Origin of the sequence: Streptomyces sp. NPDC020845, from assembly GCF_044334165.1 — a bacterium.
In the GTDB taxonomy this organism is placed as follows: Bacteria; Actinomycetota; Actinomycetes; order Streptomycetales; family Streptomycetaceae; genus Streptomyces.
Map to the genome: position 1 here is coordinate 1 of NZ_JBIRSJ010000002.1, position 113784 is coordinate 113784.

The following is a 113784-nucleotide window of genomic DNA, read 5'->3' on the forward strand; positions in this document are numbered from 1 at the left end:
TGGCGTTGACTTTTGGCACGCTGTTGAGTTCTCAAGGAACGGACGCTTCCTTCGAAACCGTTTCACCGGTTTCTCCGGGCGCTTCCCTTCGGTGTGTTCACTACTTTAGCTGATTTCCCGCCCGGCTCCTAATCGAGCCTTCGGGTCGAATTTCTGCACAGCAGAAATGGACCCTGTTCGGGAATCGTCGGTAGTGGTTTGCCGCCCTTGGATCGGGGTGCTGCGGCCCGACCGTGGTCGTGTCGACAGCGCTGCCCGTCTCAAGCGGCTCGGGCTACGTTAGGCGCCGGGGTGTCCAGAGTCAAGTTGCGTCTGACGGCGCGTCGGACTTCCGGCGTCGGGGGGTGTGTGCGCGGTACGGACTCACCGTCGGGTCGCTGTCGATCCAGAAGCGGTACGGGTGCGTTGCGCCCTCGCCGCCGACGCCCGTACGCGGGCCGCTGAGCACCTGCTCGGCCGGGGCAGGGGCGCCGGTGAGTATCGCCATGGGGGACTGCGGGCCGGCGCAGACGTCGATGCCGTTCAGTCGGCGGTCGATGCCGAGGGCCGTGGCGAGGCGCGCGGGTCCCTTGGCCAGTTCATGGTCGTTGCGGGCATTGGGACGGTGCTTATGGGCCCACTCGTGGCCGCTCAGGATCTCCCCCGCCCGCAGCAGCACCCCGCTGGGCGAGCCCGCCGGGCCGCACACCAGATTCATGCAGTGCCACATGCCGTAGGTGAAGTAGACATACGCATGACCTGGGGGCCCGAACATCACCGCGTTGCGCTCCGTGCGGCCCCGGTAGGCGTGTGATCCGGGGTCGGCGAGGCCCGCGTACGCCTCCACTTCCGTCAGGCGCAGCTCGACCGGTCCGTCCGGCGTCCGGCGGACGAGGGTGCGTCCCAGGAGATCCGGGGCCACTTCCAGGACGGGTCGGTCGAAGAACCGGCGGGTCAGCGGCGTACGGTCGGGGGTTGCGATCACACGGACCGAGCGTAGTGCAAGCGATATCAACGGGTGGTTGGAGTGGAGCCGGTCCGCTGACAGGGTGGGCCAACACGGAACCGCTCCCCGCCGTTCCGCGTTCCTAGGGTTCAACAGTGGTCGTCGTGCGATCAGAACGAGACGCAGGCGCGTCCTTGAGAGGGAGAACATGGGCTTCAAGAAGCTGCTCGCGAGTTTGGGTGCCGGTGGCGCTTCGGTGGAGACGGTGCTGACGGAGGAGAACGTCGTTCCGGGCGGCATCGTCCAGGGCGAGGTCCGGATCCAGGGCGGCTCGGTGGCGCAGGCGATCGAGGGGCTGTCGGTCGGTCTGCAGGCGCGGGTCGAGGTGGAGGGCAACGACCAGGAGTACAAGCAGGACGTCGAGTTCACCCGGCAGCAGCTGGGCGGCGCCTTCGAGGTGCAGCCCGGGGCGGTGCACGCGGTGCAGTTCGGTCTTGAGATCCCCTGGGAGACGCCCATCACCATGTTCCTGGGCCAGCACCTCACCGGGATGAACGTGGGTGTGACGACCGAGCTGCAGATCGCGCGCGCCGTGGACTCCGGTGACCTGGACCCGGTGAATGTGCACCCGATCCCCGCGCAGCAGGCCATTCTCGACGCCTTCGGCCAGCTCGGCTTCCGGTTCAAGAGCGCCGACCTGGAGCGCGGCCACATCCGCGGGACGCGGCAGCGGCTGCCCTTCTACCAGGAGATCGAGTTCCACGCGCCGCAGCAGTACCGCGGGCTCAACCAGGTCGAGCTGAGCTTTGTCTCGGACGACCGCGAGATGGACGTCGTCCTGGAGATGGACAAGAAGCCGGGCCTGTTCGCCGAGGGCGGCGACTCGTACCGGGCCTTCACGGTCAACCTCGGGTCCTACCAGGACACCGACTGGGCCGCGTACTTGAACCAGTGGCTCGCCGAGGTCGGCGGCAAGCGCAACTGGTTCTGACCGCCGCTGGGCCGGTCCTGGCCTGCTTCGGCTCTTCGCGGGGCGTGCACCGTGTTTCCTCGGTGCACGCCCCGCGTGCTGTCACTCGTACCGCACGGTCAGCGGAGTGCCGCGGTCGGCCCAGTGGCCGGTGGCCTCGGCGAACACCTCGGCCGCCGTGGCCGCGGCCTCGGGGGCGGCCGTTCGGAAGGCCTCCCAGCCGTGGACGCGCAGTACGAAGCCCTCCTCCGGCCGGCCCCACCAGGACAGGTCGCGCAGGCAGTCGGCGAGCGCGTCCCAGTTGCGGCCGAACCATGCGGGAAAGGCGAGGTCCTGGGCGCAGCGGTCGAGGAAGCCCGCCTTGTCCCGCACCCCGTCCAGGCGCAGGGTGGCGGTGTGCCGGCCGGGGCCGGGCGGGGGCGTGGGCGTCGGTCCGGTCATGGGGGCATGGTGTCAGCCCGCGCGGCTGCGGTCTCGTTAGGCTGGCCGCCGATACGACCAGCGCGAGCAGCAGGAGGTTTCGACGTGTCCGAGCAGAACCGGCGCCCGCTCCCCCACGACTTCCATCCGCCGGTGCCGTCGTTCACCGTGGTGAGCGATGACGTCGAGCCCGGGGGCACTCTCAAGTCCGCCCAGGTGTACGCCGAGGGGAACATCTCGCCTCAGCTGCGCTGGGAGGGCTTTCCCGCGGAGACGAAGAGCTTCGCCGTCACCTGCTACGACCCGGACGCGCCGACGGGCAGCGGGTTCTGGCACTGGGTGTTGTTCGACATCCCGGCGGATGTGACCGAGTTGCCGGCCGGTGCGGGCAGCGGTGGCTTCAAGGGGTTGCCTGAGGGCGTGGTGCACGCCCGGAACGACTACGGCTCGCGCGACTTCGGCGGAGCCGCGCCGCCGCCCGGGGACGGTTCGCACCGTTATGTGTTCACCGTCTACGCGGTGGACGCGGAGAAGCTTGGCCCGGACGCCGACGCCTCGCCCGCGGTCGTCGGCTTCAATCTGCGCTTCCACACGCTGGCGCGCGCCCAGCTGATCGGCGAGTACGAGAACCCGGCCACCGGCTGACACCACCGTCCCGCCCGCAGCCCCGACCCACCCGGTGTGCGGTGCGTACAGGCGCGTACAGGCCTTTTACCGGGCCTAAATTGCGTTGTCCTCGGCCTCGCTCCCGGCCAAAGATGTATCCCGGCCCGCCCGTCCGCGCGGGCCGGGATTGGCCGGATGCGGAGGTGGTCGGGATGCGCGAGACATTGGTTCTGAACGCGAGCTTCGAGCCGCTGTCGGCGGTGTCGCTGCGCCGTGCGGTGGTGCTGGTCCTGCAGAACAAGGCCGTCATCGAACACGCCCACCCCGGGCTGCGGGTGCGCGCCGCGGACGTCGATCTGCCCGTGCCCCTGGTGATCCGGCTGTGCCGGTACGTACGCGTGCCGTTCCGAAGACGCGCTCCGTGGTCGCGGCGCGGAGTGCTGGTCCGGGACCGACACCGGTGCGCCTACTGCGGTCGCAGGGCGACGACCGTGGACCACGTGGTGCCGCGGTCGCACGGTGGCGGGGACACCTGGCTCAATACGGTGGCCTCCTGCGCGGAGGACAACCACCGCAAGGCGGACCGGACTCCGGAGCAGGCCGGGATGCGGCTGCTGAACGCGCCGTTCGAGCCGACGCCCTCGGATGCGCTGCTGCTGGCGCTGGGGGTTGCGGAGCGCGAGGGCCTGCCGGAGTGGCTGGCGCTGCCCGCCTGAGCCCTGGACCCTGAACCGTCTGCGGCCGGACCCGACTTGCTCAGCCCCTGATACCTACGAACCCCCCGCGCCTTTCGCCGGCGCGGGGGGTTCGTACGTATCTGCTCGCGGTGTCAGTCGATCCTGGGCTGCTCCCGGCGCGGGGCGGCCTCCTTGCCGGTGGCGGCTGCCGAGCCGCCACCGTTGCCACCCGTCATCGGGCCGAAGTTGCCCATGGCCCCGCCGAGTCCCTTGAGGGCGTCGCCGATCTCGCTGGGCACGATCCAGAGCTTGTTGGCGTCGCCCTCGGCGATCTTCGGCAGCATCTGGAGGTACTGGTACGAGAGCAGCTTCTGGTCCGGGTCTCCGGCGTGGATGGACTCGAAGACCGTGCGGATCGCCTGGGCCTCGCCCTCGGCGCGCAACGCGGCCGCCCTGGACTCACCCTCGGCCCGCAGGATCGCGGACTGCTTCTCGCCCTCGGCGCGCAGGATCTCGGACTGCCGGACACCTTCGGCCTGGAGGATCGCGGCGCGCTTGTCACGGTCGGCGCGCATCTGCTTCTCCATCGAGTCCTGGATGGAGGTCGGCGGCTCGATCGCCTTCAGCTCGACGCGGTTGACGCGGATGCCCCACTTGCCGGTGGCCTCGTCGAGCACGCCGCGCAGCGCCGCGTTGATCTCCTCGCGGGAGGTCAGGGTGCGCTCCAGGTCCATGCCGCCGATGATGTTCCGCAGGGTGGTGACGGTCAGCTGCTCGATCGCCTGGATGTAGCTGGCGACCTCGTAGGTGGCGGCGCGGGCGTCGGTCACCTGGTAGTAGATGACGGTGTCGATGTTCACCACCAGGTTGTCCTGGGTGATCACCGGCTGCGGCGGGAACGGCACGACCTGCTCACGCAGGTCGACGCGGTTGCGGATCGAGTCGATGAACGGCACGACGATGTTGAGGCCCGCGTTGAGGGTGCGGGTGTAGCGGCCGAAGCGCTCGACGATGGCGGCGCTCGCCTGCGGGATGACCTGGATCGTCTTGATGAGTGCGACGAAGACGAGCACCACCAGGATGATCAGGACGATGATGATCGGTTCCACAGCGGCTTCCCCGTGCCCTTCATGCTTCTGGTTGATCGGGATGATCAGGTCTGGTCGTCGATCTCGATGGCGATGTCGATGATCTCGTTGGTCTCGATGATCTCGATAGCGATGTCGATCTCGAGTCGAGTCTGTCAGATCTGAGGGCCAGTTGGCAGCCGTGCGGCCTGGGGCTGGTATCCGGCTCGTATCCCCGTATGACGGCTCGGTGGTTCACATGACCTCGGTGGTTCACATGACCACAGCCGTGGCGCCGTCGATGTCCACGACATCGACCTGCTGGCCCGGTTCATAGGCCTGGTCGGGGTCGAGGGCGCGGGCCGACCACACCTCGCCCGCGAGTTTGATGCGTCCGCCGCCGCTCTCGTCCACCCGCTCGAGGACGACGGCCTGGCGGCCCTTCAGTGCCTCCACCCCGCTGGCCAGCCCGGGCCGCTGGGTGCGGCTGCGCACCGCCATCGGCCGGACGACGGCGACCAGCGCGACGGAGACCGCGGAGAAGACCACGACCTGGAACACGGCGCCGCCGCCGAGCGCGTCGGTGATCGCGGCGGCGACAGCGCCGACGGCGACCATGCCGAATTCCGGCATCGCGGTCAGCACGAGCGGAATGCCCAGCCCTACGGCGGCGATCAGCCACCACACCCAAGGATCCACAAGGTCATGGTAGTTCTCGGGGCGTGTCCGGGAACAGAGCGCGGATCACCCCCCGGGTGGCACCCGGGCCTCGGGGCAAGGGTGTCCGGGATGTCAGGGATGTCAGGGGTGTCAGGGGTGTCAGGGGTATTAGCTCAGCGGCAGGCCCTGGGCGGTCCAGCGGTCGCCGTTGCGCTCCACGACCAGCGGGAGTCCGAAGCAGTGGGAGAGGTTGCGGGAGGTCAGCTCGGTCTCGACCGGGCCGGCCGCCAGCACCTTGCCCTGGCGGATCATCAGGACGTGGGTGAAGCCGGGGGCGATCTCCTCCACATGGTGGGTCACCATGATCATCGAGGGGGCGAGCGGGTCGCGGGCGAGCCGGCCCAGGCGCCGTACGAGGTCCTCGCGGCCGCCGAGGTCCAGGCCGGCCGCGGGCTCGTCGAGGAGCAGCAGCTCGGGGTCGGTCATCATGGCCCGGGCGATGAGGGTGCGCTTGCGCTCGCCCTCGGAGAGGGTGCCGAACTTCCGCTCCAGGTGGTCGGTCATGCCCAGGCGGTCCAGGAAGGCACGGGCGCGCTGCTCGTCGACGGCTTCGTAGTCCTCGTGCCAGTGGGCGGTCATGCCGTACGCGGCGGTGAGCACGGTCTCGAGCACGGTCTGGCGGCGGGGGAGCTTGTCGGCCATGGCGATACCGGCCATGCCGATGCGGGGGCGCAGTTCGAAGACGTCGACCGCGCCGAGCTTGTCGCCGAGGATCCGGACGGTCCCGGTGCTCGGGAAGAGATAGCTGGAGGCCACGTTGAGCAGGGTGGTCTTGCCGGCGCCGTTGGGCCCGAGGATCACCCAGCGCTCTCCCTCTTTGATCGACCAGGAGACCTCGTCCACCAGAGCCCGACCATCGCGGACCACGGATACGTCCACCAGCTCCAGAACATCGCTCATGAGCGCGTTGTCTCCCATTGCAGAATCGAGTATCGCGTGCGCCTGTAGGCGCCGCCCCCAGGGGAAAACCTACGCCACGTATTGTCAGCGCCAGTCCTTAGGCTGGGGCCATGCTCGATGAACCGCGCTCAGGGCGCCTTGCAGCCTGGGGAAATGCCCTTCTTGCCGGACTTGTCTCTCCGGACGACGCCGCGCATCGCATCGCGGCCGACGACGCTTCGCACCGTGTGGCCGATATGCCCGGGGAGACCGCCCCGGTCGGGCTGACGCTCGCGCTCGGGCGGCTGCGGGCGCTCGGGGCCAAGGGGCTGCGGGTGGCGCTGCCCATAGCGGGCCATCCGCTGGGGCTGAGCGGCCCGCCCGAGTTCAACGCGCGGGCGCTGGACGCGGGCGAGGCGGTGATCGTGACGGGGGTGGCCCTGGGCCTGGTGCCTGAGGTGTTCCAGGCGGGGCCCGAGGGCGATGTGCACAGCGAGGTGGTGTGGCGCTCTCTGCCGGTGCGGGAGGCGCCGCCGGCCGATGTGCCGTCGCTGGGCGAGGCCGAGCGGGAGCTGGCGGAGGCGCTGCGGGAGGCCACCGAGGTGCTGTCGCGGCTGAATGTCGCCGGGGCGGGGCCGGCCGCGCAGGCGGCCCTGGAGGCGTATCGGGCGCGGGCGGGGCGGGGGCGCGAAGTGCTCGCCCCGGGCTATCCGCCGCGGGCGCTGCGGGTGTTGGAGCTGGCGCAGCGGGTGGGCGCGCTGATCGAGATCGCACACAGGGCGGGCGCGGGCGCCGGGGAGCACGGCGCGGCGGTGAGCGCGTCGGAGATCGCGGCGCGGGCGGAGGCGCTGCGGCCGGTGGAGCGTACGGCGCGGCGGGCGCAGGTGGCGGCGTACAACGCGTATGTGGAGGAGCTGGAGCGGGGCGGGTTCTGAGACCTGCCGGCACAAGGGCTTCCCGTCTCCCGGGGCCTCTCGTCACACCACCCCGGCGGCCGGGCCGCCGGGGTGGTGGGTGATGCGAGGGGGGATGCTCAGCGGTTGCCGCAGGGGGTGCCGAAGGTCTGGTTCAGCGCCCCGATGACACGGACGGCGTTGCCGCAGGCGTTGACCGGGACGAACACGGGCACCTGGGCCTCGTTTCCGGCGACGACACCCGGGGAGTTCACGGCCTGGCCCTGAGCCTGGGGGCCGTGGGCGGAGGCAGCACCGGCACCCGCGAGGGCGAGGCCGCCCACCGCGATGGTGACGGCCGCGAACTTCTTGATGTTCTTCACTTGGTAAGACCCTTCTAGCGCAACACTGCGGCAGGCCGCCGCAGCCGCCCTGGAAAACGGCGCGGGGCGGACCGGGTTGCGCTGTCCGGGTGACATACACCCGACCGTATGAATCTCGGCTCGACCGACGGCACTTCCGTATCACCAACAGATCGCCGCTTAGTGCGACAATCCAGGCAATTCACCTCACCTAGGCCCCGATCCCATGGCGTACGGCCCACAGCGCCGCCTGTGTCCGGTCGGCGAGGTCCAGCTTCATCAGAATGTTGGACACATGGGTCTTCACGGTCTTTTCGGACAGGACCAGCGCGCGGGCGATCTCCCGGTTGGACCGGCCGTCCGCGATCAGCGCCAGCACCTCGCGCTCCCGCTCGGTGAGCGAACCGCCCCGCCCCTGGCCGCCGCCCGTCTCCTCCTGTGAGAGCAGCGCCAGGGCCACCTCGGGCTGGAGCAGCACATGCCCGGCGTGTACGGACCTGATGGCGCCCGCGAGGGCGTCGGGGTCCACGTCCTTGTAGACATATCCCGCCGCGCCCGCGCGCAGGGCGGGGACGACGGTGCGCTGCTCGGTGAAGCTGGTGACGACCAGCACCCGGGCCGGGTTGTCGAGGCCGCGCAGCCGGCGCAGCGCCTCGACGCCGTCGGTGCCGGGCATCTTCACATCCATCAGGATGACGTCGGGCCGCAGCTCCTCGGCGCGGGCCACGCCCTCCTCGCCGTCGGCCGCCTCCCCCACCACCTCGATGTCGTCCTGCACTTCCAGGAACGTCCGGAGCCCGCGCCGCACCACCTGGTGGTCGTCCACGAGCAACACCCGGATCCCACGGGCCGGCTCAGCCACCGGGCACCTCCATTTCGATCACGGTGCCCTTTCCGGGCGCCGACTCCACGGTCAGACGGCCACCCACGCCGCTGGCCCGGTCGCGCATCGAGACCAGGCCGAGGTGTCGCCCCGCCCGGCGGACGGCCGAGGGGTCGAAGCCCGCGCCGTCGTCGGTGACGCGCAGCAGCGCGCCCTGGCCGTGGCGGGCCAGGGTGACCTCCACCCGGTCGGCGTTCGCGTGGCGCAGGGCGTTGTGCAGGCCTTCCTGGGCCACCCGCAGCAGGGCCTCCTCCTGGGCCGCCGGCAGCGCGCGGACGCCGCGGGCGGCGAAGGTGACGCGGGCGGTGTGGGCACGGTCGAGGACCCGTATCTGGGTGCGCAGGGTGGCGACGAGGCCGTCCTCGTCGAGGGCGGCCGGGCGCAGCTCGACAACGGCGGAGCGCAGCTCGTCGGCCGCCTCGGCGGCGAGGGCGGCTATCTGCTGCAGCTCGCCCTTGGCCCGGGCGGGGTCGCGGTCCACGAGCGCGGTGGCGGCCTGGGCGGTGAGCCGCAGGGAGAACAGCTTCTGGGAGACGGCGTCGTGCAGCTCATGGGCGAGCCGGGCGCGCTCTCCGGCGATGGTGAGCTCGCGGCTGCGCTCGTAGAGCCGGGCGTTGGTGAGGGCGATCGCGGCGTGCTGGGCGAGGATGGCCAGCAGTTCCTCGTCCTCGGAGGTGAATCCGCAGCTTCCGCTCGGCTTGGGGCAGCGTTTGTTGGCGAGGAAGAGCGCACCGAGCACTTCGTCGCCGTCGGCAATGGGAAGCCCGATAAAGTCGGACATTTCGGGGTGTGCGTCGGGCCAGCCCTCAAAACGCGGATCGAGGCGGACATCGGCCAGCCGCTGCGGGGTGGCGTCGTGCAGCATCGCGGCCAGGATTCCGTGCTGGCGGGGCAGCGGGCCGATGGCCTTCCACTGCTCCTCACTGACCCCATCTACTACGAACTGGGCGAAGCCCCCATGGTCATCCGGAACCCCCAGCGCCGCATACTCCGCATCAAGCACCTCACGGGCGGACACAACGATCGTCTTTAGGACATCGCGGACTTCCAGGTGTCTGCTCATGGCGAGAAGCGCACCACTCACATTGGCCAGGCCCGCCCCGGCCCCGGCCCCGCGTCCCTTTGTCATGACGGACACCGTACCGGCGGGCGCGACTCGGGCATATCGGCCGGTCGGCGGCACTCCTCGGGACCTAAGTCCTAGTCCCGAGGAGGGAGGAATTCGCTTTGCAGCGGCGCGTCGCGATGATCCGGAATGGCGACCACAGTATGTATTTGCTCAGGCACATCACGCGATACGGAAGTCTCGACGTTGTGACCCCTGACACAGGACCTGAATCACGTACGACCACGGTTAGTGGACGTTTTAAAGCAGTCGTGAGCGGGGAATACGGCCGCTCGCGCAGGCGGGAGCGGACCAGGTGTCCACTAAGCAGGGTCGTATGTCACACCTTTGCCACAACATTTTGCGGGCGCTAAGAATTTCCCAGTCGCACGGCGCCGTAGATCAGAACACGGTGCTCCCAAGCGCCGATTTGGCCTGCGACTCGAGCGATTGGAAGAGGTTAAGTCCGCCATGCCCGTCCCCCGCATTCCCGGTTACAGCCGCTTGACCAAGACGCACAAGTTCTCCGCCGCAGGCATCGCCGCCGCGGGCGCCGCCGCCCTCGCCTTCGCAGTCGTCCCGGGCCAGTCCGAAGGCCACACGACCGCCACCAAGGAACTGCCCGCCAAGCCCGTCGCTTGGAGCAAACAGGTCGTCGACCACGAGGCCCAGCACGAGAGCCTTGTCCACCAGTCCGAGCTCGCCACGCAGCAGGCGAAGGAGGAGGCCGCGAAGAAGAAGGCGGCCGAGGAGGCGGCGAAGCAGAAGGCCGCCGAGGAGGCCGCCAAGAAGCGGGCCGCCGAGGAAGCCGCGAAGAAGAAGGCCGCCGAGGAGGCCGCCGCCAAGAAGGCGGCCGAGGAGAAGGCCGCCAAGGAGAAGGCGGACAAGGAGCGGGCCGCCAAGGAGGCCGCGAGCCGGGCCGCGGCGCGTAAGCCGGTCTACGCGAACAACCTGGACGGCTGGATCAAGGAATCGCTCGCCATCATGAAGGAGAAGGGCATCCCGGGCAGCTACAACGGGATCTACCGGAACCTCATGCGGGAGTCGAGCGGTAACCCGCGCGCCATCAACCTGTGGGACATCAACGCGCAGAACGGCATTCCCTCCAAGGGCCTGCTCCAGGTCATAGACCCGACCTTCAAGGCCTACCACGTCGAGGGCACTTCCTGGGACATCTACGACCCGGTCGCCAACATCACCGCCGCGTGCAACTACGCGTGGCACCGGTACGGCTCGATGGACAACGTCAACGGCCCCTACTAAGCCGTTAAGCCGTACATCGCCTGACGCCGAAGGGCGGCGGCACCCCCCGCACAGGGAGGGTGCCGCCGCCCTTCGGTGTTGCGGCGCAAAGAGTCCCGTTACTTGCGCATGACCTCCGGCTCATGGCGCCGCAGCAGCCGGGCGACCACGAAGGCGCAGATGACGCCGAGCGCGACCAGCACCAGGATGTCGATGCCCCACTGCGATGTGGCGTGCTCCCACAGCGGGTCGGTGTCATTGGGCTTCTTGCGGTCCCAGGGCGCCATCGTGTGGCCGGGGCCGGGGCCGAGGTCCAGGGTCGCTCCGGCCGCGCCGACCGCCCAGCGGGACGGCATCAGATAGGCGAACTGCTCGATGCCCGGCGATCCGTAGATCTTGAACAGGATGCCGGTGAAGACGACCTGGACGATGGCGAACATGACCAGCAGCGGCATGGTCTTCTCGGCGGTCTTCACCAGCGAGGAGATCACCAGGCCGACCATCATCGAGGTGAAGCCGATCGCGATGATCGAGATGCACAGCTCGGCGGCCGGGGGCATGATCACGCCCTCCTCCGGCAGCTCGCGGGTCGAGAAGCCGATGGCGCAGATGATCACGGCCTGGAAGGCGGTGATCACGCCGAGCACGATCACCTTCGACATCAGATAGGCCGAGCGGGACAGGCCGACCGCCCGTTCCCGTTCGTAGATCACCCGCTCCTTGATCAGTTCTCGTACGGAGTTGGCCGCGCCGGAGAAGCACATGCCGACCACGAGGATCAGTGTGATCGTGCCCGCGTCCTGGTTGAACTGGCCCTTGGGCGCCTTGGTGAGGCCGAAGTCCGACGGGATGACGATGCTCACCGCGCCGAGGACGGCGGGCAGGATCACCATCAGACCCATGAAGCCCTTGTCCGAGGCGATCACCGAGACATAGCGGCGCATCAGGGTCCACAGCTGGGAGCCCCAGCTCTGCGGCTTCTGCATCCGCGCCGGGGGCGGCTGGACGTGTACGGACTGCGGCGCGACGGCGTCGAGGTCCGCGGCGTACATCTGGTAGTGCTGCGAACCGCGCCAGCGGCCCGCCCAGTCGTAGTCGCGGTAGTTCTCGAAGGCGGAGAAGACATCCGCCCAGGTCTCGTACCCGAAGAAGTTGAGCGCCTCCTCCGGCGGGCCGAAGTAGGCGACCGAGCCACCCGGGGCCATGACCAGCAGCTTGTCGCAGATCGCCAGCTCGGCCACCGAGTGGGTGACCACCAGCACGGTGCGGCCGTCGTCGGCCAGGCCGCGCAGCAGCTGCATCACATCGCGGTCCATGCCCGGGTCGAGGCCGGAGGTCGGCTCGTCCAGGAAGATCAGCGACGGCTTGGTGAGCAGTTCCAGCGCGACGGAGACGCGCTTGCGCTGGCCGCCGGAGAGGGAGGTGACCTTCTTGTCGGCGTGTATGTCCAGCTTGAGCTCGCGCAGCACCTCGCCGATCCGGGCCTCGCGCTCGGCCTCGGCGGTGTCGCCCGGGAACCGGAGCTTGGCGGCGTAGCGCAGCGCCTTCCGGACGGACAGCTCCTTGTGGAGGATGTCGTCCTGCGGGACCAGGCCGATGCGCTGGCGCAGCTCGGCGAACTGCTTGTAGAGGTTCCGGTTGTCGTAGAGGACATCGCCCTGGTTGGCCGGGCGGTAGCCGGTCAGCGCCTTGAGCAGCGTGGACTTACCGGAGCCCGAGGGGCCGATGACCGCGACGAGGGACTTCTCGGGGACGCCGAAGGAGACGTCCTTGAGGATCTGCTTGCCGCCGTCGACCGTCACCGTCAGATGGCGGGCCGAGAAGGACACCGCACCGGTGTCGACGAACTCCTCGAGGCGGTCGCCGACGAGCCGGAAGGTGGAGTGGCCGACGCCGACGATGTCGCTCGGGCCGATGATCTGCTGGCGGACCGGCTGGCCGTTGACGTACGTGCCGTTGTGGCTGCCGAGGTCCCGGATCTCGAACCGGCCGTCGGGCAGCGCGCGGAACTCCGCGTGGTGGCGGGAGACCTGCAGGTCGGAGACGACCAGCTCGTTCTCAAGCGCACGACCGATACGCATCACCCGGCCGACGGCCAGCTGGTGGAAGGTGGTCGGGCTGCGGTCGCCGCCGTGGGCCTGCGGTGCCCCGGCGCCGGGGCCGGCACCGGGAACCTTCTGCGCCGGGTTCTGCTGCGGGGCGTGCGCCTGTGGGGCCTGCTGCTGCGGGACCTGGTGTTGCGGGACCTGGTGTTGCGGAGCCTGCTGCTGCGGAGCCGGCTGCTGTGGCACGAAGGGCTGCTGCTGGGGCATCTGCTGCGGCCCGCCCTGCGGCTGTGGCCAGCCCTGGGGGTGGGGGGGCTGCGGCTGCTGTCCGGCCTGGGGCCAGGCGGGGGCGCCGGGCTGCTGATACGGGGGCTGCTGGTGCGGGGCCTGCGGCGCACCCATCGCCGACGGTGCGCTGTAGGCGCCCGCGGCGACCCCGGGTGCTCCGGCTGCGCCCGCTCCGGCCGCTCCGCCCGCGGAGAGGATCAGCCGGGGGCCGTCCGTCGCGTTGCCAAGATGGACGGTCGAACCTGGGCCGATCTCCATCTGCTGGACGCGCTGGCCCTGCACATAAGTGCCGTTGGTGCTGCCGTGGTCCTCGATGACCCAACTGCGCCCACCCCAGCGCACGGTGGCGTGGCGCCAGGACACTCTGGCGTCGTCCAGCACCATGTCGCCCTGCGGATCGCGTCCAAGGCTGTATGACCTGGATGGATCAAGTGTCCAGGTCTGTCCGTTCAATTCCAGTACGAGTTCCGGCACTCCACGCCCCACTACTTGTCCCCCGATGGACCCCCTGTACGGGGAGTCTAGGGATGGCGAACATCGTGAGGAACTATTTCAGGCTCAGTCGCTCAACCGGAAGTCGGGCATTGACAACACCGCGCGCAGGCGGCGTTGACTCGCCCGAAAGGCCCCCGGAAAGTGGTAAGCGCCCATGGATGGGGCAGATCATGGACCATCCGGGCAACTCCTACCGATCGGGGGGACCGGCGCCATGAGCGCGAGCGGCAGCGGACGGGTGCGCCCGGGAGAGGTGTTGCTCTCGACGGTGGCGGCCGTGAGCTGGGCCTTCCTGGCCATGGCGGGCGTTGCCGCGCTCGGGCTGCATCTGGTCGGCGCGGACAGCGCGGGCGCGCTCGGCCCCATGACGGCGGCCGCGATGGTGCTCGCGGTCGGCGGCTCGGTCACCCCGTCGGGGGATGTGAAGGCGTTCGGGCTGACCGGTGCCCAGGCCCATTCGGCCGTCGATATCGCGCCACTGGGCATCAGTCTGGTGGGCGCGCTGCTGCTGGGCCGGCTGTTCGTACGGTCGCTGCGCGGGGCGGGGGCGGTGATCGACGGGGCCGAACTGGCCACCCGGGCAGGCGCGGTGGTCCTGCTCTTCCTGCTGGTGCTCGCCGGGCTCACATGGGTCGGCAACGATACCGTCACAATCGACGCCTCGACGCTCGGCGTGGCGGGCAAATCGAAGCAGGAGCAGGGCGGGCTGCTCGAAAAACTCCCCGGCGAGCTCGGCGATATCGCGGACATCGGCAGCGGGCTGCTGCCGGACCGGATCCAGCGGCTCATCGACGCCAAGGCGGCGGTCGGGTTCACCGTCGAGGCGGGGCGTTCCGTGCTGGGCGGCGCGGTCTGGGTCGTCGTGGTGCTGCTCATCGCGCTGCTCGTGGCCCGCCGCGCACCGGTGCCGCACGGCCTGGAGGCGGCGCACCGCACCGTCCGGCCGGCCGCCTCCGCGCTGTGCGGGGTGCTGGTGCTGGCGGTCGGGGCGGGGCTCGCGGCGGCGCTGTACGCGGCGATCGGCGACGACCACCCCCGTCTGGTCCTCGGGGCTGCGCTGCTCGGCGCGCCGAACGGGGTGTGGCTCGGGGTGCCGCTGGGGCTGTTCGTGCCCTGGCACGGCGGGGCGAGCGGGGCGCTGGTGCGGGTGCTGCCCGATCCGCTCGACGATCTGCTGGTCAACGAGCACAACGAGCCGATCACGGTCGCGCGCCTCGCGGAGTTGGACGGCCGGGTGTGGCTGCTGACGGTCGGCTGTGTGCTGATGATCCTGGCCGCCGGGGTGCTGACCGCGGTCCGTACGCCCATCGGCCGGTCCGGGCGGTCCGGGCAGGCGAGGCGGTCCGGGCAGGCGGGGCAGGCGGGGCGGGCGGGCTTTGTGGGGCAGTGCGCGCTGCGACTGGGCATCGTCACGGCGGTCGCGCTGCCGCTGCTGTGCCGGCTGACCGAGGTGTCGGCCGGGGCGAGCCTGTCCGTACTGGGCTTCGACGCCTTCGGCGCCGGGATCGAGCTGCACGGCGGCGGGGCGGTGGCATGGGCGCTGGGCGCCGGGTGGGGCGCGGCGGCGGGCGCCGCCGGGGCGCTGGCGGCGTGGGCGACCGGGGCCGCGGGCGGTCGGGCGTCCCGCTTCGCGTTCGACTCAACCCCGCACGGCGACTCAACGCCGCATGACGGCCCGGCTACGACGAAATGAACGTTTTGCACCGCACAGCCGTCCGTAGCGCGGACTGCCGCGCGATCGCCCCGAGTGGCCGGATACGGTGGGAAGACCATGAGCACATCGCAGATTCCCCCTGCCACCGCCGTCCCCGACGACGATGTCCCGACCCTCCTCGTCAAGATCTTCGGCAAGGACCGCCCCGGCATCACCGCCGGCCTCTGCGACACCCTCGCCGCCTACGGCGTGAACATAGTCGACATAGAGCAGGTGGTCACCCGAGGCCGCATCGTGCTGTGCGTGCTGGTGAGCTCCCCCACGGGCGGCTGGACCAAGGAAGGCGATCTGCGGGCGACCGTCCACGGCTGGGCCGAGTCGATGCGGATGCAGGCCGAGATCATCTCCGGCCGGGGCGACAACCGCCCCCGTGGCACGGGCCGGTCCCATGTCACCGTGCTGGGCCATCCGCTGTCCGCCGAGTCGACGGCGCGCATCGCGGCCAGCATCACCGGCAGCGGTGGCAACATCGACCGGATCTTCCGGCTCGCGAAGTATCCGGTGACGGCCGTGGAGTTCGAGGTGTCCGGCGCCGAGACGGGCGCGTTGCGCACCGCTCTGGTCACCGAGGCCGCCGGGATCGGCGTGGACGTGGCCGTGGTGGCGTCGGGTCTCCAGCGCCGGGCGCAGCGCCTGGTGGTCATGGACGTGGACTCCACGCTCATCCAGGACGAGGTGATCGAGCTCTTCGCGGCGCACGCGGGGTGCGAGGCGGAGGTCGCCGAGGTCACGGCCCGCGCGATGCGCGGCGAGCTGGACTTCGAGCAGTCGCTGCACGCGCGGGTCGCGCTGCTGGCGGGGATCGACGAGTCCGTGGTGGAGAAGGTGCGCGCCGAGGTGCGGCTCACGCCCGGCGCCCGGACGCTGATCCGCACCCTCAAGCGGCTCGGCTACCAGGTGGGCGTGGTCTCCGGCGGCTTTACGCAGGTGACCGACGACCTCAAGGAGCGGCTGGGGCTCGACTTCGCCTCCGCCAACACCCTGGAGGTGGTGGACGGCAAGCTCACCGGGCGCGTGGTCGGAGATGTCGTGGACCGCGCGGGCAAGGCGCGGCTGCTGCGGCGCTTCGCGGCCGAGGCCGGGGTGCCGCTGATGCAGACCGTCGCGATCGGGGACGGGGCCAACGACCTGGACATGCTCAACGCGGCCGGGCTCGGTGTCGCCTTCAACGCCAAGCCGGTGGTGCGGGAGGCCGCGCACACCGCGGTGAATGTGCCGTTCCTGGACACCGTGCTGTATCTGCTCGGGATCACCCGCGAAGAGGTGGAGGCGGCGGACACCGCGGCGGACACCGCCGAGGGCTGAGACGGCGAGACGGCTGAGACGGCTGAGACGGCTGAGCGAAGGCGTCACCGTATGAGTGCGGGCCCGGACGGCGAGGCCGTCCGGGCCCGACGGGTCATGATCACTCGTGGGGCGCCCAGAAGTCGCTGAGGCGACCGACGCCGTGCTCCACCGACTTCCACGAGCCGCTGAAGGTCACCACCGCGAGGGCGGAGGTCGGAAATCCGCTCCGGGCCATACGCTCCCGCGTGCCCTCCTCGGCCTCGCCCGCGAGCGCGTCCGCCAGGGCGTGCATCCCAGGGTTGTGGCCGACCACCAGCAGCTCGCTCACATCGTCGGGCGTCTCGTTGAGCAGGGCGAGCAGCTCACCGAGCGAGGCCTCGTACAGCCGCTCCTCGTAGACGGTCTTCGGCCGCTGCGGCAGCTCGTGCACCACGAGCTTCCAGGTCTCCCGGGTGCGGACGGCCGTCGAGCAGAGGGTGAGCTCGGGGGTGATCCCGGCCTCGACGAGCCGGCGTCCGGCGAGCGGGGCGTCTTGGCGGCCGCGCTCCGCGAGCGGCCGTTCGTGGTCGGATACCTGGGGCCAGTCGGCCTTGGCGTGTCGGAGAAGGACGATCCTGCGAGGCACATCGACGCTCATGTGTCCCAGCTTCGCATGAAAACGGGTGCCCGGCGCAGGGTGTTGGAGCGGACCTCGTCCTCAGATGAGTAAGGACGGGGGGCCTCAGGTGAGGGAAGCCGGAGCGAATGGCCACCACGGTGGCGAGGTGTCACGGCTGATGCGTGAGGGCGCCCCGTACCAGCCCGAAGACCTGCGAGAGCGTCCCGGAGTCGTTGGCGGCGTGCGCATCGGGGGAGCCCACGAGCAGCAGCAGGGCGGCGAAGGCCAGAGCCGGGAGCGCCAGAGCCCACCACGGCAGCCGACTGTCCGGACGGCGCCCGGCAGGGTCGGCGGGCCGGGGGTGGGTATGCGCGGACATGGGGATCGCCTCCGGGGCGCGAGGGGTGGGTGACGAGCGGCCGACGACGGGCGCCGCGCCTCCAGCCCCCGCCTTCGCTTTCCGACACCTCGAATCTACGGACCGCCGGGGGCCGGTCCCATCCGGTGAACCACCCAGTTACCCCTGACCCTGGCCCCCTAAGGGATGGTGGGGACAGCCCCACTCTCAGGGCGCGTACGCCTCGGGGTCTCAGGGTGAGGCGATGGTCGCGACCACGCCGATGATCACGGTGATGCCCAGCATCACACCCAGGATGATGAGCAGCTTCTTCTGGCCGTTCGGCGGGTTTTCATCGAGCACTGGCATGGCCCCAGTGTCCCACCGCCCCGCCGCCGCCCCGGCACCGCCCCGCTGGTTCGCGAAGGTCGGCCGAGCTCGCTCAGATCTCGTCTCAGATCTCGTCCTCGACGGCGCGGTCGCGCCCCGCCAGCAGACCGGCGGCGATCTGCGGCAGCATCAGCCCGGCCATCAGCGCGATGGGCAGGTCCCAGCCGCCGGTGTGCTGGTAGAGCGCGCCGACCAGCAGCGGCCCGGGTATGGACAGCAGATAGCCGGTGCTCTGGGCGAAGGCGGACAGCCGCACCACGCCGGCCGGGGTCCTGGCCCGCATGCCGATCATGGTCAGGGCGAGCGGGAAGGAGCAGTTCGAGATGCCGAGCAGCACCGCCCACACCCAGGCGCCCCCGGCCGGGGCGAGCCACAGCCCGATGTACGCGCTGAGCCCGAATGCCCCCAGGATCGCCACCAGCGGGCCCTGGGTGCGCAGCCTGGCCGCCACGGACGGCAGGACGAAGGCCAGCGGTACGCCCATCACCATGGTGACCGCGAGCAGCAGCCCGGAAGTGGAGGCGGAGACCCCGGCGTCGCGGAAGACCTGGGACATCCAGCCCATGGTGATGTAGGCGCCGGTGGCCTGGAGGCCGAAGAAGACGGCAAGGGCCCAGGCGGTGGGGCTCCTGGTGATCCTGGTACGGGCAGGAGCAGCGGCGGAGTCGGGGGCGGAGGCCGAAGCGGGAGCCGTGGCCGCGGCCTGGCCCGTACGGTCGCGGGCGAGCGCCAGCCAGGGCAGCACGGCGACGCCCGCGAGCACCGCCCACGCCCCGAGCCCGCCCCGCCAGCCGCCGCCCAGTGCGTCGGTCATGGGGACCGTGACGGCGGCCGCGACGGCCGAGCCCAGCGACAAGGCCATCGAGTACGCACCGGTCATGGGCCCCACCCGGTCGGGGAACCAGCGCTTGACGATCACCGGCATGAGGACGTTGCCCACGGCGATCCCGGCGAACGCGAGGGCGCTGGCGGCGAGGAAACCGGCGGTCCCGCCCATCAGGGGGCGTACGGCCAGGCCCACGGTGATGGCGACGAGCCCCACGCAGACGACGGCGCCCGGCCCCCAGCGGCGGGCCAGCCGGGGCGCGGCGATGCCGAAGAGGGCGAAACAGGCCGCGGGCATCGAGGTGAGCAGCCCGGCGACGGTGCCGCTCATGCCCAGGTCGGCCCGCGCCTCTTCGAGGAGCGGGCCGAGGCTGGTGACGGTGGGGCGGAGGTTGACCGCGGCGAGGACCAGGCCGAGGACGACAAGGCGGCGCCGCCACCGGGGAGCTGCGGGCTCCGGAGCGCTTCGCTGCCGTATCGGGGCGGCGGTGTCGGGAGTCGCGAGATCCTGGTCAGCCATGGACATCATCATAGAATGATGGGATGAATGGCTGTCCAGTAGTTTGCAGCCGCCCGGTGACGGCCGGACGGCATCATGGAGGCACCCGCATCCCCGCCCCAGGCACAGGAGAGTCATGCCGCTGACCTCGCCCCGGCGCTCCGCGCTCGCCGACCAGGTGATCGCCCAGCTGCGCGCCCAGATCACCTCAGGCGAGTGGCCGGTGGGATCCCGGATCCCCACCGAGCCCGAGCTGGTCGAGCAGCTGGGGGTGGCCCGTAACACCGTGCGCGAGGCGGTGCGCGCGCTCGCGCACAACGGCCTGCTGGACATCCGCCAGGGTTCGGGCACGTATGTGCTGGCGACCAGCGAGCTGGCCGGGGTGATGCACCGCCGCTTCGCGGACGCCGACCCGCTGCACGTCGCCGAGTTGCGCAGCGCTCTGGAGACGAAGGCGGCCTGGCTGGCCGCGGAGCGCCGTACCGAGCAGGACCTCAAGCAGATCGACGCGCTACTGGACCGGCGCGAGCGGGCCTGGGCCTCCGGGGACACCGAGACCTTCGTCGAGGCGGACGCGACGCTGCACATGGCCGTGGTCGCGGCCTCGCACAATGACGTACTGGAGGAGCTGTACGCCGATCTGGGCGGGGTGGTGCGGCAGTTTCTGCACGGGGACGTCAAGGGCGGACTGCGGCCCGAGACGTATGTGGACCATGCGCGGCTGGTGGAGGCGATCCGGGCGCGGAACGGGGAGCGGGCGGCGGCGGAGGCGAGCACACACCCCTTCAGCTGCCGGTACGCGAACCGTTCGGGCGGCACAGGAACGGCCAACTGACCGTAACGGCCGGCTGACCGCTCAGCGGTGGCTCACCCAGGCCTTCCGTATCTCCTTCCAGCAGCGGTCCGCGAGCCGTACGTGCTGGGCCGGGCCGACCTCGACGGAGCGCCCGTCCATATCCGGGTCCCACCAGCGCGCGCACTCGACGTGCAGCTGGACCCGGTCCACGTCCGGGTTCGGGTTGAAGCAGCTGGCCGTGGCGTGCGAGCCGCGCACCCAGGTGCTGCAGGCCGCCTCGCGCGGCCGGGGGCGCTCCTGGGCGGCCGAGTTCGAGGCGTTCGACGCGACGGCGATAAAGCCGACCACGGCCGCCACCAGTACTGCGGCCGCGACGCAACGGGACGTACGCATGGCAGGACCTCCTCGACCGTGCTGAACCGCCGCGCCTCAAGCCGCCGCACCCGATACTCACTCCACAGTGCGGGTGACACCGCGCGGTGCGCTCGGCGCACTGGTCCGAACGGGCGAACGGCCGCCGCCCCGGCCCCCGCGGAGCGCGGGAACCGGGGCGGCGGGGGCCGGGGCGGCGGGGGCCGGGGCGGCGGGCCCAAGAAGGCGACGCGTGCGTACGGACGGGCTCAGGCGCCCATCATGTGCACCCCGCCGTCGACGTGCACGATCTCACCCGTGGTGCGCGGGAACCAGTCCGACAGCAGGGCGACGACACCACGGCCGGCCGGCTCCGGGTCGCTCAGGTCCCAGCCGATGGGCGCGCGGTTGTCCCACACGGTCGCCAGCTCCTCGAAGCCCGGGATGGACTTCGCGGCCATGGACTTGATGGGGCCCGCGGAGACCAGGTTGCAGCGGATGTTCTTCGCGCCCAGGTCCCGGGCGAGGTAGCGGTTGGTGGACTCCAGCGCCGCCTTGGCCACACCCATCCAGTCGTACTTCGGCCAGGCGAACTGGGCGTCGAAGGTCAGGCCGACGATCGAGCCGCCCCGCGGCATGACCGGCAGGCAGGCCATGGTCAGCGCCTTGAGCGAGTACGCCGAGACATGCACGGCGGTGGACACGTCCTCCCAGGAGCCCTCCAGGAAGTTGAACGCGCCCTGCGGGCCGAAGGCGATGGAGTGCACCACGCCGTCCAGGTCGACACCCTCGCCAAGGTGCTCGCGCACCTTGTCGGCCAGGCCGTCCAGGTCCTCCTGGTTCTGCACATCCAGCTCGATGACCGGCGCGGGCTTGGGCAGCCGCTTGGCGATCCGCTCGACGAGGGAGACCCGGCCGAAGCCGGTGAGGATGACCTCGGCGCCCTCGTCCTGGGCGAGCTTGGCGGCGTGGAAGGCGATGGACGCCTCGGTGAGGACGCCCGTGACCAGGATGCGCTTACCGGCGAGAATTCCACTCATGACGTTCAGTGACCCATGCCCAATCCGCCGTCGACAGGGATGACGGCTCCAGTGATGTACGCGGCCTCCTCAGAGGCCAGGAAGCGAACCGAGGCGGCGATCTCCTCGGGCTGCGCGTAGCGCGCGAGCGGCACCTGCTTGACGTATGCCTCCCGCTGCTTCTCGTCGAGCGCGCGGGTCATGTCGGTGTCGACGAAGCCGGGCGCGACCACGTTGACTGTGATGTTGCGCGAGCCGAGCTCACGCGCGAGGGAGCGGGCGAAGCCCACCAGACCGGCCTTGGAAGCGGCGTAGTTCACCTGGCCCGCGGAGCCCATCAGGCCGACCACGGACGAGATCAGGACGATACGGCCCTTGCGGGCGCGCAGCATTCCGCGGTTGGCGCGCTTGACGACACGGAACGCACCGGTGAGGTTCGTGTCGAGGACGGTGGAGAAGTCCTCCTCCGTCATCCGCATCAGCAGCTGGTCGCGGGTAATGCCGGCATTCGCCACCAGCACCTCGACCGGGCCGTGCTTCTCCTCGATCTCCTTGTACGCCTGCTCGACCTGCTCGGGCTCGGTGATGTCGCACTTGACCGCGAGAAAGCCGGCCGGCGGCTCCCCGGACCGGTACGTGATGGCGACCTTGTCGCCTGCGTCGGCGAAGGCACGGGCCACGGCGAGGCCGATACCGCGGTTTCCTCCGGTGACGAGAACCGAGCGGCTCAAGGGACCACCCTCTCTGTTGGATGTCGTACCGGGCGTCACTATGTGTGGCGACCCTTGTGTACGCAAACTATCGGGCAAAGGCCCGGTGCGGGGAATCGAGCACGCACAGGGGCGCCACTCGGTCACTGTCGACTTCCTACAGAAGCCTCCGGAAGCCACACGACGGGCCGCTTCTGCGTTCGCCTGTCATTCCACGGCGTACTCGCACCACACCGTCTTGCCGATGGTGCGATCCGTCACCCCCCATTTGGACGCGAGCGCGTCCACGAGCACCAGCCCGCGTCCGTGCTCCTCCTGGTACGCCAGTGCCTCGGCGACGTAATCACGGAGCTCAGGGCGCCGCTCGCCCCGGGCGTCGGACACTTCGATACGGGCGGTGACCGGAGTCCGACGCACTCCGGGCGCGGGCGGGGGCTGGACGGTGAGGCGGAGGTGGAAGTTCCGGCCGGGCACATGTCCGTGGCTCACGGCGTTCGCCGTGAGCTCACCCGCGAGCAGGGCGATGCCGTACGAGGCGTCGCTGTCCCGCGGAATGCCCCATTCCGCCAACCGGCGGACCACGAGCCGCCGGGCGAGCCGTGCGCCGTGCCGGGAGGAAGTGAAGAACATCTCGAACGTGCCGAGCGTATTACCAGGGGGGTTTTCGCCATTCACGTCACCGAGCGTGGCGAAGCGTGCATAGCCTGACCAGACAGCCCGCAAGTACCCAGGGTCGCTGTACGGGCACGGAACGTGTGCGTACGGGAGTGGTGCCGTGACGCGGGTGGGGAGGCATGACGTTCTTGCGCATGGGAGGTGGCGGGACATGACAGATGCGGAGTGGCCGGGCCAGGGCGAATACTGGGCGGACTTCCTCAAGTGCCTCGGCAGGCAGGTGAAGCTCTTCCGCGAACGGGCGGGACTCACACAGGCGCAGCTGGGCGAGGCGATCGGGTACAGCGAGGAGCAGGTGTCCTCGGTGGAGCAGGGGCGGCGGGTCCCGCAGCCGGAGTTCCTGGACGCGGCGGACGACGTACTGAACGCGTTCGGGGTGCTGCGGGCGGCGAAAGAGGAGGTGGCCAAGGCGCGGCTTCCGGCGTTCTTTCGCGGGGCGGCGAGGCTGGAGGCGCAGGCGACGGAGTTCCATGCGTACGACAGCCAGGTCATCAACGGCTTGTTGCAGACAGAGGACTACGCCCGCGCCATCTACCGCATGCGTCGCCCGGCGCTGGACGAGGAGATCATCGAGCAACGAGTAGCAGCGCGGCTCGCCCGGCAGGAGCTCCTTTCGCATCGCCCTTCGCCCGTCATGAGCTTCGTCGTGGAGGAGACTGCGCTGCGTCGCCCGCTCGGCGGAGAGGAAGTCCTCCGAGGCGAGCTGGGGCACCTACTGTCCATCGGCCAGATGCGGAATGTCGAGCTCCAGGTGATGCCGACCAACCGGAAAGATCATGCCGGTCTTGGCGGCCCGTTCGCGCTCCTCGAACCCAAGGGGCGACAGCTTGTGGCCTACTCAGAAGTGCAAGGACGGGGCACGCTGGTAACCGATCGCAAAGCGGTCCGAGAGCTTGAGCAGCGATACGGGATCATCCGCGCCCAAGCCCTCACGCCACAGGACTCGTTGGACTTCATCGACAAGCTGCGGGGAGAAACGTGAACAACAAGCAGGCTGACAGCGACGCACCTGAACTCTCATGGTTCAAGAGCAGCTACAGCGACAATGAGGGCGGCATGTGCGTCGAGGTGGCCACGGGCCCGACCGCCATCCGCGTACGGGACTCGAAGCATGCGCAGGGACCCCAGCTCGCCTTCCACATAACCGAGTGGGGCGCGTTCATCGGCGGCCTCCGCGCCGGGGAGTTCGACGCGTAAAGACCGACAGCGCGTCAGCGCAGCTCGCCTTCCAGCAGGCCCATCGTGAACATGTCGTACCACCGGCCATCGCGCCGGAACTCCTGACGCAGCCTGCCTTCGTCAACGAAGCCGATCTTCTGGTAGACGCGATGAGCTGCAAGGTTCTCGGTGACGACGGTCAGCATGATCTTGTGCAGCCGCATCTTGTCGAAGCCGTAGCGGCATATCGTCCGCATCGCGTCGGTGCCGTAGCCGCGCCCCCAGTACTCCTTCTCACCGATGTATATGTCGAGCTCGGCCCTGCCCGTCTCCGGCTCGGCATCGCGCAGTCGGACCAAGCCGATGAGCTTTGCGTCAGTAAGGACTTCGACTCCGTAGAGCACCTCGCCGTAGGCATTGCGCGGCCGTTCCTCCAACCGCTTCCTCACCTGGGACAGCGGCTGGGCGTAGCCATCGCTCATCCAGCGCATGACGTCGGGGTCGTGGTTCCACCGCCACAGCGCCTCGGCGTCCGACGGCTCCATCGGCCGTAGCCGGACCAGGTCTCCAAGCACCATGCCCGGGCCCGCCTTTCAAAGTCTTCGTGCCCTCCGTACGCGAACCCGCCAGTGGTAACACGGGCTCGCTCCGCGCTCAATCCATTACTCGGCGTACGGAGCCACGCCATCCCCCCAACCACGAAGCCCCCGGCGACCGCCAGTTCACCGGCACGATCCTCCACCGCGCCGACCGCACCACCACCTACGAACACGACGCCCAAGCCCGCCTCGTCCGCCGCACCACCAAACAACGCCTGGCGAAGGACGGCATAGTCGCCGACCGGATCCACTTCACCTGGGACGGGAAAAGGAGTGTCATGACGCTTGCAGCCACGCCTGGCACAACCTGTGAGCCACCTGGACTCGGGGACCTTCGGCCCTGAACGTCCTATCCGCTTCCGGCAGGATGGTGGCCATGGACCTGAACCTTCAAGGCCAGTCGGTAATCCGTGTCTGCTTCGACACTGCGCTCACGGTTCTCACCAGTGAGGATTGCGAGCTACGGGTGGAGACGGCCGCAGTCGTCAAGAGACCTGACGAGGGTGCTGTACCGTTCGATCCGGAATCCCCGGGTACAGCTGCGGTCCAGCTGATGCAGCTAATTCATGATGCGATCATCCTAGCCGAGGTAGGAAGCATCGGGAATCTGGCGATCGCATTCGAGAGTGGCGCGGAATTGAGTGTTGCTCCGCATGCCGAGTATGAAGCTTGGGGTCTCGTCGAGCCGAACGGGAGGCGAGTGGTGTGCATGCCCGGGGGCGAAGTTGCACTGTGGGGTGAACAGTAACCGTGAAGCAACTCCTGGCCGAGGACGGCACAGCCGCCGAGCGGACCAATACGGGTGCTGCCCACGTTCTTCCCGGTCGGGAAGTGAGATGTCCGACGTGAGACAGTGGAAATTTCGATACGAAGACGGGGAATGGCTGGCTTCCGCGGTTCCCTCTGCGGACTATAACCTTACGGCCGCCATTGAAGCTCTGGTTGTACCGTTCGGCGAGAGTTGGCATGCCGTCGAGAGTTATCTCGAGTCCTGGGGCAGGATGGAGCGCGAGAATGGTTTCGACTATTCTCTCTCGACGCCGGGAGCCGTTGCGCGCAGAGTCTCGAAAGAAACTGTTGAGATTTGCGATCAATACGATCAGTTCGAGGACACACGCATCCCGGAAGCAGAGTTCATCAGCCTACTGAGGGAATTGTCCACGGCCATTCGGAAAGGCGCGTAGCCAAGCCTGCCACCCGCCCGGACGTCCGGACGGACGGACGAACCTGCGGGAGCGTGCGCCGCGGCTGCAGTGGCTCGATGGGAATTAATCGCACCCCGAGACACAGCGGCATGGTTCACTGCCGACGGACACACATCGACCGGACGCACCGGACGCGCACACCGAACCACTGACCGAAGGGGAGTCGCCCGTGCCGCATGAGATCGATCCGTCCTTCCTCGCGCTGCCGCTGCGCGCACTCGCGGACGCGGCCCTCGCGCGCGCCCGCGCGCTGGGGGCCGATCATGCCGACTTCCGCTTTGAGCGGGTGAGGAGCGCCGCTTGGCGGCTGCGGGACGGCAAGCCCGCGGGGTCGTCGGACACCACCGACCTGGGGTACGCGGTGCGGGTGGTGCACGGCGGGACCTGGGGGTTCGCTTCAGGGGTGGACCTGACCATGGACGCCGCGGCGCGGGTGGCCGCGCAGGCGGTGGCCATGGCGAAGTTGTCGGGGAAGGTGATCCAGGCTGCGGGGTCCGAGGAGCGGGTGGAGCTGGCGGATGAGCCGGTGCACGCGGATCGGACGTGGGTCTCGGCGTACGAGATCAACCCCTTTGATGTGCCGGACGCGGACAAGACCGGGCTGCTCACGGACTGGAGCGAGCGGCTGCTGAGGGCCGACGGGGTCGCGCATGCGGATGCGTCGTTGCTGACCGTGCAGGAGAACAAGTTCTACGCGGACACCGCGGGCACCACGACCACCCAGCAGCGCGTCCGGGTGCATCCGCAGCTGACGGCGGTGGCGGTGGACCCGGAGAGCGGGGAGTTCGACTCGATGCGGACGCTCGCCCCGCCGGTCGGGCGGGGTTGGGAGTATCTGACCGGGGCGGGCGGCTGGGACTGGGACGCGGAGTTGGCGGAGATCCCGGAGTTGCTGGCGGAGAAGATGCGGGCGCCGTCGGTCGAGGCGGGGGTGTATGACCTGGTGGTCGATCCGTCGAATCTGTGGCTGACGATTCATGAGTCGATCGGGCACGCGACGGAGTTGGACCGGGCGCTGGGCTACGAGGCGGCGTACGCGGGCACCTCGTTCGCCACCTTCGATCAGCTGGGCAAGCTCAAGTACGGCTCCGAGATCATGAATGTCACGGGCGACCGGACGGCCGAGCACGGGCTGGCCACCATCGGGTACGACGACGAGGGCGTGGCCGCGCAGTCGTGGGATCTGGTCCGCGACGGCACGCTGGTCGGGTATCAGCTGGACCGCAGGATCGCCAGGCTGACCGGTTTCGAGCGGTCCAACGGGTGCGCTTTCGCGGACTCCCCCGGTCATGTGCCGGTCCAGCGGATGGCGAACGTATCGCTCAAGCCCGCGCCGGACGGGCCCTCGACGGAGGAGCTGATCGGCGGCGTGGAGCGGGGGCTGTACCTCGTGGGTGACCGGTCGTGGTCGATCGACATGCAGCGCTACAACTTCCAGTTCACCGCGCAGCGGGCGTTCCGGATCGAGAACGGGCGGCTGGCGGGGCAGGTGCGGGACTTCGCGTACCAGGCCACGACCACCGACTTCTGGGGCTCGATGGCCGCGGTCGGCGGGGAGCGGACGTATGTCCTGGGGGGCGCCTTCAACTGCGGCAAGGCCCAGCCGGGCCAGGTCGCGGCCGTTTCGCACGGCTGCCCGTCCGCCCTGTTCCGGAACGTCAACATTTTGAACACCACGCAGGAGGCGGGTGCATGAGCGGCGTCAACAAGCCTCACGAGGTCGTCGAGCGGGCGCTGGAGCTGTCCCGGGCGGACGGCTGTGTGGTGATCGCCAATGAGAGCTCCACCGCCAATCTGCGCTGGGCGGGCAACGCCCTGACGACCAACGGCGTGACCCGGGGCCGCACGCTCACGGTCGTGGCCACGGTCGACGGCGGCCAGGGCGCCGCCTCCGGTGTGGTGTCGCGGTCGGCCGTCACCGCCGAGGACCTGGAGCCGCTGGTACGGGCCGCCGAGGCGGCGGCCCGGGAGTCGGGGCCGGCGGAGGACGCCCAGCCGCTGGTGGAGGCGGCCGGCGAGGGGGCCGTATCGGCGGGGTTCACCGATGCGCCGGACGAGACCTCCTCCGAGGTGTTCGCGGCCTTCGCGCCCGCACTCGGCGAGTCGTTCGCGCAGGCGCGGGCGGGCGGCCGGGAGTTGTACGGGTTCGCCAACCACGAGGTCGTCACCAGCTACCTGGGCACCTCCACCGGGCTGCGGCTGCGCCACGACCAGCCGAGCGGGACGCTGGAGCTCAACGCCAAGTCCCCGGACCGCACCCGCTCGGCCTGGGCCGGGCAGGCGACGCGCGACTTCAAGGACGTGGATCCGGCCGCGATCGACGCCGAGCTGGCCCGGCGGCTGGTGTGGGCGCAGCGGAAGATCGACCTTCCGGCCGGGCGGTACGAGACGCTGCTGCCCCCGACGGCGGTCGCCGACCTGCTGATCTACCAGCTCTGGTCCTCGGCGGCGCGGGACGCCGCGGAGGGCCGTACGGTCTTCTCCAAGCCGGGAGGCGGCACGCGGATCGGCGAGAAGCTGACCGACCTGCCGCTGACGCTGCGCAGCGACCCGGCGGCGCCCGGTCTGGAGGCGGCGCCGTTTGTGATCGCGCACTCGTCCGGGGACGACGCGTCGGTGTTCGACAACGGGCTGCCGCTGACCGCAACCGACTGGATCCGGGACGGTGTGCTGAACCAGCTGATCACCACGCGCCACACCGCCGGACTGACGGATCTGCCGGTGGCTCCCGGGATCGACAATCTGATCCTGGACGGGGGCGGGCCGCGCTCGCTGGAGGAGATGGTGGAGGCCACGGACCACGGCGGGCGCTGCCTGCTGCTGACCTGCCTGTGGTACATCCGCGAGGTCGACCCGGCCACGCTGCTGCTGACCGGGCTGACCCGGGACGGGGTCTATCTCGTGGAGGGCGGTGAGGTCGTCGGCGAGGTGAACAACTTCAGGTTCAACGACTCACCGGTGAGCCTGCTGTCCCGGGCGACCGAGGCGGGCCGCACCGAGCGGACGCTGCCACGCGAGTGGGGCGACTGGTTCACCCGTGCCGCGATGCCCGCGCTGCGGGTCCCGGACTTCAATATGAGCTCCGTCAGCAAGGGCGTATGACCCGTCCGAGTGAAGCCGGGTGATGCCGGTTGAAGCCGAGTGAAGCGGCCGGTTGATCCGGTCGTGTGAATCGGACGAATAGACTGGTCCACGCCCATCCATCCATCGATTCCCGACTACTACCAGGAACGCCATGACACGCCTCGGCGAATCCGTCGCCCGCGCCAGCGCACTGCTCACCGCAGACCTCTCCTCCGACCAGACCGTGGAGAAGCTGCTCGAGGAGACGGGATCCCGGCGCTATCTGGACCTGACGGACCTGTCGGCGAAGGAGCAGGCCGAGCTGATCGCGGCGCGAGCGGTCGAGGTCCTGCCGGGCGTGGACCAGCTGGCCGAGCGGATCGAGGAGCGTCGGACGGCGGGCCGCGGGCTGAGCCTCAAGCTGGGCATCGACCCGACGGCCGCCGATGTGCACCTCGGCCACGCCGTGCCGGTGATCATCCTCAGCCGCTTCCAGCGGATGGGGCACGACGTCACCCTGCTCATCGGTGACTTCACCGCCAAGATCGGCGACCCCACCGGCCGTACGGCCGAGCGGCCGCCGCTCACCGACGACGACATCGCCCGGAATCTGGCGGGCTACCGGGATCAGGTCCGGCCCTTCTTCGACTTCGAGAAGGTCAGCTTCCGGCAGAACAGCGAGTGGCTGGCGCCGTACACCTTCCCCGAGCTGCTGGGGCTGCTCGCCCAGGTGCCCGCCTCCCAGCTGCTGCAGCGCGACGACTTCCGCAACCGGCTGGCCGAGGGCTCCGGGCTGACCATGTCGGAACTGCTCTACCCGATCGCCCAGGGGCTCGACTCGGTCGCGCTGGAGTGCGATATCGAGCTCGGCGGCGCGGACCAGCTGCTCAATCTGCAGATGGGCCGCAAGCTGATGGAGCTGCGCGGGCAGCAGCCGCAGCTGGTCGTCACCATGCCGCTGATCGAGGGCACGGACGGCACCGGCGCCAAGATGTCCAAGTCCAAGGGCAACTACATCGCGCTGTCCGCCACCGCCGAGGACGTCTTCGGCAAGATCATGTCGATTCCGGACCGGTTGATGGCGCCGTACCTGCGGGCCTGGACCGAGTGGACCGACAGCGAGATCGACCTCGTCAAGGGGCGGCTGGAGGACCGGTCGCTGCACCCGATGGACCTGAAGAAGGTGCTGGCGGGCGAGATGGTGACGGCGCTGTACGGCTTGGCCGCGGCCAAGTCGGCGCGCGCCGGGTTCGTGGCGCAGTTCTCGAAGAAGTCCTTCACGGACGTCGAGGCCCTGCCGGAGGTCGACACGGCGGAGCACGGCGCCGAGTCGATCGCGACCGTGCTGAGCAAGGTGCTCCAGTTCCAGCCGAGCGCGTCGGCGGCCCGCCGGGTCGCCAAGCAGAACGGTCTGCGCCTGGTCGTCGAGACCGAGGGCGGGCAGGAGTCCACGGTGCTCACCGAGGCGCAGGCGGTGCGGCCGCTGGCCGAGGTGGCGGCGGAGGTCCTGGCGGGCGCCGGGCTCACCGCCGACTCGGGGAGCGTCTACCTCAAGGCGGGGCGGAAGATCGCCCGGCTGCGGGGGCTGTGAGCGGCCGGTAGCCGCCCATCAGCGGTAGCCGGCTGTGAGCGGGGGTCGGTGCGCGTCCACCAAGCGCGCCGGCCCCCGCCGTCCGTGCAGCCCGTGCCGCCGTCCGTACGGCCCGGGCCCAGTGCCATCCAGCGGGCCGATGCCGTAGCGCGGGCGGCTCAGGCCCGTTCCCTTCGGCGTCTGCCGCCGCCCAGCGCCGCGTACACACGCGTGCCCACCGCGACGATCAGCACCGCTCCGGCGAGCTGGAGCAGATGCCGCCCCCAGTCGACACCCGACGTATGCCGGATTCCCACCCAGCCGGCCACCGCGTTGCCCACGATGGCGCCGAGGATGCCGTAGATCGTCGTCAGCCAGAGCGGAATGCGTTGCCTGCCGGGCAGGATGGCCCTGGCGATGACACCGAGCACCAGGCCTACGACAATGGCCCACAGCCAGTTCATGAACGCCTCCTCCGGCCAGATTGCGGGGGATGGTGGTACGACGCACGCTGTAGTCGGCCGTACGCGTTACGTCGTAGCGAAGCCGCCACCCGCGAGGACCCCCACTCGTGTACCCCTTGGAGTTCGGGCGTAACGTGGGGTACGTCCGGAAGTGGGGAGTTCCGGCTTGGCGATCGGGTGGTGGAACGTGATGCGGAAGCGCAGCGAAGCCGAGGTCTTCCGGATCACCGGGGCTCGGCAGGGGCTGGCTGACGATGTGCGCGGCCGGCAGCGCCGCTACATCATCTCGATGTCGATCCGGACCGTGTCCGTCATCCTGGCCGCGGTGCTGTGGAACGTGGAGCGGCATGTGGCCATCGTGGCCCTGGTGCTGGGTGCGGTGCTGCCGTACATCGCCGTGGTGATAGCGAACGCCGGCCGGGAGAACGCTCCCTCGCTTCCCTCCACCTTCGTCCCCGCGCCGCCCCGTCCGATGCTCATCTCCGGTCAGCAGAACGGGGGTTCCGGGTCGACCGGGGCGGAATCGGACGTGGAAGACGCCGGGGCGGCTACCGAAAATGGACGCGCCGAACGCGGCTGACCTGGGCCGATCCCGTAAGCTCAGGAAAACCTCAGATCAATTGCGCGGTTCCGGTGCACTGTGCCCCACCGCTCGTGACATACTTCGTACGCGCTCCGCATCCCCCGTCGGAGCGATGGACCGACGCCGGGCGGCTCCCCCCGTGGCTGCCCGGCGTCGCCATGTCCAGCACGGTTTCCGTAGAGTCTGCGGTGTGAACACTCCCGAGACCGACGCCGTCATCTGCTCCGCGAAGGGCTGCCGTGCCCCCGCCGTATGGGTGCTGGCCTGGAACAACCCGAAGATCCACACGCCCGAGCGGCGCAAGACCTGGCTGGCGTGCGAGGAGCACCGCGGGTATCTGTCCGACTTCCTCGGGGTGCGCGGTTTTCTGAAGGACGTGGTGACCCTGGAGGAGTGGTCGTCAGCCGCCGATCACTGACGCCCTCAGCCGCCGATCGGTGACGTTGCCGGCCACCGGATCACTGACGCCGTCAGCCGCCGATCGCCGACATCGGGCGGTCTGGCTGCAGGAACGACGGGTCGTCCAGCCCGGAACCGGCCTTCTTGCCCCACATCGCCAGCCGCCACAGCCGGGCGATCTCCGCATCCGGCGCGCCGGAGCGCAGCGCCCCGCGCAGATCGGACTCCTCGCGGGCGAACAGGCAGGTGCGCACCTGGCCGTCGGCGGTGAGCCGGGTGCGGTCGCAGGCGCGGCAGAAGGGGCGGGTGACGGAGGCGATGACCCCGACGCGGGCCGGGCCGCCGTCGACGAGCCAGCGCTCGGCGGGGGCGGAGCCGCGCGCCTCGTCGCCTTCCGGGGTCAACTCGAAGCGGGTTCGCAGCGACGCCAGGATGTCCCCGGCGGTGATCATGCCGTCGCGCTTCCAGCCGTGCTGGGCGTCCAGCGGCATCTGCTCGATGAAGCGCAGCTCGTACTGGTGCGCGAGGGCCCAGGCGAGCAGGTCGGGGGCCTCGTCGTCGTTGAGCCCGGGCATCAGCACGGCGTTGACCTTCACCGGGGTGAGCCCGGCGGCGCTGGCGGCCTCCAGGCCGCGCAGCACATCGGCGTGGCGCTTGCGCCGGGTCATGGCCTGGAAGACCTCGGGGCGCAGGGTGTCCAGTGAGACATTGACCCGGTCCAGGCCCGCGGCGCGCAGGGCGGCCGCGGTGCGCTCCAGGCCGATGCCGTTGGTGGTGAGCGATATCTGGGGGCGTGGGTCGAGGGCGGCGCTGCGCTCGACGATGCCGACGAGCCCGGGGCGCAGCAGCGGCTCACCGCCGGTGAAGCGGACTTCGGTGACCCCGAGGTCGGTGACGGCTATCCGGATCAGCCGGACGATCTCGTCGTCGGTGAGCAGATCGGGCTTGGCGAGCCACTGAAGGCCCTCTTCCGGCATGCAATAGGTGCAGCGCAGATTACAGCGGTCGGTGAGGGAGACACGCAGGTCCGTAGCGATACGACCGTAGGTGTCGATCAGCATGGCGGCCCCTCCACGGACTCGTGCCCAAAGTCTCGGCGCTACAGTCAATTCTCCCGCAGCGTACGCGACGCCTGTGACATTCGAGATTTCGCGAATCTCACCGCGCCGTCGGGCAGGTCCGTGGCGGGGCCGCCACCGGGCGTCAGTGCGCGCCGTAGCCGGTGAGCGAGCGCACCTCCAGCTCGGCGTACTTGGCCTTGTCCGGCTCCTCCTTGGACAGCAGGGAGCCCACCCAGCCGAGCAGGAAGCCCAGCGGGATGGAGATCAGGCCGGGGTTCTCCAGCGGGAACCAGTGGAAGTCGACGTCCTTGAACATGGAGCTCTTCGGATTGCCGGAGACGACCGGCGAGAAGAGCACCAGGAAGACCGAGGAGACGAGCCCGCCGTAGATGGACCACAGCGCGCCCTGGGTGGTGAACCGCTTCCAGAACAGGCTGTAGAGGATCGTCGGGAGGTTGGCGGACGCGGCGACCGCGAAGGCCAGCGCGACGAGTCCGGCGACGTTGAGGTCCCGGGCGAAGACCCCGAGCACGATCGCGACGATACCGATGCCGACGGTCGCCCAGCGCGCGGCCTTGATCTCCTCCTCCTGTGTCGCCTCGCCCTTGCGGATGACGTTGGCGTACAGGTCATGGGCGAAGGAGGACGAGGAGGCGAGGGTGAGCCCGGCGACGACGGCGAGGATCGTCGCGAACGCCACCGCGGAGATCACGGCGAGCAGCACGGGGCCGCCGAGTTCGTCGGCGAGCAGGGGTGCCGCGGTGTTCCCGGCCGGGTTCGAATCGGTGATGGTCTTCTTGTCCAGCAGCGCGGCGGCGCCGAAGCCCAGCGCGATGGTCATCAGGTAGAACACGCCGATGATGCCGATCGCCCAGTTCACCGACTTACGGGCGGCCTTGGCCGTGGGGACGGTGTAGAAGCGGATGAGGATGTGCGGCAGGCCGGCGGTGCCGAGCACCAGGGCGATGCCGAGCGAGATGAAGTCGAGCTTGGTGGTGCCGGTGGCCCCGTACTTGACGCCCGGCTCCAGGAAGGCGTGGCCGTGGCCGCTGTTCTTCGCCGCCTCGCCCAGCAACTCGGATACGTTGAAGTCGAATTTGAGCAGCACCAGGAAGGTCATCAGCAGGGCGCCCGCGATCAGCATCACAGCCTTGACCATCTGCACCCAGGTGGTGCCCTTCATGCCGCCGATGGACACGTAGAGGATCATCACCACGCCGACCAGGACGACGATGAGGATCTTGCCGGCCTCGCTGGTGATGCCCAGCAGCAGGGAGACCAGCACGCCCGCGCCCGCCATCTGGGCCAGCAGGTAGAAGATCGACACGACGATGGTGGAGACGCCCGCGGCGGTGCGGACCGGGCGCTGGCGCATCCGGTAGGCGAGCACATCGCCCATCGTGTACCGGCCGGTGTTGCGCAGCGGCTCGGCGACCAGCAGCAGGGCGACCAGCCAGGCGACGAGGAAGCCGATCGAGTACAGGAATCCGTCGTAGCCGGCGAGCGCGATGGCGCCGGCGATGCCGAGGAAGGACGCGGCGGACATGTAGTCGCCGGAGATGGCCAGGCCGTTCTGGAAACCGCTGAAGGAGCGGCCGCCGGCGTAGAAGTCGGTGGCGTCCTTGGTCTGGCGGCCGGCCCATACGGTGATGCCGAGGGTCGCGGCGACGAAGACCGAGAAGAGGGTGATGATCAGCGGCCGGTGGTCCGACGCGCTCTCGACCGCGAGCTGATGGATGCTCATGCCGCGCCCCTTTCATTCGCCCCGCCGCGCCAGCAGCTGATGTCACTGCCGCCCGCGCGGCGCAGAGGTGCGGCTTTGACTGTCGTCTGCGGCCCGGCGGCCGCGCGTGCGTCGCTCATTCACTGCTCCCCATGCTGGACTTGATCGCCGCCGAGCGCGGGTCGAGTTTGGCGGCGGCATGGCGGGAGTACCACCAGGCGATGAGGAAGGTGGTCAGGAACTGGCCGAGGCCGAACACCAGGGCGACGTTGATGTTGCCGGCCACCTTGGTGTCCATGAAGCCGCCCGCGTAGTTGGACAGCAGGACGTACAGCAGGTACCAGCTGACGAACGCGATGGTGAGCGGGAAGGCGAACGAGCGGTGGGCGCGGCGCAGTTCGCCGAACTCCGCGCTCGCTTGCACCTCGGCGTACGGGGGATGTTCTTGCTGTCGCTGATCGCCAGGGCGATCGCTGGCCGGCGCGGTGTCCACGGTCTCTCCCGGTGGATGGCGTTCTTGACGGGACGTATATACAGAGTTTCCAGTGATCCAGATCACGCATGGTAGGGCGACGCCGGGCCGTCCAACAGAGGCTGGTAGTTGAAAGGAGGGAATAAGTCGACGGAGTGATTGACTCCGGGTACTGTGGCGCGTTTTCCTCCGGAATGCCTTGATGGGGGCCCTTGATCGACGATAGTTTCGCTCGTCATGTACCCGCCCATGCGCGACTCGCGCCGGGCGGTCTGTACGGATGATGTGGAGACCCCATGGCTCATCACAGACCGGCAGCACATCCGGGCACCAGACGACGGCGCGCCCTGGCGGCGGTGCCGGCCGGGTTGGCGCTCACCGCGTCCCTCGTCCTGCTCCCCCAGGCGGCCTCGGCCATCCCCCGGGGCGCGCCGACCTCTTCGGCCCTCACCTCTACGGCCGCGGCTGACGGCCCGTCGCTGTCGTACGTGGTCAACACCGCCGCCGACCACGGCACCGTCGGCGAGGTGAAGAAGGCGATCACGGCCTCACACGGCACGGTGGTGACCGCCTATGAACGAATAGGAGTCATCATCGCCCATTCGAAGGACCCCGCATTCGCCAAGACGATCCGTCAGGTGCGCGGCGTCCAGTCGGCTGGCGCGACCCGCACCGCGCCGCTGACCCCGGCCGCCACCACCGAGGTCGGCAGGCCCGAGAAGGTGCCGGCGCCCCGGACCTCGGCGACGACCGCGGCGAAGGCGCTGGCCGCCGGGCAGGAGCCGCTGGAGTCCCTGCAGTGGGACATCCCCGCCATCAAGGCCGATCAGGCCGCCAAGGTCAACCCGGGCAGCCGTAAGGTCACCGTCGGCGTCATCGACACCGGCGTGGACGACACCCACCCCGACCTGGCCCCCAACTTCTCCCGGTCCCAGTCGGCCAGTTGCGTCGGCGGCGTCGCCGACACCAGCCCGGGTGCCTGGCGCCCGTGGGACCCGGCCGCGGACTACCACGGCACGCATGTGGCCGGGGAGATCGCCGCCGCGCGCAACGGCGTGGGCGTGGCCGGTGTCGCGCCCGGGGTGAAGGTCTCCGCCATCAAGGTCAGCGAGCCGACGACGAGCCTGTTCTACGCGGAGAGCGTGGTGTGCGCCTTCGTCTTCGCGGCCGACCACGGCGTCGAGGTGACGAACAACAGCTACTTCGTCGACCCGTGGAAGTACAACTGCGCCGCCGATCCGGACCAGAAGGCGATCACCGACGCGGTCGGCCGGGCCACGGCGTACGCGCAGCGCAAGGGCGTGGTCAACGTCGCCTCGGCGGGCAACTCCAACGACGACCTCGCGGCCGGCTCGCTCACCGACGCCACGAGCCCCAACGACACCACCCCCGTGGAGCGCACGGTCGACCCGTCGGTCTGCCCGGACGTGCCCACCCAGCTGCCCGGCGTCGTCACGGTCTCCGCGACCGGCGTCACCTCCCTGAAGTCGTACTACTCCAGCTACGGCCTGGGCCAGGTCGATGTGGCGGGCCCGGGCGGCGACAAGTACCAGGTGCCCGAGCTGCCCGCCAAGGACGGCCGGATCCTGTCCACCATGCCCGGCGGCGACTACGGCTATCTCCAGGGCACCTCAATGGCCTCCCCGCATGTGGCGGGGGTCGCGGCGCTGCTCAAGAGCGCGCACCCCAAGGCGAGCCCGCAGGAGATCCAGTGGCTGCTGAAGGCCCAGGCGGACAACCCGGGCTGCCCCACCGGGCCGTACGACCCGGACGGTGACGGCGACACGGACGCCGTCTGCACCGGCACCAAGCACGTCAACAGCTTCTACGGCTACGGCATCGTCGACGCGCTGGACGCGGTCACCAAGTGAGCGACCGCCACATCGGCGTTCGCCCCGTGACGCCGCACGCCCAAGCCCGCCCAACCACCAGAACCGGAGTACCCATGACGCCGCGTACCGCCGCGATACCCGCCGCCCTGGCGCTCACCGCCGCCCTGGCCTTCCTGCCCACGACCGCCGCCACCGCCGTCGGCGGCTCCGGCGGCTCCGACAGCTCCGTCGGCGGCTCGGCCCTGGCCTCCGGCGCCGCGGCCGACGGCCCGTCGCTGAGCTACGTCGTCAACACCCGCCCCGGCCACGGGAACGCGGCCCGGGTGAAGAAGGCCATCGCCAAGGCCGGGGGCAGCGTCGTCATGGCGTACGACCGGATCGGCGTCATCGTCGTCCACTCCGCCGACCCCGACTTCGCCAAGACGATCCGTCAGGTGCGCGGCGTCGCCTCCGCGGGCGCCACCCGCACCGCCCCGCTGCCCGCCCAGTCCACGACCGACACCGGCGCGCCGCAGGTGCTGTCCGAGGCGCAGCAGAAGGCCGTCGCCGCGCGGGCCGCCGCCGGGCAGGACCCGCTGGAGCCGCTGCAGTGGGACCTGCCCGCGATCAAGGCGGACAAGGCCCATGAGAAGAGCCTGGGCAGCCGGGACGTCACCGTGGGCGTGATCGACACCGGCGTGGACGACACCCACCCGGACCTCGCCCCGAACTTCGACCGCAAGGCGTCGGTCAACTGCGTCACCGGCAAGCCGAACACCGCCGACGGCGCCTGGCGGCCCTCGGCCTCCGAGAGCCCGCACGGCACCCATGTCGCCGGGGAGATCGCCGCCGCGAAGAACGGCATCGGCGTCACCGGGGTGGCCCCCGGGGTCAAGGTCTCCGGCATCAAGGTGTCCACGACCGACGGCTTCTTCTACACCGAGGCCGTGGTGTGCGGCTTCGTCTGGGCCGCCGAACACGGCGTGGACGTCACCAACAACAGCTATTACACCGACCCCTGGTACTTCAACTGCACCACCGACCCGGACCAGAAGGCCCTGGTCGAGGCCGTCACCCGGGCCTCGCGATACGCGGAGCGCAAGGGTGTGGTCAATGTGGCCGCGGCGGGCAACGAGAGCTACGACCTGGCCGCCGACTCCATCACCGACCCCTCAAGCCCCAACGACACCACCCCCGGCGACCGGGAGATCGACCCGCGCACCTGCCTGGACATCCCGACCCAGCTGCCGGGCGTGGTCACCGTGGCCTCGACCGGGGCCAAGGGGCTCAAGTCCTCGTTCTCCAACTACGGCCTCGGCGTGATCGACATCGCGGCCCCCGGCGGCGACAGCACCGTGTACCAGAAGCCGGCGCCCCCGGCGGAGAGCGGGCTCATCTACAACACCCTCCCCGGCGGCAAGTACGGCTACATGGCGGGCACCTCCATGGCCTCCCCGCATGTGGCCGGCGTCGCGGCGCTCATCAAGAGCACCCACCCGCACGCCTCCGCCGGGCAGGTCAAGGCGCTGCTCAAGGCCCAGGCCGACGACACCGCCTGCCCCGACCCGTACGACATCAACGGGGACGGCAAGGTCGACGCCGTGTGCGAGGGCAGCCCCGCGTACAACGGCTTCTACGGGGCGGGGATCGCGGACGCCCTGGACGCGGTCACCAAGTGAGGCACTGACACAATGCACGGGCCGTCGGGCGGGCTCCGCCCGGCGGCCCGTACGTGTGCCCGTACGTATGCTCCGATGCCGCGAGAGGACCGTCCCGTGGACCGCGACGACGCCTGGGGGCCGCTGCCCAGCCGTTCCAGGGCCCTGCTGGTGCCGCTGTTCCTGCTCACCGTGGTGGTTCTGCCGGTGTGGTGGGTGCTGGTGCTGGCCGTCTTCCTGGTCTTCCTCGCGTTCGCGATCGTCGGGGAGGTGCTGTCGCTGATTCCCGGGTTCGAGAAGGGCTTCTTGAAGCTGATCGACTCGTTCGGGGACCGCGTGGAGATCTGGCCGCGCTGGTGCGTCACGCTCCCCGAGCTGCTGCACGAGGGCGACGCCGGCTTCTACCGGGCGCGCGTGGACAAGAAGCTCGCCGGGTGGACCCGTAAGGAAGAGGCGGCCCAGGCGGCCAGGAAGGCCCCGCCGCCCGGCCCGTACGACATACCGCTGCGCGACTTCCGCGGCGTCGGCGCGGGCTATGTCGTCCAGGCGGCGCGCGGGCTGGGCTGGGAGCTGAGCCACGACCGGCACTCGGACCCGGAGCGCGTGGTCAGGCTGCGGCGGCTGCCGGCGGCGGCGTAAGGCCCTGGGACAGGTTGCTACAGGGCGTCAGGGCGGCTGTGAGGGCTGTGCGTTGGGCCCTGCTGGAGCGGACTGTCGGCGGCGGCCCGTATCCTCATTGACCATGCTCGAAGACCGCATGGCCGCCGCACCGCGGCTCGCACCGCCGCCCTCGCCGTGGCCGGCCGCCTATCCCGACGGATACGCGGTCGTCGACGTGGAGACGACCGGGCTCGCCCGCGACGACCGGATCGTGTCCGCCGCGGTCTACCAACTGGACGCGCGCGGCGCCGTGCAGGACCACTGGTACACCCTGGTCAATCCGCAGCGCGATCCGGGCCCGGTGTGGATCCACGGCCTGACCAGCGACACCCTGGCCGACGCCCCGCTCTTTTCGGAGATCACCGACGAGTTGGCCCAGCGCCTGGACGGCCGGGTGCTGGTCGCGCACAACGCGGTCTTCGACTGGTCGATGCTCGCCCGGGAGTACGCGCGCGCGGGGAGCGCCGCGCCGGTGCGGCAACGGCTGTGCACGATCGCGCTCTCCAAGGAGCTGGGCCTGCCGCTGCCCAACCACAAGCTGGAGTCCCTGGCCGCGCACTACGGGGTGGTCCAGGAGCGCGCCCACCACGCCCTGGACGACGCGCGGGTGCTCGCCGAGACCTTCCGGCCGAGTCTGCACGCGGCCGCCGCGGGCGGGCTGCGGCTGCCCCTGCTCGCCTGCCAGCCGCTGACCGAATGGTCCGACGCCCCCCGGCCGATCGGCTACCAGCGGTCCTACCGCGCGACCAGTTGGCGCCCCAGCCGCAAGCGCCCGGCCTGCCCCTACCCCAACCCGGGGCGCTACGAGCCGGGCGGCCGGCTGGTCCAGGGCATGCGGGTGGCCTTCTCCGGCGACACCTCGATCGACCGCGAACTGCTGGAGGACCAGGCGATCGAGGCCGGGCTGCACGTGGCCACCAGCGTCTCCCGGCTCACCAGCCTGCTGGTCACCAACGATCCGGAGGCCGCGACCTCCAAGATCACCAAGGCGGCCTCCTTCGACACCCCGGTCATCGACGAGGCGGCCTTCACCCAACTGCTGCGGGACGTGGCCCCCGCACCCGACAAGTGAGGCCGGCGAACAAGTGAGGCCGGCGAACAAGTGAAGCCAGCAGACAGGTGAAGTCGGCAAACAGGTGAAGTCGGCCCAACACGCCCGGCCGCCGCTCCCCCACCGCGCCCCGCAGCCCGCACCCTGTGCCCCATGGCACGTTGCGAGGTCTGCGGAAACGACTACAACCTGACGTTCGAGGTGCATGCGCAGGGCGCGGTGCACGTCTTCGACTGCTTCTCCTGCGCCATCCACCGCATGGCGCCCATCTGCGAGCACTGCCGGTGCCAGATCATCGGCCAGGGCGTGGAGGTGGACGGCCACTTCTACTGCGGAGCCCACTGCTCCCGGGCGGAAGGGAAGGTGGGGATCATCGATCGCGTCTGAACCACATCTGGACGACATCTGAACCGCATCTGACCGAAAACGCCCCGGATCGTCCCCCTGCCGTCCCCTCGCCGTCTCCGACGGCCGGGGGGCGGTCCATGGCGAGAATGACCGGCGAGTACTGTCAAGGTCGTGTACCGCTTCCTGTTGTCCCGGCAGTGGGTGATCCTCACGCTCGTGGGGCTCGCCCTGATCCCGGTCATGATCCGACTGGGCTACTGGCAGCTCCACCGGCATGAGCACCGGGTCGCGCAGAACCAGCTGATCGCCGACAACCTGGACGCTCGGGCCGTCCCCGTGGACCGGCTCACCGGGCCCGGACGCACCGTCGCCTACGACGAGATGTGGCGCACCGTGACCTCCAAGGGCCGGTACGACACCGGGCACGAGGTGGTCGTACGCCAGCGGACCGCCGCCGACGACCAGACCATCGGCTACTACGTGCTCACCCCGCTCGTCATGGACGACGGCCGGGCCGTCCTGGTCAACCGCGGCTGGATCCCGGCGGGCAACGACCTCACCCGCTTCCCCAAGGTGCCGGCCGCCCCCTCCGGCGAGATCACCGTCACCGGCCGACTCAAGCGCGACGAGACGACCGGGAACAGCGGCATCAAGGACAAGCAGGGGCTGCCCGCCCGCCAGGTCATGCTGATCAACAGCGGTCAGCTGGCGAAGTCCCTGTCCGAGCCGGTCCTCGGCGGCTATATCGAGCTGACCAAGTCCTCCCCCAAGGGCAGCGACCAGCCCGAGGTGGTCCCGGAGCCGGACCACAGCGGCATCGGCCCGCATATGGCGTACGCGATCCAGTGGTGGCTGTTCTCCGCGGGCGTACCCATCGGCTGGGTGATCCTGGTCCGGCGCGAGCTGCGCGACCGGGCGGCCGCACGGGACGCCGAGCCCGCGCCCGAGCCCGAGCCCGAGCCCGCCGGGGTCTGACCGGTCACGGCCGGTCCGGCGCCGCCCTCCCTTACGCTCGCCGAGGGCCCCACGGCAGACTGACCCCATGGATCTTGGACTCAAAGACCGGGTGTACGTCCTCACCGGAGCCAGCCGCGGGCTGGGCCACGCGGCCGCCCGTGAGCTGGTCGCCGACGGTGCGAAGGTCGTGATCACCAGCCGCGACGAGAAGACGGCGGCGGAGGCCGCCGCCGAGCTGGGCCCGAACGCCGTCGGCGTCGCGGCCGACAACGCCGACCCGGCCGTGGCCGAGCGCCTGATCGCCACGGCCCGTGACCGCTTCGGCGGCTTCGACGGCGTACTCATCAGCGTCGGCGGCCCCCCGGCGGGCCTGACGGCGAACATCACCGACGAGCAGTGGCGGGCGGCCTTCGACTCCGTCTTCCTGGGCGCGGTCCGCCTGGCCCGCACCGCCGCCGCGGAGCTCTCCTCCGGCGGTGTGATCGGCTTCGTCCTCTCCGGCTCCGTGTACGAGCCGATCCCCGGTCTGACGGTGTCCAACGGGCTGCGGCCGGGTCTTGCGGGCTTCGCGAAGTCCCTCGCCTCTGAGGTGGGCCCGCAGGGCATCCGGGTCGTCGGCCTGCTGCCGGCCCGTATCGACACAGACCGGGTCCGCGAGCTGGACTCGCTGTTCGGCGACGCGGACGAGGCGCGGGCCCGCAACAGCGAGCAGATCCCGCTGCGGCGCTACGGCACACCGGAGGAGTTCGGCCGGGCGACGGCGTTCCTGCTCTCGCCCGCCGCGTCGTATCTGACCGGCGTCATGCTGCCGGTGGACGGCGGCGCGCTGCACGGCTTCTGAGCCGCACGGCCTGAGTGACGATACGTACGGAAGGGCGCCCGGCGAATGAGGACCGGGTCACCCGGCCCTCATTCGCCGGGGGTCGCCGCGCGCAGGGTGTCCACGGTCCGTTCCAGCTCGGCGACCCGCTCGGCGAGCCGGCGGTTCTTGCGGTCCAGTTCCAGGAACACATTGACCTTGGTGCGCAGCAGCCAGGGGTCGAAGGGCTTGGTCACGAAGTCGGCGGCGCCGATCGCATAGCCCCGGTAGGCGTAGTCGGAGTCCGTGTCCTCCCCGGTCAGCAGGATGATCGGGACGTCTTTGGTCTGGTCGAGGCGCTTGATGGTGGCGGCCGTCTCGAAGCCGTCCATGCCCGGCATCAGGATGTCGAGCAGGATGGCGGCGAAGTCCTGCCGCAGCATGGCCTTCAGTGCCTCCTCCCCGGAGTGGGCACGGACCAGCCGCAGATCGAGCGGGCCGAGGACGGCTTCCAGCGCGATCAGGTTCTCCTCCATGTCGTCGACGATCAGAATCGCCGACTTCTCGGGTGCGCCGCCGCTCATGTCCGCCCCCGCCCCGGCGGTCCGGTGTCCGCGCCGCCCGCGCGGGCCGCGGCGGTCCCGCCGGGCGGGCTGCCCAGCGGATCGAGCAGATCGCAGACGGCCGACAGCAGCCGGTCGACGTCCACGGGCTTGGGGACGTAGTCGTTGGCGCCGCTGTCGATCGCCTTCTCGCGGTCGCCCGGCATGGCCTTGGCGGTGAGGGCGATGATCGGCAGATCGGCGAGGCGGGGGGTGCCGCGGATGGCCCGGATCGTCTCGTAGCCGTCCATCTCCGGCATCATCACGTCCATCAGGACCAGGGAGACGTCGGGGTTGCGGTGCAGCACCTCCAGGCCCTCACGGCCGTTCTCCGCGTATTTCACGCTCATGCCGACCCGGCCCAGCACATGGGTCAGCGCGAAGACATTGCGGATGTCGTCGTCGACGACGAGGATGCGCCGCCCGTTCAGCACCCGGTGGGGGCGGCCGGACTGCCATTCGCTGAGCCGGGTGGTCTCGGGCCAGGTCTCATCGCGGCCGTCGCCGCCGGACGGGCGCGAGACGCCCGTCAGGCTGGTCTCGTCGCCGAACACCCCGCTGGGCGCGTGGTCGGCGACATCCGGCAGCTGCTCGTCCGGCGCGGGGGGCGCGGCCGGGACGGTGGAGCCGGTGGCCCGGGGGTCCGACGGGTCGGGCGCCGGGACGATGCCGGCGTAGTGCGAGGGGACGTAGAGGGTGAAGCGGGAGCCGACGTTCACCTCGCTCTCGGCGACGATCCGGCCGCCCAGCATTCCGGCGATCTCCCGGCTGATGGACAGGCCGAGCCCGGTGCCGCCGTACTTGCGGCTGGTGGTGCCGTCGGACTGCTGGAACGCCTCGAAGATCACGGACAGCTTCTCGGGCGGGATGCCGATACCGGTGTCGGTGACGGAAAAGGCCACGACGGCGTCCGCGCTCCGCAGCGTCTCCTCGCTGAACTTCTCTCCGGGCGCCCGCTCGACGTGCAGCTTCACCCCGCCCGAGGAGGTGAACTTGAGCGCGTTGGAGAGCAGGTTGCGCAGGATCTGCTGGAGCCGCTGCTCGTCGGAGAACATCTCGCGCGGAACGTCCTCGCCGACGGTGATCTCGAAGGACAGGCCCCGGTCGACGGCCAGCGGCCGGAAGGTCGCGTTGACGTAGTCCAGCAGCTTGACCACCGGCAGCTTCTTGGGGCGTACGTCCATCCGGCCCGCCTCGATCTTCGACAGGTCGAGGATGTCGTTGATCAGCTGGAGCAGGTCCGAGCCGGAGCGGTGGATGGTGGTGGCGAACTGCTCCTCCTGCTCGGACAGCCGCCCGTCGGGGTTGTCGGCGAGCAGCCGGGCCAGGATGAGCAGCGAGTTGAGCGGGGTGCGCAGCTCATGCGACATATTGGCCAGGAACTCGGACTTGTACTGCGAGGCGGTGGCCAGCAGCGCGGCCTTCTCCTCCAGCTCCGCGTTGGAGCGCTGGAGCTCGTTGGAGCGCTGGCGCAGCTCGGTGGTGAGCCGCTGGGACTCCGACAGCAGGGACTCGGTGCGGGCGTTGGCGATGATGGTGTTGATCGAGACGCCGATGGTGTTGACGAACTGGTCGACGAAGGCCAGGTGGACCTCGCTGAACCGGCTGAAGGAGGCCAGCTCGATCACTCCGAGCACCTGGTCCTCGTACTGGATCGGCAGGATGACGACGCTGGCCGGGTGGGCGGACCCGAGCCCGGAGTCGATGGTGATGAAGTCCGGTGGGACGTCGGTAACCAGGATGCGCTTCTTCTCGATGGCCGCCTGGGCGATCAGCCCGCGGCCCGCCGCCTCGCGTTTGGGCAGCCGGCCCTTGTCGGGGTTGGTGCCGTAGCCGGCGATGAACTCGAGGCCCTCGCCCGGTTTGGCGCCGGCCTCGGTGAGGAAGAAGGCGCCGAACTGGGCGTTGACCAGCGGAGTCAGCTCACGCAGGATCAGGTCGGCGACCTCGACCAGATCGCGGTGGCCCTGCATCAGGGAGGCGATGCGGGCGAGGTTGGACTCCAGCCAGTCCTTGGCCCTGGTGGTCTCGCGAAGATTGGCCACCATGACGTTGACGTTGTGCTTGAGCTCGGCGACCTCGCCCTGCGCCTCGACCGAAACAGATGCGGACATATCGCCCTGGGCGACGGCGGAGGCGACCTCGGCGATGGCCCGCACCTGGGTGGTCAGGTTCAGGGCGAGCTCGTTGACGCTGGTGGTCAGCCGCTTCCAGGTGCCGTAGACCGCTTCGACGCGGGCCTGGCCGCCCAGCCGGCCCTCGCTGCCGACCTCACGGGCGACCCGGGTGACCTCGGAGGAGAACGAGGAGAGCGTGTCGACCATCGTGTTGATGGTGGTCTTGAGCTCCAGGATCTCGCCGCGCGCGTCCACGTCGATCTTCTTGGACAGATCGCCCTGGGCGACGGCGGTGGCGACCTGGGCGATGTTGCGGACCTGCGAGGTCAGGTTGGACGCCATGAAGTTGACGTTGTCCGTGAGGTCCTTCCACACCCCGGAGACGCCCGGTACCTGGGCCCGCCCGCCGAGCTCCCCCTCGGTGCCGACGTCGCGGGCGACCCGGGTGACCTCGTCGGCGAACGCCCGAAGCTGCTCGACCATGGTGTTCACGGTGTCCTTCAGCTCCAGGATCTCGCCCCGGGCGTCCACCGTGATCTTCTTCGACAGGTCGCCGTTGGCGACCGCCGTGGTCACCTGGGCGATGTTGCGGACCTGCGAGGTCAGGTTCAGCGCCATGAAGTTGACGTTGTCGGTGAGCTCCTTCCACACCCCGGAGACCCCGCGGACCTGCGCCTGGCCGCCCAGGTTGCCCTCGGTGCCGACCTCGCGGGCCACCCGCGTGACCTCGTCGCCGAACGCGGAGAGCCGGTCGACCATCGTGTTGATCGTCGACTTGAGCTCCAGGATCTCGCCCTTGGCCTCCACCGTGATCGTCTTGCTGAGGTCTCCCTCCGCCACCGCGGTGGCGACCTGGGCGATGTTGCGGACCTGGGAGGTGAGGTTGTCCGCCATGAAGTTGACGTTCTCGGTCAGGTCCTTCCAGACCCCAGAGACCCCGCGGACCTGGGCCCGGCCGCCCAGCTCCCCCTCGGTGCCGACCTCACGGGCCACCCGCGTGACCTCGTCCGCGAACGCCGACAGCTGATCGACCATCGTGTTCACGGTCAGCTTGAGCTGAAGGATCTCGCCCCGGGCGTCGACGGTGATCTTCTGCGAGAGATCGCCGTTGGCCACCGCCGTGGTCACCTGGGCGATGTTGCGGACCTGGGAGGTCAGGTTGGACGCCATGAAGTTGACGTTGTCCGTCAGGTCCTTCCACACCCCCGACACGCCCCGGACCTGGGCCCGGCCGCCCAGCTCCCCCTCCGTACCGACCTCACGGGCCACCCGCGTGACCTCGTCCGCGAACGCCGACAGCTGATCGACCATCGTGTTCACGGTCAGCTTGAGCTCCAGCAGCTCCCCGGTGGCCTCGACGGTCACCTGCCGGGTCAGGTCGCCGCGCGCGACCGCCGTGGTCACCGCGGCGATGTCCCGGACCTGGGCCGTCAGCCGGGAGGCCATCGCGTTGACGGCCTCGGTGACCTCGCGCCAGTCGCCGGACAGCCCCTGGACCTTGGCCCGGCCGCCGAGCCGGCCCTCGGTGCCGACCTCGCGGGCGACGCGGGTGAGCTCACCGGTGAACAGCGACAGCTGGTCCACCGTGCGGTTGACGCCGCGCCCGAGCCGGCGCAGATCACCGCGCAGCTGACGATTGCCGTCGTGCAGGTCGACCCGTTTGGTCAGATCGCCCGCGGCGACGGCGTCCAGCACCTGTGTGGCGTTCGAGACGGGGCCGACGAGCGCGTCCACCAGCTGATTCGCCGCGTCCACGCTGGTCGCCCAGGCCCCTTGGCCGGGGCTGGCCGTGATCCGCTCGTCGAGTCTGCCCTGCCGTACCACTTCGCGGCGCACCCGCTGCAGCTCCGAGGCCAGATGGGCGTTCCGCACCACGAGTTGGTTGAACGCCCCGGCCATCTCGCCGAGCGTGCCCTCTTCCGCGCTGTTGGCGCGCACGGAGAAGTCCCCGTCACACAACGCCTGCATCGCACCCAGCAGGGATCGCAAGCCCGCCGCGCTCACCCGCTCCTCGCCCGGCATGATGCCCGGGGATTCGCAGCGGACGTCGGAACGTATGCCCATGGGGGTCGGGTCATTTGCCATGACATCGTCTCTTATGGATCGATTCGCACTCCTGTGCCTGTCATAATATGGCACCGAAATGACCTAATCGCCCTGAAGTGCCAGGAGCAGCTGGTGGGAGCTTTGCTTCCTCTCTCGCGGGAGTCCGTATCGCGGACCATGCTGCCCGGGACCGTGGGGGCGCCCGCCGCGGCGCGCGCGTTTGTACGCACCACGCTCACGGGACCGGGCGCACCGGCCGTCCTCGGGCCGCGCCCGCTCGGCGACCGGCTGACCGAGGACGCCGTGCTCCTGGTCAGCGAGCTGGTCACCAACGCCGTGCTGCACGCGGGCACCGAGATCGAGGTCGTCTGCCGGCTGCAGACCACGCCCCCGGGCGTCGTCGTCGAGGTGAGCGACCTCCACCCCGCCAGCGCGGTGTACGGCGGCCAGGACACCCGGCGCCGCGGCCGCGGCCTCCAGCTGATGGGCGCGCTCGCGGAGTCCTGGGGCGTGACGTACCACCGCACCCGCAAGGCGGTGTGGTTCCGGCTGGACGCCGCGCCGGAGGAGTCCGGGGCCGATGCCCTCCCGGTCGACGCGGTGGGCAGCGAAGTGCGCTTCGCCAAGGCCCTCGCCCCGGCCGCGCCACCGAGGCACCGGGAAGGCTCCGGTGGGTGGGTGGACCGCGGCGGGCCGTCGTTCCTCGCGGAGGCCAGCGACCTCCTCGCCGGACAGCTGGACGAGAACATGGTCGCCGCCCTCGCCGGACAGCTCCTGGTGCCCCGGCTCGCCGACTGGTGCGCGGTATGGCTGAGCACCGAGGGCCAAAGGCTGCGGCTGTGCCGCGTATGGCACAGCGACGAGCGCCGCAACGACGCGCTCCGGCTGGCGCTCGAAAGCCACCCGCCGCCCACCGGACTCGACCCCTCCGGCACCCCCTGGCCCTGGCCCGAGCCCGCGGACGGCCGTGGCGCGGGCGGGGCCGCACTGGCGTTCCCGCTGCTCGCCCAGGGCCGCAGCCACGGCGTACTGCTGCTGGGCCGGGCGGGCGTGACCCAGCTGACCGAGGGCGTGGCGCGGCTGTCGGGCGATGTGGCCCGGCGGGTGGCCCAGGCGGTGGCCACCGCCCGGCGCTACACCCGGCAGGCGACCATCAGCCGGGCGCTCCAGCGCCGGCAGCTGCCCACCTCCCTCGCCCATATCCCGGGCGTCGACACGGCGATCGTGTACGAGCCGCACGGCGAGGAACAGACCGTCGGCGGCGACTTCTACGACCTGTTCCCGATGGGCGGCCGCCGCTGGTGCTTCCTGCTCGGCGATGTGTGCGGCAGCGACCCGGAGGCGATGTCGGTGACCGGTCTGGCCCGCCATCTGGTCCGGCTGCTGGCCCGCGAGGGCCACGGCGTCGAGTCCGTGCTCTCCCGGCTGAACCAGGCGCTGGTGGAGGAGGGCGCCGAAGCCGTGGCCGTCGGCGGCGAACAGGCCCGGCCGCGCTTCCTGAGCCTGCTGTACGGCGAGTTGGAGCCCGACCCGGCCACGGGCAGCGCCCACTGCACACTGGCCAGCGCAGGACACCCGCTGCCGCTACGGCTGACCGCCGAGGGCTCGGTGGTCACCACGGGCAGCTCCCAGATGCTGCTGGGCATCGACGAGAGCGCCGAGTTCCACGCCGACAACTTCGACCTGGCGCTCGGCGAGACGCTGCTGTGCGTCACCGACGGGGTGACCGAGCGGCGCAGCGGCAACCGGCAGCTGGACGACGACGACGGCCTCGCCGACATCCTGCGGGGGTGCGTGGGCCTGGGCGCCAAGGCGGTGGCGGAACGGGTCCGGCGCGCCGCCCACGACTTCGGCCCCGAGCCGATCGACGACGACCTCGCGGTGCTCGTACTCGAAGCGGTGCCGGTACGGCCGGTGCCGGTGCGGATGGCGCCGCTGTAGACGGTGCGGCGAGGTGCCGGTGCGGATGGCTCAGTCGGTGTGGCGTGGCACCGTCGCGGTGGCGCCGCCGTAGACGGTGCTACTCGCCCAGCCCCGCCAGGTCGCGCAGCCGCCGGGCCTGCGCGGCGCGCTCAGCGGCGCGCTGCTCCTCGTACGTCCGCTCCCCCGCCCCACGCAGCAGCGCCTTGGTCTCGATCACGGCGTCGCGGTCCGCGGCGAGCAGCGCCGCGGTCAGGTCGCGGACCGCGGCGTCCAGCTCCGCGGCGGGTACGACCAGATTGGCCAGGCCGGTGCGCTCGGCCTCCTCGGCGTGGACAAAGCGCCCGGTCAGGCAGATCTCCAGGGCGCGGGCGTAGCCCACGAGGGAGACCAGCGGATGGGTGCCGGTGAGATCGGGGACCAGCCCGAGGCTGGTCTCGCGCATGGCGAACTGCGCATCGTCAGCGCAGACCCGCAGGTCACAGGCGAGGGCCAGTTGGAAGCCCGCGCCGATGGCATGGCCCTGGACGGCGGCGACGGAGATGAGGTCGTGCCGCCGCCACCAGGTGAACGCCTCCTGATACCCGGCGATGACGGCGTCCAGCTCCGGGTCGGAGCGGCGGGCCAGCTCGGGGAAGGACGGCTCGCCGTCGAACCCCTCGGGCGTGAACGCCTGCCGGTCGAGCCCCGCGGAAAAGGACTTGCCCTCGGCACGCAGCACCACCACCCGCACGCTGCCCGGCAGCGCCTGTCCGGCCTCGGCCAGGGCGCGCCAGGTCGCGGGCGACTGGGCGTTCCGCTTGTCGGGGTTGGTCAGGGTCACCGTGGCGATCGCATCGTCAGCGGTGAGGTGAACGCCGTCCTTGTCCAGCAGGGTCACAGAAGCCTCCGGTGGGTGCGGTCACATGACTAAGTGACTGCACAGTAACCACCCGGCCGACGGTCCGATCAACCGGGTGGCACCGCTCATACCCACCGGTACGACATGTCTGGGGTGTCAGGCCGTTGTTGCGGCCTTCTTGCCCCGTGTCGCTCCACCGCGACCACGCAGGGCCACGCCGGACTCACTGAGCATCCGGTGGACGAATCCGTAGGAGCGGCCGGTCTCCTCGGCCAGCGCCCGGATGCTCGCACCGGAGTCGTACTTCTTTTTCAGGTCTGCCGCGAGCTTTTCGCGCGCGGCGCCGGTCACCCGGCTGCCCTTCTTCAGAGTCTCGGCCACCCGTGCCTCCTCATGGGAAGTGCGCTCTGGACTCTCATGATCACCCCTAGGCGGCTTCCTGGCCACCCATTCGGCAAGGTCTCTGGAGGAAGGCTTCCCCGAATTGATGGGGTGATCGCCCCCGGAATTGAAGATTCCGCAGGCAGGCGCGCTCAGAAACGGTCCACATGATGGACGAACCGGCAGGTCAGGCCGTCGATGGTCGCGATCGCACCACCGCACGCCGGCGCGCGGCACGCTTCATGCGCCGGTCACTGACGACGCGCCGCGGTACCAGCCGTTCTCACTCAGATGAAGGATCACGCCTAGGCCGAATGATCTATGGCGCATGATCTACGAGGGAGCGGATCCGTAGCGGATCCGGAGCAGATCCGTGGCGGCTCAGGCGAGCGCGACGAGGTCCGCGTAGTCCTCGCCCCACAGGTCCTCGACGCCGTCCGGCAGCAGAATGATCCGCTCCGGCTGAAGCGCGTCGACCGCGCCCTCGTCGTGGGTCACCAGCACCACCGCGCCCGTGAAGGTGCGCAGCGCGCCAAGGATCTCCTCGCGGCTGGCCGGGTCGAGGTTGTTGGTGGGCTCGTCGAGCAGCAGGACGTTGGCCGAGGAGACCACGAGCGTGGCCAGCGCGAGCCGGGTCTTCTCACCGCCGGACAGCACGCCCGCCGGCTTGTCGACGTCGTCGCCGGAGAAGAGGAAGGACCCCAGCGTCTTGCGGATGTCCACGAGGTCGAGGTCGGGGGCGGCCGAGCGCATGTTCTCCAGGACCGTGCGGTCCGGGTCCAGCGTCTCGTGCTCCTGCGCGTAGTAGCCGAGTTTGAGACCGTGGCCGGGGGTGACCTGCCCGGTGTCCGGCTTCTCGACCCCGGCCAGCAGCCGCAGCAGGGTCGTCTTGCCCGCGCCGTTGAGCCCCAGGATGACCACCCGCGAGCCCCGGTCGACGGCCAGGCCGACATCGGTGAAGATCTCCAGCGAGCCGTACGACTTGGACAGGCCCTCGGCGGCCAGGGGCGTCTTGCCGCAGGGGGCCGGGTCCGGGAAGCGGAGCTTGGCGACCTTGTCGGACTGCCGCACCGCTTCGAGCCCCGACAGCAGCTTCTCGGCGCGGCGGGCCATGTTCTGCGCGGCCACCGTCTTGGTGGCCTTGGCGCGCATCTTGTCCGCCTGGGAGTTGAGGGCCGCGGCCTTCTTCTCCGCGTTGGCCCGCTCCCGCTTGCGGCGCTTCTCGTCGGCCTCGCGCTGGGCCTGGTAGAGCTTCCAGCCCATGTTGTAGATGTCGATGACCGAGCGGTTGGCGTCCAGGTAGAAGACCTTGTTGACGACCGTCTCGACCAGGTCCACGTCGTGGGAGATGACGATGAAGCCGCCGCGGTAGGTCTTCAGGTAGTCCCGCAGCCAGATGATGGAGTCGGCGTCGAGGTGGTTGGTCGGCTCGTCCAGGAGCAGGACGTCGGAGTCCGAGAAGAGGATCCGGGCCAGCTCGACCCGGCGGCGCTGACCGCCGGAGAGCGTATGCAGGGGCTGGCCGAGCACGCGGTCGGGCAGCCCGAGGCTGGCGGCGATGGTCGCGGCCTCCGCCTCGGCGGCGTAACCGCCCTTGGTGAGGAACTCGGTCTCCAGCCGCTCGTACTTCTTCATCGCGCGCTCGCGGGTGGCGCCCTTGCCGTTCGCCATCCGGTCCTCGTTCTCGCGCATCTTGCGGAGCACGGAGTCCAGCTCGCGGGCGGAGAGGATGCGGTCGCGGGCGAGTACGTCGAGATCGCCGGTGCGCGGGTCCTGGGGCAGATAGCCGACCTGGCCGGAGCGGGTGATGGTGCCGGCGGCCGGGATGCCCTCACCGGCGAGGCACTTGGTGAGGGTGGTCTTGCCCGCGCCGTTGCGCCCGACGAGGCCGATGCGGTCGCCCTTGGCGACGCGGAAGGAGGCGGACTCGATGAGGACACGGGCGCCGGCGCGCAACTCGATGCCGGAGGCGGTGATCACGGGAATTACTCCAGGGCAGGGTGGACGGCTGGACGGACGGGCGAAAAGAGGCCGACGCCGTCTAATGCGCGAGGAGAATTGCCATGCGATTAGTTTAGCGGGGCCCGCAAGGGCTTTTTCCCGGCCCGGGCGGCGGCCCCGTTCCGGCTGGCAGGGGGCACCTCCCAGCAGTAGCTGGGGCGAGCCGAAGGGGCGCGGCCGCCCGCGCCGGAGGCGCTGATGTCGCTGTGAAAGTGGAGAGCGCGCGAAGGCCCTGAGGCTGCAGTCGATATGCGGCTCCGCCGCGCGGAGGGCCGAGCACGGTCGACCGTCGACAGGGGCCGTAGCGCCCCCCGGGGGGCACCTCCCAGCGGTAGCCGGGGGAGAACCGAGCCCTCAAAAAGCAGCTGGTCAGGCACCGCCTGTGTGTACCTGGAAGGCCGCGCGGCGGACCGCCTTGGCGAGGGCCGGGTCGGGGTGGGCGGCGGCCAGTGCGACCAGGACCTGCACGGTGCGGGGGTGGCCCACGGCCCGTACCTCCTCCAGCAGCGCCGGGACCGTGCCCTGCACGGCGGACTCCAGATGGCGCACGAGCAGCGGGCTCTCGCCGTGGTCGGAGATGGCCGCGGCCGTGTCCACCCACAGCCAGGTGGCCTCCTCGCGGGTCAGCACGTCCAGCGCGTCCTCCGGGTCCACCCCCTCGTGCTCGGCCAGCCACAGCAGCGCGTACGGGCGCAGCGCGGACTCGTCGACCACGGCCCGTACGGTCGGCTCGGCGGGCGCCCCGACGACGCGCAGGGCCTCGAAGGCGAGCCCGCGCAGCAGCGCGTCGTCGCCGCGGGCCGCCTCGATGAGCTCGGTGACGGCGCTGCCGACGGGCCGGGCGGCGAGCCAGGCCCGGTACTCGGCGCGGGCCGGGCCGGGGGTCAGGCCCGCGCAGCCGCGCAGCATGTCCGCGGCGGGCTGCTCGATGTTCCCGGCGGGGCTCTGGGCGGCAACGCAGATCTGCTCCAGCTTGACCCACACCGCCCAGTTGCCGAGCGCGGTGAGGACGGCCTCCCGCGCAGACTCCTGCACGGCCTTCCGCGCCCCTTCCACGCCCTCAGGAGCCGCCTCCGCCGCCTCCTGAGGGCCATCTGCCAAGGACCCGTCCAGCACCACGAGCGCGCCCACGGAGGCGAGCGCGTCCAGGGCCCAGTCGAGCAGCGTCTCCAGGGAGTGGTCCAGGGAGTCGGCGGCGTCCGGCGTCCCGGCGGGCGGGGTGTCGTCGGGGCCGGGGGCGGCCACGGGGCCGTACGGCACCTCGCACCGCTCGGTGCGCAGCTCGGCGACGCGCTGCTGAAGCATGTCCAGAAGCGTCGCGACCTGCACCGGACCGGCCGACAGCTGAAGCAGGGACAGCAGCTGCGGCAGCGCCTCCACGACCTCGGCGACGGCCGTGGGCTCGGCCGTGACCGGCGCCGGGCGGTCCAGGGACCAGGCGTCGAGCAGCGCGACCCAGCCGCGCAGCACGGCGCTGTCGTCGCGGTCCCAGGCGCGCAGCCGCCAGCCCGGGCGGGCGATGCCGCCGTGCAGCTCGATCAGGCCGACCAGACGGGCCCGGTCCCAGTCGGCCCGGATCCGTTCAGGGGAGACCCCCAGGGCGGTGGCGGCCTCGGCGACGGCCTCGGCAGGGAGCACGCCCGGGACGGCGTGCCGGCTCGCGGCCCAGCGGGCGATCTGTACGGCCCCGGCAAGTCCCGACCTGGCCTGCCGGGCGAGCTCCGAGGGCGGCGGAGTGCCCTCGGGCGGGCGGGGCGTCGGTCGGGAGCCGCGGTTCGGCACAACCCGGCGGGCTGTGGCCATCGGCCGCTGGCGGACGAGTCGGAGCCGGGAGTCGCGCGGAGTACGGGACGTCACGGGAGCAGTCTCGCCCGTGACGGCCCGAAAGCCCAATCGGCACCCGTACGGCGGTTGCCCGCGCTGGTCACAAAGGTCGCCGACGGCGCTTCCGGATCCCCTCCGTGCGCCGGTGGTGAGGGTCACATCAACGGCATCAGAAAGCGGCCCAGCATGTCTTCGTACCCTTCGGGGTCGGCGTTCCACATCGCGGCGTGCGGGGCGTTGCGCACCGGGTGAAGGGTGACCAGTTCCGAGTGGCGCTCGGCGAGTTCACGCGAGGCGCCCCAGGGGGCGATGGTGTCGTCCGGGCCGTGGATGATCAGCGTCGGCACCTTCGGCCCGTCCAGATCGGCCATCGCGGCCTGCTCCATCAGTCGGTCCCCGTGCAGGCCCGCCCGCCCCTCGGCGGCCCGTACCGCCAGCGGCAGCAGCGCGGAGGGGATGCGCCGGGCCGAGGCGAGCGCCCGCAGGGTGGCCTGCCAGTCCAGCACCGGAGAGTCCAGGACGAGCCCGCTGATCCGGTCCCGCAGCGCGGAGGCCGCGGCGGCGTGCAGGGCCATGGTGGCGCCGATGGACCAGCCGTACAGGATGACGCTCTCCGCGCCGTAGTGCACCGCGTAGCGGATGGCAGCGTCCAGATCGCGCCACTCGGTCTCGCCGAGGTGTCCGATGCCGTCCTCGGGGCGGGGGGCGCCCACATCGCCGCGGTAGGCGATGTCGAGCAGCGGGAACCGCCGCTTGTGCAGGAACGGCATCAGCACCATGGGGTGCTCACGGGTGGTACCGAGGCCGTGCACGGTGATCATCCAGGCGGTGCGGTCGCCGGGTATGAACCAGGCGGGCAGCTGGCCCAGTTCGCCGGGTACGTCGACGTCGGCGTGGTCGATCCCGAGCGTGTCCCGTGGATTGCCGATGTGCACCTGCGGGGTGAAGCGGACGCGGGTGCCTGGGGCCAGGGTGCCGTACGTCACCCGTTCCAGGCGGCGGACCACGGAGTCCGGGGGGTGCGGGGCATCCTCGACCACGGGCCCGACGACGGCGTGGCAGCCGGTGCCGGCGAGGCCGTACGTGCCGGGGCGCAGCGAGGCGAGGCTGCGGGTGAGGGTGATCCGGTCGGCCTCGGTGGCGTGCACGGTGAGCCGCGGGTCGTGCGGGAACGGCCGGCCGGGGCCGGGCTTCAGGGCGGCGCCGCTGGCGTACCGCCCGGCCGCCACCGCGGCCGCGCCGACACTGAGCATCGTGGTGGCGGCCACAACCGCCTTCGTCCGCAGCTGCATCTCTCCCAGTGTGGGCGGGGAAGCCGCCGCGGGCCAGCGGGCGCTGCCCGGCCGGGTGATCGACCCGCGACCTGCCTGGCTCGGCAGGGCCGGCGGTTCAGCATGGCTGGCGGTCCAGCGGGGGCTGGCGGCTCACCAGGGCCAGCGGCTCAGCGGGGCTGGCCGTAGCCGCTGAGCTTGTCCGCGGCGCGCCGCAGCTCTTCGGGTGACAGCAGAGCCGGGGTGTACCCGGGGACGGCGGCCGCCGTGAGCCAGACCCGGCACATCCACTCCAGCTGGGCTGTCCGGTCGTACGCCTGGTCGAGCGTGGCGCCGTAGACGACGGTGCCGTGGTTGCGCAGCAGACAGCCGGTGCGGTCGCGCAGCGCGTCGAGCATGTTGTGGGCCAACTCGTCCGTGCCGTACAGGGCGTAGCCCGCGACGCGCACCGGGCCGCCGAGGGCGCAGGTCATGTAGTGGATCGCGGGGACCTCGTCGACCAGGGTGGAGACGGCCGTGGCGTGTACGGCGTGGGTGTGGACGACGGCCGCGGCGTCGGTGTCGCGGTAGATCGCGAGGTGCATCGGCAGTTCGCTGGTGGGGGCCAGCTCGCCCATGACCTGGCGCCCGTCCAGGTCGACGCCGACCGCGTCGCCCGGGCCGAGCCGGTCGTACGGGACGCCGCTCGGGGTCACCAGGACGAGATCGCCGACCCTGGCCGAGACATTGCCCGAGGTGCCGACGACCAGGCCGTCGGCGACCGTCCTGCGGGCCGTCTCCACCACCCGCTCCCAGCCTTCCCGCAGGTCCGGTCGCTCCCCAAGTCCATTCGGTCGTGCGGCATCCGGCTTCGTCACGATCTCACCTCCGGGCGCCGATCATGGCAGGCGAGCCGTCGTGTACGCATCAGTGCGGGGGCGAGTGGATCATCGGTGCCGCCTTCCCGCAGGTGCGTCACCCCCGAGCCCACCTCAGTTCACCTTCCGTTCACCCCATGTCCTTACGGTCGTGGCCGCACCCTTTGGTTGTCGCACCGATTACCCAAGGGTGTGCGAATCCTCCCCCTCCCACAGGAGGGGCTTCTCGTGTGGCCATCCCGGTGGCCACACGGTGGCCACATGGCACTACGTAACGTAGTCACGCGGCGGCGCTCCGTGTCGCCAAGTTCGGGGATCGCATTCCCCCACGAAGGAGTTCGATGGAACACATCACGCTTCTCATTGGGATCGTGATCGTTACGGCCTTGGTGTTCGACTTCACGAACGGCTTCCACGACACGGCCAATGCCATGGCGACCACCATCTCCACGGGGGCTCTCGGTCCCCGGATCGCGGTGGCGATGTCAGCGGTCCTCAATCTCGTCGGCGCGTTCCTCTCCGTGGAGGTCGCCAAGACGATCTCCGGGGGGATCATCGACGAGGACGCCGGAGTCCGCCCCGAAGTGATCTTCGCGGGTCTGGTCGGCGCGATCCTGTGGAACCTGCTGACCTGGCTGGCCGGGCTGCCCTCCAGTTCCTCGCACGCCCTCTTCGGCGGCCTCATCGGCGCCACCCTGGTCTCCGTCGGCATGGACGGGGTCAACAGCGACAAGATCGTCATGAAGGTCCTGATCCCGGCCGTCGCCGCGCCGATCGTGGCCGGTGTCGCCGCCCTGGTCGCGACCCGGCTCACCTACCGGCTGGCCCGCGGCCGCGACCCCCAGGACACCTCGAAGGGCTACCGCGCCGGGCAGATCGCCTCGGCCGCGCTGGTCTCCCTCGCCCACGGCACCAACGACGCCCAGAAGACCATGGGGGTCATCACCCTCGCGCTGATCACCGGCGGTGTGATCGCGCCCGACTCCGACCCGCCGATGTGGGTCATCGTCTCCGCGGGCCTGGCCATCGCCCTCGGTACGTACCTGGGCGGCTGGCGCATCATCCGCACCATGGGCAAGGGCATCACCGACATCCAGCCGCCGCAGGGCTTCGCCGCCCAGACCGGCGCCGCGACCGTCATCCTCGCCTCGTCGCACATCGGCTTCGCGCTCTCCACCACCCAGGTCTGCTCCGGCTCCGTGATGGGCGCGGGGGTCGGCCGCAAGGGCGCTGTGGTGCGGTGGTCCACCGCGGGCCGCATGGTCCTCGCCTGGGTGCTCACCCTGCCCGCCGCGGGCCTCGTCGCGGGCGGCGCCGCGCTGCTGGCGGACCAGGGCGACTGGGGCGTCACGGCGGTCGCCGTGCTCGCGGTCGCCGCCTGCGCCGGGATCTGGGCGGCCTCGCGCCGCAAGCCCGTCGACCACACCAACGTCAACGACATCGACGAGGCTGCGGCGCTGCCGGCCGAGCCGGTGGGTGTCGTCACGGCGGCCCTCCAGTCCGTGGCTCCGCCGCCCGTCTCTGCCGCTTCCATCTCCTCCTCCGCCACCCCGGCAGGCGCCTCCGCGGCCACCGGCAGCACCAGCTAAGGAAGTAACGCGATGAGCATCGACTGGGCGGCCCTCGGCCAGGTCTTCGGCATCAGCCTCGCGGTGACCGTCGGCTTCGTGGGCGTCTTCACCCTCGGCATCCTCGGCACCTCCCGTAAGCCGCAGCAGGCGGAGGCGGGCACCGACACGGCCGCCACCGCGTCCGCCGCTCCGGCCCCGGCCGGCGGCGCCTTCGGCCCCGCGCGCGCCGGCGCGTACCTCTGCTTCGCGCTGTGCGCGGCGGCCGTGGCGTACGGCATCAACCTGATCGTGGCCTGACTCCGTTCGACCCACTCACGGTCGCCGGGCTGGAACGCGCCGACCAGCGCGTTCCAGCCCGGCGGCCGTGGCATGTGCTCCTCGGCACACTCACACAGGGTGGGGCATTCGCGAGTTGACGGCCATTCGCGGCCCATGGTGGACTTCCGGAGCCAAACGGCGGCAGGAGAGGAAGCCGGTGAGAATCCGGCGCGGTCCCGCCACTGTCACCGGGGAGCGCTCTCCCATCGCCCGTACGAGTCACGGCCGTCCACACGGCGGCTGGAAGACCGGGAGAAGCGCGGATCCGGGAGCCAGGAGACTCTCACCGCCGGTCACGTCGAACCAGGGCGCGGACCCTGAGTGAGGACATACCGCCATGCCCGGCACCGCCATGCCGCCGACCCGCCCGCGGCCCCTCCGCCACGTCCCGGCGTCCCCGCCACTCCTGATGTTCCTGACGTTCGCCATGTTCCGAGGCAAGACGGCGGACTGACGATGCGTGCCGATCACGCCTCGTACGCGTGCGGCGCCGCCCTCGGCTTTCTCGGCGACCTCGCCATGGGCGATCCGCGCCGCGGCCATCCTGTGGCCGCGTTCGGGCGCGCCGCCCTGGCCGTCGAGCGGCTGCTGTGGCGCGACCACCGCGGATCCGGGGCTCTCTACACCGCGCTGTGCGCGGGCGGCGCGGCCGCGGGCGCCGTGCTGTCGGTGCGCGCCGTACGGGCCTTGGGACACCCCGCGTCGGGAGGCTCCGCTCTGGGCAGCGCTGTCCTGAAACCCTCGGGACGTCCCGTCTTGGGGCGCCCCGCCGCGGAAACCTCCGCTCTGGGGCGCCGCTCCCCCGCCGCGCAGACCGTACTGACCGCCGCCGTCACGTGGGCGGTGCTCGGCGGCACGACGCTGGGCCGGGAGGCACGGGCTATCGGCGGCGCACTGACCGCCGGTGACCTGGACGCCGCCCGGCGGCGGCTGCCGCACCTGTGCGGGCGCGATCCGCAGGCGCTGGACGAGTCGCAGATCGCACGCGCGGTTGTCGAGTCGGTCGCCGAGAACACCTCGGACGCCGTTGTGGGCGCGCTGGTGTGGGGGGCAGTCGGCGGGGTGCCGGGCCTGGTCGGCTTCCGGGCCGTCAACACCCTGGACGCGATGGTGGGCCACAAGTCCCCGCGCTACCGGCGGTTCGGTTGGGCCTCGGCCCGGCTGGACGACCTCGCCGGCTGGCCCGGCGCACGGCTCACCGCGGCGCTGGCCGCCCTGGCCGGGCCCGATCCGCGCGGCGCGTGGCGCGCCTGGCGGCGCGACGGCCACCGCCATCCGAGCCCCAACGCGGGCCCCGTGGAGGCCGCGTTCGCGGGCGCGCTCGGCGTACGGCTGGGCGGCACGCTCACATACGGCGGCCGCGTTGAGCACCGGCCGGTGCTCAACCCCGGCGGGCGGCCGGTCGAGGCGGCCGACATCGAGCGCGCGGTACGGCTTTCGCGGCGCGTCGGCGCCCTGGCGCTCGGCGTGTCCGCCGCGGCCCGGCTGGCCGTGGGGGCTCGGCTGGTTGTGGGGGCTCGGCTGGTTGTGGGGGCTCGGCTGGCTGCGGGAGCCCGGCCGACGGCAGGCGTGGCGCCGAGGTCGGCCGGTACGGCCGCGCGGCCCGGTGCCGCGCCCGTACCCGCCGCGCGGGCCCCACATGGCGCGCTCGCCCGCTGGGCACGGTCCATGCCCCTCCCTCCCGCTCAGTCCCGGCGCGCTCCAACGCGCGGGCTTCCTTCGTCACCGCTCGCTCCTCCGTCGCTGCGCGGCTCCTCGGTCCAGCACGCACAGCGCGCCAAGACACGCTCATACGAGGCACCCGGCGCGGGCCGGTCCGGCGATCCGGCGACGGTGCGGCCGACGGCCGCGGGGAGGGACTGAGGATGAGCGGGATACAGGGCGGGGGTGCGCCGGGCGGCGGGCTGCTCGTCGCGGGTACGACCTCGGACGCGGGCAAGAGCGTCGTCACGGCCGGAATCTGCCGCTGGCTCAGCCGTAAGGGCGTCAGCGTCGCGCCCTTCAAGGCGCAGAACATGTCGCTCAACTCCTTCGTGACCCGCGACGGGGCGGAGATCGGCCGCGCCCAGGCCATGCAGGCCGCCGCCGCGCGCGTCGAGCCGAGCGCGCTGATGAACCCCGTCCTGCTCAAGCCCGGCAGCGACCGCAGCAGCCAAGTGGTGCTGCTGGGCAAGCCGGTGGGCGAGTTGAGCGCGCGTGGCTACCATGCGGGGCGGCAGGAGGCGCTGCTGGGGACCGTCACCGAATGCCTGGCCGAGCTTCGGCGTACGCACGACGCGGTGATCTGCGAGGGCGCGGGCAGCCCCGCCGAGATCAATCTGCGCCGCACCGACATCGTCAACCTGGGGCTCGCCCGGGCCGCCCGGCTGCCGGTCGTCGTGGTCGGGGACATCGACCGCGGCGGCGTCTTCGCGTCGTTCTTCGGCACGACCGCGCTGCTCTCCGAGGCCGACCAGCGGCTGGTCGCGGGCTATCTGGTGAACAAGTTCCGCGGCGATGTGACCCTGCTGGAGCCGGGCCTTCAGATGCTGTACGGCCTGACGGGCCGCCCGACCATGGGCGTGCTGCCGTACGCGCACGGGCTCGGCATCGACGAGGAGGACGGGCTGCGGGTGTCGCTGCGCGGGGCGGTGCGCGAAAGCGTCGTCGCGCCGCCGCACGGCGCGGACATCCTGCGGGTCGCGGTCGCCGCCGTGCCGCTCATGTCGAACTTCACGGACGTGGACGCGCTGGCCGCCGAGCCGGGCGTGGTCGTGCGGTTCGTGGACCGGCCGGAGGAGCTGGCCGACGCCGATCTGGTGGTGGTGCCGGGCACCCGCGGCACCGTACGGGCGCTGGCATGGCTGCGCGAGCGCGGTCTGGCCGCGGCGATCGCGCGGCGGGCGGCGGAGGGCCGGCCGGTGCTGGGCATCTGCGGTGGCTTCCAGATGCTCGGCGAACACATCGAGGACGAAGTCGAGTCGCGGGCCGGGACCGTCGAAGGGCTCGGGCTGCTGCCGGTGCGGGTGCGGTTCGCGGTGCACAAGACCCTGGCCCGACCGGTCGGCGAAGCGCTGGGCGAGCGGGTGGAGGGCTACGAGATCCACCACGGGGTCGCCGAGCTGCTGGACGGCGCGGACGAACGCTTCCTGGACGGCTGCCGGGTCGGCTCGGTGTGGGGCACGCACTGGCACGGCTCGCTGGAGAGCGACGGCTTCCGGCGCGCCTTCCTGCGGCGGGTCGCGGACGCGGCGGGCCGGGCGTTCGTCCCGGCGCCCGACACCAGCTTCGGGGAGCTGCGCGAGGAGCAGCTGGACCGGCTGGGCGACCTGATCGAGGAGCACGCGGACACGGACGCGCTGCTGCGGCTGATCGAGAACGGCGTACCGGACGGACTGCCCTTCGTCCCACCGGGGGCGCCGCCCCAGCCTCCCGGGCCGTCGCTGCCCTCTCCTGAAGCGGCAACGGAGACGACGTCTGCGGAGGCAGCGGCTACGAAGGCGACGTTCCCTCCGCCCCGCCCAGACCACCACCACCGCGCCCAGACCGCTGGAGGTACCCAGGCATGACCGCCACCCCCTACCCGTTCACCGCGCTCGTCGGGATGGCCGACCTGCGGCTGGCGCTCCTGCTCAACGCCGTATCACCGGCCGTCGGCGGGGTGCTGGTGCGCGGCGAGAAGGGCACCGCGAAGTCGACGGCGGTGCGGGCGCTTGCCGCCCTGCTGCCCGGCATCGACGTGGTGGCCGGCTGCCGGTTCTCCTGCGACCCCGCCGCGCCCGACCCGGGCTGCCCGGACGGTCCGCACGAGCCGGGCACCGGCACCGTACGGCCCGCCCGGATGGTCGAGCTGCCGGTCGGCGCCTCCGAGGACCGGCTGGTCGGGGCGCTGGACATCGAGCGGGCGCTGTCCGACGGGGTGAAGGCGTTCGAGCCGGGCCTGCTGGCCGACGCGCACCGCGGCGTGCTGTACGTCGACGAGGTCAACCTGCTGCACGACCACTTGATCGACCTGCTGCTCGACGCGGCCGCCATGGGCGCCTCCTATGTGGAGCGCGAGGGCGTGTCCGTGCGGCACGCGGCGCGCTTTCTGCTGGTGGGCACCATGAACCCCGAAGAGGGCGAGCTGCGGCCGCAGTTGCTGGACCGCTTCGGCCTGACGGTGGAGGTCGCGGCGTCGCGGGACACCGACGAACGGGTCGAGGTGGTGCGGCGGCGGCTGGCGTACGACGAGGACCCGGCCGGGTTCGCGGCGCGCTGGGCGGACGAGGAGCGCGCGCTGCGGGAACGCGTGGCGGCGGCGCGCGCCCTGCTGTCCCAGGTGCGGTTGGGCGATGGCGCGCTGCGGCAGATCGCGGCGGTGTGCGCGGCGTTCGAGGTGGACGGGATGCGCGCGGACATCGTGACGGCCCGTACGGCGACGGCGCTGGCGGCTTGGGCGGGGCGTACGGAGGTGACCACCGAGGACGTACGGCAGGCCGCGCTGCTGTCGCTGCCGCACCGGCGGCGGCGGGCTCCGTTCGACGCGCCGGGGCTGGACGAGGACAAGCTGGACGAGGTGCTGCGCGAGTCCGGCGGCGGGGACGACGACCCGGACCCGGGGCCGGAGGGTCGGGACGAGCAGGACGGGCCGGAGGGACCTGAGGGACCGGGCGGACCGGGCGGACCTGACGGGCCTGGGGGTCCCGACGGGCCGGGGGGCGGACAGCCGCCGCAGGGCGCGCCGGAGCAGGCGCCGCCGTCGGCCGGATCGTCCGTACCGGAGCAGCGCACGGGCCCCGACGAATCCAACGGCCCCGACGGATCCAACAGCTCGGACAGCCAGGTCCCTGATGCCGCCGACGGGGGCGTGGGCGGGGCCGCGGCGGGCGGGCACGGCGGCGAACGCGCGGCCGTGGGCGCCGCCGAGCCGTTCCGGACCCGGCGGCTCGACGTGCCGGGGCTCGGCGAGGGCGCGGCGGGGCGGCGGTCGCGCGCCCGTACGGCCCACGGCCGCACCACCGGCGCGCGCCGCCCCCGCGGCACCCTGTCCAAGCTGCACCTGTCGGCGACCGTACGGGCCGCCGCACCGCACCAGCGCTCGCGCGGCCGGCAGGGCCCCGGGCTCGTGGTGCGCCGTGACGACCTGCGTGAGGCGGTGCGCGAGGGCCGCGAGGGCAACCTCGTGCTGTTCGTGGTGGACGCGTCGGGGTCGATGGCCGCGCGGAAGCGCATGGGCGCCGTCAAGGGCGCCGTGCTGTCGCTGCTGCTGGACGCCTACCAGCGGCGGGACAAGGTCGGCCTGATCACCTTCCGGGGCGCCGAGGCCGCCCTGGCGCTGCCACCCACCTCCTCGGTGGACGCGGGCGCCGCCCGGCTGGAGAAGCTGCCCACCGGCGGGCGCACCCCGCTGGCCGCCGGGCTGCTGAAGGCCCGCGAGGTGCTGCGGATCGAGCGGCTGCGGGATCCGTCGCGCCGGCCGCTGCTGGTCGTGGTGACGGACGGGCGCGCCACGGGCGGCCCGGACCCGGTCGCCCGGGCCGGGCGCGCGGCCCGGCTGCTGGCGGACGACGGGATCGCCTCGGTGGTGGTGGACTGCGAGTCGGGACCCGTCCGGCTGGGCCTGGCGGGCGCGCTGGCACACGAACTGCGCGGGACGCCGGTGACGCTCGACGAACTGCGCGCGGACAGCATGACCGCGCTGGTGCGCGACGCGCGCGGGACAAACACCGCACGGACCGTACGAGAGACACGGACCGTTTCCGTACGAGGTACCTGGAGGGCCGCCTGATGCCGCAAGGACAACCGACCGTCGTACCCGACGACGGGCTGACCACCCGGCAGCGCCGCAACCGGCCGCTGGTGCTCGTGCACACGGGCGTCGGCAAGGGCAAGTCGACGGCCGCGTTCGGGCTGGCGCTGCGGGCGTGGAACCAAAGTTGGCCGGTCGGTGTATTCCAATTTGTAAAGTCCGCGAAGTGGCGGGTCGGCGAGGAGCGTGCGCTGCGCGTCCTCGGCGAGTCGGGCGAAGGGGGGACCGTCGCATGGCACAAGATGGGCGAGGGCTGGTCATGGCTCCAGCGCTCTCAGCAGGACGCCATCTCCAGCGAGGAGGCGGCGCGCGAGGGGTGGGAGCAGGTCAAGCGGGACCTCGCGGCGGAGACATATCGGCTGTATGTGCTGGACGAGTTCGCGTACCCCATGCACTGGGGCTGGGTGGACACCGACGAGGTGGTGTCGGTGCTGCGCGACCGGCCCGGGACCCAGCATGTGGTCATCACGGGGCGTAACGCGCCTCAGAAGCTGCTGGACTTCGCGGATCTGGTCACCGATATGTCAAAGGTCAAGCACCCGATGGACACCGGTCAGAAGGGGCAGCGGGGCATCGAGTGGTGAGTGTTCGGTAAGGGAGAGTGTCCGGTGATGGTGGGTGTTCGGTGAGAGTTCAGTGATGGTGAGTGTGCAGCGGTGGTGAGAGTTCAGTGGTGAGCGTGCCGCGCCTGGTCATCGCCGCGCCCGCCTCCGGCAGCGGCAAGACCATGGTGGCCACGGGTCTGATGGCCGCCTTCGCGGAGCGCGGTCTCGATGTGTCGCCCCACAAGGTCGGCCCGGACTACATCGACCCCGGCTATCACGCACTGGCCGTCTCGTCCCCGGCCCGCTCCGGGCGGGCGGCCCGCCCGGGCCGCAATCTGGACGCCTATCTGTGCGGGCCGGAGCGGATCCGCCCGCTGTTTCTGCACGGGGCGGCCGACTGTGATCTGGCGGTCGTCGAAGGTGTGATGGGGCTGTACGACGGGGCGGCCGGGCAGGGCGAGTTGGCGTCGACGGCGCATGTGGCGAAGCTGCTGCGCGCGCCGGTGGTGCTGGTGGTGGACGCCTCGTCGCAGTCCCGCTCGGTGGCGGCGCTGGTCCACGGCTTCGCGTCCTGGGACCCCGAGGTGCGGTTGGCCGGGGTGATCCTCAACAAGGTCGGCTCGGACCGGCATGAGGAGCTGCTGCGGGAGGCACTGGACGAGTCGGGGGTGCCGGTCCTCGGGGCGCTGCGCCGGATGCGCGCGGTGCATGCCCCGAGCCGCCATCTCGGTCTGGTGCCGGTGGCCGAGCGGCGGGCGGAGGCGGTCGAATCCGTGGCCGCGCTGGCCGAACAGGTACGCGAGGGCTGTGACTTGGAGGGTCTGTTGGCCCTGGCGCGCAGCGCACCGCCGCTGGCGGACCCGCCCTGGGACCCGGAGCGGGAGACCGCCTTCGCGTGGGGTGGGGTGGGGGCGGCCGAGGGCGGAGGGCGGCCGGTTGTCGCGATGGCGGGTGGGGCGGCGTTCACCTTCTCGTACGCGGAGCACGCCGAACTGCTCACCGCCGCGGGCGCGGAGGTGGTCCCCTTCGACCCGCTGCGGGACGAGCGCCTGCCGCCGGGCACCGCGGGCCTGGTGATCGGCGGCGGCTTCCCGGAGGTGTTCGCGCCGGAGCTGTCCGCGAACGAGCCGCTGCGCGCGGAGGTGGCCCGGCTCGCGGCGGCCGGGGCGCCGATAGCCGCCGAGTGCGCGGGGCTGCTGTACTTGGCGCGCTCGCTGGACGGCGAGCCGATGTGCGGAGTGCTGCCCGCCGAGGCACGTATGTCGGAGCGGTTGACCCTGGGGTACCGCGAGGCGGTGGCGATCGGCGACAGTTCACTCGCGGCGGCGGGGACCCGGGTGCGCGGGCATGAGTTCCACCGCACCGCCGTGGAGCCGGGCGCGGGGCCGGAGCCCGCGTGGGGGCTGGTCCGTCCGGAGCGCCGCGCTGAGGGGTTCGTCCAGGGCGGTGTGCATGCGTCGTATCTGCATGTGCACTGGGCGGCGGTGCCGGACGCGGCGGTCCGGTTCGTGGCCGGTTGCGCGCGGCGTGGTGGATGAGAGGGCGAAGTGGACGGCGGAACGAAACGGAATGGGAGGGAACGGTGAGTGGAGAGCGTGACACGGCCGGGGCCGCTCCCCGAACCGCCGGTGGGGTCCGCGTCGGCGCCGATGGCGCCGAACGCATCGATGCCCTCCTTGCCGTGCCCGGGGCTGGTCGTCGGGGTCGGTGCCGGGCGCGGTGTGTCCGTCGGGGAGGTGACCGGGCTCATCCGGCGGACGCTGGACGAGGCGGGACTCTCGGTGTGCGAGGTCGTGGAGTTGGCCACGGTCGAGGGGAAGGCCGACGAGCCGGGGCTGGTCGCGGCGGCGGCCCGGTTCGGCGTGCCACTGCGGGGTTATGGGGCCGCGGCGCTGGCCTCAGTCGCGGTACCGAGCCCGTCCGGGGCCGCGCTGAGTGCCGTGGGGACGCCCAGTGTCGCCGAGGCGGCGGCCCTGTTCGCCGCCACGCCCGGGGGCGAACTGCTGGTGGCCAAGCGGAAATCGGAGCCGCGCGGCCGTCCCGCGCGGGCCACATGCGCCATCGCGCGCCGTCTCGTGCGCCGGGGCAAACACGGGCAGGACGGGTAGAGATGACCTGCCTGCACATCGGCCCGCAGAAATCAGTAACGTCTCGGGGCGGGATCCCAGCTCCCGCATCGCACTGTGCCACCCGCACCATCAGCACCAAGGAGACCTCGTGACGACCCCGCCCGCGCTGCTCATCGCAGGCATCGGCACCCGAGACGAGAGGCGCGCCGACGCCTTCCGCGACTTCGTACGGGAGTTGGGCACCCGCAATCCCGGCCTACCCGTCGCGGGAGGCTTCACCGGCCAAAGCCCTTTGCCGCTCGGTGACGCGGTGGCCGGACTCGCCGACGAGGGAGTGACCCGCTTCGCCGTCGTACCGCTGACGCTGATCCCCTCCGAGCGCGCGGAGCAGGACCTCACCGCCGCGCTGGCCGACGAGTGCGAGCTGCGCCCCGACACGTCCTTCGTCCGCGCCCGCCCGCTGGGTCCGCACCCCCGGCTGCTGGCCATACTGGAGCGCCGCCTGAACGAGGCGCTGGGTGACGGCCCGCGCCGCTCCCCCTCCGACCGGGCGGAGACCACCGTCCTGCTGGTGGGCCCCGGGTCGGTGACCCCCGAGTCCAACGCCGAGGTGCACCGGGCCGCCAGGCTGCTGTGGGAGGGCCGCGGCTTCGGCGGTGTGGAGACCGCCTTTGTCTCGATGGCCGCGCCGGACGTGGCCTCGGGCCTCGACCGCTGTGCGCGGCTGGGGGCGCGGCGCATCGTGGTGCTGCCGTACTTCCTGTTCGCGGGGACGGCGGCGGACCGGGCGCAGCAGCAGGCGGAGGGCTGGGCGCTGGCGTACCCGGAGATCGAGGTGGTGACCGCCGATGTGCCCGGCCCCTCGGAGGAACTGATGGAGCTCGTCATGGAGCGCTACCGGGAGGCGGCTGGGGACGAAGCCGACCACAAGGCCGACGCGGCCAGTGACGCGGCCGAGGAAGCGGCGGGGGATGAGACGGGCGGCTCGGTGGCCGTGCCCGCGCAGAAGGGTCGGCAGTCCGACTCCCCTACGCATGTCCGCTGATCAGCTAGCTGACGTGTCCGTCGGTCCGTCCGCCGGGTTCGACCCGCACCATCTGCGTCACCACGGTGACGCGGAGGTGCGGGGCACCGGCGCCGAGCTGACGGACCTCGCGGTCAACGTCCGGGCCGATACGCCTCCCGGCTGGCTCAAGGCCCGTCTGGCCGCCGCGCTCGACGGCCTCGCCGCCTATCCGGACGGCCGCGCGGCGCGGTGTGCGGTCGCCGCGCGGCATGGTGTGCCGCCGACGCGGGTGCTGTTGACGGCGGGTGCCGCGGAGGCGTTCGTCCTGCTCGCCCGTGCTCTCCCGGTGCGCCTCCCGGTCGTGGTGCACCCGCAGTTCACGGAGCCGGAGGCCGCGCTGCGGGACGCCGGGCACCGGGTGGAGCGGGTGGTGCTGGACGAGCGCGACGGCTTCCGGCTCGACCCGGGCGCGGTGCCGGAGGAAGCGGACCTGGTGGTGGTGGGCAACCCCACCAACCCGACGTCCGTGCTGCACCCCGCCGATGCGGTGGCCGCCCTGGCCCGCCCGGGGCGGACGCTGGTGGTGGACGAGGCGTTCATGGACGCGGTGCCCGGCGAGCGGGAATCGCTCGCGGGCCGCACCGATGTGCCGGGGCTGGTAGTGCTGCGCAGCCTCACCAAGACCTGGGGGCTCGCGGGGCTGCGGATCGGCTATGCGCTGGCGGAGCCGGACACGCTCGCGGCCCTGGAGCGGGCGCAGCCGCTGTGGCCGGTGTCCTCCCCGGCCCTGGCGGCGGCGGAGGCGTGCTGTGCGGCTCCGGCGCTCGCCGAGGCGGCGCGGGCGGCGGAGACGATCGCCGTCGACCGGGCTCATCTGGCCGCGCGGCTGGCCGAGTTCGAGGAGATCCGGGTGTGCGCCCCGGCGGCCGGACCCTTCCTGCTGATCCGGCTGCCGAGCGCCACCGCGATCCGCGCCCGGCTGCGCGAGCTCGGTTTCGCGGTGCGGCGCGGCGACACCTTCCCGGGCCTCGGCCCGGACTGGCTACGCCTCGCGGTCCGCGACCCGGCCACGACCGACCGCTTCATCACCGCCCTGGCGAAGGCACTCGCCGAAGGCTGACCCAGGGCGCCGGGCGGGAGCCCGCCCGGCGCCCTGGCCGGCCCCGGACCGGGTCCGTCAGACTCCGTCGCCTGGTGCCGCGGCGCGGCGGCGGCGGGCCAGGACAACGGCGCCGGCGCCCAGGCCGAGGAGGGCGGCACCGCCGGCCACGAGGTATGGCGTGGTGGAGCTGCCGCCGGTCTCGGCGAGGTGTTCCGGCTTCGGGCCCGAGGTGGCCTGGGAGCCGATTTCGGAGCCCGCGCCCGGGGCGGCCGGGGCCTCACAGGTCGCGTCGGCCAGGGTGACCGTCCCCTCGACCTCGGAGACGTTCAGCTTGAGCGGGTTCACCGAGACCTTCAGTTCGAGCGCCGTGGCCGCGGCGGTGCGGGACGTGGTCGAGGTGCGCGACAGGTCGAGTCGCACCGTGCCGACCCCGGGCACATCGACCGTGGTCGTGCCGCTGGTGGTGAGGTTGACCTTCTTGCCGAGCACGACCACGCTGCCCAGCACATTGGACTTGGCGGTCGGCCGCTTTCCGGCCTCGCACACCGCCTTCGAGGTGACCTGCTGGACCTCGATCAGCGGCACCGCCGGCAGCCCCGGGAGGTGCACTGTGGCGTGTGCGAGGTTGGCGTACCCCTCGGCACGCGACTTCTCGACGGTGCCACGTGCGGTGGCCACGTCCGCGCGCAGAACGTTGAACGGCTTGCCCCCCTCGACGCCGTCCAGCGTCGCGCTGAGCGCGGTCTTGTTGGCGGAAGCCGGCGCGCGCACCTCGTTCAGGGTGAGCGCCAGCGGCGCCTTGACGGTCTTGTTGAGCAGCGAGACGTTCAGATCGGCGCGGAGTACGGCCGCGCCGGCTCCGCCCGTCGTGTGCGTGCTCGTCTTGGCGGACTCGCCCGCCTTGCCGTCGCCATCGGTGGCGTGCGCCGCACCCGCGGGCAGCAGGCCCAGTACGGAGACGGCGGCAGCTGCCGTGGCGGCAGCCAGACGGCGGGCAGGCATGCCTGAGTAGTTGTTGGTGGAACAGGACACGTGAGTTGACCCCCACAGGAGACATGGAGCCGTCGGCGACTCGCCACGGGGGGACACCACGGGCGCCGACGGCATCGACCCCGCAATATTTGCGGCGCGCAAGGCCAACCGGCAGCCAACTGGGGTCAGTTCATCCCAACGGGTGTGACTCGACGGTGCGTTCGAACCCCTGGGGGTATCGGGTGCCCTGAGGCCGCCGAGTCCGCTGCGTCCGCCCCGCCGGCCAAGCCCCCCTCAGCCGACCACCCGCCCGCGCAGCACCACCCGCCGCGGCGCCGTCAGCACCCGCACATCGGCCCGCGGATCCGACTCGTACACCACCAGGTCCGCCGATGCGCCCTCGGTGAGCCCCGGGCGGCCGAGCCAGGCACGCGCGCCCCAGGTGGCGGCCGACAGCGCGGCGGTCGCCGGGAGGCCGGCCTTGACCAGCTCGGCGACCTCCTGGCCGACCAGACCGTGCGGAAGTGAACCGCCCGCGTCGGTGCCGGTGTAGATGGGCACGCCCGCGTCGTAGGCCGCGCGCACGGTGTCGTAGCGGCGCTCGTGCAGCCGCCGCATATGGTCCGCCCAGCGCGGGAACTTCCCCTCCCCGGCCGCCGCCAGCTTGGGGAAGGTGGCGATGTTGACCAGGGTCGGGACGATCGCGACACCGCGCTCCGCGAAGAGCGGGATGGTGTCCTCGGTCAGCCCCGTGGCGTGCTCGACGCAGTCGATCCCCGCCTCGACCAGGGGGGCCAGGGTCTCCTCCGCGAAGCAGTGCGCGGTGACCCGCGCGCCCAGCCGGTGTGCCTCGGCGATGGCCGCCTCGACCTCCGCGCGCGGCCAGCAGGCCGCCAGGTCCCCGGCCTCCCGGTCGATCCAGTCGCCGACCAGCTTCACCCAGCCGTCCCCGCGCCGCGCCTCCAGCGCGATATACGCCACCAGCTCCTCGGGCTCGATCTCGTGGGCGTAGTTGCGGATGTAGCGCTTGGTCCGGGCGATGTGGCGGCCCGCGCGAATGATGCGGGGCAGGTCGTCGCGTTCGTCGATCCAGCGGGTGTCGGCGGGCGAGCCGGCGTCCCGCAGCAGCAGCGCCCCCACCTCCCGCTCGGTCAGCGCCTGCTTCTCGCTGGTTGACTCGTCGACGGCGCCATGCGTGTCGAGCCCCACGTGGCAGTGCGCGTCCACGAGCCCGGGCAGCACCCATCCCTCGATGGTCCGCACGTCCCGGGCGGCGGTCGGCCGGTCGTAAGTGATCTTCCCGTCGACGACCCACAGTTCGTCCCTGACGTCCCAGGCGGAGCCCTCGGCCTCCGGCCCGACGAGCACCCTGCCCTTGATGTGCAGCACCGCGCTATCCCTCATGCCTCGCACTGTACGAGACTTCGCCGACGCGCTGACCGGCCAGTTCCCAGGGGGCGGGACGGCGCCACTCGTACAACACGAGGAGCGCTGCTACGCTCACGCAACCCACCGGATGAGGGGAAGTGAGGAGGCCCGCGTGAGCGCTCCCACCGATGATCCGGCCGCCGTACGCCCCGCACCGGCGGCATTGCCGGAGTCACCGGAGAACGCGCCCCCGGCTACCGCTGGGAGGAGCCCCCTGCCGGACTTACCGGCGGCCACTCTGTCGGACCTGCCACCCGCCCCGGCACCCGTTCCAGCACCCGACACGGCGTCCGCGCCGGTGTCCATTCCGACAGCCGATCTCGCGCCCGCCGGGCCACCGGATGTCCAGGAGGAGTTCCGGGACTTCTTCGAGCGGCACCACGCCGAACTGGCCCGCCTCGCCCACCTGCTGCTCGGCAGCTCCGACGGCGCGGACGACCTCGCCGCCGACGCGCTGGTCGCCGTCTGGCACCAGTGGGAGCGGGTACGGGTCGCCGACCACCCGGCCGCGTACGCCCGGGGCGTCGTCGCCAATCTGGCGCGCTCCCGGATCCGCAGCCTGGTGCGCGAGCGCCGCCGGGTGGCGCTCTTCTCGTCCCAGCGCGCCGACCACGTCGACGACCCGGACATCTCCGCCGTGGTGGACGTCCAGGCCGCCCTGGTGAGGCTGCCGTTCCGTAAGCGCGCCTGTGTGGTGCTGCGGCACGCCTTCGACCTGTCGGAGCGGGAGACGGCGCGTACGCTCGGCATCTCGGTGGGCACGGTCAAGAGCCAGACCTCGCGCGGCATCGCGGAGCTGGAGCGGCTGCTCGGCTCGGCGCACGGCGGCGGGCAGCAGCCGGTGCCGGGCACGCAGGAGACCGTACGGAAACTCCACCCTGGTCATGCGGGAGGGAACGGTCGATGATCGACCACCGCGAGCGGCACGGCCGGATCGATGTCGCCGCCGAACTGCACACGGCCGCCGAGTCCCACCGGCCGGACCGGGCCCGGATGCTGGCCCGGGTGACCGCGGGCATGGCCGGGGACGAGCGGCGCCACACCGGGCGCGGGGCCGGGGCCGGGCGGCCGTGGACCCGCGTGGCGGGCCCGGTCGCCGGGCTCGCGGCGGCGGTCGCCGCCGCGGGGATCGTGGTGCTGGCCACCGAGCCGACCCAGCGGCCGCAGACCGTACGGACGTCGAGCGAGCCCGCGGTCCCGCCGGCCCACGCGGGGCGGGACACCGGGAGCGGAGGGGGAACGGACGACGGGTCGCAGCGGCACACCCCGACCGCCTCCCCCACCGCGGTCGGTCCAAACCACCTCGCCGATCCGGTGGTTCGCTCGAACGGCGAGATCGACCCGGGGTCGAACCCGTACTGGGCGCAGAGCGATGTGATCCTCAAGACCGGCAAGCCGCTGACCTCGCTGACCGTCGAGCTGCGGGTCGCGCACACCGGTGGGGTGCTCACCACCGGCTCCTGGAGCACACTGCCCACCGGCGATATGAAGGTCTCGGTGCGCAGCGAGAAGAACGCGCTGGTGTACCGCTGGACGCTGAGGGACGGAGCCACGGTGCCCGCGGGTCGGCATGTCTTCGCCGGGCAGTACAACCACGCGGAGGGCGACCGCGACATCACCGAGGACAGCTACTCGGCCTCCGGCAACGGGCCCTCGGGCGCGTTCGCCGTCAGAGGCGCATTCCGCGAAGCCAAGTGATGGCGGATGACGCCAGAAGACGAATCCAGCCGCATCCAGGTGAATCCGGCCGAATCCGGGTGAATTCTGGGTGGCCGGTGGAGATATAAAGGGAGCGCCTTTATGAATACAGGTTCCCATCGTCTTCTGCCCGCTTTCCGGACTCCTAAACGCTAAAATTTCGTAACCCGGAAACGCTGTAATTCGAGTACATCACCCGACCGTTACGCAGATGTGACGCACTCCACACGGGGGGTGTTTCGTCCCGGTAACTCCCCGACAAATCAGCACTTTTCATCCATCACCCCGTGCGCACGCGCGTCCCCGCGCGATAACACACCGACCCCCCTTCGGGTAACCCCTCACCGCAATGCAATTTAAGATTGTGCTCGGTAAATTCAAGCCGCATGACCGCCGCACAAGCAGACCTTGCACGTGCCCGAAGAGAAATGCCGAAAGGACTGACGCTCGAGGCCCCACGCGTCGAGGACGGAGCCGCGATCTGGCGCATCGCCCGCGACTCCGGGACCTTGGACCTGAACTCCTCCTACAGCTATCTGCTGTGGTGCCGCGACTTCGCCGCCACGTCGGTCGTGGCCCGGGACGCACAGGGGGAGCCGGTCGGCTTCGTCACGGGTTACATCCGCCCCAAGCGCCCCCGGACCCTGGTGATCTGGCAGGTCGCCGTGGACCAGGCGTGGCGCGGCAGAGGGCTGGCCGCCGCCCTGCTGGACGGGCTGACCGCACGCGTCGCCGAGCAGTCGGACATCCATGGCATCGAGACCACGATCACGCCGGACAACACCGCCTCCAACAGGCTGTTCACCTCCTTCGCCGAGCGGCATGGCGCGGCCGTGGAGCGCGAGGTGCTGTTCGACGGCGCTCTGTTCCCCGACGGCGGCCATGAGCCGGAGGTGCTGTACCGCATCGGCCCCCTCGTCTTCCACGCCTGACGCGCCACCTGAGCACCACACCCCCCACACCACGCCCCTCCCAAGCTCTCACCCCCTCACACTCATCTCCCAGGAGAATGCTGTGACCATCACCCCGCCCGCGCTGAGCGTCTTCGAGGCCCTGGAGTCGGAGGTACGAAGCTACTGCCGCGGCTGGCCCGCCGTCTTCGACCGCGCGCAGGGCAGCTACATGTACGACGAGGACGGCCACACCTACCTCGACTTCTTCGCCGGGGCCGGAGCGCTCAACTACGGCCACAACAACCCGGTCCTCAAACGCGCCCTGCTGGACTACATCGAGCGCGACGGCGTCACCCACGGCCTGGACATGGGCACCACCGCCAAGCGCGCCTTCCTGGAGACCTTCCAGAACACCGTGCTGCGCCCGCGCGACCTGCCGTACAAGGTCATGTTCCCTGGCCCGACCGGCACCAACGCCGTCGAGGCCGCCCTCAAGCTGGCCCGCAAGGTCAAGGGGCGCGAGGCCATCGTGTCCTTCACCAACGCCTTCCACGGGATGTCGCTGGGCGCGCTCGCCGTCACCGGCAACGCCTTCAAGCGGGCCGGCGCCGGCATCCCGCTGGTCCACGGCACGCCGATGCCGTTCGACAACTACCTGGACGGCCGGGTGCCCGACTTCCTGTGGTTCGAGCGGCTGCTGGAGGACCAGGGCTCCGGGCTCAACCAGCCCGCCGCGGTCATCGTCGAGACGGTGCAGGGCGAGGGCGGTATCAACGTGGCGCGCACCGAGTGGCTGCGCGGCCTGGCCGACCTGTGCAAGCGCCGCGACATGCTGCTGATCGTCGACGACATCCAGATGGGCTGCGGCCGCACCGGCCCATTCTTCTCCTTCGAGGAGGCGGGCATCACCCCGGACATCGTCACGCTCTCCAAGTCCATCGGCGGCTACGGCCTGCCCATGTCGCTGGCGCTCTTCCGGCCCGAGCTGGACATCTGGGAGCCGGGCGAGCACAACGGCACCTTCCGCGGCAACAACCCGGCCTTCGTCACCGCCGCCGCGGCCCTGGACACGTACTGGGCCGACGGCCAGATGGAGAAGCAGACCCTCGCCCGCGGTGAGCAGGTCGAGCAGGCGCTGCGCGAGATCTGCGAGGAGCACGTCCGGCTGGGCGCCGAGTACCGCGGGCGGGGCCTGGTCTGGGGCCTGGAGTTCACCGACCCCACGCGCGCCTCGGCGGTGTGCGCCCGCGCCTTCGAACTCGGCCTGCTGGTGGAGACCTCGGGCCCGCAGAGCGAGGTCGTCAAGCTGCTGCCGCCGCTGACCGTCTCCCCCGAGGAACTGGACGAGGGGCTGCGGACGCTGGCCCGAGCCGTCCGCGAAACCGCCTGATCACCGCACGCCGCATCAGGCCACATCAGAACACGTCAGATCCCCAGCAGAAAGGCGCAATCCACCGTGATCGTCCGATCCTTCAAGGACATCGAGGGCACCGAACGGCATGTGAAGGCCGCTTCGGGAACCTGGGAGAGCAAGCGCATCGTCCTGGCGAGGGAGCGGGTGGGCTTCTCACTGCACGAGACCACGCTCTACGCCGGCACCGAGACATCGATGTGGTACGCCCATCACATCGAGGCCGTGCTGTGCGTCGAGGGCGAGGCCGAGCTCACCAACGACGAGACCGGCGAGAAGCACTGGATCGCCCCCGGCACCATGTATCTGCTGGACGGGCATGAGAAGCACACCCTGCGTCCCAAGACCGATTTCCGCTGTGTCTGCGTCTTCAACCCGCCGATCACCGGACGGGAGGACCACGACGAGAACGGCGTATACCCCCTGATCACCGAGCCGGAGGAGGCCTGATCCAGATGACCACGGTCGCTGACCTGTACCCGACCCGCGGAAGCTCCGAGACGGTCACCCCACGCGTGGACCCGGTGGTGTGGTCCGATCCCGGGACCCCAGGGCCGCTGCGGCCCGCCGAGCTGAGCGGCTTCGAACGCGACGGCTTCCTGGCGATCGAGCAGCTGATCGCCCCGGACGAGGTCGCGGTCTACCGCGCCGAGCTCGACCGGCTGATCGCCGACCCGAAGGTGCGGGCCGACGAGCGCTCGATCATCGAGCCCACGTCGCAGGACGTACGGTCGGTGTTCGAGGTGCACCGGATCAGCGAGGTCTTCGCGAGCCTGGTCCGCGACCCGCGCGTCGTGGGCCGGGCCCGCCAGATCCTCGGTTCGGATGTGTACGTCCACCAGAGCCGGATCAACGTCAAGCCGGGCTTCGGCGCGTCGGGCTTCTACTGGCACTCCGACTTCGAGACCTGGCATGCCGAGGACGGGCTGCCGAATATGCGCACGGTGTCGGTGTCCATCGCGCTGACCGAGAACTACGACACCAACGGCGGCCTGATGATCATGCCAGGCTCGCACCGCACCTTCCTCGGCTGCGCGGGGGCGACCCCGAAGGACAACTACAAGAAGTCGCTGCAGATGCAGGACGCGGGCACCCCGTCGGACGAGTCGCTGACCAAGCTCGCCGACGCGCATGGGATCAGACTGTTCACCGGCAAGGCCGGGTCGGCGACCTGGTTCGACTGCAACGCCATGCACGGGTCGGGCGACAACATCACCCCGTACGCGCGCAGCAATGTCTTCATCGTCTTCAACAGCGTGGAGAACGCGGCGGTCGAGCCCTTCGCGGCGCCGGTCCGGCGGCCGGAGTTCATCGGAGCGCGCGACTTCACGCCCGTGCGCTGACCCCGGCCGGGGGGACGAGACGCCTGCGGCGGGCTGCTCCCCTACCCGCCCCTTCCCGGCCCCTGTCGATTTGCGGCTCCGCCGCGCGGGGGCTCCGCCCCAGACCCCGGTCCTCAATCGCCGGACGGGCTTGATTTGCCCGACAGGGCAAATCAAGCCCGTCCGGGCGCCCCGGGGCCACTACACCCCCGCCGCCACGTCCGCGACCACCTCCAGCAGCCGGTCCACATCCGCCTCGGTGTTGTAGAGGTGGAACGAGGCGCGCAGATTTCCGGCGCGCGCCGCGACGGAGACGCCGGCCTCGGCGAGGCGGGGGGCGGCGTGGCCGAGTCCCGGTACGGACACGATCGCCGAGCCCGGGGCGGGCACGCAGTGGTGCCCCAGCGCGGTGAGCCCGGCCCGGAAGCGGTCGGCGAGGGCGCGGTCGTGGGCGCCGATGGCCGCGGTGCCCAGTTCCTCGACGAGCGCGAGGGAGCGCGCGGCGCCCACGTACGACAGGAGGCTGGGGCTCTGGTCGAAGCGGCGGGCGGAGTGCGCCAGTTCCTCGACCGGTCCGTAGCAACTGTCCCAGGGCTTCTCGCCGGCCGCCCAGCCGGCGAAGACCGGGGTGAGCCCGCCGAAGTCCTCGGGCACGGTCAGGAAGGTGACGCCGCGCGGGCACATGAGCCATTTGAAGCCGACGCATACGGTGTAGTCCACGTCGTCGGCGTTCAGCGGCAGCCAGCCGAGGCTCTGGCTGCTGTCGACCAGGAGCCGGGCGCCGTGCGCGCGGGCCGCCGCCCGGATGGCGTCGAGGTCGGCGATCCGGCCGTCCGCCGACTGCACGGCGCTGACGGCTACCAGGGCGGTGCCGGGGCGTACCGCGTCCGCCAGGGCCTCCAGCGGGACGGCGCGCGGCTTGAGGTCGCGGCGCATGGTGAAGGGGTTCACCAGTGAACTGAAGTCGCCCTCGGCGACGAGGACTTTGGCGCCGGACGGCAGCGAGGCCGCCACCAGCCCCGCGTACACGGCGACCGAGGCACCCGCCGCGACCCGCCGGGCCGGCACCCCGGTCAGCCGGGCGAAGGCGGCGCGCGCCTCCTCCACCGCTTCCCAGGCCAGGTCGGCGGCGGGCCCTCCGCCCGCGGCGGCGTCAAGGGCCTGCTTCATGGCGGCCACGGTCCGGGCGGGGATCAGACCGGTGGAGGAGGTGTTGAGGTACGTCGTCTGCGGCGCGAATTCCGCGCCTCCCAAGGGCTCCATGTCCACCCACTATGAGAGGCGCCCACCCCCGCGTCCATCGCCAACATCTGACGCGTACCCCCAAGCAGTCCTTACTTGTCCCCGCTGACCTGCGACGCTTCCCATGCCTGGCGCAGCGCCTGGGTGAAGATCTCAGCCGGTTGGCCGCCCGAGACGCCGAAGCGGCGGTCGAGGACGAAGAAGGGCACGGCGCTCGCGCCCAGCGCGGCGGCCTCGCTCTCGTCGGCCCGCACGTCCTCGGCGTACGCGGTCTCGTCGTCGAGCACCGTACGGGCCTCAGCGGGGTCGAGCCCGGCCTCGGCGGCGGTGGAGAGCAGCGTCTCGGGGTCGAAGAGGGACCGCTCCTCGGCGAAGTTCGCGGCGTAGAGCCGGTCGAGCAGTTCGCCCTGGCGCCCGCGGGCCTTGGCGAGGTGCAGCAGCCGGTGGACGTCGAAGGTGTTGCCGTGGTCGCGGTCGGAGCGGTAACCGAGCCCGGCGTCGGCGGCGGCCTCCGCGACCCGGGCCTCCATGGCTTGGGCCTGTTCGCGCGGGACGCGGTACTTGGTCGCGAGCATGTCGAGCACCGGCACGGTGTCGCCCTTGGGGTGGTCGGGGTCGAGCTCGAAGGAGCGGTGCACCACCTCGACCTGGTCGCGGTGGTCGAAGGCGGCCAGGCCCTGTTCGAAGCGAGCCTTTCCGATGTAGCACCAGGGACAGACGATGTCGGACCAGATCTCTACACGCATGGGGCTCGCTTTTTCCGATCAGTCGCCGGTCGCCGTGCGCGGAAGCAGCAGCGCCGGAGGGGGTGTCACAGTGTCGGCGGGTCAACCACGAGGCGCCCCGGTTCATTCCCCACGGGGATTGCGATCACCTGATTCGGGGTGATTGTCTCCCCGCATGGCCAACCTCATCCTCCGGCTCACCGAAGAAGAACACGAGGAGATCCGGCGCCGTGCGGCGGCCGTCGGCATGACGCTCCAGGCGTACGGGCGGGCTCAGCTCGCGCTGGACCGGGACGAGACGCGGGAGGCCTTCCTGGCCGCGTTCCGGGATTCGCTCCAGCGCTGGCGGGGCGAGTTCAAGGAGCTCAACGAGGAGCTTGCGGCGCGTCCGCGCAGCACGAGCAGGGAGATGGGGTTCGACCCGGCCACGCGCCTGAAGGACGCCTGTTGACCCGGTCGGCCCGGTCGGCCCGTTCTCCAGGGCTTGCCATCGACTTCCCCACCCTGCTCCAGGCGACCGCGGACATCCCCGGTTCGCCCGCGATAGACGACTACGGGGTGCCGCTGGCGGCCATCCACCGGCACGGCGCGAACATGCTGAACCAGGACGTGTACTGGGGCGCCCATCTCAAGGCGGCCGCCGTCCTCGACACGCTGCTGCGCCATCCCTGGCTGGAACACTCCCAGGCCGACGCCGCATGGGCCGCGACCCGGGCGGTGCTGACGATAAACGGCCTGTCCGTCGCCCAGGACGTCAAGGGCGCCGAGGTGCTGGCGCTGATGCGCGATATCGCGGGCCCAGGGGTTCCGCTGCGGCACATCGCCCGCGCGCTGCGCGCCTGGACGTCGGAGGGGACGGCGGAGGGAACGTCTGAGGGCGCGGCGGAGGCGGGTACGGGTACGGATGCGGATGGAACAGCGGACGGAGCGGGGAACGGGACGGCCGACGGCTGAGCCCGCCGCTCCCGCAAACACACCCCCGCGGCCCGCCGCTCCCGTAAACACAAACGTGCTCCCGTAAACACAAACGCGCTCCCGTAAACACAAAGCCGCGGGCGGGACCGGCCGGTCCCGCCCGCGGCGTCGCACCCTGGTTGCCCCCAGTCGCGCCCAGGTGTCGTCAGGCCTCCCGGCGCCCGTTCACCCGGCGGGGCAGCCCCAGCGGGTTCTCGTCGCGCAGCTCCGGCGGCAGCAGCGCGGCCGGGGTGTCCTGGTAGGTGACCGGCCGCAGCCAGCGCTCGATGGCGGTGCCGCCGACCGAGGTGGAGGTGGAGGTGGTGGCCGGGTACGGGCCGCCGTGGTGCTGGGCCGGGGCGACGGCGACGCCGGTCGGCCAGCCGTTGACCAGGACGCGGCCGGCGAGCGGGGTGAGCTCGGCCAGCAGCTCGGAGGCCCGGCCCTCGCTGCCTTCGCCCTCGGCCTCGGAGAGGTGGACGGTGGCGGTGAGGTTGCCCGGCAGCCGTCCGAGCACGGCCGCGATGTCGGCGTCGCTCTCGTAGCGGGCGAGCACGGTCACCGGGCCGAAGCACTCCTCCAGCAGCACATCGTGCTGCCCCTCCTCGGCGAGCAGCCGCGCCGGGACGGTCAGGAAGCCGGCGCTGACCGTGTGCTCACCGCCGGAGCCGGGGGTGACCGGGGCGTCCACCTCGGGGAGCTCGGCCCGCTCCTTGACCCCGGCGACGAAGTTGTCGCGCATCCGGTGGTCAAGCAGCACACCGGCCTCGCTGTTGCTGACCGCGTCGGTGAGGGACTTCACCAGCCGGTCGCCCGCCTCGCCCGCCGGGGCCAGCACAAAGCCGGGCTTGGTGCAGAACTGGCCCATGCCCAGCGTCATCGATCCGCCCAGGCCCGCGCCGATCTGCTCGGCGCGCTCGGCCGCCGCGGCCTCGGTGACCACGACGGGGTTGAGGCTGCCCAGCTCGCCGTGGAAGGGGATCGGCACCGGCCGGGCCGCGGCGGCGTCGAACAGGGCGCGGCCGCCGCGGATCGAGCCGGTGAAGCCGGCGGCGGCGATCAGCGGGTGCTTGACCAGCTCGATGCCCGCCTGGAAGCCGTGCACCACCGAGACCACGTCCACGGGCAGCCCGGACTCCTCGGCGGCGCGGCGCAGCGCGGCGGCGGTCACCTCGGAGGTGGCGGGGTGGTCGGGGTGCGCCTTGACGACGACCGGGCAGCCCGCGGCGAGCGCGCTGGCGGTGTCGCCGCCGGGCACGGAGAAGGCGAGCGGGAAGTTGCTGGCGGCGTAGACGGCGACGACGCCGAGCGGCACCTTGTAGCGGCGCAGATCGGGCCAGGGCGGGGTCTGGGTGGCGTCGGCGTGGTCGACGCGTACGTCGAGGAAGCCGCCCTCGTCCACGATGTCGGCGAAGGCCCGCAGCTGGTAGGTGGTGCGGGCGAGCTCGCCCGTCAGCCGGACGGGGCCCAGCGCGGTCTCGGCGTCGGCCGCCTCGACGATCTGGTCCTTCGCCTCGTCGAGGCGGTCGGCGGCGGTGCGCAGGAAGGCGGCGCGCACCGTACGGTCGGCCAGGGAGCCGCGTGCCTCGTGGGCCGCACGCACCACGCGGTCGATCTCCTCGGCGGTGGCTTCGATCGCGACCTGCTCCCGCTGCTTCCCGGTTCGGGGGTCGACGCTCCACACTGGTGCTGACACCGCGGAATCCTCCTGCTGTGTTGCCGCTGCTTGCGTCCCGCACCTCGGCTGTTGTTCGATATGCTGAACGCTGTCCCTGATAGTGAACTCTGTCGGGACTCTATGGCTGGTCGAACAAAGGGGTCAAGGCGATGTCAACTGCCGAGACGGGTGGGGCCCAGGTCAAGTCGGCGGTCCGTACGGTCGAGCTGCTGGAATTCTTCGCCGGCCGACCAGGTATGCACAGCCTGGCCGCCGTCCAGGAAGCCGTGGGCTACCCCAAGTCCTCCCTCTACATGCTGCTGCGCACCCTGGTGGAGCTCGGCTGGGTGGAGACCGACGCGACCGGCACCCGTTACGGCATCGGCGTACGCGCCCTGCTGGTCGGCACCTCGTACATCGACGGCGACGAGGTCGTGGCCGCCGCCCGGCCGACCCTGGACCGGCTCTCGGACGACACCACCGAGACCATCCACCTCGCCCGGCTCGACGGCACCAACGTGGTCTACCTCGCCACCCGCCAGTCCCAGCACTATCTGCGCCCCTTCACCCGCGTCGGCCGCCGGCTGCCCGCCCACTCCACCTCGCTGGGCAAGGCGCTGCTGGCCACCTACTCCGATGAGCAGGTGCGCAAGATGCTGCCGGAGACGCTTGGCGCGCTCACCGAGCACACCATCACCGACCGCGAAAAGCTCATCGAGGAGCTGCACCTCATCCGCGAGCAGGGGTACGCGGTGGACCGCGAGGAGAACACGCTGGGGCTGCGCTGCTTCGGCATCGCGATCCCCTACCGCACGCCCTCGCGGGACGCGATCAGCTGCTCGGTACCGGTGGCCCGGCTCACCCCGGCCCATGAGCAGATGATCAAGGACGCCCTCTTCGACGCCCGCGACCGCCTCACCCTCGCGACCCGCCGCCTCTGAGCCCCCTGTACGGGGACGAGACGCCTCACCCATGCGGCGGAGGCGGATCGTCGCGCGGGAGGAAGCGTGGCCGGCGGCCCGCCGGAAGGCTGATGGGCATGAGAGAAGCCCTGCGCGCCGTTGCCATCGCCGCCTGCCTCCCCTACATCGGTCTCAAGGCCGCCTGGATCGCGGGGAGTCACCTCGGCATCCCCGAGGGCAGTGAGCTGCGCGAGCCGGGCGAGCGGACCGCGATGATCGCCGTCAACGCCGTGTCGGTCGTCATGGACGCCGCCGTCGTCGTCCTCGCCCTGCTGCTCACCCGCCCCTGGGGCAGACGCGTCCCGGCCTGGCTGCCGGCGCTGCCCGTCTGGTGCGCCTGTGGCCTGCTCGCGCCGATCATGACCGGCTTCCCGGCCCAACTGGCGGCCGGGGCGCTCGGGTGGCCACCGTTGACACCCCGTTGACCACTGTCGGTCATCGGATGCTCTCCGTGGGTGATATGCTGATGCGGTCGGTTACAGCGGAGCGCCTGTCATCGGCGAGGTGTGACTCGTGTACGACCGGAGGATCGTGCCGAGAGAGCTACCCGTCGGGGCGCTTGCAGCCGAGGACCGCGGGAGGGCGACAGCCCCGCTGAGGACTTCGCGCAGCCTTGCGGCCCGTAACACGCGGATCGCCGAGGTGGATCAGCGCGCCCTCTGACCCCGAAGACCGTTCGCGGGGCAGTCCGGAACATCCCGGATGCGAAGTTCGGCCAACGGTGGCCAACAACGCGAGGAACGGTTCACGAAGACCGCCCACCAAGGCGGTGAGCGGGGTATGTTCCTGGCCGACGTGGTCGGCGTCGTCTACGGCGGCTTCATCGTCCAGGGGCCTGCCCCTGGCCTGGGTCGGGTCGGGGGCGCTGGCCTGCTGGGGCGGCTGGCTCACCCTGGCCGGGCTGACCGCCGGGCAGGACGACGACAGGGCGCCCACCGGGCTGATGAGCGTGACCTACGCTGGGCAGATGATCGTCGGGTTGCTCGTCCTGGTGGCCGGCGCCTACTTCTTCAGCGAACGCGCCGCGGCGCGCCGGGAGGCATGACGCCCGTGGTGTGGTGGCGGCGGTACGCCCGGGCTGCGCTGGGGCGGCGGGCCCGGCTGCGCTGGGTGCATCTGGTGCTCGGCGGGGCCCTGTTGATGCCGTACTTCCTGCTGACCGGCGTCGTCCTGGTGGCGGTCGTCCCGGGCGCCCGGCCCCTCGACTCGCTGGGGTGGCAGCTCGCCACGTACGCCCTGGCCCTGCCGCCGGCCGTACTGACCGCGCTCTTCCCGCTCGTACGCCCCCTGGAGGCCACGGCCGCGCGCTCGCTGTGCGGGCTCACCGAGCCCGCCGAACTCGCGGCCGGGCCCGCCACGTCCTGGGACGCGCGCAGCCGCGCCGCCCTGTGGTACGGGCTGCACCTGGCGCTCGGCGGCCTGGTCAGCGCGGTCACCCTCGCGCTGCCGCCCGCCGCGGCGCTGCTGGTCGCGCTGCCGTTCACCGACAAGTCGTACGCCAGGGGCCTGGTCTGGCCGATCGCCTTCGACTCCGCCCGCGCGCTCGCCCCCGCCGCCGGGATCCTGCTGCTGGCGGCCGTGGCCGCGGTGGCCGCCGGCGCCGGGGCGCTGCTGGCCCGCTGTGCGCCCGCGCTGCTCGGGCCCACGCCCGCCGACCGGCTCGCCGCCGCCGAGGAGCGGGCCGCGCGCCTCGCCTCCCGCAACCGCCTCGCCCGCGAGCTGCACGACTCCGTCGGGCATGCGCTGAGCGCGGTGACCTTGCAGGCGAGCGCGGCGCGCAAGGTCCTCGACGCGGACCCGGAGTTCGCCCGGCAGGCGCTGGCCGCGATCGAGGAGACCACGCGCGACGCGGTGGGCGAACTCGACAGCGTTCTGGGCCTGCTGCGGGAAGACGACGAGAGCGGGAACGGTGGCGACCGTACGGCGCCCACCCCCACCCTCGCCGACCTGGACGGGCTGCTGGCCCGGACCCGCGCGGCGGGCGTCACCGTCGTACTGTCCGCCCCCGGCCCGCTCGACCGGCTGCCGCCCGCCGTGTCCCGCGAGGCGTACCGCATCGTGCAGGAAGGGCTCAGCAACGCGCTGCGCCATGCGGGCCGGGTGCCGGTGAGGCTGCGGATCACCGAATGCACCACAGAGGATGGGGAGTTGGAGATCACGATGGAGAACCCGGTGGAGCGGGTGAGCGGGGCCGCCCGGCGGCAGCGCACCGGCGGCCGTGGCCTGCGCGGAATCGCCGAGCGCACGGAGCTGCTGCGCGGCAGCTGCACCTGGGGCCCGACCGGGGACGGCTCCGAGGACGGCTGGCGGCTGACGGTCCGGATCCCCCTGGGGACGCCCCGGTGAGCGCCCTCGTACCGGGTGCCCCGGCGGCATCCACCCCGGCGCTGCCTCCCCTGCGTATCGTGCTCGCCGACGACGAGCGGATGGTGCGCACCGCGCTGCGCGCGATCCTGTCCAGCGAGCCGGACCTGGAGGTCGTCGGCGAGGCGGGCACCGGCGCCGAGGCCATCCCGCTGGTCCACGAACTCCGCCCGGACATCGTGCTGATGGACGTCCGGATGCCCGAGATCGACGGCATCCGCGCCACCGAGCGGATCCTTACGACCGTGCCCGAGCCGCCGCGCGTGATCGTCGTGACGACCTTCGAGAACGACAGCTATGTGTACGACGCGCTGCGCGCGGGAGCCAGCGGCTTTCTGCTCAAGCGGGCCCGCGCGGACGAGTTGGTACAGGCGGTGCGGCTCGTGGCGCGCAGCGACTCACTCCTGTTCCCCGCCGCGGTGCGGGCCCTGGCCGCCGCGTATGCCACCGGGCGCGACGGCCGGGCTCGGGCGCTGCGCGACCGGCTCTCCGAGCGGGAGGCCGAGGTGCTGCGGCTGATGACCGCCGGGCTGTCCAACGCCGAGATCGCCGACCGGCTGACCGTCGCCCCGGCCACGGTCAAGACCCATGTGGCCACGGTGCTCGCCAAGCTCGGCGTACGGGACCGCACCCAGGCGGTCATCGCGGCATACGAGTGCGGTTTCGTCAAACCGGGCTGACACGCGGGCGCCCAAGTGATCTGCTGTGACGGATCAAGCGGAAGTGGAAGGTGAGACGCATGGAGTACGCCCGCCTGGGACAGTCCGGGATCAAGGTGTCGCGGATCTGCCTGGGGATGATGAGCTTCGGCGACCCCGAGCACCGCCCGTGGCAGTTGGACATCGACGCGGCACGGCCGATCGTGCGGCGGGCGGTCGAGAGCGGCGTGACGTTCTTCGACACCGCCGATATGTACTCCAACGGCAGAAGCGAGGACGTCACGGGCGAGCTGCTGCGTGAGCTCTTCACCAGCCGGGACGACTATGTGCTGGCCACCAAGGTCTATATGCCGATGGGCCCGGGCCCCAACGACCGCGGGCTGTCCCGGAAGCACATCATGGCGAGCATCGACGCCTCGCTGCGCCGTCTTGGCACCGACCATGTCGACCTCTACCAGATCCACCGGTGGGACCCCGAGACGCCCATCGAGGAGACCATGGAGGCGCTGCACGACGTCGTACGGGCGGGCAAGGCGCGCTATATCGGCGCGTCGTCCATGTTCGCCTGGCAGTTCGCCAAGGCCCAGCACACGGCGGCGGTGGCGGGCTGGACCCGGTTCATCTCGATGCAGAACCACTACAACCTGCTGTACCGGGAGGAGGAGCGGGAGATGAATCCGTTCTGCCTGGACCAGGGCGTGGGGGTGATCCCGTGGAGCCCGCTGGCGCGCGGGCTGCTCACGGGGACCCGCGGCCGGGACGGGGCCGGGACCACGGTCCGGGCGGGCGACGACACGCTGGTCGAGCGGTGGTACGCGGACGCCGAGTTCGACATCGTGGACGCCACCCGTGCCGTGGCCGAGGAGCGCGGGGTGAGCCCGGCGCAGATCGCGCTCGCCTGGCTGCTCGGCAGGCCCGCGGTGACCGCGCCGATCGTGGGGGCCACCAAGGTCGGCCATCTGGAGGACGCGGTCGCCGCGGTCGAGCTGCGGCTCGACGAGCAGGAAGTGGCCCGTCTGGAGGCGCCGTACCGCCCGCGCCCCATCATGGGTCACAGCTGACGGGACGGCTGATGGGACGCGAGCGGTCCGGGCGCAGGCTGAGGCTCGGGCGCCGGCTCGCGCGCGGGCTCAGGCTCCGGCTCGGGCTCAGGTGAGCAGCTGCTCGATCGGGTCGATCCCGAAGTAGAGGACGAACAGCGCCGCCGTCCCCCACAGCAGCCAGTGCACCTCGCGCGCCTTGCCCAGGACCGCCTTGATCAGCACATAGGCGATGAACCCGGCGCCGATCCCGTTGGTGATGGAGTAGGTGAACGGCATGACGACAATGGTGAGGAACGCCGGGATGGCGATGTCGTAGCGCTCCCACTCGATATGCCGCACCTGGCTCATCAGCAGGAATCCCACCGCGATCAGCGCCGGGGTGGCGGCCTGGGCGGGCACCATGGTCGCCAGCGGGGTCAGGAAGAGGGCGAGCCCGAACAGCGCGCCGGTGACCACGCTGGCGAAGCCGGTGCGCGCCCCCTCGCCGACCCCGGCCGCCGACTCGATATAGCTGGTGTTGGACGAGGCGGACGCCGCACCGCCCGCGGCCGCCGCCACCCCGTCGATCAGCAGCACCCGGCCCAGGTTGGGCACGTTGCCGTCCTTGTCCAGCAGCCCGGCCTCGTTGCTCACGCCGACGACCGTGCCCATGGTGTCGAAGAAGTCGGACAGGATCAGGGTGAAGATCAGCAGGACGATGGTGACCACGCCGACCTGCTCGAACGCCCCGAACAGGCTGAAGGAGCCGATCAGGCCGAAGTCCGGGGTGTCGACGACCTTGTCCGGGAGGGAGGGCACGGTCAGCCCCCACGCCTGCGGCTTGATGTCGGCGATCTCATTGATGATGACCGCGACCACGGTCGAGGCGACGATGCTGATCAGGATCGCGCCCTTGACCTTGCGCACCATCAGGGCGATGGTCAGCAGCACCCCGAGACAGAAGACCAGCACCGGCCAGCCGGTCAGCCGCCCGGTCGCGCCGAGCTGGACCGGAACCGAACCCTCCATGCCCGGGATGCGGGTGGCGAAGCCCGCGTCGATAAAGCCGATGAAGGCGATGAACAGGCCGATGCCCACGCTGATCGCCTGCTTCAGCGGCTGCGGGATCGCGTTCATCACCGCCTCGCGCAGCCCGGTGCCCACCAGCACACAGATGATCAGGCCCTCCAGGACCACCAGACCCATGGCGTCGGGCCAGCTCATCTGCGGGGCGATCTGGTACGCGACGACCGCGTTGAGCCCGAGGCCCGCGGCGAGCGCGAGCGGCAGATTGCCGCCGACGCCCATGAGGATCGTCATCACACAGGCGACCAGGGCGGTCGCGGTGACCAGCTGCGCGCCGTCGAGATGAGCGTGGAACTTGTCCTCCGCCTTGCCCAGGATGATCGGGTTCAGCACGAGGATGTAGGCCATCGTGAAGAAGGTGGCGAACCCGCCCCGGACCTCCCGGCCGAGGGTCGAACCCCGCTCGGATATCCGGAAGAACCGGTCAAGTGGACTGCCGGATGGGGCGGTTGGGGCCGGTGCCTTGTCGGTCACCTGTCTTGCCATGTCGTGGCGCTCCTTTAAGCGTGAATCAAACGCGTGCGGGGTGACTGGATTGTGCCCACTACGCGGACCGCTCAGGTTTTCGCCGTGTTACGAGATCAAGCCGTGCTCCGAGATCAACTGGCCGCGCGGTGCGGTGGGCGCCGCGACGGGCGTCACTCCATCGTCGAGCCGATCTCCGAGCCGTCGGCCACGACCAGGAAGCTGGTGACGGGCAGCGAGCCGTCCTGCCGCCGGGCGCCGAGGGCCGTGACGGGGTCGGTGGTGACGAAGGGCGGGGTGGCCGCCCCTCCGGCGCTCCAGCCGCTGCCCCGGCCGGGGCTCCAGTTGTTGCCCTGGGAGACGGCCGCCGGGCCGGCGTCGGCGTTGGTGTCGCCGTTGGAGACGGAGAGGTTGCGCTCGAGCCGGGCGCGGGAGCCGGCGAAGGAGTAGCCGGCGGCCTGGTTGCCGTACGCCGTGGTGCGCCGGAGGCGGATCGCGCCGGTGTTGCCGTTGGCCGAGAAGCCGAACTGGGTGTTGTCCCAGGCTGCGGAGTTCCGTACGACATGGGCGGGCGAGGGGGCCGGGGCGTCGCCGCCGAGCTGGAAGCCGCTGCCGTCGCCCCGGAAGTCGCGGATGCGCCAGCGGTTCTCGCCGTTTCCGAAGGCCCAGGTGTGCTCGATGGTGACCGGGCTGGCCCATCTCCACAGGTCCACGCCGTCGTCGCTGTTGTTGAACGCCCGGACTCCGGTGATCACATTGCCGCTGCCGGAGCCGTGGGTGACGGATATGCCGTCCGCCTGCTTGCCGCCGGTGGCGTCGTCGTGGTTGTCGTACGAGTCCAGATTGCGGATGACGTTGTTGTCGCTGCCCTTGCCGCGCAGAGTGAGCCCGGTGTCGCCGTTGCCGTGGGTGGAGAGGTTGTCGAAGACGGTGCGCGCACAGGAGGTGCAGACCAGGCCGCCGCCGGGGGCGTTGCGGAACTCCATGCCCGAGACGGTCCAGAAGTCGGCGCGGAGCGAGAGCAGCGAGGAGCCGGTGGAGAGCCGCGAGCCGTCGACCCGGACCTGCTCGGCGCGGTACGGCCGCAGCTCGACGCGGTCCCGGGCGGTGCCGTCGACGGAACTGCTGAGGGTCCGGGCGGGGTAGTAGGTGCCGCCGCGCACCTCGATGACGGTGCCCGCCTTCGCGACCGAGAAGGCCTTCTCCAGCGTGCGGTACGGGGATTCGAGCGAACCCGAGGCGCCGTCGTCGCCCTGAGGGGACACATACACGGTCGACGCCACCGCGCTCGCGCCTTCGGGCGCCGCCGTCAGATAGACGCCCGCCACGGCCGATGCCACGATGACGGCGCTGCCCAGCGGCAGCGTACGGTCCTTCCGGCGGCGGTGGCGACCGCGCTTGCGCCTCAGCCCCATGGCAACTCCTGTTCTGCGTCGAGGGAACGGGCCGAGGGATCCTGGTCCGACCCATTCCAAGCTGTAGTTGCCGCCAACCCCAGCTTAGGTTGCCGCGCACTCGCGAATTCTTAGATTACGAAATCGGGATGGTCGCACGAGAGGCCGGGGCAAACCTTGATCATTTCGTGGCCGGAGAAGCCTCCTCGCCGATCAAAGGCGGTCAGACCGCGTACAGGACGGCTCGCACCGGGTCGCGGTGCGCGGCCGAGTGCGAGATCGACTATAGTCGCCTCAGGCAACTAGCTTCCCGACCGAGGCCCAGGAGGCCCGAGATGCAGCCGCGCAGCCCCAGCCGCACCGCCCAGCGGGTCGCCACGCTCCGCGCGGCCCACCAGACGCTGGACCACGGCCGCCTGTTCCACGATCCGCTGGCCGTCCGCATGCTCGGCGCGGACGCCGACGAACTGCTCGGCGAGTTCGACGCGGCCCGCACCGCGCCCGAACGCCGGCGCTTCCGGCTGTTCATCGCCGCCCGCTCGCGCTTCGCCGAGGACCATCTGGCCGCCGCCGTCACGCGCGGCGTACGCCAACTCGTGGTCCTGGGCGCCGGTCTTGACACCTTCGCCTACCGCAATCCGCATGAGGCCGCCGGTCTCGCGGTCTTCGAGGTGGACCACCCGGCCACCCAGGAGTGGAAGCGCGAGCGCCTGTCCAGCGCCGGCATCCCGCTGCCGCCGTCGCTGACCTTCGCACCGGTCGACTTCGAACGGGAGAGCCTGGGCGACGGCCTGGCGGCGGCCGGATTCGACCCGGCGCGACCGGCGTTCTTCAGCTGGCTGGGCGTGGTGCCGTATCTGACCCGCGAGGCGGTGTTCGGCACGCTCGGCCACCTCGCGGGCCTGCCCGGCGGCGCGGAGGCCGTCTTCGACTACAGCGAGCCGCCGAGCGCCATGACACCGCGCGTCCGCGCCGTCCACCACACCCGCGCGGCACGCGTGGCCGCGCTCGGCGAGCCCTTCCTGAGCTACTTCGCACCCGAGGAACTGGCCGCGGACCTGCGGGAGGCGGGCTTCGCGGCGGTGGAGGACCTGGACGCGGTCCGGCTCCTGGCCCGTTACGCCGGCGAGCGCGCCGACGGGAGCGCCGGCCGAGCCCCGGCCGAGGGCAGACGCCGCTCGACGGCACACGTCCTCCGCGTCGCGACCGCCGGTTAGGACCTGTCCGGGCACTCTTCCCGGGCCCCCGACGCCAGGCCGGCCGCCCCGGCTGCCGCCGGGCACCTCCCGCGGTGGTCGGAAGAGCGCGACCGGGGCGCGGCGGTCAGGGCCACCGGGTTGAGGCGACCCGGCCAGGGCGCAGCGCGGTGGGTTGAGGCGACCCGGCCGGGGCGCGGTAGCCGATGTCGCGGGCGCGAGACGGTCGCTCGGACAGGGGCCGCCGGCACGCCGGCGGGCCGAGGGGAGGCCGGGCGGGGCCAGGTATCGCCCGGCCTCCCCGCTTGGGGGGTGGCGGCTGTCAGAGGCGGCCCGCGCCCGCGCGTCCGTCGACGATGCCGGGCACCGCGCCCGGCGCGTCCACGCGGGTGCGCAGCGTCGGCGTCCAGCCCGCGTCATCGCCCAACTGCTCGTCGGGGACGCCCGCGTTGTGGGCAGCGAGGAGACCGGCGGGCTTGCCGCCCACGTAGTTGTTCTTCTCGGTGAGCGCCGTGCCCTTCCACTTCTTGATGACCTTGGCGGGGTCGACCGCGCCGGGCAGCGTGAAGGCGTTGGCCTCGGCGTACAGCTGGGACTCGACGCCGACACCCCAGCTGTAGGCGTAGCCCGCGGCGGGGGCGATGTAGTGGTTGTTGTAGACGTCGACCTTGCCGAAGCGGACCCGCGGGGCGCGTTCGACGATGTTCTTGAAGACGTTGTGGTGGAGGGTGACGCGGAGCTTGCCGCGGTCGGTGGCGCTCGCGCTGTCGCTGTTGCCGATCATCAGCGTCTTGTCGTGGTCGGCGAAGAGGTTCCAGGAGGCGGTGACGAGGTCGGCGCCGCGCACCACGTCCAGTTCGCCGTCGTGCTGCTGGTAGAGCTGGCCGTAGTAGCGGGGCTGGGCGCTGTCGGGGCGGCGGCCGTCGGTGAAGGTGTTGTGGTCGACCCAGACATGGGTGGAGCCGTAGACGACGAGGTTGTCGTACTCGGAGTTCCAGGCGCCGTCCGCGCCGTCGGTCGGGTCCCAGGCGGGGAAGCAGTCGAAGGCGTCCTCGAAGGTGAGGTTGCGGACGATGACGTTGTCCGCGCCGGTGACCTGGAGGCTGGCGCCCAGCAGCCGGGCGTCCCGGCCGACGCCGACGATGGTGGTGTGTGAGGGGACGGCCAGCTTGACGCGCTTCGCCTGGAGCGCGGCGGAGGCGGCGCGGGCGTCCTCCTGGGGGCCGGACGGCTGGGCGTCGCCCCAGGTGGCCGGGTCGTACGCGGTGAGGTAGGCGTCCAGCCTGTAGCCGTCGGTGGCGTAGTCGGCGCAGCTCAGCGGCTTGCCCGCGGCGTCGGTGTTGGCGTCGATGGTGCCCTTGACGTAGATGATGCGCGGGCTGCCGTCGGAGCCGTCGAGTGCCTTGGCGAGCTGGGCCCGGTTGGTGACGGTGAAGGTGTGGGCCTTGTCGGCCTTGGCGCCGCCGGTCGTACCGCCGTCGGCGGAGGCCCAGCCGTCGCCCGCCGGGAGGGTGCCGCGTACGGGCGCCGTGGGGGCTGCGGGGGCTGCCGTGGCGGGTCCGGCGGCGAGTACGAGGGCGGCGCAGCAGAGCACCGAGGCGAGCGAGGCGACGCGGGCATGACATCTGGGAGTGCGCATGGTCCGGCTCCTTGCGAACGTGTGGAGGCGTGCGGGGCTTACGGGGCATACGGGGCGTACGGGCGTACGGGGAAGGGACGGTGACGGGGCGCGGGGCGCGGGGCGCTACCAGGTGATCCAGCTGTCCGGGATCGCCTCGTCCAGGCGGCGTACGTCGGACGGGGCCAGCACGCCCTTGGCCCTGAGCTCGCGCGCCACCAGGCGGGCCACCTCGATCGCGCCGTGCGGCTGGAAGTGGGTGTTGTCCTGCTTGCCGTTTGGGTAGTTGGGCGACTCCCCCGGGTCGAGCCAGTTGAAGCAGCCCTTGGTGCCCTCGGGCCCGAGCCGCTGCCACAGGGCGATGCTCGACGCCTGTACGTCGATCAGCGGCACCCCTTCGGCCCGGGCGAGGGAGCGCACCGCGTCGGGGTAGGCGCCGTGCGTGGGCTGGGCGGTGCCCGCCGCGTCGAACTTACGGCGCTCGACGGAGGTCAGCAGCACCGGGCGGGCGCCGCGGTCGCGCGCCCCGTCCACGTACAGCCGCAGATACTGCGGATAGGTGGTGGCCGGATCGGTGCCCCGGGCCGGGTCGTCGGTCTTCTCGTCGTTGTGGCCGAACTGGATGAACAGGAAGTCGCCGGGCCGGATGGCGGTCAGGATCGCCGCCAGCCGCCCCTCGTCGTAGAAGCTCTTCGAGCTGCGGCCGTTGACGGCGTGGTTGGCCACCCGCAGCCGGTCGGCGAGGAAGAAGGGCAGGGCCATCCCCCAGCCGGTCTCCGGGGCCGCCGAGGCGGCCTTCGTGGCGGCGGTGGAGTCGCCCGCGAGGTAGACGGTCACCTCGGCGCGGGGCCTGCCGCGCCCACCGGAGCGGGCCTGGGCGGTGCCGGTCGCGGCGAGGGCGAGCGGGACGGCGGCGAGCGACGCCGCCGCGTGTCTGCGGGAGAGTGCCATGGCGTGCGAATGCCTTTCGTCCGGGTCACGGGTTCACGGATTCAGGGGTGCACGGGAGTGGGGGGTGGGCGCGGGCCGGCCGTCGGCGTACGGCGGCCGGCCCGCGACGCTTACGCGCCTCAGTTGTGCTTTTTCCAGTCCGCCTGGGCCGCGTTGAGCTCCTTGGCGACCTTGTCGCAGAAATCCTTGGCGCTCATCTTGCCGAGCAGCACCTTCTGGAAGTTCGGCTCGTTGTCCGCCTTGCTGATGGTGTTCCAGTCCGGCAGGTAGTACGGCAGCTGCACCACCTTGGTCTGCGGGTCGCTGAGCGACTGCAGCGCCGCCTTGGTCGGCGGGGCCTGCTGGATCCAGGCGTCGTTCGCGGCGTCGACATTGGCCGGGATGGCGCCGACGTCCTCGTTCCAGAGGCTGTTCATCTCCGCGGAGGCCGCGAACTCGATGAACTTCCAGGCCGCCGCCTTGTTCTTGCTCGCCTTGAACAGGCCGAGGCCGTCGACCGGGTTGGAGACGATGGTGCGCGGCTGCCCCTCGGCGGACGGCGGCATCGGCACACCGGCGATCTTGTCCTTGCCGAACGCCTTCACATGGTCGTTGTAGCTGCCGAGGTTGTGCTGCAGCATGCCGATGTCACCCTGGTCGAACTCGGCGACCATCTTGGTGAAGTCGTTGTTCAGGTCGGCCTCCGGGGTGGCCTTCTTGAAGAGGGCGACGTACTTCTCCAGCGCCGCCACGTTCTTGGGGTCGTTGAGGGTGGTCTTCTCGCCGTCCCAGAAGGTGTCGATCCCGGACTGGGCGTACATCATCTCCATCGCCTGCGCGATGGACCCGGCCCCGCCGCGCAGGGTGAAGCCGAACTTGTTCTTGTCCTGGTCGGTCAGCTCGTCAGCGGCCTTGTAGAAGTTGTCCCAGCTGGTCGGCGCGGGCAGGTTCTTCGCCTTGAACAGATCGGTCCGGTACCACAGGGTGCCCTGGTTGGCCGAGGTCGGGACGGAGAACATCTCCTTGTCGTCGCCACCGGCCGCGCGGACGCTGTCCACCATGTTCTTGACGAGCTTGCCCTTGAGCGAGCTGTCCTGGATGCGGTCGCCGACCGGCTCCAGGGCGCCCTGGACGACGAGGTTGGCCAAGTACGCCGTGCCCACGCCGCCCACGTCGGGCAGGCTGTCGTTGCCGCCCTGGATGGCCGTGCTGTACTTCGACTGGACGTCGGCGATCGGGATCGGCACGTACTCGACCTCGATGTCCGGGTACTTCTTCTCGAACTTGGCGATGATCTGCTTCCAGATCGCGGTGCGCGGGCCGCCGTTGTTGTCCCAGAAGACGATCTTGCCCTTGCCGGACCCCTCCGACCCGGAGCTCGACCCGTCGTCCCCGCACGCGGTGGCGGAAAGGGCGAGGGCGAGCGTCACGGCCACGGCGGCGACGCCGCGTACGGCTGGTATCGGGTGCTTTCTCATCGGGTTCATTCGCATGGTGCGCATCTCCTAGCGGTGAGTCTGGGGTGCCCAGCCGTCGCTGCCCGCGAGGTAGTCGGCCACCTCGTGGTCCGCGGCGTCGGCGTCCGTCATCCGCGGTCGGTCGGCGGACGGGGCGGCCCCCGGTCCGGTGTTGCGGTACTCGCTGAAACGGGCTTCCTGCCACGGAAATCCGCCCATGTCCGTCCACGGAGAGGACTTGATCGCGGCGGGCAGCCAGGTGTCGCGGATCAGCACCTGGGCGATGGCGTCCGGCTCACCGCCGGGGTGCCAGGGGCGGCCGAGGTGGAAGGTCTGGTCGGGCGCGTCGCTGACGATCCGGCTCCGGGTGATGAGAAAGCCGTACGGATTGCCCTTCCAGGTGCTCGCGGCGGTGATGTAGCCGTTGTTGCTGTCGCTGCCGCGGCTGAGCGCCTTGATGGTGGAGCGCTCGATGACGGTGGTGGCGCGCCCGTAGATGAAGTCGACGTCCCCCTCGATGTACGCGTCGCGGAGGTAGACGCGGCTGACGGTGGTCAGCTTGGGGCTGTCGGTCATCAGGGTGTCCTGGTTGCCCTTGAAGGCCGTGTCCGTGAAGACGATCCGGTCGCCGGTCGTCTTCATGGCCAGCGCCTGCTCGCCCTTGAGGTCGTGGGCGGCCTCGTCGAAGTCGTTGACGAAGGTGAGGTGGCGGGCGGTCACATCGCTCGCGGCGATCAGGACGGTGGCGCTGCCGGTGGAGCCGCCGTACTCGGCGGGGGTGTCGTGGACGATGACGGTGTCGCCGCGGTCCCGTCCGGTGCCCAGGAAGGTGAGGTGCGGTCTGTCGGCCGGGACGCGGACCTGCTCGCGGTAGGTGCCGGGCGCGATGGCGATCGTGATCCGGCCGTCGTTGCCCGACGGTACGGCGTTGACGGCGGCCTGGACGGTACCGAAGTCGCCGGAGCCGTCGGCCGCGACGCGCAGCACGGTGTCGGTGCCGAGGCTGTTCCGCGGTCCGGAGAACTTCTTCACCAGGGCGGGCACGGCGGCGGCCGGGTCGAGCCGGTACGGGTAGAAGTCGCGCGGGTCGAAGGCGGTGCCCCGGGTGTCGTGGCGGCCCGTGGTGTCGCGGGCGATGCTGCCGCGCTGGACCAGCTCGGCGGTCTCGTCGGCCTGGTAGGGGTTGCGTATCCCGTCGTAGTAGCTGTTCTCGATCACCATCTTGGTCCGGCCGCGGGACCAGTTGCCGTACGTCCACACCGGGTCCTCGTCCCGGTACTGGGCGGACAGGTAGTTGTTGTAGAGGTGGGCGTGGGCGGCGTTGTCGATGGACGGGCTGCGCTGCTTGATACCGGTGAACCAGTTGTGGTGCACGGTGATGTTCGTGGTCACGTTGTCGGTCCAGCCGAGGCCGAACGCCTTGTTGTGGTTCTTGAAGACGTTCCAGGAGACCGTGATGTAGTCGCTGTCCTTGCGGATGTCGAGCAGTCCATCGCCCATGTGGGTGAGCGTGTTGTGGTCGATCCACACGTGGTGGACGGTGTCCATCTGGATCGCGTCGAAGTCCTGGGTCTTGCCGTCCCAGTCGCCCTCGACGTAGCTGTCCCGGATGGTGAGGTTCCGGATGATGACGTTGTGGGTGCCGGGGTTGAGGTGGAGCTCGCCGTGGACGATCTCCCCGGTGGTGCCCACGCCGATGAGGGTCTTGTTGGAGGCGACGATGATGTCGGAGCCGAAGGGGGATACGTCGATGGAGCCTGCGATGCGGATGATGTAGGGGTCGGGGGAGGCGGCGTAGGTGGTGAGGTCTTGCTGGGTGCGGACGGTTACTACTTCGCCGCCGGCGCCGCCTGTTGTGCCGCCTGCGGTGGCGGCGAAGCCGTCGGGTTTGTCGGGCCAGGTTTTGGTTGTGGCTTGCGTTTTGTCTTGTGCTTGCGCTGTGGGGGCCTGGAACGCTGGTAGTAGCGTCAGGAGTGTGGCCAGCAGTACGGCAGTGGGTCCCAAGGGTCGCGCCGTTGTTCTTGCTGTGCGTGGCCGTCTGCGGGTGGGGTTGTGCCCACCCGTCCCTCCCCCAGCTACCGCTGGGAGGTGCCCCCTCTGCGGGACGATTGCCCACAACCTCATGAGGCTGTTCCTTCCGTATGGAAGTTTTTGAACTCGGCGTGGCCCGGTGTTCCCTGGCCCTTGGGGGCTGTGGCGAAGAGACCGAGGAGGGCGCCCACCCAGCGCCAGGGGGTGGCGGCGAAGACGGGGCCGGAGGGGTGCCAGTCGTTGGCCGTGCCCGTGTTGGTCAGGAAGCGGCAGCGGGCCCCGCGGGCGACCTCGATCCGGAGCTGGGCCCGGCCGTCAGGGGCGTCGCGTGGGGGTTCGGCGTCACGTTCGCGTTCGGTGGCGACGTCGGCGAAGCGGTGGACGAGGCGGGTTCCGTTCGCCGTACGCTCCAGGCCGATCCAGCCGAACGCGTCGCCCAGGAGGGCGAGTCCGGCCTTGGCGCCCGGCACCTCGCTGTGCAGGGACAGCTCGACCGTCACCGTGAACTCCTCCGCGGGCAGCCGCTGCACCAGCACGTTCGGCAGCCGCCGCAGGTCGTCCGCGTCCGCGGTGCGGTGGCAGGTCAGCCACAGGCCGTCGCCGCTGTGGGCGGTGGTCCAGCCCGGGGCCGGGTTGGCCGTCCACGACCACTGGCGGCCGTACCGCCCGCCCGGGAAGCCGTCGTCGGTCGCCGGGGCCTCGGGGGGCTGCGGATCCGCTTTGGGTTTGCGGTACGTGGCGACGGGCTCACCGCGGTCGCCCATCACGGGCCAGCCGTCCTCGGCCCACTCCATGGGCTGGAGGTGCACCACGCGCCCGTACGCGCCGCGCTGCTGGAAGTGGAGGAACCAGTCCTCGCCCGCCGGCGTGTCCACCCAGGCCCCCTGGTGCGGGCCGTTGATGTCGGTACGGCCCTGGGCGAGGACGGTGCGGTGTTCGTACGGGCCGAAGAAGTCACGCGAGCGCAGCGCGCCCTGCCAGCCGGTCTCCACGCTCCCCGCCGGGGCGAGGATCCAGAACCAGCCGTCCCGCTGGTAGAGCTTCGGCCCTTCGAGGGTGAACCAGCCGGGGATGGCGTCCGCGTCGACGATCAGTGTGCCCTCGTCCAGCAGTGCCGTGCCGTCGGGGCTCATCCGGTGGCCGGTGAGCCGGTTCTTGACCCCGGCACGGGATTTGGCCCAGGCGTGGACCAGGTAGGCCGCGCCGTCCTCGTCCCACAGCGGGCAGGGGTCGATCAGGCCCTTGCCGCCCTTGAGCAGATGTGGCCTGGTCCATGGGCCGCGCGGGTCGGGGGCGTTGATCTGGTAGATGCCCGTGTCGGGGTCGCCCCAGAAGATCCAGAAGCGGTCGTCGTGGTGGCGGATGCTGGGTGCCCACACCCCGCAGTCGTGCCGTGGGGCGGCGAACGCCTCCTCGGGTTGGAGGCGTTCCAGGGCGTGCCCGATGAGCCGCCAGTTGACCAGGTCGCGGGAGTGCAGGATCGGCAGGCCGGGGGCGCGGCCGAAGCTGGAGGCGGTGAGGTAGTAGTCGTCGCCGACCCGGATGGCGTCCGGGTCCGACCAGTCGGCGTTCAGCACGGGGTTGCGGTACGTGCCGTCGCCCTGGTCGGCCCGCCACACCGGCCCGTTCGCCGACGTGTTCGCCGACGTGTTCGCGGATGGGCTCATACGGTCGCTCCCTTGTCGGACAGCTGCGCCCCGATCCGGGCCGCCGTCTGGCGGTCCAGGCGGCCGTCGGCGACCGCGGTGACGATGCGCCGGGTGACGGTGTCGGCGGGGGCGATGGCCAGCCGCCGGTCCCAGGCGAGGGCCGAGCCGACGCCCGGGTAGTCGCAGGTGCGGACGAACCAGGGGTCGGCGCGGGTGTCGCCGGTCGCCCCGGCGAACACCAGGGTCCAGTCCTCGGCCGCGAGCGCCAGCCAGTCCGAGGGTCTGCCGTGCACCGCGGCCTCGCCCTCGCCGTCCGCGCTGAAGACCCGCGGCGGCTCGGCGCGGCGCGGCGCGCGCCAGAAGAAGCCGCCGTAGCCCGCGCCGGGGCGGCCGTTGGTGGCCGGGCTGCCGATGGTGACGGTCTCCCCGGTCACATTGGTGAGGGCGGTGGTGAAGTCGAGCGCCCAGCAGCCGTCGGCGCCGTGCGAGAGGGCGCGCACCGCGACCGTGCGCCGCTCCAGCAGGATCTGCCGCCCGCCCGCGACCCAGGACAGCTCCTGCACGAAGCCGTCCGGGTCGCGCAGCAACCAGCCCAGGTGGCGCTGCGAGCCGTGGTTGTCCAGTTCGGTGGGGCCCTGGCCGCGCACATAGGTGCGGCCGCCCCAGAAGTTGCGCCCGGCCAGGTCCGGGACGGCCACGCCGACGCCCAGGTGGTGCGGGTGGTCGGCGGGGCGCGACTCGGTGACGGTGATGCCGCCCAGGGTCCGTACGGGGTGCAGATACGGGCGGGGGGAGAGGGTGTCGGGGAGCTGCGGGCGGTGGGTGTAGGTGCCGACGGGGCGTCCGTCGCAGCGCAGCACGGTGCAGGGGGGCCGGTTGGTCAGGGAACGGTTCATGTGTGGGGGACCTCCGCGGGGGGTGCGGCCCAGGGGGCGCGCAGTTCCGAGTAGAGGGCGAGGCGTTCCGCGCCGGCGGCGACCAGGCGGTCGATGCCCGGTACGACGCGGCGCTTCGCCGAGGGCGCCGCGCCGATGCCCGGCTCGGTGCGCCAGGCGTCCGCGGGGAGCCGGACCGGATCGGGGGCGGTGCGGATGGCTTCGACGACGCGCATGAACGCGCCGGTGCGGTGTGGGGGGACGAGCAGTTCGGTGCCGTCGCGCAGATGCGCGACCAGGTTCTCCAGGAGGTCGGTCCTGGGGTGGTCGGTGGTCTCCGGCTCGTGTCCCGGGCGCTCCAGGAGCACCCGGTCGAGCTTGTACCAGAAGGTGATCCGGCCGCGGTCGCCGTGGATCAGGACGTACGGCTCGCCGGGCTGCTCGGCGCAGAGCGTGGCGGCGACGGTGACGGTGGTGGCGCGGCCGGTGGTGGTGTTGCCTGCGGTGCGCAGCCGTACGCAGGAGGTGTCGTCGGCCTCGATGTCGTTGGCCCGGAACAGCTCCAGCTCGATGGAGGTGATGTCCTCGGCGCGGTCGGCGCCGTCGATGCGCAGGGCGGTGGCGACGGCGTGGGCGAGGGGGTTGGTGAGTACGCCGTCGATGACGTCCCGGCCGTCGAGGGAGCGGTGTCCGGCCCAGGGGGCGCGGGTGTAGTAGCCCTCGTCGCGGGCCCAGGCGCCGGCCGCGCCGATGCCGGTGACCTCTCCGATGGCGCCGTCGGAGATGAGTTTCCGGATCGCGGTCAGGGCGTGGGAGCCGAGCGACTGGAAGCCGATCTGACAGGCGGTGCCGAGTCTGTCCAGGCCCTCGGTCATGCGGGTGAACTCGGCGTACGAGGGCGCGGGGGGCTTCTCCAGCAGCAGGTGGGCGCCGCGGCCGGCGGCGGCGAGGGCGAGGTCGGCGTGGGTGTGGATGGGGGTGCAGATGATGGCGATCCGCGCACCCGTACGGGTCACCAGGTCGGCCAGGTCGGCGGACTGTTCGGGGGCGGGGGTGCCGAGGCCGGCGAGGCCGTCGCCGAGCTCTTCGGCGGTCAGGGGGGTGAGTTCGCAGACTCCGGCGAGCCGGACCAGGCCCTGGGCGGTCAGCCGCCGGATGTTCTCCAGGTGCCAGCGGCCGTGGCCGCGGGCCCCGGCGAGTACGAGGGGGGTGGGTTCCATGGCCGCCTCTCAGCCGATCCGTCCGGCGCCCGCGCCGCGCGCCACGTCCTTGGCCGCCTTCGCGGCGCCGTCGATCCGGCCGTGCAGGGCGGGGGTCCAGCCCACGTCGGGGTCCAGGTCGCGTTCGCTGCCGGAGTTGTACGAGTTGTGGATGGCCAGCAGGTCGACGGGGTAGCCGTTGAACTCAGCTCCGCTCTGGTGCAGGGCGCTGCCGTTCCAGCTCTTGACCAGGTCGGCGGCCTCGATGTGGCCGGGCGTGGTGAACGCGTTGTTCTCGGCGTAGATCCGCGACTCGGTGGACACGCCCCACGAGTAGCGGTAGTCGGCGCCCCCGGGGACGTCGTAGGCGTTGTTGTAGACGTGGACCTGGCCGAAGCGGACCCGTGGGGCGCGCTGGACGACGCCCTTGAAGCTGTTGTGGTGGAGGGTGACCCGCAGTTTGCCGCGGTCCGTGGTGACGTTGTCGCCGTTGCCGATGAGCATCGCCTTGTCGTGGTCGGCGAACCGGCTCCAGGAGACGGTCACCAGATCCGAGCCGTTGGTGATGTCCAGCAGCCCGTCGTGGCGAAGGTAGTTGCGGCCGAAGTAGGTGGGCTCGGCGGCGTCGGGGTGTCCCTTGTCGCTGAGGGTCACATGGTCGACCCAGACGTGGCTGGCGCCGCGCAGCCAGATGTTGTCGTACGCGGTCTTCCAGTCGCCGAGGCCGCCGGTGTTGGGCTGCCAGACGGGGAAGCAGTCGTAGGCGTCGCGCAGTTCGAGGTTGCGGACGATGACGTTGGCGGCGTCCTTGACCTGGAGGCTCGCGCCCTTGAGGACGGCGTCCCGGCCGAGGCCCACGAGGGTGGTGTTGGAGCCGACGGCCAGCTCGACCCGCTCGGCCTGGCGCGCGGCGGAGGCGGCGCGGGCCTCCTCCTGCGGGCCGGAGGGCTTCTGGCCGCCCCAGGTGCGGGGGTCGTAGGCGGTCAGGTACTTCTCGGTGGTGTAGCCGTCGGTGGCGTAGTCCGCGCAGCTCAGCGGGCGCCCCTGGGCGTCGGTGTTGGCGTCGATGGTCCCCCGGACATAGATGATCTTCGGTACGGGGCTGCCGCCGTCCAGCGCGGCGGCCAGCTGCGCCCGGGTCCGTACGGTGAACACCTGCGCGTCGTCGGCCGCGGCCCCGCCGGTGGTCCCGGCGCCCTCCGCCGCCCATCCGTCGTCCGCCCCGAGCACATCGCGCCCGAGGTCTCGGCCGAGGTCACGACCGGGGGCGGGGGCGGAGCCACGGCCGTAGTCGTGGCTGGGCGCGGGCGGCTCGGCCTGCGCCCCGGCGGGCAGGGCCAGCGCGATCAGCACGGCGGCCGGCGCGGCGGCGGCCAGCGCCGTCGTACCGAGCCGGGTCCACCCCGTGCGCTTCGCGCGCGATTTCGCTGGAACCCCCCGTCCCTGGGGGTGCGCCATGCGCATCTTCGGACCTCCTTGTCCGCGAGAGTCGTACTCCGATCGGCGGCGTTACGGCCTGGCGCCTAGCCCTTGACCGCGCCCGCGCTGAATCCGGTGATCAGCCACTTCTGGATGAAGGCGAACACGATGACGACGGGCACGGCGGCGATCACTCCGCCCGCCGCCAGTGCGCCCAGGTCGACGCTGTCCGACCCGATCAGCGTGTTGAGGCCGACCGGGATGGTCTGCTTGTCCTGGGAGCTGAGGAACATCAGGGCGAACAGGAAGTGGTTCCAGCTGTGGACGAAGGCGAAGGAGCCCACCGCGATCAGGCCGGGCCGCAGCAGCGGCAGCACCACCGCGCAGAAGGCGCGGAAGCGGCCGCAGCCGTCCACCCATGCCTGTTCCTCCAGGGACACCGGCACGTTCCTGATGAAGCCGCTGATGAGGATCATGGACAGCGGCAGCTGGAAGACCGTCTCCGCGATGACCACGCTCCCCAGCGAGTTGATCATCTGCAGGTTCTTGAAGATCTCGAAGAGCGGAACCAGCATCAGCGCGCCGGGGATGAACTGCGAGGCCAGCAGCGCCAGCATGAACGCCTTTTTGATCTTGAAGTCGAAGCGCGCCAGGGCGTAGCCGCCGGCCAGGGCGACCGCCGTGGTCATCACCAGCGAGGAGACTCCGACGATCATGCTGTTCTGGAAGAAGATCCCGAAGCTTCGCTCGTTCCAGACCTTGGCGAAGTGCTCGCCGGTCATCGGCCAGGGCACCAGCGAGGTGGAGCCGGCCGGGCGCAGCGCGAACAGCAGCATCCAGTAGAACGGGATCAGGGTGAACAGCAGATAGAGGGCCAGCGGCAGATAGATCTGCCAGCGCGGCACGCCCTGGTCGATCCCGCGCCCGCGCTTCTTGCCCTTGTGCGCGTCCAAAGCGGTGGCGGGTGCGGGGGCGAGGCCCTTCTCCGCGAGTGCGGTGGTCACTTGGTGTCGCCTCCGAACTTGCTCAGGCGCAGATAGAGAATCGAGCAGAAGAGAAGGATCACGAAGGCGACGGTGGTCAGCGCGGAGGCGTAGCCGAAGTCGTGTCCGTCGATGCCGGTGTTGGCGACATACAGCGGGAGGGTGGTGGTCTGCCCGGCCGGGCCGCCGCCGGTGAGGGTGTAGAGGAGGTCGACGTTGTTGAACTCCCACACCCCGCGCAGCAGCGTGGAGAGGATGATCGCGTCCTTCAGATGCGGCAGGGTGATGTGGAAGAACTGCCGCATCCGGCCCGCGCCGTCGACCGAGGCCGCCTCGTACAGATCCTTCGGGATGGACTGCAGATCGGCCAGGATGAGGATGGCGAAGAACGGGACGCCGCGCCAGAGTTCGGCGAGCACGGCCGCCCAGAAGACGGTGCCGGTGTCGGAGAGCACCGAGGTGCCGTAGCTGCCGATCCCCGCGTCCGCCAGATAGCGGCTGATGCCGGTGGACGGGTTGTAGAGCAGCATCCAGATGGTGGTGGTCAGCACCCCGGACACGGCCCAGGGCGAGAAGACCAGGGCGCGGGCGATGCCGCGGCCGATGAAGGTCTGGTTGACCAGCAGGGCGAGCGCGAGTCCGAGGACGAGTTGCAGCAGCACCTCGGTGACGACCCATTTGCCGCTGAAGGCGAGGGTGTCCCAGAACTGCGGGTCGTCCGTGAAGATCTTGGTGAAGTTGTCCAGGCCCGCGTAGCCGTTCCGCCAGGGCTTGGTGACGTTGTAGTTCTGCAGGCTGTAGTAGAGGACGCTGAGCATCGGATAGGCGATGAAGCCCAGCATCAGCAGCCCCGCGGGGGCGATCAGCAGATACGGGAGGCGGCGGGCGGAGCCTTTGCCTTTGGTACCGCTCATACGGCTGGTGCGGCGCCGGGTGACCCGGGGTGGTTTCGCCACGGCGTCGGCCATGACTGCTTCTCCGTTCTCAGGGGTGCACGGTCGGGCGGGTGAAGCGCTTACCGAATGTTGTTCGGTATGTCGTGCAAAAAAATTGCTGCTCAGAGGGGAGTTCAGCCCGCGTATGGCTCGGGGTCCACGCCGGGGGCGGAAAGGAAGCGGAAGTCGCAGCCGGTGTCGGCCTGGGTCATCTGCTCCTGGTAGAGCGCGCCGTAACCGCGGGCGTAGCGGGGCGGGGGCGGTGTCCAGGCCGCCCGGCGCCGCTCCAGCTCGGCGTCGTCGACCTCCAGGCGCAGCGTGCGCGCCTCGACGTCGAGGGTGATCAGATCGCCGGTGCGGACGAGGGCGAGCGGCCCGCCGACGTACGACTCGGGGGCGATATGCAGCACACAGGCGCCGTAACTGGTCCCGCTCATCCGCGCGTCGGAGATGCGGACCATGTCCCGCACCCCCTTCTTGAGGAGGTGGTCGGGGATCGGCAGCATGCCGTACTCCGGCATCCCGGGGCCGCCGAGCGGGCCGGCGTTGCGCAGCACCAGCACGCTGTCCTCGGTGATGCCGAGGGCGGGGTCGTTGATGGTGGCCTGCATCGTCTTGTAGTCGTCGAAGACGACGGCCGGGCCGGTGTGTTCGAGCAGCCGCTGCTCGCAGGCGATGTGCTTGATGACCGCGCCGTCGGGGCACAGATTGCCACGCAGCACCGCCACCCCGCCCTCGCTCGCCCGCGGGTTGTCGAGCGGGCGGATGACCTCGGGGTTGTGGACGAGGGCGCCGTCGAGCTGTTCGCGCAGGGTGGTGTGGGCGACGGTCGGGCGGTCCAGGTGCAGGACGTCCTTCAACTGGGCCAATTCGGCGAGGAAGCCGGGCAGGCCGCCCGCGAAGTAGAAGTCCTCCATAAGATAGCGGCCGCCGGGGCGGAGGTCGGCCAGCACCGGGACGGTACGGGCGATCCGGTCGAAGTCGTCGAGGGTGAGCCGCACCCCGGACCGCCCGGCCATGGCGATCAGATGGATCACGGCGTTGGTGGAGCCGCCGAGCGCGAGGACGGTGGCGACCGCGTCCTCGTATGCCTCACGGGTGAGGATCCTGGAGAGCTTGAGGTCCTGCCAGACCAGTTCGACGATGCGCAGCCCCGAGTCCGCGGCCATCCGCTCGTGTCCGGAGTCGACGGCCGGGATGGAGGAGGCGCCGGGGACGGTGACGCCCAGCGCCTCGGCGGCGGCCGTCAGCGTCGAGGCGGTGCCCATGGTCATGCAGTGGCCGGGTGACCGGGCCAGGCCGCTCTCCAGCTCGGACATCTCGCAGTCGCCGATTAACCCGGCCCGCTTGTCGTCCCAGTACTTCCACATATCGGTGCCCGAGCCCAGCACCTCGTTGCGCCAGTGGCCCGGCAGCATCGGCCCGGCCGGCACGAACACGGTCGGCAGGTCGGCGGTGGCGGCCCCCATCAGCAGCGCGGGGGTGCTCTTGTCGCAGCCGCCCATGAGGACCGCGCCGTCCACCGGGTAGGAGCGCAGCAGTTCCTCGGTCTCCATGGCGAGCAGATTGCGGTAGAGCATGGGCGTCGGCTTCTGGAAGGTCTCCGAGAGCGTCGACACCGGGAATTCCAGCGGGAATCCGCCGGCCTGCCACACCCCGCGCTTGACCGCCTGCGCGCGGTCCCGCAGATGGACGTGGCAGGGGTTGATATCGCTCCAGGTGTTGAGGATCGCGATGACCGGCTTGCCCAGGTGCTCCTGGGGGAGGTAGCCGAGCTGGCGGGTGCGGGCCCGGTGGCTGAAGGAGCGCAGGCCGTCGGTGCCGTACCACTGGTGGCTGCGCAGTTGTTCGGGCGTCTTCCTACCGGAGCTCGTGGGGATTTGGGGGGTCGCGGGCGTCATATCGCCCATCCCTGGACCAGCGCGGCGACCTCGGCGCGCTGCGGTTCGGGCAGCGCGCTGCTGGGCGGGCGGATGTCGCGGCGGCACAGACCGAGCGCGGCAAGCGCTTCCTTCACGACGCTGACGTTGTTGGCCGACTGGTGGGCGGCGCGCAGATCCTCGAACGGCCGGATCTGCTCCCACACCTTCATCGCGCCCGCGTAGTCCCCGGCGCGCAGCGCGCCCAGCATGTCGAGCGAGACGTTCGGGGCCACGTTGACCAGTCCGGAGGTGAAGCCGGTGGCGCCGACGGCCCAGTACGAGGGCGCGTACAGCTCGGCGAGCCCGGCCACCCAGACGAACCGGTCGAGCCCCGCGTCGCGGGCCACCGCGGCGAAGCGCGCGGCGTCCGGGACCGCGTACTTGACGCCGATGACGTTGGGGCAGGCCTCGCCGAGCCGGGCGATGGCGGCCCCCTCGATCAGTGGGTTGCGCAGATACGGCACCACCCCGAGCTCGGGGACGGCATCGGCGATGGCGCGGTGGTAGTCGACCCAGCCGTCCTGGGAGACGTAGGGGTGCACGGGCTGGTGCACCATCACCATCCCGGCACCCACCTCGCCGGCGTGCCGGGCGGCCTCGACCGCGGTGGCCACATCGTGGCCGACGCCGACGAGGACGGCGGCCCGGTCGCCGGTCTCCGCCACGGTCAGTTCGGTGACCAGTCGGCGCTCGGCGAGGGTGAGGGCGTAGAACTCGCTGGTGTTGCCATTGGGGGTGACGGCCCGTACACCGCCGTCCAGGAGCCGGCGCAGCAGGGCGCGGTAGGTGTCCTGTTCCACGGCGCCCTCGGCGTCGTACGGAGTCACCGGGATCGCCACGATGTCCGCGAGCGCCGCCCTCAGTGGTGAGTGGTCCATACGTGCCTGTCCCTTCTGGTCGGGCCGGTACGCGGCGGAGCCGCATACCGACAGGGGCCTGTTGGGCCGGGGACGGTGGCGGGTGGGGGTGGGTCGCGTGGGCACGTGCGGGACCGTCCCCTCATCGCACGCGCCCACGCGGTCTAGGGGGCGGCCTCCGCGGCCCGGGCGGCGCCCGGGGCCAAACCGTCCGCGCCTTCCGGGCGTTCGGGCACTTCCGCGACTTCCGCGACTTCCGGGACTTCCGGGACTTCCGGGAAGGCGCGCCGGACGAATGAGGCGATGTGGTCGTACAGGGCGGCGGCCGCGCCGTCCGCGTCGCCGTCGAGCGCGCGGGCGAGGATCTCGCGGTGCTCGTCCGCCTCCCGCTCCCAGGACGGAACGGCCTGCCAGGCGATGGCGGAGACAAGGGCCGCCTGATCGCGCAGTTCGTCGAGGATCCCGGCCAGCAGAGGGTTGCCGCAGGGCAGATACAGCGCGCGGTGGAAGTCGCGGTTGGCCAGCGAGCGGCCGGCCGGATCGGCCGCGGCGGCGGAGCGCTCCAGGGCGGCGCTCGCACCGGCCAGGTCGGCGCGCGTGGTGACGGTGCGGCGCAGCGCCTCGGGCTCGAGCAGCAGGCGCACGTCGTAGACGGCGTGGGCCATGGCGGTGTCGACGGTGCGTACGGTCGCGCCCTTGTACTCGCTCATCACGACGAGCCCGCGGCCGGCGAGGGTCTTGAGGGCTTCGCGGACCGGGGTCTTGGAGACGCCGAACTGGGCGGCCAGCTCGGTCTCGACGAGGGGCTGGCCGGGCCGTAGCCGTCCGGTGAGGATCCCGTGCTTGACCGCCTCCAGTACGTACTGCGTACGGGAGGGGATCGGGCTCGGCGCAATGTCCATGGGGCTCTCAGATCTCACATATCGCGTCTCATATATGACGTACGAAGTACGACGCGATGAAATTAGGGCCACCCCAGGGGTTCGTCAACGGTTCTGACAAAAATATCCCGGGGCGGCCCGAAGTGAGTTGATGGAGCGTCAGGAGCCCTCGGCGGAACTCAGGGAAGCTCAGCAGACTTCAGGGAAGCCGTTCGAGGGCGGTGCGCACGGCGGCGAGGTCCGCGTCGGAGGCGAGTCCGGCGTGGTAGAGCCGGATTTCGTCCGCGCCGAGGCCGACCGCGTGGGTGGCGTCGGCTTCGAGGGTGCCCGGGCTGCCGCCCATGCCGGCGACGACGGTGAAGTTCGCCGCCAGGGTGGTGCGTTCGGTCTTGTGCGGGACGAAGGGGGTCAGCACATCGACCCGCGCCGCGTCGTTCCCGGTGCAGGGCAGCACGACGCCGTCGGCGTGGTCGAGGATGCCCGCGGGGTCCACCCCGACGTTCGCGCCGAAGCGGTGGGGCGCCGGGTCGGCGTGCAGCAGCACCTGGAACTCGCCGCTCGCAGCCTCCCGTACGGCAGCGACGGCGTCCCGCTGCAGCTCGGCCGCGACCCGGTCGCGCCAGGTGGCGAAGGTGGCGACGTGGTCGGCGCCGAGCAGCTTCTCCACCTCGGCCCACTCCGCGGCCCGATCGCCCCCGCCCTGGGTCTCCTCCCCCGACCAGATCGGCCGCAGCGCGCGCCGCACCGCCTGCCGCAGCTCCTCAGGGTCGGCGCCGAGCGAGGCGTAGCCCGCGTGGCAGCTGTCGCAGAAGCACAGCGACATCAGATACTGGGCCGCGCCGCCGAGCGGCACCCCGCCGATCTTGTCGTGCGCGTGCAGATGCGTGACCCCGTACCAGCCGCAGGACTCCAGCTCGGTGCCGCGGGTGCCGGGGCGCACCGCCGCCTCGGCGGCCAGGTCGACCACGTACGCGCGCACCTCGGGGCGGGCGATACAGGGCGCCCAGGGGTAGCGGTCGCCGTACGCGTTGCGCACGGAGGTGTGCGGGAGCTCGTCGCCCATACGGGAGTTGTGCGCCAGGACCACCCAGGAGTGCACCTCGAGCCCGGCGTCCGCGAGGGCGTGGGCCGCCTCGCCGTACGGGTCGGCGCCGTCCACCCAGGACTGCTCGTACGGGCGCGGCGCCCGGCCCGCCCAGCGGCCCGGGTCCGGCGGGTAGAGGACGGCGGCGTGCCGGGCGGTGACGATGCGGTGGCGCGGGTGGCGCGGGGTCAGCGCGCGGGTGGAGTGATACGCCGAGGCGAGGGTGACCTGCTGGACCCCGAGGTCGGCGATGCGGCGGGCGGCGTCGGGGTCGCCGACGACGTCCCAGGGGTAGACGAAGGCGGAGGCTTTCAACGCGGTTTCCCCCTAGGGGTCGTCGGGCGGTCGTCAGACGTGGCCGTCGGACGTGGCCGTCGGGCGGTCGTCAGGCGCGGTCGTCGGCTACGGTAGCGGCGGCTCCGGTAGCGGCGTTGGCTCCGGTAGCGGCGTTGGCTCCGGGCACCAGGGCCAGCCCGCGCTCGATCAGCTCGGCCAGCTCCTTGACGTGGGCGGGGCTGGGCTCCGACAGCGGCGAGCGCACCTCGCCGACGTCCAGGCCGCGCATCCGCACCCCCGCCTTGACCAGCGAGACGGCGTAGCCGCGCCCCTGGTTGCGCAGCTCGACCAGCGGCCGGTAGAAGCCGTCCAGCAGCGCGTTGCACGTCGCGTCGTCGCCCGTGATCAGGGCCTTGTGGAAGGCGAGGGCGATCTCGGGGGCGAAGCAGAAGACCGCGGAGGAGTAGAGCAGTACGCCGATGCCACGGTAGGCGAGCCCGGTCAGCTCGGCGGTGGGCAGCCCGTTGAAGTAGAGGAACTTCCCCTCGGGGTCGTCGGCGCGCACCGCGCTGATGATGCGCTGCAGCAGATCCAGGTCGCCGAGACCGTCCTTGAGCCCGATGATGCCGGGGACCTTGGCGAGCTCGACCACGGTCTGCGGGGTGAAGACGGCGTTGTCCCGCTGGTAGACGATGACGTCGAGGCCGGTCGCGCCCGCGAGCGCGGTGTAGTGCCGCAGAAGTCCCTCCTGGGAGGCGACGACCAGATACGGCGGCATGGCCAGCAGCCCGTCCGCCCCGGCCTCCTCGGCGAGCTTCGCGTACTGGATGGCGAGGGCGGTGCCATACCCCGCCCCGGCGATCACCGGCACCCGCCCGTCGGCCACCTCGACGGCGGCGGCGACGGTGGCGCGGAACTCCTCGGCGGTGAGCGCGTGGAACTCACCGGTGCCACAGCACGCGAAGACAGCGGCCGCCCCCGCCTCGATCCCGCCGCGCACATGCGCGCGATACGCGTCGAGGTCCAGGGCGCCGTCGGGCCCGTAGGCGGTCACGGGGAAGAACAGCAGTCCGTCAAGGCGCTCGGCGAGTGAGGCTGAGGTCACGGGCTCTCCCTGTCGTATGCGCCGACGTGCCATCACCTCATCGACGCGTACACGCTTCTGATCGTCATCTACATTCATGAACGCAGCCACGGTAGGACAGCCCGCCCGCGCGGGTCAAGGCGCCTGCACGCATACGGACCCGCGCGCGACACGACCCCACCCCCACCCACGACTCTTGACGCACCCCCGCCACCATCCCTAGCGTGTCCATGTTCATGAACGGTATCTATGTATGAATTTCAGCCCTTAACGGAGGAGTTCCCCACATGCCCGCTCCCCGCACCGTTCTCCTCACCGGCGCCGCCGGCGGCATGGGCACCCTGATGCGCGAACTGCTGCCCGCGACGTACGGATACCGGCTACGCCTCTTCGACGTCATGCCCATCGAGGGCGAGCCGGACGCCATCACCGCGGATCTCGCCGACAAGGACGCGTTGCGGGAGGCCGTACGGGGGGTCGACGCGATCATCCACCTCGCGGGCATCTCCCTGGAAGCCCCGTTCGAGAAGATCCTGCGGGCCAACATCGAGGGCACCTACAACCTCTACGAGGCGGCGCGCGAGGAGGGGGTCCAGCGGATCGTCTTCGCCTCCAGCAACCACGCCGTCGGCTTCACCCCCCGCCCGGCGACCACCCCCGTGCCGGATGAATCCCTCATCCCCGTCGACACCCCGCGCCGCCCGGACACCTTCTACGGCCTGTCCAAGTCCTTCGGCGAGGACCTGGCGTCCTTCTACTGGGACAAGCACGGCGTCGAGACCGTCGCCATCCGCATCGGCTCCTGCTTCCCCGAGCCCACGTCGGTCCGCATGCTGTCGGTCTGGATGAGCCCGGCCGATGGGGCCCGGCTGCTTCATGCGGCGCTCACGGCGGAGGACGTCGGCTACACGGTGGTGTACGGCAGCTCGGCCAACACCCGCCTGTGGTGGGACCTCGCCTCGGCGCGCGCGCTGGGCTACGAGCCGCAGGACGACTCGGAGCCGTACGCGGCGAAGCTCATCGCTGAGCAGGGGGAGCTTGATCCGGCGAATCCTGATCATGCTTATCTTGGGGGGCACTTCTGCACCAACCCGCCTATTTGGCCGTACTGAGCGGGGTGGCTTGGCCACGCCGGGGCTAGGCTTGGTCGGCTTCGAGGTGGGCCAGGTACTCGGCGGCGGCGGGCGCCTCGGCGGCGCCGAGGCGTTGGTAGATGCCCACGGCCTCGCGGAGGCTGGCGATGGCGGCCTGGCTGTGCTGTCGGTGTGTGCTTGGCAGCGGGCGATTCCTTCGAGGGCATGCGCCTCGTCCAGTGGGCTGCGGACCTGGTGTGCAAGGAGGAGAGCCTGCTGATAGGTGTCAAGCGCCCGCTGTGGCTCCCCGGAGCGGGCCAGCAGGGCACCTGTGCTGTTGCGGCGCGCGCGGATTCCGTCCAGAACAAGCGTGTCCTTGACAGGACCACGGTCGGGCAGCGCACGGGGCGCGTACCAGGAGCGCGCAGCAGCAAAGCCGGAGCCAGAAGGCGGTGCACGCCACAGCAGAAAACTCCCGCCCCAGCCGTAACCGGGCCGGTGCCAGTGCAGGTGCCGGCGCCGTGGTGAGTGAAGCGTGAGTGAGGGCTTCTCACCATGGTCTCACCTGGCTGCTCACCGGTGTGCTGATGGCACCGGCCGCTGCATCAGGGCGTGCGGCCCGCAAGAGGAAGGGGAGGGCGATGACCACGATGACGGTGCTCCCGCCGCCCGACGAGGGATGGTTCAAGAGCAGCTTCAGTCCGAGCGGCGGCAACTGCGTGGAAGTCCGCTTCGATGAGGGCCTGGCCTTCGTGCGCAACACCCACGACAGGAGCGGCCCCATGGTGGCGTTCAACCGAGCGGAATGGGAGGCATTCCTGCTCGGCGCCTGGAACGGCGAGTTCAATATGCCCGCGTGATGTAGCAACTGCGGCATGGTGCTGTGGGCCGGTGTCCGGCCCACAGCATCCTTCGGCGCGCAGGGGGCGGAGTGTGTGCGGTGGGGGACGGGTAGAGGAAGTACTGCTCTTGTCGTGGCGCAGGCGCCGGTGACGTGGAGGGGAAGGGCTGGGGATGGGGGATGTCTTACCCGGCGAGCCGGGGGGCGGGGCAGGGCGCGGTGGGGTGTGGTCGGATCTGTCGGGGTCGGCTCGTGATGTGGTGCAGGCCGGGCAGGTTTCCGGTGGCGTTCACTTCCACGGTGCCGCGCCCGTGAAGGTGGAGGTTCCGGTGCCACGACAGCTCCCACGTGACGTGTCCGGCTTCGTCGGCCGGGCCTCCGAACTCGCCGAATTGGACGCTCTGCTCCACGACGGCGACGGCGACGGCGACGGCGACGGCGACGGCGACGGCACGGATGGCTCGGTGTCGGTGGTGATGATCGCCGGGACGGCCGGGGTCGGCAAGACCTCGCTCGCCGTCCGCCTGGCCCACCGGATCAGCGGGAGCTTCCCCCACGGCCAGTTGTTCGTGAACCTGCGCGGCTACGACACCGGACCGTCCCTGGCGCCCGCAGCCGTGCTGGGGCGATTCCTGGGCGCGCTCGGCATCCCCGCCCCGGCCATCCCGGTCGGGCTGGAGGAGCGTGCGGAGCTGTACCGGTCGCTGCTGGCGGGCAAGCAGGTCCTGGTGGTGCTGGACAACGCCGCCACCGTCGGCCAGGTCCGCCCACTGCTGCCCGGCACCGCCGGGTGCCTGACGGTGGTGACCAGCCGCCACCGCCTCTCTGGGCTGGCCGTGCGCGACGGCGCCCGTCGTATCACCCTGGGCATGCTCAGTGCTCAGGAATCCACCGACCTGATCGCTGCGGCCACCCGCGGCTACCGCACCGGCGACGACCTGAATCAGATCGCCGAACTGGCCCGGCTGTGCGCGCGTCTTCCGCTGGCGCTGCGGATCGCCGCCGAACGCGCCGCCACCCACCCACTGCTCGCCCTACCCGAGCTGACCGCCCAGTTACGTGACGAGTCAACCCTGTGGGAGGCGCTCTCCAGCCCCGACGAGGAAGAGGCCGACGCCGTACGCACCGTCTTCGCCTGGTCCTACCGCACACTCCCGCCCCCCGCCGCCCGCCTGTTCCGTCTCCTGGGTCTGCACCCCGGCCCGGACTTCTCGGTCCATGCCGCCGCCGCCCTGACCGAACAGGAGCCTCGGCGGGCCCACAGCCTGCTGGACCTGCTGGCCGGAGCCCATCTGGTCGAGTCCACCAGCGCGGACCGGTACCAGTTCCACGACCTGCTGCGCGCCTACGCCACCGACCAGGCCCACCAGGAAGAGACCCGCGAAGACCAGCACACCGCACTCAAGCGACTGGCCAACTGGTACCTGTACACCGCCGATGCCGCCTGCACGGCGGCCCAGAGCTTCGACCGCTCCATCCTGCCCCAGGGACAAACCGGCCCGGCATCAGCACTGACCTTCGACGGACAGCAGGACGCGTTCGCCTGGCACCAGAGCGAGCAGGCAAACCTCCTGGCCGTCGTACAAGCTGCCGCACAGGCCGAGCTTGACGAGATCGCGTGGCAGCTACCCGCCGCCTTGCACGGCATTCACATGGCCCGCAGTGTTTTCGACGACTGGCAGGCGATGGCCGGCCTCGGGCTGGAGGCCGCCCAGCGGCTGGGCGACCGGCGGGCCCAGGCCCTCATGCACAACACCCTGGGCATTGCGGCCAAGGACTCCAGGCAACTGGCGCAGGCCGCCGAACACCACGAAGCCGCGCTCGATCTGCGCACCCGTATCGGCGACCAAGCCGGCGTGGCCGAATCCGCCAACGGCCTGGGCCTGGTCCACCTATGGCGCCATGAACTAACCGCCAGCCGCACCCGCCTGGAACAGGCTCTGGCCCTCTACCAGCAGTACGGCCCCCGACACTGGACCGGCGTGGTCCTCTGCGGCCTCGGCTTCACCGCCGCAGCCCTCGGCGAGCCCCACGAGGCAGCCCGCTTCGCCCACCAAGCCCTGGCCGTGTACCACGAAACCGGGGCCGACCACTCGCTGCACATCGACGCCCTGCAACTTCTGGCCCGTCTCGCCCGGGAAGCCGGCCACTACGCCCAAGCCGAGGAGTACCTTGCCGACGCCCTAGCCCTGCAGGAACACTCCAGCTTCGTCACCATCGATGCAGCTCTCCGACTCGAACAGGCCACCCTGCACCGGGCACAGGGCCGCCACGACCAAGCCCTTGAAACCTACTGGGCGTGCGAGACACTTCAGCGCTCCATCGGCAACCGCACCGGCCAAGCCCATGCCTACGACGGCATCGGCCAGACCATGTGCGCCCTCGGCCGCCTACAGGAAGCCATCGACTTCCACACCATGGCCGCGCGCATCCTCCGCGACCCGCTCCAGCCCTGGGACCTGGCCCAGACACTCGCCCACCTCGCCGACGCCCACGCCGACAACGACCAGCCCGAACCAGCCCGCCACCACCGCGCCGAAGCCCTCACCCTCCTCGCCCCCTTCCCCGACCCCCAGGCCACCGCCCTCCGCCAGCGGCTCCAACAACTGGTCGCCGAATG

The 113784-nt window shown here is 71.2% G+C and carries 104 protein-coding genes, 1 pseudogene and 1 riboswitch (1 of these 106 only partly in view); of the genes and pseudogenes, 53 read left to right on the forward strand and 52 right to left on the reverse strand.

Annotation, left to right across the window (positions count from 1 at the left end; genetic code table 11):
- Positions 1-301 precede the first annotated feature (301 nt).
- The gene (locus tag ACH4U7_RS03930) at positions 302-964 is read right to left on the reverse strand and encodes a DNA-3-methyladenine glycosylase (protein ID WP_398526460.1); all 663 of its coding nucleotides are present in this window, start codon (positions 962-964) and stop codon (positions 302-304) included.
- A 169-nt stretch (positions 965-1133) separates the two neighbouring features.
- Here ACH4U7_RS03930 and ACH4U7_RS03935 point away from each other — a divergent pair, with 169 nt between their 5' ends.
- Complete coding sequence (locus ACH4U7_RS03935) at positions 1134-1916, forward strand: sporulation protein (RefSeq protein ID WP_398526461.1); 783 nt, start codon at positions 1134-1136, stop codon at positions 1914-1916.
- An 81-nt stretch (positions 1917-1997) separates the two neighbouring features.
- On the opposite strand, the gene ACH4U7_RS03940 is transcribed toward ACH4U7_RS03935, so the two are convergent.
- Entirely contained in the window at positions 1998-2336 is a 339-nt protein-coding gene (locus ACH4U7_RS03940; protein WP_398526462.1) for a barstar family protein, read from the reverse strand.
- A gap of 84 nt (positions 2337-2420) precedes the next feature.
- Between ACH4U7_RS03940 and ACH4U7_RS03945 the strand changes: the two genes are divergently transcribed.
- Both ACH4U7_RS03945 and ACH4U7_RS03950 read left to right on the forward strand, forming a co-directional pair.
- Positions 2421-2960, forward strand: a complete 540-nt coding sequence (locus ACH4U7_RS03945; protein ID WP_398526463.1) for a YbhB/YbcL family Raf kinase inhibitor-like protein — start codon at positions 2421-2423, stop codon at positions 2958-2960.
- A gap of 173 nt (positions 2961-3133) precedes the next feature.
- The gene (locus ACH4U7_RS03950) at positions 3134-3637 is read left to right on the forward strand and encodes an HNH endonuclease (protein ID WP_014180769.1); all 504 of its coding nucleotides are present in this window, start codon (positions 3134-3136) and stop codon (positions 3635-3637) included.
- Positions 3638-3750: 113 nt separating this feature from the next.
- Here the strand turns inward: ACH4U7_RS03950 and ACH4U7_RS03955 are convergent, their stop codons facing one another.
- The 3 genes from ACH4U7_RS03955 to ACH4U7_RS03965 all read right to left on the reverse strand — a co-directional run bounded on the left by ACH4U7_RS03955 (position 3751) and on the right by ACH4U7_RS03965 (position 6285).
- Complete coding sequence (locus ACH4U7_RS03955; protein WP_089511194.1) at positions 3751-4707, reverse strand: SPFH domain-containing protein; 957 nt, start codon at positions 4705-4707, stop codon at positions 3751-3753.
- Positions 4708-4938: 231 nt separating this feature from the next.
- On the reverse strand, positions 4939-5364 hold the full coding sequence (locus ACH4U7_RS03960) for an NfeD family protein (RefSeq protein WP_385631784.1): 426 nt from the start codon (positions 5362-5364) through the stop codon (positions 4939-4941).
- Between the two features lie 129 nt (positions 5365-5493).
- Positions 5494-6285, reverse strand: coding sequence for an ABC transporter ATP-binding protein (locus ACH4U7_RS03965; RefSeq protein ID WP_398526464.1), 792 nt, complete (start codon positions 6283-6285; stop codon positions 5494-5496).
- A 110-nt stretch (positions 6286-6395) separates the two neighbouring features.
- Here ACH4U7_RS03965 and ACH4U7_RS03970 point away from each other — a divergent pair, with 110 nt between their 5' ends.
- Positions 6396-7199 (forward strand): hypothetical protein, encoded by an 804-nt coding sequence (locus ACH4U7_RS03970; RefSeq protein ID WP_398526465.1) that lies wholly within the window; start codon positions 6396-6398, stop codon positions 7197-7199.
- Positions 7200-7297: 98 nt separating this feature from the next.
- Here the strand turns inward: ACH4U7_RS03970 and ACH4U7_RS03975 are convergent, their stop codons facing one another.
- The 3 genes from ACH4U7_RS03975 to ACH4U7_RS03985 form a co-directional block, all read right to left on the reverse strand.
- Positions 7298-7540, reverse strand: coding sequence for a chaplin (locus ACH4U7_RS03975; RefSeq protein ID WP_398526466.1), 243 nt, complete (start codon positions 7538-7540; stop codon positions 7298-7300).
- A 190-nt stretch (positions 7541-7730) separates the two neighbouring features.
- Positions 7731-8381, reverse strand: a complete 651-nt coding sequence (locus ACH4U7_RS03980; RefSeq protein WP_398526467.1) for a response regulator — start codon at positions 8379-8381, stop codon at positions 7731-7733.
- The gene (locus ACH4U7_RS03985; protein WP_398526468.1) at positions 8374-9531 is read right to left on the reverse strand and encodes a GAF domain-containing sensor histidine kinase; all 1158 of its coding nucleotides are present in this window, start codon (positions 9529-9531) and stop codon (positions 8374-8376) included. The genes ACH4U7_RS03980 and ACH4U7_RS03985 overlap by 8 nt, the downstream gene beginning before the upstream one ends.
- A gap of 447 nt (positions 9532-9978) precedes the next feature.
- On the opposite strand from ACH4U7_RS03985, the gene ACH4U7_RS03990 reads away from it, so the two are divergent.
- A complete protein-coding gene (locus ACH4U7_RS03990; RefSeq protein ID WP_398526469.1) occupies positions 9979-10770 on the forward strand; it encodes a transglycosylase SLT domain-containing protein in 792 nt (263 codons plus the stop codon).
- A 98-nt stretch (positions 10771-10868) separates the two neighbouring features.
- Here ACH4U7_RS03990 and ACH4U7_RS03995 read toward each other — a convergent pair whose 3' ends face one another.
- Complete coding sequence (locus ACH4U7_RS03995; RefSeq protein WP_398526470.1) at positions 10869-13568, reverse strand: FHA domain-containing protein; 2700 nt, start codon at positions 13566-13568, stop codon at positions 10869-10871.
- A 223-nt stretch (positions 13569-13791) separates the two neighbouring features.
- On the opposite strand from ACH4U7_RS03995, the gene ACH4U7_RS04000 reads away from it, so the two are divergent.
- Positions 13792-15270, forward strand: coding sequence for a streptophobe family protein (locus tag ACH4U7_RS04000; protein ID WP_398526471.1), 1479 nt, complete (start codon positions 13792-13794; stop codon positions 15268-15270).
- A gap of 78 nt (positions 15271-15348) precedes the next feature.
- On the forward strand, positions 15349-16596 hold the full coding sequence (gene serB / locus ACH4U7_RS04005; protein ID WP_398526472.1) for a phosphoserine phosphatase SerB: 1248 nt from the start codon (positions 15349-15351) through the stop codon (positions 16594-16596).
- A gap of 100 nt (positions 16597-16696) precedes the next feature.
- Here the strand turns inward: serB and ACH4U7_RS04010 are convergent, their stop codons facing one another.
- The 4 genes from ACH4U7_RS04010 to ACH4U7_RS04025 form a co-directional block, all read right to left on the reverse strand.
- On the reverse strand, positions 16697-17215 hold the full coding sequence (locus ACH4U7_RS04010) for a SixA phosphatase family protein (protein ID WP_385615532.1): 519 nt from the start codon (positions 17213-17215) through the stop codon (positions 16697-16699).
- 130 nt (positions 17216-17345) lie between these two features.
- Complete coding sequence (locus tag ACH4U7_RS04015) at positions 17346-17555, reverse strand: hypothetical protein (protein ID WP_398526473.1); 210 nt, start codon at positions 17553-17555, stop codon at positions 17346-17348.
- 210 nt (positions 17556-17765) lie between these two features.
- Positions 17766-17882: an SGM_5486 family transporter-associated protein gene (locus ACH4U7_RS04020; protein ID WP_014180754.1), complete on the reverse strand. Its 117-nt coding sequence runs from the start codon at positions 17880-17882 to the stop codon at positions 17766-17768.
- An 85-nt stretch (positions 17883-17967) separates the two neighbouring features.
- Positions 17968-19248: a CynX/NimT family MFS transporter gene (locus ACH4U7_RS04025; RefSeq protein ID WP_398526474.1), complete on the reverse strand. Its 1281-nt coding sequence runs from the start codon at positions 19246-19248 to the stop codon at positions 17968-17970.
- A 115-nt stretch (positions 19249-19363) separates the two neighbouring features.
- Between ACH4U7_RS04025 and ACH4U7_RS04030 the strand changes: the two genes are divergently transcribed.
- Positions 19364-20062 carry a FadR/GntR family transcriptional regulator gene (locus ACH4U7_RS04030; RefSeq protein ID WP_398526475.1) on the forward strand — a complete coding sequence of 233 codons (699 nt, stop codon included), beginning with the start codon at positions 19364-19366 and terminating at the stop codon, positions 20060-20062.
- A 21-nt stretch (positions 20063-20083) separates the two neighbouring features.
- Here ACH4U7_RS04030 and ACH4U7_RS04035 read toward each other — a convergent pair whose 3' ends face one another.
- The 4 genes from ACH4U7_RS04035 to ACH4U7_RS04050 form a co-directional block, all read right to left on the reverse strand.
- On the reverse strand, positions 20084-20416 hold the full coding sequence (locus ACH4U7_RS04035) for a hypothetical protein (protein ID WP_014180751.1): 333 nt from the start codon (positions 20414-20416) through the stop codon (positions 20084-20086).
- A gap of 227 nt (positions 20417-20643) precedes the next feature.
- Positions 20644-21414, reverse strand: coding sequence for an enoyl-ACP reductase FabI (gene fabI, locus ACH4U7_RS04040; RefSeq protein ID WP_089511209.1), 771 nt, complete (start codon positions 21412-21414; stop codon positions 20644-20646).
- A 5-nt stretch (positions 21415-21419) separates the two neighbouring features.
- Entirely contained in the window at positions 21420-22124 is a 705-nt protein-coding gene (gene fabG, locus ACH4U7_RS04045) for a 3-oxoacyl-[acyl-carrier-protein] reductase (RefSeq protein WP_358633723.1), read from the reverse strand.
- 186 nt (positions 22125-22310) lie between these two features.
- On the reverse strand, positions 22311-22778 hold the full coding sequence (locus tag ACH4U7_RS04050; protein ID WP_398526476.1) for an ATP-binding protein: 468 nt from the start codon (positions 22776-22778) through the stop codon (positions 22311-22313).
- A gap of 151 nt (positions 22779-22929) precedes the next feature.
- Between ACH4U7_RS04050 and ACH4U7_RS04055 the strand changes: the two genes are divergently transcribed.
- Together ACH4U7_RS04055 and ACH4U7_RS04060 are read left to right on the forward strand one after the other, a co-directional pair.
- A complete protein-coding gene (locus tag ACH4U7_RS04055; protein ID WP_398526477.1) occupies positions 22930-23760 on the forward strand; it encodes a helix-turn-helix domain-containing protein in 831 nt (276 codons plus the stop codon).
- The gene (locus ACH4U7_RS04060) at positions 23757-23975 is read left to right on the forward strand and encodes a DUF397 domain-containing protein (RefSeq protein ID WP_398526478.1); all 219 of its coding nucleotides are present in this window, start codon (positions 23757-23759) and stop codon (positions 23973-23975) included. Before ACH4U7_RS04055 ends, ACH4U7_RS04060 begins: the two co-directional genes overlap by 4 nt.
- A gap of 14 nt (positions 23976-23989) precedes the next feature.
- Here ACH4U7_RS04060 and ACH4U7_RS04065 read toward each other — a convergent pair whose 3' ends face one another.
- Positions 23990-24514, reverse strand: coding sequence for a GNAT family N-acetyltransferase (locus ACH4U7_RS04065; protein ID WP_398526479.1), 525 nt, complete (start codon positions 24512-24514; stop codon positions 23990-23992).
- A gap of 397 nt (positions 24515-24911) precedes the next feature.
- Between ACH4U7_RS04065 and ACH4U7_RS04070 the strand changes: the two genes are divergently transcribed.
- From ACH4U7_RS04070 to tyrS, 5 genes are all read left to right on the forward strand, one after another.
- Positions 24912-25283, forward strand: coding sequence for a DUF6188 family protein (locus ACH4U7_RS04070; RefSeq protein WP_398526480.1), 372 nt, complete (start codon positions 24912-24914; stop codon positions 25281-25283).
- 88 nt (positions 25284-25371) lie between these two features.
- Entirely contained in the window at positions 25372-25719 is a 348-nt protein-coding gene (locus ACH4U7_RS04075; protein WP_398526481.1) for a hypothetical protein, read from the forward strand.
- A 190-nt stretch (positions 25720-25909) separates the two neighbouring features.
- Positions 25910-27436: a TldD/PmbA family protein gene (locus ACH4U7_RS04080; protein WP_398526482.1), complete on the forward strand. Its 1527-nt coding sequence runs from the start codon at positions 25910-25912 to the stop codon at positions 27434-27436.
- Positions 27433-28842, forward strand: a complete 1410-nt coding sequence (locus ACH4U7_RS04085) for a metallopeptidase TldD-related protein (RefSeq protein ID WP_398526483.1) — start codon at positions 27433-27435, stop codon at positions 28840-28842. The genes ACH4U7_RS04080 and ACH4U7_RS04085 overlap by 4 nt, the downstream gene beginning before the upstream one ends.
- Before the next feature lie 133 nt (positions 28843-28975).
- Positions 28976-30394 carry a tyrosine--tRNA ligase gene (tyrS, locus tag ACH4U7_RS04090; RefSeq protein WP_398526484.1) on the forward strand — a complete coding sequence of 473 codons (1419 nt, stop codon included), beginning with the start codon at positions 28976-28978 and terminating at the stop codon, positions 30392-30394.
- A 158-nt stretch (positions 30395-30552) separates the two neighbouring features.
- Here the strand turns inward: tyrS and ACH4U7_RS04095 are convergent, their stop codons facing one another.
- On the reverse strand, positions 30553-30837 hold the full coding sequence (locus ACH4U7_RS04095; RefSeq protein WP_398526485.1) for a GlsB/YeaQ/YmgE family stress response membrane protein: 285 nt from the start codon (positions 30835-30837) through the stop codon (positions 30553-30555).
- 190 nt (positions 30838-31027) lie between these two features.
- On the opposite strand from ACH4U7_RS04095, the gene ACH4U7_RS04100 reads away from it, so the two are divergent.
- Both ACH4U7_RS04100 and ACH4U7_RS04105 read left to right on the forward strand, forming a co-directional pair.
- Positions 31028-31417 (forward strand): DUF3099 domain-containing protein, encoded by a 390-nt coding sequence (locus ACH4U7_RS04100; RefSeq protein WP_398526985.1) that lies wholly within the window; start codon positions 31028-31030, stop codon positions 31415-31417.
- A 193-nt stretch (positions 31418-31610) separates the two neighbouring features.
- Positions 31611-31838, forward strand: a complete 228-nt coding sequence (locus ACH4U7_RS04105) for a hypothetical protein (protein ID WP_014180736.1) — start codon at positions 31611-31613, stop codon at positions 31836-31838.
- A 52-nt stretch (positions 31839-31890) separates the two neighbouring features.
- Here ACH4U7_RS04105 and moaA read toward each other — a convergent pair whose 3' ends face one another.
- The 3 genes from moaA to ACH4U7_RS04120 form a co-directional block, all read right to left on the reverse strand.
- Complete coding sequence (gene moaA / locus ACH4U7_RS04110) at positions 31891-32880, reverse strand: GTP 3',8-cyclase MoaA (protein WP_398526486.1); 990 nt, start codon at positions 32878-32880, stop codon at positions 31891-31893.
- 142 nt (positions 32881-33022) lie between these two features.
- Positions 33023-34624: a cation acetate symporter gene (locus ACH4U7_RS04115; protein ID WP_398526487.1), complete on the reverse strand. Its 1602-nt coding sequence runs from the start codon at positions 34622-34624 to the stop codon at positions 33023-33025.
- Between the two features lie 115 nt (positions 34625-34739).
- A complete protein-coding gene (locus ACH4U7_RS04120; protein WP_398526488.1) occupies positions 34740-35096 on the reverse strand; it encodes a DUF485 domain-containing protein in 357 nt (118 codons plus the stop codon).
- 275 nt (positions 35097-35371) lie between these two features.
- On the opposite strand from ACH4U7_RS04120, the gene ACH4U7_RS04125 reads away from it, so the two are divergent.
- From ACH4U7_RS04125 to ACH4U7_RS04155, 7 genes are all read left to right on the forward strand, one after another.
- Positions 35372-36946: a S8 family serine peptidase gene (locus tag ACH4U7_RS04125; RefSeq protein WP_398526489.1), complete on the forward strand. Its 1575-nt coding sequence runs from the start codon at positions 35372-35374 to the stop codon at positions 36944-36946.
- A gap of 74 nt (positions 36947-37020) precedes the next feature.
- Positions 37021-38565 carry a S8 family peptidase gene (locus ACH4U7_RS04130; protein ID WP_398526490.1) on the forward strand — a complete coding sequence of 515 codons (1545 nt, stop codon included), beginning with the start codon at positions 37021-37023 and terminating at the stop codon, positions 38563-38565.
- A gap of 96 nt (positions 38566-38661) precedes the next feature.
- Positions 38662-39183: a hypothetical protein gene (locus tag ACH4U7_RS04135; RefSeq protein WP_398526491.1), complete on the forward strand. Its 522-nt coding sequence runs from the start codon at positions 38662-38664 to the stop codon at positions 39181-39183.
- A gap of 103 nt (positions 39184-39286) precedes the next feature.
- Positions 39287-40276: a DEDDh family exonuclease gene (locus ACH4U7_RS04140; protein WP_398526492.1), complete on the forward strand. Its 990-nt coding sequence runs from the start codon at positions 39287-39289 to the stop codon at positions 40274-40276.
- 132 nt (positions 40277-40408) lie between these two features.
- Positions 40409-40642, forward strand: coding sequence for a hypothetical protein (locus ACH4U7_RS04145; protein ID WP_014180728.1), 234 nt, complete (start codon positions 40409-40411; stop codon positions 40640-40642).
- A gap of 132 nt (positions 40643-40774) precedes the next feature.
- Positions 40775-41578: an SURF1 family protein gene (locus tag ACH4U7_RS04150; protein ID WP_398526493.1), complete on the forward strand. Its 804-nt coding sequence runs from the start codon at positions 40775-40777 to the stop codon at positions 41576-41578.
- 67 nt (positions 41579-41645) lie between these two features.
- Complete coding sequence (locus tag ACH4U7_RS04155) at positions 41646-42401, forward strand: SDR family oxidoreductase (protein WP_398526494.1); 756 nt, start codon at positions 41646-41648, stop codon at positions 42399-42401.
- A gap of 68 nt (positions 42402-42469) precedes the next feature.
- Here ACH4U7_RS04155 and ACH4U7_RS04160 read toward each other — a convergent pair whose 3' ends face one another.
- The gene (locus tag ACH4U7_RS04160; RefSeq protein WP_398526495.1) at positions 42470-42943 is read right to left on the reverse strand and encodes a two-component system response regulator; all 474 of its coding nucleotides are present in this window, start codon (positions 42941-42943) and stop codon (positions 42470-42472) included.
- On the reverse strand, positions 42940-47100 hold the full coding sequence (locus tag ACH4U7_RS04165; protein WP_398526986.1) for a HAMP domain-containing protein: 4161 nt from the start codon (positions 47098-47100) through the stop codon (positions 42940-42942). The genes ACH4U7_RS04160 and ACH4U7_RS04165 overlap by 4 nt, the downstream gene beginning before the upstream one ends.
- Positions 47101-47301: 201 nt before the next feature.
- Between ACH4U7_RS04165 and ACH4U7_RS04170 the strand changes: the two genes are divergently transcribed.
- Complete coding sequence (locus ACH4U7_RS04170; RefSeq protein ID WP_398526987.1) at positions 47302-49065, forward strand: SpoIIE family protein phosphatase; 1764 nt, start codon at positions 47302-47304, stop codon at positions 49063-49065.
- A gap of 79 nt (positions 49066-49144) precedes the next feature.
- Here ACH4U7_RS04170 and ACH4U7_RS04175 read toward each other — a convergent pair whose 3' ends face one another.
- The 6 genes from ACH4U7_RS04175 to ACH4U7_RS04200 form a co-directional block, all read right to left on the reverse strand.
- The gene (locus ACH4U7_RS04175; RefSeq protein WP_398526496.1) at positions 49145-49924 is read right to left on the reverse strand and encodes an enoyl-CoA hydratase/isomerase family protein; all 780 of its coding nucleotides are present in this window, start codon (positions 49922-49924) and stop codon (positions 49145-49147) included.
- Between the two features lie 117 nt (positions 49925-50041).
- Positions 50042-50266, reverse strand: coding sequence for a helix-turn-helix domain-containing protein (locus ACH4U7_RS04180; RefSeq protein ID WP_179285460.1), 225 nt, complete (start codon positions 50264-50266; stop codon positions 50042-50044).
- Positions 50267-50647: 381 nt separating this feature from the next.
- Complete coding sequence (gene abc-f, locus ACH4U7_RS04185; protein ID WP_385615473.1) at positions 50648-52246, reverse strand: ribosomal protection-like ABC-F family protein; 1599 nt, start codon at positions 52244-52246, stop codon at positions 50648-50650.
- 390 nt (positions 52247-52636) lie between these two features.
- Positions 52637-54124, reverse strand: coding sequence for a hypothetical protein (locus ACH4U7_RS04190; RefSeq protein WP_398526497.1), 1488 nt, complete (start codon positions 54122-54124; stop codon positions 52637-52639).
- Between the two features lie 122 nt (positions 54125-54246).
- On the reverse strand, positions 54247-55383 hold the full coding sequence (locus ACH4U7_RS04195; RefSeq protein WP_398526498.1) for an alpha/beta hydrolase: 1137 nt from the start codon (positions 55381-55383) through the stop codon (positions 54247-54249).
- Between the two features lie 149 nt (positions 55384-55532).
- Entirely contained in the window at positions 55533-56168 is a 636-nt protein-coding gene (locus tag ACH4U7_RS04200) for a class II aldolase/adducin family protein (protein ID WP_398526988.1), read from the reverse strand.
- A gap of 392 nt (positions 56169-56560) precedes the next feature.
- Between ACH4U7_RS04200 and ACH4U7_RS04205 the strand changes: the two genes are divergently transcribed.
- From ACH4U7_RS04205 to cobC, 10 genes and pseudogenes are all read left to right on the forward strand, one after another.
- On the forward strand, positions 56561-57808 hold the full coding sequence (locus ACH4U7_RS04205; protein WP_398526499.1) for an anion permease: 1248 nt from the start codon (positions 56561-56563) through the stop codon (positions 57806-57808).
- 12 nt (positions 57809-57820) lie between these two features.
- Positions 57821-58087 carry a hypothetical protein gene (locus tag ACH4U7_RS04210; protein ID WP_398526500.1) on the forward strand — a complete coding sequence of 89 codons (267 nt, stop codon included), beginning with the start codon at positions 57821-57823 and terminating at the stop codon, positions 58085-58087.
- A 167-nt stretch (positions 58088-58254) separates the two neighbouring features.
- Positions 58255-58391, forward strand: a riboswitch (cobalamin riboswitch).
- A gap of 173 nt (positions 58392-58564) precedes the next feature.
- Positions 58565-59608, forward strand: a pseudogene (locus tag ACH4U7_RS04215) (cobalamin biosynthesis protein); the annotation flags it as partial.
- Between the two features lie 365 nt (positions 59609-59973).
- Positions 59974-61656, forward strand: coding sequence for a cobyric acid synthase (locus tag ACH4U7_RS04220; RefSeq protein WP_398526501.1), 1683 nt, complete (start codon positions 59974-59976; stop codon positions 61654-61656).
- A complete protein-coding gene (locus ACH4U7_RS04225; protein WP_398526502.1) occupies positions 61653-63857 on the forward strand; it encodes a putative cobaltochelatase in 2205 nt (734 codons plus the stop codon). The genes ACH4U7_RS04220 and ACH4U7_RS04225 overlap by 4 nt, the downstream gene beginning before the upstream one ends.
- Positions 63857-64462, forward strand: a complete 606-nt coding sequence (gene cobO / locus ACH4U7_RS04230; RefSeq protein ID WP_089511242.1) for a cob(I)yrinic acid a,c-diamide adenosyltransferase — start codon at positions 63857-63859, stop codon at positions 64460-64462. Before ACH4U7_RS04225 ends, cobO begins: the two co-directional genes overlap by 1 nt.
- Positions 64463-64548: 86 nt before the next feature.
- Complete coding sequence (locus ACH4U7_RS04235) at positions 64549-65961, forward strand: cobyrinate a,c-diamide synthase (RefSeq protein WP_398526503.1); 1413 nt, start codon at positions 64549-64551, stop codon at positions 65959-65961.
- A gap of 48 nt (positions 65962-66009) precedes the next feature.
- Positions 66010-66531 carry a cobalamin biosynthesis protein gene (locus tag ACH4U7_RS04240; protein WP_398526504.1) on the forward strand — a complete coding sequence of 174 codons (522 nt, stop codon included), beginning with the start codon at positions 66010-66012 and terminating at the stop codon, positions 66529-66531.
- A gap of 109 nt (positions 66532-66640) precedes the next feature.
- The gene (locus ACH4U7_RS04245) at positions 66641-67537 is read left to right on the forward strand and encodes a sirohydrochlorin chelatase (RefSeq protein ID WP_398526505.1); all 897 of its coding nucleotides are present in this window, start codon (positions 66641-66643) and stop codon (positions 67535-67537) included.
- Entirely contained in the window at positions 67527-68618 is a 1092-nt protein-coding gene (gene cobC / locus ACH4U7_RS04250) for an Rv2231c family pyridoxal phosphate-dependent protein CobC (protein WP_398526506.1), read from the forward strand. The genes ACH4U7_RS04245 and cobC overlap by 11 nt, the downstream gene beginning before the upstream one ends.
- A gap of 57 nt (positions 68619-68675) precedes the next feature.
- Here the strand turns inward: cobC and ACH4U7_RS04255 are convergent, their stop codons facing one another.
- Both ACH4U7_RS04255 and ACH4U7_RS04260 read right to left on the reverse strand, forming a co-directional pair.
- A complete protein-coding gene (locus ACH4U7_RS04255) occupies positions 68676-69602 on the reverse strand; it encodes an SCO1860 family LAETG-anchored protein (RefSeq protein WP_398526507.1) in 927 nt (308 codons plus the stop codon).
- 264 nt (positions 69603-69866) lie between these two features.
- Positions 69867-70976 (reverse strand): amidohydrolase family protein, encoded by a 1110-nt coding sequence (locus ACH4U7_RS04260; RefSeq protein ID WP_398526508.1) that lies wholly within the window; start codon positions 70974-70976, stop codon positions 69867-69869.
- A gap of 322 nt (positions 70977-71298) precedes the next feature.
- On the opposite strand from ACH4U7_RS04260, the gene ACH4U7_RS04265 reads away from it, so the two are divergent.
- From ACH4U7_RS04265 to thpD, 6 genes are all read left to right on the forward strand, one after another.
- Entirely contained in the window at positions 71299-71907 is a 609-nt protein-coding gene (locus ACH4U7_RS04265) for a SigE family RNA polymerase sigma factor (protein WP_398526509.1), read from the forward strand.
- Positions 71904-72698, forward strand: a complete 795-nt coding sequence (locus tag ACH4U7_RS04270) for a hypothetical protein (RefSeq protein ID WP_398526510.1) — start codon at positions 71904-71906, stop codon at positions 72696-72698. The genes ACH4U7_RS04265 and ACH4U7_RS04270 overlap by 4 nt, the downstream gene beginning before the upstream one ends.
- Positions 72699-73084: 386 nt before the next feature.
- Entirely contained in the window at positions 73085-73630 is a 546-nt protein-coding gene (gene ectA, locus ACH4U7_RS04275) for a diaminobutyrate acetyltransferase (protein WP_398526511.1), read from the forward strand.
- Positions 73631-73712: 82 nt separating this feature from the next.
- Positions 73713-74981, forward strand: coding sequence for a diaminobutyrate--2-oxoglutarate transaminase (gene ectB / locus ACH4U7_RS04280; protein ID WP_398526512.1), 1269 nt, complete (start codon positions 73713-73715; stop codon positions 74979-74981).
- A 66-nt stretch (positions 74982-75047) separates the two neighbouring features.
- Positions 75048-75452, forward strand: a complete 405-nt coding sequence (locus ACH4U7_RS04285; RefSeq protein ID WP_398526513.1) for an ectoine synthase — start codon at positions 75048-75050, stop codon at positions 75450-75452.
- Between the two features lie 5 nt (positions 75453-75457).
- Positions 75458-76345 carry an ectoine hydroxylase gene (thpD, locus tag ACH4U7_RS04290; RefSeq protein WP_398526514.1) on the forward strand — a complete coding sequence of 296 codons (888 nt, stop codon included), beginning with the start codon at positions 75458-75460 and terminating at the stop codon, positions 76343-76345.
- 180 nt (positions 76346-76525) lie between these two features.
- Here thpD and ACH4U7_RS04295 read toward each other — a convergent pair whose 3' ends face one another.
- Positions 76526-77587, reverse strand: a complete 1062-nt coding sequence (locus tag ACH4U7_RS04295; protein ID WP_398526515.1) for an aminotransferase class V-fold PLP-dependent enzyme — start codon at positions 77585-77587, stop codon at positions 76526-76528.
- A 71-nt stretch (positions 77588-77658) separates the two neighbouring features.
- Positions 77659-78312 carry a DsbA family oxidoreductase gene (locus ACH4U7_RS04300; RefSeq protein WP_398526516.1) on the reverse strand — a complete coding sequence of 218 codons (654 nt, stop codon included), beginning with the start codon at positions 78310-78312 and terminating at the stop codon, positions 77659-77661.
- 154 nt (positions 78313-78466) lie between these two features.
- On the opposite strand from ACH4U7_RS04300, the gene ACH4U7_RS04305 reads away from it, so the two are divergent.
- Positions 78467-78742 carry a plasmid mobilization protein gene (locus ACH4U7_RS04305; RefSeq protein WP_014180695.1) on the forward strand — a complete coding sequence of 92 codons (276 nt, stop codon included), beginning with the start codon at positions 78467-78469 and terminating at the stop codon, positions 78740-78742.
- Positions 78739-79245 carry a fic family toxin-antitoxin system, toxin component gene (locus tag ACH4U7_RS04310; protein WP_398526517.1) on the forward strand — a complete coding sequence of 169 codons (507 nt, stop codon included), beginning with the start codon at positions 78739-78741 and terminating at the stop codon, positions 79243-79245. The genes ACH4U7_RS04305 and ACH4U7_RS04310 overlap by 4 nt, the downstream gene beginning before the upstream one ends.
- Before the next feature lie 166 nt (positions 79246-79411).
- Here ACH4U7_RS04310 and ACH4U7_RS04315 read toward each other — a convergent pair whose 3' ends face one another.
- On the reverse strand, positions 79412-80941 hold the full coding sequence (locus ACH4U7_RS04315) for an aldehyde dehydrogenase (NADP(+)) (protein WP_398526518.1): 1530 nt from the start codon (positions 80939-80941) through the stop codon (positions 79412-79414).
- A 131-nt stretch (positions 80942-81072) separates the two neighbouring features.
- On the opposite strand from ACH4U7_RS04315, the gene ACH4U7_RS04320 reads away from it, so the two are divergent.
- The 6 genes from ACH4U7_RS04320 (at position 81073) to ACH4U7_RS04345 (ending at position 85948) form a co-directional block, all read left to right on the forward strand.
- Complete coding sequence (locus ACH4U7_RS04320) at positions 81073-81843, forward strand: IclR family transcriptional regulator (RefSeq protein ID WP_014180692.1); 771 nt, start codon at positions 81073-81075, stop codon at positions 81841-81843.
- Between the two features lie 98 nt (positions 81844-81941).
- Positions 81942-82289 carry a hypothetical protein gene (locus ACH4U7_RS04325; RefSeq protein ID WP_398526519.1) on the forward strand — a complete coding sequence of 116 codons (348 nt, stop codon included), beginning with the start codon at positions 81942-81944 and terminating at the stop codon, positions 82287-82289.
- 344 nt (positions 82290-82633) lie between these two features.
- Positions 82634-82909: a hypothetical protein gene (locus ACH4U7_RS04330; protein WP_398526520.1), complete on the forward strand. Its 276-nt coding sequence runs from the start codon at positions 82634-82636 to the stop codon at positions 82907-82909.
- Positions 82906-84210, forward strand: a complete 1305-nt coding sequence (locus tag ACH4U7_RS04335; protein ID WP_398526521.1) for a sensor histidine kinase — start codon at positions 82906-82908, stop codon at positions 84208-84210. Before ACH4U7_RS04330 ends, ACH4U7_RS04335 begins: the two co-directional genes overlap by 4 nt.
- The gene (locus ACH4U7_RS04340; protein WP_398526522.1) at positions 84207-84908 is read left to right on the forward strand and encodes a response regulator; all 702 of its coding nucleotides are present in this window, start codon (positions 84207-84209) and stop codon (positions 84906-84908) included. The genes ACH4U7_RS04335 and ACH4U7_RS04340 overlap by 4 nt, the downstream gene beginning before the upstream one ends.
- A 59-nt stretch (positions 84909-84967) precedes the next feature.
- Entirely contained in the window at positions 84968-85948 is a 981-nt protein-coding gene (locus tag ACH4U7_RS04345; protein ID WP_398526523.1) for an aldo/keto reductase, read from the forward strand.
- Between the two features lie 87 nt (positions 85949-86035).
- Here the strand turns inward: ACH4U7_RS04345 and ACH4U7_RS04350 are convergent, their stop codons facing one another.
- The gene (locus ACH4U7_RS04350) at positions 86036-87481 is read right to left on the reverse strand and encodes an NCS2 family permease (protein ID WP_385615399.1); all 1446 of its coding nucleotides are present in this window, start codon (positions 87479-87481) and stop codon (positions 86036-86038) included.
- Positions 87482-87633: 152 nt separating this feature from the next.
- Positions 87634-88875, reverse strand: coding sequence for a right-handed parallel beta-helix repeat-containing protein (locus ACH4U7_RS04355; RefSeq protein WP_398526524.1), 1242 nt, complete (start codon positions 88873-88875; stop codon positions 87634-87636).
- 314 nt (positions 88876-89189) lie between these two features.
- Between ACH4U7_RS04355 and ACH4U7_RS04360 the strand changes: the two genes are divergently transcribed.
- A complete protein-coding gene (locus tag ACH4U7_RS04360) occupies positions 89190-90071 on the forward strand; it encodes a class I SAM-dependent methyltransferase (protein ID WP_398526525.1) in 882 nt (293 codons plus the stop codon).
- 301 nt (positions 90072-90372) lie between these two features.
- Here ACH4U7_RS04360 and ACH4U7_RS04365 read toward each other — a convergent pair whose 3' ends face one another.
- The 15 genes from ACH4U7_RS04365 to ACH4U7_RS04435 form a co-directional block, all read right to left on the reverse strand.
- Entirely contained in the window at positions 90373-91689 is a 1317-nt protein-coding gene (locus ACH4U7_RS04365; protein WP_398526526.1) for a polysaccharide lyase family 1 protein, read from the reverse strand.
- Between the two features lie 105 nt (positions 91690-91794).
- The gene (locus tag ACH4U7_RS04370; protein WP_398526527.1) at positions 91795-92619 is read right to left on the reverse strand and encodes a rhamnogalacturonan acetylesterase; all 825 of its coding nucleotides are present in this window, start codon (positions 92617-92619) and stop codon (positions 91795-91797) included.
- A gap of 119 nt (positions 92620-92738) precedes the next feature.
- Positions 92739-94076 (reverse strand): ABC transporter substrate-binding protein, encoded by a 1338-nt coding sequence (locus ACH4U7_RS04375; RefSeq protein WP_398526528.1) that lies wholly within the window; start codon positions 94074-94076, stop codon positions 92739-92741.
- A 27-nt stretch (positions 94077-94103) separates the two neighbouring features.
- On the reverse strand, positions 94104-96059 hold the full coding sequence (locus ACH4U7_RS04380) for a pectinesterase family protein (RefSeq protein ID WP_398526529.1): 1956 nt from the start codon (positions 96057-96059) through the stop codon (positions 94104-94106).
- 116 nt (positions 96060-96175) lie between these two features.
- Positions 96176-97753, reverse strand: a complete 1578-nt coding sequence (locus ACH4U7_RS04385; RefSeq protein WP_398526530.1) for a glycoside hydrolase 43 family protein — start codon at positions 97751-97753, stop codon at positions 96176-96178.
- Positions 97750-98631: a PmoA family protein gene (locus ACH4U7_RS04390; RefSeq protein WP_398526531.1), complete on the reverse strand. Its 882-nt coding sequence runs from the start codon at positions 98629-98631 to the stop codon at positions 97750-97752. The genes ACH4U7_RS04385 and ACH4U7_RS04390 overlap by 4 nt, the downstream gene beginning before the upstream one ends.
- On the reverse strand, positions 98628-99830 hold the full coding sequence (locus ACH4U7_RS04395) for a Gfo/Idh/MocA family protein (RefSeq protein WP_398526532.1): 1203 nt from the start codon (positions 99828-99830) through the stop codon (positions 98628-98630). The genes ACH4U7_RS04390 and ACH4U7_RS04395 overlap by 4 nt, the downstream gene beginning before the upstream one ends.
- A 9-nt stretch (positions 99831-99839) precedes the next feature.
- Complete coding sequence (locus ACH4U7_RS04400) at positions 99840-101273, reverse strand: polysaccharide lyase family 1 protein (RefSeq protein ID WP_398526533.1); 1434 nt, start codon at positions 101271-101273, stop codon at positions 99840-99842.
- A 59-nt stretch (positions 101274-101332) separates the two neighbouring features.
- Positions 101333-102232 carry a carbohydrate ABC transporter permease gene (locus tag ACH4U7_RS04405; protein ID WP_398526534.1) on the reverse strand — a complete coding sequence of 300 codons (900 nt, stop codon included), beginning with the start codon at positions 102230-102232 and terminating at the stop codon, positions 101333-101335.
- Positions 102229-103179 (reverse strand): carbohydrate ABC transporter permease, encoded by a 951-nt coding sequence (locus tag ACH4U7_RS04410; RefSeq protein ID WP_398526535.1) that lies wholly within the window; start codon positions 103177-103179, stop codon positions 102229-102231. Before ACH4U7_RS04410 ends, ACH4U7_RS04405 begins: the two co-directional genes overlap by 4 nt.
- Before the next feature lie 101 nt (positions 103180-103280).
- Positions 103281-105047: an L-arabinonate dehydratase gene (gene araD / locus ACH4U7_RS04415; protein ID WP_398526536.1), complete on the reverse strand. Its 1767-nt coding sequence runs from the start codon at positions 105045-105047 to the stop codon at positions 103281-103283.
- Complete coding sequence (locus tag ACH4U7_RS04420) at positions 105044-105946, reverse strand: dihydrodipicolinate synthase family protein (RefSeq protein ID WP_398526537.1); 903 nt, start codon at positions 105944-105946, stop codon at positions 105044-105046. The genes araD and ACH4U7_RS04420 overlap by 4 nt, the downstream gene beginning before the upstream one ends.
- A 143-nt stretch (positions 105947-106089) precedes the next feature.
- The gene (locus tag ACH4U7_RS04425; RefSeq protein ID WP_398526538.1) at positions 106090-106827 is read right to left on the reverse strand and encodes a GntR family transcriptional regulator; all 738 of its coding nucleotides are present in this window, start codon (positions 106825-106827) and stop codon (positions 106090-106092) included.
- Between the two features lie 178 nt (positions 106828-107005).
- Positions 107006-108205: a hypothetical protein gene (locus tag ACH4U7_RS04430; protein WP_398526539.1), complete on the reverse strand. Its 1200-nt coding sequence runs from the start codon at positions 108203-108205 to the stop codon at positions 107006-107008.
- 70 nt (positions 108206-108275) lie between these two features.
- Complete coding sequence (locus ACH4U7_RS04435; RefSeq protein WP_398526540.1) at positions 108276-109271, reverse strand: 5-dehydro-4-deoxyglucarate dehydratase; 996 nt, start codon at positions 109269-109271, stop codon at positions 108276-108278.
- A gap of 266 nt (positions 109272-109537) precedes the next feature.
- Between ACH4U7_RS04435 and ACH4U7_RS04440 the strand changes: the two genes are divergently transcribed.
- The 3 genes from ACH4U7_RS04440 to ACH4U7_RS04450 all read left to right on the forward strand — a co-directional run.
- Positions 109538-110362 carry an NAD-dependent epimerase/dehydratase family protein gene (locus ACH4U7_RS04440; protein ID WP_398526541.1) on the forward strand — a complete coding sequence of 275 codons (825 nt, stop codon included), beginning with the start codon at positions 109538-109540 and terminating at the stop codon, positions 110360-110362.
- A 602-nt stretch (positions 110363-110964) separates the two neighbouring features.
- On the forward strand, positions 110965-111183 hold the full coding sequence (locus ACH4U7_RS04445; RefSeq protein WP_218830899.1) for a DUF397 domain-containing protein: 219 nt from the start codon (positions 110965-110967) through the stop codon (positions 111181-111183).
- Positions 111184-111493: 310 nt separating this feature from the next.
- Positions 111494-113784: the 5' portion of an ATP-binding protein gene (locus ACH4U7_RS04450; RefSeq protein WP_398526542.1), read on the forward strand. It continues 1 nt past the right edge of the window; 2291 of the gene's 2292 nt are visible here — the first part of the coding sequence; the start codon lies at positions 111494-111496; its stop codon straddles the right edge of the window (only 2 of its three bases are visible, at positions 113783-113784).

Coding starts and splice junctions, on each gene's coding strand:
- ACH4U7_RS03935 (WP_398526461.1), top strand. CDS start 1,134: ATGGGCTTCAAGAAGCTGCTCGCGAGTTTGGGTGCCGGTGGCGCTTCG.
- ACH4U7_RS03940 (WP_398526462.1), bottom strand. CDS start 2,336: ATGACCGGACCGACGCCCACGCCCCCGCCCGGCCCCGGCCGGCACACC.
- ACH4U7_RS03950 (WP_014180769.1), top strand. CDS start 3,134: ATGCGCGAGACATTGGTTCTGAACGCGAGCTTCGAGCCGCTGTCGGCG.
- ACH4U7_RS03965 (WP_398526464.1), bottom strand. CDS start 6,285: ATGAGCGATGTTCTGGAGCTGGTGGACGTATCCGTGGTCCGCGATGGT.
- ACH4U7_RS03970 (WP_398526465.1), top strand. CDS start 6,396: ATGCTCGATGAACCGCGCTCAGGGCGCCTTGCAGCCTGGGGAAATGCC.
- ACH4U7_RS03985 (WP_398526468.1), bottom strand. CDS start 9,531: ATGACAAAGGGACGCGGGGCCGGGGCCGGGGCGGGCCTGGCCAATGTG.
- ACH4U7_RS03990 (WP_398526469.1), top strand. CDS start 9,979: ATGCCCGTCCCCCGCATTCCCGGTTACAGCCGCTTGACCAAGACGCAC.
- ACH4U7_RS04000 (WP_398526471.1), top strand. CDS start 13,792: ATGAGCGCGAGCGGCAGCGGACGGGTGCGCCCGGGAGAGGTGTTGCTC.
- serB (WP_398526472.1), top strand. CDS start 15,349: ATGAGCACATCGCAGATTCCCCCTGCCACCGCCGTCCCCGACGACGAT.
- ACH4U7_RS04010 (WP_385615532.1), bottom strand. CDS start 17,215: ATGAGCGTCGATGTGCCTCGCAGGATCGTCCTTCTCCGACACGCCAAG.
- ACH4U7_RS04015 (WP_398526473.1), bottom strand. CDS start 17,555: ATGTCCGCGCATACCCACCCCCGGCCCGCCGACCCTGCCGGGCGCCGT.
- ACH4U7_RS04020 (WP_014180754.1), bottom strand. CDS start 17,882: ATGCCAGTGCTCGATGAAAACCCGCCGAACGGCCAGAAGAAGCTGCTC.
- ACH4U7_RS04025 (WP_398526474.1), bottom strand. CDS start 19,248: ATGGCTGACCAGGATCTCGCGACTCCCGACACCGCCGCCCCGATACGG.
- ACH4U7_RS04030 (WP_398526475.1), top strand. CDS start 19,364: ATGCCGCTGACCTCGCCCCGGCGCTCCGCGCTCGCCGACCAGGTGATC.
- ACH4U7_RS04035 (WP_014180751.1), bottom strand. CDS start 20,416: ATGCGTACGTCCCGTTGCGTCGCGGCCGCAGTACTGGTGGCGGCCGTG.
- fabI (WP_089511209.1), bottom strand. CDS start 21,414: ATGAGTGGAATTCTCGCCGGTAAGCGCATCCTGGTCACGGGCGTCCTC.
- ACH4U7_RS04055 (WP_398526477.1), top strand. CDS start 22,930: ATGACAGATGCGGAGTGGCCGGGCCAGGGCGAATACTGGGCGGACTTC.
- ACH4U7_RS04065 (WP_398526479.1), bottom strand. CDS start 24,514: ATGGTGCTTGGAGACCTGGTCCGGCTACGGCCGATGGAGCCGTCGGAC.
- ACH4U7_RS04070 (WP_398526480.1), top strand. CDS start 24,912: ATGGACCTGAACCTTCAAGGCCAGTCGGTAATCCGTGTCTGCTTCGAC.
- ACH4U7_RS04075 (WP_398526481.1), top strand. CDS start 25,372: ATGTCCGACGTGAGACAGTGGAAATTTCGATACGAAGACGGGGAATGG.
- ACH4U7_RS04085 (WP_398526483.1), top strand. CDS start 27,433: ATGAGCGGCGTCAACAAGCCTCACGAGGTCGTCGAGCGGGCGCTGGAG.
- tyrS (WP_398526484.1), top strand. CDS start 28,976: ATGACACGCCTCGGCGAATCCGTCGCCCGCGCCAGCGCACTGCTCACC.
- ACH4U7_RS04095 (WP_398526485.1), bottom strand. CDS start 30,837: ATGAACTGGCTGTGGGCCATTGTCGTAGGCCTGGTGCTCGGTGTCATC.
- ACH4U7_RS04100 (WP_398526985.1), top strand. CDS start 31,028: ATGCGGAAGCGCAGCGAAGCCGAGGTCTTCCGGATCACCGGGGCTCGG.
- moaA (WP_398526486.1), bottom strand. CDS start 32,880: ATGCTGATCGACACCTACGGTCGTATCGCTACGGACCTGCGTGTCTCC.
- ACH4U7_RS04115 (WP_398526487.1), bottom strand. CDS start 34,624: ATGAGCATCCATCAGCTCGCGGTCGAGAGCGCGTCGGACCACCGGCCG.
- ACH4U7_RS04125 (WP_398526489.1), top strand. CDS start 35,372: ATGGCTCATCACAGACCGGCAGCACATCCGGGCACCAGACGACGGCGC.
- ACH4U7_RS04130 (WP_398526490.1), top strand. CDS start 37,021: ATGACGCCGCGTACCGCCGCGATACCCGCCGCCCTGGCGCTCACCGCC.
- ACH4U7_RS04140 (WP_398526492.1), top strand. CDS start 39,287: ATGCTCGAAGACCGCATGGCCGCCGCACCGCGGCTCGCACCGCCGCCC.
- ACH4U7_RS04145 (WP_014180728.1), top strand. CDS start 40,409: ATGGCACGTTGCGAGGTCTGCGGAAACGACTACAACCTGACGTTCGAG.
- ACH4U7_RS04155 (WP_398526494.1), top strand. CDS start 41,646: ATGGATCTTGGACTCAAAGACCGGGTGTACGTCCTCACCGGAGCCAGC.
- ACH4U7_RS04160 (WP_398526495.1), bottom strand. CDS start 42,943: ATGAGCGGCGGCGCACCCGAGAAGTCGGCGATTCTGATCGTCGACGAC.
- ACH4U7_RS04165 (WP_398526986.1), bottom strand. CDS start 47,100: ATGCCGGGCGAGGAGCGGGTGAGCGCGGCGGGCTTGCGATCCCTGCTG.
- ACH4U7_RS04170 (WP_398526987.1), top strand. CDS start 47,302: ATGCTGCCCGGGACCGTGGGGGCGCCCGCCGCGGCGCGCGCGTTTGTA.
- ACH4U7_RS04195 (WP_398526498.1), bottom strand. CDS start 55,383: ATGCAGCTGCGGACGAAGGCGGTTGTGGCCGCCACCACGATGCTCAGT.
- ACH4U7_RS04205 (WP_398526499.1), top strand. CDS start 56,561: ATGGAACACATCACGCTTCTCATTGGGATCGTGATCGTTACGGCCTTG.
- ACH4U7_RS04210 (WP_398526500.1), top strand. CDS start 57,821: ATGAGCATCGACTGGGCGGCCCTCGGCCAGGTCTTCGGCATCAGCCTC.
- ACH4U7_RS04220 (WP_398526501.1), top strand. CDS start 59,974: ATGAGCGGGATACAGGGCGGGGGTGCGCCGGGCGGCGGGCTGCTCGTC.
- ACH4U7_RS04225 (WP_398526502.1), top strand. CDS start 61,653: ATGACCGCCACCCCCTACCCGTTCACCGCGCTCGTCGGGATGGCCGAC.
- cobO (WP_089511242.1), top strand. CDS start 63,857: ATGCCGCAAGGACAACCGACCGTCGTACCCGACGACGGGCTGACCACC.
- cobC (WP_398526506.1), top strand. CDS start 67,527: ATGTCCGCTGATCAGCTAGCTGACGTGTCCGTCGGTCCGTCCGCCGGG.
- ACH4U7_RS04255 (WP_398526507.1), bottom strand. CDS start 69,602: ATGCCTGCCCGCCGTCTGGCTGCCGCCACGGCAGCTGCCGCCGTCTCC.
- ACH4U7_RS04260 (WP_398526508.1), bottom strand. CDS start 70,976: ATGAGGGATAGCGCGGTGCTGCACATCAAGGGCAGGGTGCTCGTCGGG.
- ACH4U7_RS04270 (WP_398526510.1), top strand. CDS start 71,904: ATGATCGACCACCGCGAGCGGCACGGCCGGATCGATGTCGCCGCCGAA.
- ectA (WP_398526511.1), top strand. CDS start 73,085: ATGACCGCCGCACAAGCAGACCTTGCACGTGCCCGAAGAGAAATGCCG.
- thpD (WP_398526514.1), top strand. CDS start 75,458: ATGACCACGGTCGCTGACCTGTACCCGACCCGCGGAAGCTCCGAGACG.
- ACH4U7_RS04295 (WP_398526515.1), bottom strand. CDS start 77,587: ATGGAGCCCTTGGGAGGCGCGGAATTCGCGCCGCAGACGACGTACCTC.
- ACH4U7_RS04300 (WP_398526516.1), bottom strand. CDS start 78,312: ATGCGTGTAGAGATCTGGTCCGACATCGTCTGTCCCTGGTGCTACATC.
- ACH4U7_RS04305 (WP_014180695.1), top strand. CDS start 78,467: ATGGCCAACCTCATCCTCCGGCTCACCGAAGAAGAACACGAGGAGATC.
- ACH4U7_RS04320 (WP_014180692.1), top strand. CDS start 81,073: ATGTCAACTGCCGAGACGGGTGGGGCCCAGGTCAAGTCGGCGGTCCGT.
- ACH4U7_RS04325 (WP_398526519.1), top strand. CDS start 81,942: ATGAGAGAAGCCCTGCGCGCCGTTGCCATCGCCGCCTGCCTCCCCTAC.
- ACH4U7_RS04335 (WP_398526521.1), top strand. CDS start 82,906: ATGACGCCCGTGGTGTGGTGGCGGCGGTACGCCCGGGCTGCGCTGGGG.
- ACH4U7_RS04345 (WP_398526523.1), top strand. CDS start 84,968: ATGGAGTACGCCCGCCTGGGACAGTCCGGGATCAAGGTGTCGCGGATC.
- ACH4U7_RS04350 (WP_385615399.1), bottom strand. CDS start 87,481: ATGGCAAGACAGGTGACCGACAAGGCACCGGCCCCAACCGCCCCATCC.
- ACH4U7_RS04355 (WP_398526524.1), bottom strand. CDS start 88,875: ATGGGGCTGAGGCGCAAGCGCGGTCGCCACCGCCGCCGGAAGGACCGT.
- ACH4U7_RS04360 (WP_398526525.1), top strand. CDS start 89,190: ATGCAGCCGCGCAGCCCCAGCCGCACCGCCCAGCGGGTCGCCACGCTC.
- ACH4U7_RS04365 (WP_398526526.1), bottom strand. CDS start 91,689: ATGCGCACTCCCAGATGTCATGCCCGCGTCGCCTCGCTCGCCTCGGTG.
- ACH4U7_RS04370 (WP_398526527.1), bottom strand. CDS start 92,619: ATGGCACTCTCCCGCAGACACGCGGCGGCGTCGCTCGCCGCCGTCCCG.
- ACH4U7_RS04375 (WP_398526528.1), bottom strand. CDS start 94,076: ATGAGAAAGCACCCGATACCAGCCGTACGCGGCGTCGCCGCCGTGGCC.
- ACH4U7_RS04385 (WP_398526530.1), bottom strand. CDS start 97,753: ATGAGCCCATCCGCGAACACGTCGGCGAACACGTCGGCGAACGGGCCG.
- ACH4U7_RS04390 (WP_398526531.1), bottom strand. CDS start 98,631: ATGAACCGTTCCCTGACCAACCGGCCCCCCTGCACCGTGCTGCGCTGC.
- ACH4U7_RS04395 (WP_398526532.1), bottom strand. CDS start 99,830: ATGGAACCCACCCCCCTCGTACTCGCCGGGGCCCGCGGCCACGGCCGC.
- ACH4U7_RS04400 (WP_398526533.1), bottom strand. CDS start 101,273: ATGCGCATGGCGCACCCCCAGGGACGGGGGGTTCCAGCGAAATCGCGC.
- ACH4U7_RS04410 (WP_398526535.1), bottom strand. CDS start 103,179: ATGGCCGACGCCGTGGCGAAACCACCCCGGGTCACCCGGCGCCGCACC.
- araD (WP_398526536.1), bottom strand. CDS start 105,047: ATGACGCCCGCGACCCCCCAAATCCCCACGAGCTCCGGTAGGAAGACG.
- ACH4U7_RS04420 (WP_398526537.1), bottom strand. CDS start 105,946: ATGGACCACTCACCACTGAGGGCGGCGCTCGCGGACATCGTGGCGATC.
- ACH4U7_RS04425 (WP_398526538.1), bottom strand. CDS start 106,827: ATGGACATTGCGCCGAGCCCGATCCCCTCCCGTACGCAGTACGTACTG.
- ACH4U7_RS04440 (WP_398526541.1), top strand. CDS start 109,538: ATGCCCGCTCCCCGCACCGTTCTCCTCACCGGCGCCGCCGGCGGCATG.
- ACH4U7_RS04445 (WP_218830899.1), top strand. CDS start 110,965: ATGACCACGATGACGGTGCTCCCGCCGCCCGACGAGGGATGGTTCAAG.